Origin of the sequence: Kitasatospora sp. NPDC052868 (assembly GCF_044547105.1) — a bacterium.
Classification (GTDB): Bacteria; Actinomycetota; Actinomycetes; order Streptomycetales; family Streptomycetaceae; genus Kitasatospora.
On record NZ_JBITZW010000011.1, the window covers coordinates 1 to 115,343 of the forward strand.

Annotated in this window: 88 protein-coding genes, 1 tRNA gene and 1 pseudogene (1 of these 90 running past the window's edge); 48 read left to right on the top strand and 42 right to left on the bottom strand. The window is 73.2% G+C overall.

The window, feature by feature from the left end; genetic code table 11:
• Positions 1-149 precede the first annotated feature (149 nt).
• Positions 150-1,937, bottom strand: coding sequence for an amidohydrolase (locus tag ACIGZJ_RS19890; RefSeq protein WP_396458434.1), 1,788 nt, complete (start codon positions 1,935-1,937; stop codon positions 150-152).
• Positions 1,938-2,041: 104 nt separating this feature from the next.
• Positions 2,042-2,533, bottom strand: a complete 492-nt coding sequence (locus tag ACIGZJ_RS19895; RefSeq protein WP_396458435.1) for an ATP-binding protein — start codon at positions 2,531-2,533, stop codon at positions 2,042-2,044.
• Between the two features lie 174 nt (positions 2,534-2,707).
• Here ACIGZJ_RS19895 and ACIGZJ_RS19900 point away from each other — a divergent pair, with 174 nt between their 5' ends.
• The 4 genes from ACIGZJ_RS19900 to ACIGZJ_RS19915 all read left to right on the top strand — a co-directional run bounded on the left by ACIGZJ_RS19900 (position 2,708) and on the right by ACIGZJ_RS19915 (position 5,386).
• The gene (locus ACIGZJ_RS19900) at positions 2,708-3,655 is read left to right on the top strand and encodes a helix-turn-helix domain-containing protein (RefSeq protein ID WP_396458436.1); all 948 of its coding nucleotides are present in this window, start codon (positions 2,708-2,710) and stop codon (positions 3,653-3,655) included.
• Positions 3,618-3,749, top strand: coding sequence for a DUF397 domain-containing protein (locus tag ACIGZJ_RS19905; RefSeq protein WP_396458437.1), 132 nt, complete (start codon positions 3,618-3,620; stop codon positions 3,747-3,749). The genes ACIGZJ_RS19900 and ACIGZJ_RS19905 overlap by 38 nt, the downstream gene beginning before the upstream one ends.
• 143 nt (positions 3,750-3,892) lie before the next feature.
• Positions 3,893-5,230 carry a hypothetical protein gene (locus ACIGZJ_RS19910; protein WP_396458438.1) on the top strand — a complete coding sequence of 446 codons (1,338 nt, stop codon included), beginning with the start codon at positions 3,893-3,895 and terminating at the stop codon, positions 5,228-5,230.
• Positions 5,231-5,302: 72 nt separating this feature from the next.
• Positions 5,303-5,386: transfer RNA gene (locus tag ACIGZJ_RS19915), tRNA-Leu, on the top strand.
• Between the two features lie 134 nt (positions 5,387-5,520).
• On the opposite strand, the gene ACIGZJ_RS19920 is transcribed toward ACIGZJ_RS19915, so the two are convergent.
• Both ACIGZJ_RS19920 and ACIGZJ_RS19925 read right to left on the bottom strand, forming a co-directional pair.
• Positions 5,521-5,847, bottom strand: a complete 327-nt coding sequence (locus ACIGZJ_RS19920; RefSeq protein WP_396458439.1) for a nuclear transport factor 2 family protein — start codon at positions 5,845-5,847, stop codon at positions 5,521-5,523.
• 32 nt (positions 5,848-5,879) lie between these two features.
• Positions 5,880-7,064, bottom strand: a complete 1,185-nt coding sequence (locus tag ACIGZJ_RS19925; protein ID WP_396458440.1) for a M20 family metallopeptidase — start codon at positions 7,062-7,064, stop codon at positions 5,880-5,882.
• 149 nt (positions 7,065-7,213) lie between these two features.
• On the opposite strand from ACIGZJ_RS19925, the gene ACIGZJ_RS19930 reads away from it, so the two are divergent.
• The 3 genes from ACIGZJ_RS19930 to ACIGZJ_RS19940 all read left to right on the top strand — a co-directional run bounded on the left by ACIGZJ_RS19930 (position 7,214) and on the right by ACIGZJ_RS19940 (position 10,201).
• Entirely contained in the window at positions 7,214-8,260 is a 1,047-nt protein-coding gene (locus ACIGZJ_RS19930; RefSeq protein WP_396458441.1) for an Lrp/AsnC family transcriptional regulator, read from the top strand.
• A 128-nt stretch (positions 8,261-8,388) separates the two neighbouring features.
• A complete protein-coding gene (locus tag ACIGZJ_RS19935) occupies positions 8,389-9,033 on the top strand; it encodes a glyoxalase (RefSeq protein WP_396458442.1) in 645 nt (214 codons plus the stop codon).
• A gap of 196 nt (positions 9,034-9,229) precedes the next feature.
• On the top strand, positions 9,230-10,201 hold the full coding sequence (locus ACIGZJ_RS19940) for a GNAT family N-acetyltransferase (protein ID WP_396458443.1): 972 nt from the start codon (positions 9,230-9,232) through the stop codon (positions 10,199-10,201).
• An 84-nt stretch (positions 10,202-10,285) separates the two neighbouring features.
• On the opposite strand, the gene ACIGZJ_RS19945 is transcribed toward ACIGZJ_RS19940, so the two are convergent.
• Positions 10,286-10,948 (bottom strand): response regulator, encoded by a 663-nt coding sequence (locus tag ACIGZJ_RS19945; RefSeq protein WP_396458444.1) that lies wholly within the window; start codon positions 10,946-10,948, stop codon positions 10,286-10,288.
• Positions 10,945-12,213: a sensor histidine kinase gene (locus tag ACIGZJ_RS19950; RefSeq protein ID WP_396458445.1), complete on the bottom strand. Its 1,269-nt coding sequence runs from the start codon at positions 12,211-12,213 to the stop codon at positions 10,945-10,947. Before ACIGZJ_RS19950 ends, ACIGZJ_RS19945 begins: the two co-directional genes overlap by 4 nt.
• A 312-nt stretch (positions 12,214-12,525) precedes the next feature.
• On the opposite strand from ACIGZJ_RS19950, the gene ACIGZJ_RS19955 reads away from it, so the two are divergent.
• The 3 genes from ACIGZJ_RS19955 to ACIGZJ_RS19965 all read left to right on the top strand — a co-directional run bounded on the left by ACIGZJ_RS19955 (position 12,526) and on the right by ACIGZJ_RS19965 (position 19,073).
• The gene (locus ACIGZJ_RS19955; RefSeq protein ID WP_396458446.1) at positions 12,526-14,016 is read left to right on the top strand and encodes an alpha/beta hydrolase family protein; all 1,491 of its coding nucleotides are present in this window, start codon (positions 12,526-12,528) and stop codon (positions 14,014-14,016) included.
• 328 nt (positions 14,017-14,344) lie between these two features.
• On the top strand, positions 14,345-17,692 hold the full coding sequence (locus tag ACIGZJ_RS19960) for an SdrD B-like domain-containing protein (protein WP_396458447.1): 3,348 nt from the start codon (positions 14,345-14,347) through the stop codon (positions 17,690-17,692).
• Between the two features lie 277 nt (positions 17,693-17,969).
• Positions 17,970-19,073 (top strand): substrate-binding domain-containing protein, encoded by a 1,104-nt coding sequence (locus ACIGZJ_RS19965; RefSeq protein ID WP_396458448.1) that lies wholly within the window; start codon positions 17,970-17,972, stop codon positions 19,071-19,073.
• Positions 19,074-19,159: 86 nt separating this feature from the next.
• Here the strand turns inward: ACIGZJ_RS19965 and ACIGZJ_RS19970 are convergent, their stop codons facing one another.
• Both ACIGZJ_RS19970 and ACIGZJ_RS19975 read right to left on the bottom strand, forming a co-directional pair.
• The gene (locus ACIGZJ_RS19970; protein ID WP_396458449.1) at positions 19,160-20,173 is read right to left on the bottom strand and encodes a hypothetical protein; all 1,014 of its coding nucleotides are present in this window, start codon (positions 20,171-20,173) and stop codon (positions 19,160-19,162) included.
• The gene (locus ACIGZJ_RS19975) at positions 20,170-20,535 is read right to left on the bottom strand and encodes a PadR family transcriptional regulator (RefSeq protein WP_396458450.1); all 366 of its coding nucleotides are present in this window, start codon (positions 20,533-20,535) and stop codon (positions 20,170-20,172) included. Before ACIGZJ_RS19975 ends, ACIGZJ_RS19970 begins: the two co-directional genes overlap by 4 nt.
• A 195-nt stretch (positions 20,536-20,730) precedes the next feature.
• Here ACIGZJ_RS19975 and ACIGZJ_RS19980 point away from each other — a divergent pair, with 195 nt between their 5' ends.
• Positions 20,731-22,524 carry an aldehyde dehydrogenase family protein gene (locus tag ACIGZJ_RS19980; protein WP_396458451.1) on the top strand — a complete coding sequence of 598 codons (1,794 nt, stop codon included), beginning with the start codon at positions 20,731-20,733 and terminating at the stop codon, positions 22,522-22,524.
• Positions 22,525-22,554: 30 nt separating this feature from the next.
• Here the strand turns inward: ACIGZJ_RS19980 and ACIGZJ_RS19985 are convergent, their stop codons facing one another.
• Entirely contained in the window at positions 22,555-24,918 is a 2,364-nt protein-coding gene (locus ACIGZJ_RS19985) for a SpoIIE family protein phosphatase (protein ID WP_396458452.1), read from the bottom strand.
• Positions 24,919-25,228: 310 nt separating this feature from the next.
• Here ACIGZJ_RS19985 and ACIGZJ_RS19990 point away from each other — a divergent pair, with 310 nt between their 5' ends.
• From ACIGZJ_RS19990 to ACIGZJ_RS20005, 4 genes are all read left to right on the top strand, one after another.
• Positions 25,229-26,155 carry a diiron oxygenase gene (locus ACIGZJ_RS19990; protein ID WP_396458453.1) on the top strand — a complete coding sequence of 309 codons (927 nt, stop codon included), beginning with the start codon at positions 25,229-25,231 and terminating at the stop codon, positions 26,153-26,155.
• Positions 26,156-26,284: 129 nt separating this feature from the next.
• A complete protein-coding gene (locus tag ACIGZJ_RS19995) occupies positions 26,285-27,901 on the top strand; it encodes an FAD-dependent oxidoreductase (RefSeq protein WP_396458454.1) in 1,617 nt (538 codons plus the stop codon).
• Between the two features lie 101 nt (positions 27,902-28,002).
• Entirely contained in the window at positions 28,003-30,363 is a 2,361-nt protein-coding gene (locus ACIGZJ_RS20000; protein ID WP_396458455.1) for a protein kinase, read from the top strand.
• Positions 30,364-30,365: 2 nt separating this feature from the next.
• Complete coding sequence (locus ACIGZJ_RS20005; RefSeq protein ID WP_396458456.1) at positions 30,366-32,894, top strand: protein kinase; 2,529 nt, start codon at positions 30,366-30,368, stop codon at positions 32,892-32,894.
• A 28-nt stretch (positions 32,895-32,922) separates the two neighbouring features.
• Here ACIGZJ_RS20005 and ACIGZJ_RS20010 read toward each other — a convergent pair whose 3' ends face one another.
• The 4 genes from ACIGZJ_RS20010 to ACIGZJ_RS20025 form a co-directional block, all read right to left on the bottom strand.
• On the bottom strand, positions 32,923-33,789 hold the full coding sequence (locus ACIGZJ_RS20010) for a methyltransferase domain-containing protein (protein ID WP_396458457.1): 867 nt from the start codon (positions 33,787-33,789) through the stop codon (positions 32,923-32,925).
• Between the two features lie 107 nt (positions 33,790-33,896).
• Positions 33,897-34,595, bottom strand: coding sequence for a hypothetical protein (locus ACIGZJ_RS20015; RefSeq protein WP_396458458.1), 699 nt, complete (start codon positions 34,593-34,595; stop codon positions 33,897-33,899).
• 119 nt (positions 34,596-34,714) lie between these two features.
• Positions 34,715-35,644 carry a GNAT family N-acetyltransferase gene (locus tag ACIGZJ_RS20020; RefSeq protein ID WP_396458459.1) on the bottom strand — a complete coding sequence of 310 codons (930 nt, stop codon included), beginning with the start codon at positions 35,642-35,644 and terminating at the stop codon, positions 34,715-34,717.
• Between the two features lie 62 nt (positions 35,645-35,706).
• The gene (locus ACIGZJ_RS20025) at positions 35,707-36,141 is read right to left on the bottom strand and encodes an SgcJ/EcaC family oxidoreductase (protein ID WP_396458460.1); all 435 of its coding nucleotides are present in this window, start codon (positions 36,139-36,141) and stop codon (positions 35,707-35,709) included.
• A 276-nt stretch (positions 36,142-36,417) separates the two neighbouring features.
• Here ACIGZJ_RS20025 and ACIGZJ_RS20030 point away from each other — a divergent pair, with 276 nt between their 5' ends.
• Positions 36,418-37,008 (top strand): hypothetical protein, encoded by a 591-nt coding sequence (locus tag ACIGZJ_RS20030; RefSeq protein WP_396458461.1) that lies wholly within the window; start codon positions 36,418-36,420, stop codon positions 37,006-37,008.
• A gap of 119 nt (positions 37,009-37,127) precedes the next feature.
• Here the strand turns inward: ACIGZJ_RS20030 and ACIGZJ_RS20035 are convergent, their stop codons facing one another.
• From ACIGZJ_RS20035 to ACIGZJ_RS20065, 7 genes are all read right to left on the bottom strand, one after another.
• Positions 37,128-38,147, bottom strand: a complete 1,020-nt coding sequence (locus ACIGZJ_RS20035) for an N-acetylglucosamine kinase (RefSeq protein ID WP_396458462.1) — start codon at positions 38,145-38,147, stop codon at positions 37,128-37,130.
• 119 nt (positions 38,148-38,266) lie between these two features.
• Complete coding sequence (locus ACIGZJ_RS20040) at positions 38,267-39,547, bottom strand: 6-phospho-beta-glucosidase (RefSeq protein WP_396458642.1); 1,281 nt, start codon at positions 39,545-39,547, stop codon at positions 38,267-38,269.
• Positions 39,548-39,555: 8 nt separating this feature from the next.
• A complete protein-coding gene (locus ACIGZJ_RS20045) occupies positions 39,556-40,476 on the bottom strand; it encodes a carbohydrate ABC transporter permease (protein ID WP_396458463.1) in 921 nt (306 codons plus the stop codon).
• A 21-nt stretch (positions 40,477-40,497) separates the two neighbouring features.
• Positions 40,498-41,496: a carbohydrate ABC transporter permease gene (locus ACIGZJ_RS20050; RefSeq protein WP_396458464.1), complete on the bottom strand. Its 999-nt coding sequence runs from the start codon at positions 41,494-41,496 to the stop codon at positions 40,498-40,500.
• Positions 41,497-41,513: 17 nt separating this feature from the next.
• Positions 41,514-42,878, bottom strand: a complete 1,365-nt coding sequence (locus ACIGZJ_RS20055; protein WP_396458465.1) for an ABC transporter substrate-binding protein — start codon at positions 42,876-42,878, stop codon at positions 41,514-41,516.
• Between the two features lie 148 nt (positions 42,879-43,026).
• Complete coding sequence (locus tag ACIGZJ_RS20060; RefSeq protein WP_396458466.1) at positions 43,027-44,217, bottom strand: ROK family protein; 1,191 nt, start codon at positions 44,215-44,217, stop codon at positions 43,027-43,029.
• Positions 44,218-44,515: 298 nt separating this feature from the next.
• On the bottom strand, positions 44,516-45,721 hold the full coding sequence (locus ACIGZJ_RS20065; protein ID WP_396458467.1) for a mechanosensitive ion channel family protein: 1,206 nt from the start codon (positions 45,719-45,721) through the stop codon (positions 44,516-44,518).
• Positions 45,722-46,198: 477 nt separating this feature from the next.
• On the opposite strand from ACIGZJ_RS20065, the gene ACIGZJ_RS20070 reads away from it, so the two are divergent.
• Positions 46,199-46,843 carry an HNH endonuclease gene (locus ACIGZJ_RS20070; RefSeq protein ID WP_392935765.1) on the top strand — a complete coding sequence of 215 codons (645 nt, stop codon included), beginning with the start codon at positions 46,199-46,201 and terminating at the stop codon, positions 46,841-46,843.
• Positions 46,844-46,970: 127 nt separating this feature from the next.
• On the opposite strand, the gene ACIGZJ_RS20075 is transcribed toward ACIGZJ_RS20070, so the two are convergent.
• The gene (locus ACIGZJ_RS20075) at positions 46,971-50,930 is read right to left on the bottom strand and encodes a beta-N-acetylglucosaminidase domain-containing protein (RefSeq protein WP_396458468.1); all 3,960 of its coding nucleotides are present in this window, start codon (positions 50,928-50,930) and stop codon (positions 46,971-46,973) included.
• 368 nt (positions 50,931-51,298) lie between these two features.
• Between ACIGZJ_RS20075 and malQ the strand changes: the two genes are divergently transcribed.
• Positions 51,299-53,452 carry a 4-alpha-glucanotransferase gene (gene malQ, locus ACIGZJ_RS20080; protein WP_396458643.1) on the top strand — a complete coding sequence of 718 codons (2,154 nt, stop codon included), beginning with the start codon at positions 51,299-51,301 and terminating at the stop codon, positions 53,450-53,452.
• A gap of 21 nt (positions 53,453-53,473) precedes the next feature.
• On the top strand, positions 53,474-53,707 hold the full coding sequence (locus tag ACIGZJ_RS20085) for a hypothetical protein (RefSeq protein ID WP_396458469.1): 234 nt from the start codon (positions 53,474-53,476) through the stop codon (positions 53,705-53,707).
• A 142-nt stretch (positions 53,708-53,849) separates the two neighbouring features.
• Here the strand turns inward: ACIGZJ_RS20085 and pepN are convergent, their stop codons facing one another.
• Together pepN and ACIGZJ_RS20095 are read right to left on the bottom strand one after the other, a co-directional pair.
• Positions 53,850-56,441: an aminopeptidase N gene (gene pepN / locus ACIGZJ_RS20090; RefSeq protein WP_396458470.1), complete on the bottom strand. Its 2,592-nt coding sequence runs from the start codon at positions 56,439-56,441 to the stop codon at positions 53,850-53,852.
• Between the two features lie 174 nt (positions 56,442-56,615).
• A complete protein-coding gene (locus ACIGZJ_RS20095; protein ID WP_396458471.1) occupies positions 56,616-58,328 on the bottom strand; it encodes a PQQ-binding-like beta-propeller repeat protein in 1,713 nt (570 codons plus the stop codon).
• A gap of 452 nt (positions 58,329-58,780) precedes the next feature.
• Here ACIGZJ_RS20095 and ACIGZJ_RS20100 point away from each other — a divergent pair, with 452 nt between their 5' ends.
• The 3 genes from ACIGZJ_RS20100 (at position 58,781) to ACIGZJ_RS20110 (ending at position 63,727) form a co-directional block, all read left to right on the top strand.
• Positions 58,781-59,983 (top strand): ROK family protein, encoded by a 1,203-nt coding sequence (locus ACIGZJ_RS20100; protein WP_396458472.1) that lies wholly within the window; start codon positions 58,781-58,783, stop codon positions 59,981-59,983.
• A 177-nt stretch (positions 59,984-60,160) separates the two neighbouring features.
• Complete coding sequence (gene dxs, locus ACIGZJ_RS20105; RefSeq protein WP_396458473.1) at positions 60,161-62,083, top strand: 1-deoxy-D-xylulose-5-phosphate synthase; 1,923 nt, start codon at positions 60,161-60,163, stop codon at positions 62,081-62,083.
• Between the two features lie 129 nt (positions 62,084-62,212).
• Entirely contained in the window at positions 62,213-63,727 is a 1,515-nt protein-coding gene (locus tag ACIGZJ_RS20110; protein WP_392935782.1) for an ArnT family glycosyltransferase, read from the top strand.
• A gap of 121 nt (positions 63,728-63,848) precedes the next feature.
• On the opposite strand, the gene ACIGZJ_RS20115 is transcribed toward ACIGZJ_RS20110, so the two are convergent.
• The 5 genes from ACIGZJ_RS20115 to ACIGZJ_RS20135 all read right to left on the bottom strand — a co-directional run bounded on the left by ACIGZJ_RS20115 (position 63,849) and on the right by ACIGZJ_RS20135 (position 70,779).
• Positions 63,849-65,975 carry a 3-hydroxyacyl-CoA dehydrogenase NAD-binding domain-containing protein gene (locus tag ACIGZJ_RS20115; protein ID WP_396458474.1) on the bottom strand — a complete coding sequence of 709 codons (2,127 nt, stop codon included), beginning with the start codon at positions 65,973-65,975 and terminating at the stop codon, positions 63,849-63,851.
• 2 nt (positions 65,976-65,977) lie between these two features.
• The gene (locus tag ACIGZJ_RS20120; protein ID WP_396458475.1) at positions 65,978-67,195 is read right to left on the bottom strand and encodes a thiolase family protein; all 1,218 of its coding nucleotides are present in this window, start codon (positions 67,193-67,195) and stop codon (positions 65,978-65,980) included.
• Positions 67,196-67,482: 287 nt separating this feature from the next.
• Positions 67,483-68,727 carry a ribonuclease D gene (locus ACIGZJ_RS20125; RefSeq protein WP_396458476.1) on the bottom strand — a complete coding sequence of 415 codons (1,245 nt, stop codon included), beginning with the start codon at positions 68,725-68,727 and terminating at the stop codon, positions 67,483-67,485.
• Positions 68,728-69,071: 344 nt separating this feature from the next.
• Positions 69,072-69,788 (bottom strand): LuxR C-terminal-related transcriptional regulator, encoded by a 717-nt coding sequence (locus ACIGZJ_RS20130; protein ID WP_392935791.1) that lies wholly within the window; start codon positions 69,786-69,788, stop codon positions 69,072-69,074.
• Between the two features lie 328 nt (positions 69,789-70,116).
• Complete coding sequence (locus tag ACIGZJ_RS20135) at positions 70,117-70,779, bottom strand: DUF3000 domain-containing protein (protein WP_392935794.1); 663 nt, start codon at positions 70,777-70,779, stop codon at positions 70,117-70,119.
• 244 nt (positions 70,780-71,023) lie between these two features.
• On the opposite strand from ACIGZJ_RS20135, the gene hemE reads away from it, so the two are divergent.
• Positions 71,024-72,037, top strand: a complete 1,014-nt coding sequence (hemE, locus tag ACIGZJ_RS20140; RefSeq protein WP_396458644.1) for a uroporphyrinogen decarboxylase — start codon at positions 71,024-71,026, stop codon at positions 72,035-72,037.
• 72 nt (positions 72,038-72,109) lie between these two features.
• On the opposite strand, the gene ACIGZJ_RS20145 is transcribed toward hemE, so the two are convergent.
• A complete protein-coding gene (locus ACIGZJ_RS20145) occupies positions 72,110-73,168 on the bottom strand; it encodes a DUF4349 domain-containing protein (RefSeq protein ID WP_396458477.1) in 1,059 nt (352 codons plus the stop codon).
• 241 nt (positions 73,169-73,409) lie between these two features.
• On the opposite strand from ACIGZJ_RS20145, the gene hemG reads away from it, so the two are divergent.
• Together hemG and hemQ are read left to right on the top strand one after the other, a co-directional pair.
• Complete coding sequence (gene hemG, locus ACIGZJ_RS20150; protein ID WP_396458478.1) at positions 73,410-74,846, top strand: protoporphyrinogen oxidase; 1,437 nt, start codon at positions 73,410-73,412, stop codon at positions 74,844-74,846.
• The gene (hemQ, locus tag ACIGZJ_RS20155; protein WP_392935802.1) at positions 74,843-75,556 is read left to right on the top strand and encodes a hydrogen peroxide-dependent heme synthase; all 714 of its coding nucleotides are present in this window, start codon (positions 74,843-74,845) and stop codon (positions 75,554-75,556) included. Before hemG ends, hemQ begins: the two co-directional genes overlap by 4 nt.
• A 91-nt stretch (positions 75,557-75,647) precedes the next feature.
• On the opposite strand, the gene ACIGZJ_RS20160 is transcribed toward hemQ, so the two are convergent.
• The 3 genes and pseudogenes from ACIGZJ_RS20160 to ACIGZJ_RS20170 form a co-directional block, all read right to left on the bottom strand.
• Positions 75,648-76,430 (bottom strand): TIGR04222 domain-containing membrane protein, encoded by a 783-nt coding sequence (locus ACIGZJ_RS20160; protein ID WP_396458479.1) that lies wholly within the window; start codon positions 76,428-76,430, stop codon positions 75,648-75,650.
• An 88-nt stretch (positions 76,431-76,518) separates the two neighbouring features.
• Positions 76,519-77,586: a TIGR04222 domain-containing membrane protein gene (locus ACIGZJ_RS20165; protein WP_396458480.1), complete on the bottom strand. Its 1,068-nt coding sequence runs from the start codon at positions 77,584-77,586 to the stop codon at positions 76,519-76,521.
• A 76-nt stretch (positions 77,587-77,662) separates the two neighbouring features.
• A pseudogene (locus ACIGZJ_RS20170) lies at positions 77,663-79,016 on the bottom strand (DUF692 domain-containing protein).
• Positions 79,017-79,283: 267 nt separating this feature from the next.
• Here ACIGZJ_RS20170 and ACIGZJ_RS20175 point away from each other — a divergent pair.
• The 8 genes from ACIGZJ_RS20175 (at position 79,284) to ACIGZJ_RS20210 (ending at position 87,138) form a co-directional block, all read left to right on the top strand.
• The gene (locus tag ACIGZJ_RS20175; RefSeq protein ID WP_396458481.1) at positions 79,284-80,207 is read left to right on the top strand and encodes a GNAT family N-acetyltransferase; all 924 of its coding nucleotides are present in this window, start codon (positions 79,284-79,286) and stop codon (positions 80,205-80,207) included.
• 321 nt (positions 80,208-80,528) lie between these two features.
• Positions 80,529-81,275 carry a hypothetical protein gene (locus tag ACIGZJ_RS20180; RefSeq protein ID WP_396458482.1) on the top strand — a complete coding sequence of 249 codons (747 nt, stop codon included), beginning with the start codon at positions 80,529-80,531 and terminating at the stop codon, positions 81,273-81,275.
• A 192-nt stretch (positions 81,276-81,467) separates the two neighbouring features.
• Entirely contained in the window at positions 81,468-82,496 is a 1,029-nt protein-coding gene (locus ACIGZJ_RS20185) for an MBL fold metallo-hydrolase (protein WP_396458483.1), read from the top strand.
• An 87-nt stretch (positions 82,497-82,583) separates the two neighbouring features.
• Entirely contained in the window at positions 82,584-84,539 is a 1,956-nt protein-coding gene (locus tag ACIGZJ_RS20190; protein WP_396458484.1) for an ATP-binding protein, read from the top strand.
• Complete coding sequence (locus ACIGZJ_RS20195) at positions 84,536-84,964, top strand: roadblock/LC7 domain-containing protein (RefSeq protein WP_396458485.1); 429 nt, start codon at positions 84,536-84,538, stop codon at positions 84,962-84,964. Before ACIGZJ_RS20190 ends, ACIGZJ_RS20195 begins: the two co-directional genes overlap by 4 nt.
• Positions 84,961-85,314: a DUF742 domain-containing protein gene (locus ACIGZJ_RS20200; RefSeq protein WP_396458486.1), complete on the top strand. Its 354-nt coding sequence runs from the start codon at positions 84,961-84,963 to the stop codon at positions 85,312-85,314. Before ACIGZJ_RS20195 ends, ACIGZJ_RS20200 begins: the two co-directional genes overlap by 4 nt.
• 73 nt (positions 85,315-85,387) lie before the next feature.
• On the top strand, positions 85,388-85,948 hold the full coding sequence (locus ACIGZJ_RS20205; protein WP_396458645.1) for a GTP-binding protein: 561 nt from the start codon (positions 85,388-85,390) through the stop codon (positions 85,946-85,948).
• The gene (locus ACIGZJ_RS20210) at positions 85,945-87,138 is read left to right on the top strand and encodes a cytochrome P450 (protein WP_396458487.1); all 1,194 of its coding nucleotides are present in this window, start codon (positions 85,945-85,947) and stop codon (positions 87,136-87,138) included. Before ACIGZJ_RS20205 ends, ACIGZJ_RS20210 begins: the two co-directional genes overlap by 4 nt.
• A 93-nt stretch (positions 87,139-87,231) precedes the next feature.
• Here ACIGZJ_RS20210 and msrB read toward each other — a convergent pair whose 3' ends face one another.
• The 4 genes from msrB to ACIGZJ_RS20230 form a co-directional block, all read right to left on the bottom strand.
• Positions 87,232-87,636 (bottom strand): peptide-methionine (R)-S-oxide reductase MsrB, encoded by a 405-nt coding sequence (gene msrB, locus ACIGZJ_RS20215; protein WP_396458488.1) that lies wholly within the window; start codon positions 87,634-87,636, stop codon positions 87,232-87,234.
• A 27-nt stretch (positions 87,637-87,663) separates the two neighbouring features.
• A complete protein-coding gene (murC, locus tag ACIGZJ_RS20220; RefSeq protein WP_396458646.1) occupies positions 87,664-89,046 on the bottom strand; it encodes a UDP-N-acetylmuramate--L-alanine ligase in 1,383 nt (460 codons plus the stop codon).
• A gap of 208 nt (positions 89,047-89,254) precedes the next feature.
• Positions 89,255-89,716 carry an indole-3-glycerol phosphate synthase gene (locus ACIGZJ_RS20225; protein WP_396458489.1) on the bottom strand — a complete coding sequence of 154 codons (462 nt, stop codon included), beginning with the start codon at positions 89,714-89,716 and terminating at the stop codon, positions 89,255-89,257.
• Positions 89,717-89,859: 143 nt separating this feature from the next.
• Entirely contained in the window at positions 89,860-90,627 is a 768-nt protein-coding gene (locus ACIGZJ_RS20230; protein WP_396458490.1) for a pyrimidine reductase family protein, read from the bottom strand.
• A 118-nt stretch (positions 90,628-90,745) separates the two neighbouring features.
• Here ACIGZJ_RS20230 and zapE point away from each other — a divergent pair, with 118 nt between their 5' ends.
• From zapE to ACIGZJ_RS20250, 4 genes are all read left to right on the top strand, one after another.
• Complete coding sequence (gene zapE / locus ACIGZJ_RS20235; protein WP_396458491.1) at positions 90,746-91,810, top strand: cell division protein ZapE; 1,065 nt, start codon at positions 90,746-90,748, stop codon at positions 91,808-91,810.
• 37 nt (positions 91,811-91,847) lie between these two features.
• Positions 91,848-93,953, top strand: a complete 2,106-nt coding sequence (uvrB, locus tag ACIGZJ_RS20240; RefSeq protein WP_396458492.1) for an excinuclease ABC subunit UvrB — start codon at positions 91,848-91,850, stop codon at positions 93,951-93,953.
• Positions 93,954-94,245: 292 nt separating this feature from the next.
• Complete coding sequence (locus tag ACIGZJ_RS20245; RefSeq protein WP_396458493.1) at positions 94,246-94,827, top strand: TerD family protein; 582 nt, start codon at positions 94,246-94,248, stop codon at positions 94,825-94,827.
• Between the two features lie 294 nt (positions 94,828-95,121).
• Complete coding sequence (locus ACIGZJ_RS20250; RefSeq protein ID WP_396458494.1) at positions 95,122-96,096, top strand: TerC family protein; 975 nt, start codon at positions 95,122-95,124, stop codon at positions 96,094-96,096.
• A 90-nt stretch (positions 96,097-96,186) separates the two neighbouring features.
• On the opposite strand, the gene ACIGZJ_RS20255 is transcribed toward ACIGZJ_RS20250, so the two are convergent.
• Both ACIGZJ_RS20255 and ACIGZJ_RS20260 read right to left on the bottom strand, forming a co-directional pair.
• The gene (locus tag ACIGZJ_RS20255) at positions 96,187-96,840 is read right to left on the bottom strand and encodes an MBL fold metallo-hydrolase (protein ID WP_392935850.1); all 654 of its coding nucleotides are present in this window, start codon (positions 96,838-96,840) and stop codon (positions 96,187-96,189) included.
• A gap of 112 nt (positions 96,841-96,952) precedes the next feature.
• Positions 96,953-97,768, bottom strand: a complete 816-nt coding sequence (locus tag ACIGZJ_RS20260) for a maleylpyruvate isomerase family mycothiol-dependent enzyme (RefSeq protein WP_396458495.1) — start codon at positions 97,766-97,768, stop codon at positions 96,953-96,955.
• Positions 97,769-98,039: 271 nt separating this feature from the next.
• Between ACIGZJ_RS20260 and uvrA the strand changes: the two genes are divergently transcribed.
• From uvrA to ACIGZJ_RS20315, 11 genes are all read left to right on the top strand, one after another.
• Positions 98,040-100,952, top strand: coding sequence for an excinuclease ABC subunit UvrA (gene uvrA, locus ACIGZJ_RS20265; RefSeq protein WP_396458496.1), 2,913 nt, complete (start codon positions 98,040-98,042; stop codon positions 100,950-100,952).
• A gap of 200 nt (positions 100,953-101,152) precedes the next feature.
• The gene (locus tag ACIGZJ_RS20270) at positions 101,153-101,626 is read left to right on the top strand and encodes a Rieske (2Fe-2S) protein (protein ID WP_396458497.1); all 474 of its coding nucleotides are present in this window, start codon (positions 101,153-101,155) and stop codon (positions 101,624-101,626) included.
• Positions 101,627-101,668: 42 nt separating this feature from the next.
• Positions 101,669-103,774 (top strand): excinuclease ABC subunit UvrC, encoded by a 2,106-nt coding sequence (uvrC, locus tag ACIGZJ_RS20275; RefSeq protein ID WP_396458498.1) that lies wholly within the window; start codon positions 101,669-101,671, stop codon positions 103,772-103,774.
• 124 nt (positions 103,775-103,898) lie between these two features.
• Entirely contained in the window at positions 103,899-104,804 is a 906-nt protein-coding gene (rapZ, locus tag ACIGZJ_RS20280; RefSeq protein ID WP_392935865.1) for an RNase adapter RapZ, read from the top strand.
• 64 nt (positions 104,805-104,868) lie between these two features.
• Positions 104,869-105,966 (top strand): uridine diphosphate-N-acetylglucosamine-binding protein YvcK, encoded by a 1,098-nt coding sequence (gene yvcK / locus ACIGZJ_RS20285; RefSeq protein ID WP_396458499.1) that lies wholly within the window; start codon positions 104,869-104,871, stop codon positions 105,964-105,966.
• Entirely contained in the window at positions 105,957-106,937 is a 981-nt protein-coding gene (gene whiA, locus ACIGZJ_RS20290; RefSeq protein WP_387941660.1) for a DNA-binding protein WhiA, read from the top strand. Before yvcK ends, whiA begins: the two co-directional genes overlap by 10 nt.
• Before the next feature lie 310 nt (positions 106,938-107,247).
• On the top strand, positions 107,248-108,252 hold the full coding sequence (gene gap, locus ACIGZJ_RS20295) for a type I glyceraldehyde-3-phosphate dehydrogenase (protein WP_392935869.1): 1,005 nt from the start codon (positions 107,248-107,250) through the stop codon (positions 108,250-108,252).
• A 153-nt stretch (positions 108,253-108,405) separates the two neighbouring features.
• Positions 108,406-109,611, top strand: coding sequence for a phosphoglycerate kinase (locus tag ACIGZJ_RS20300; RefSeq protein WP_396458500.1), 1,206 nt, complete (start codon positions 108,406-108,408; stop codon positions 109,609-109,611).
• Between the two features lie 4 nt (positions 109,612-109,615).
• Entirely contained in the window at positions 109,616-110,401 is a 786-nt protein-coding gene (gene tpiA, locus ACIGZJ_RS20305) for a triose-phosphate isomerase (protein ID WP_396458501.1), read from the top strand.
• A gap of 88 nt (positions 110,402-110,489) precedes the next feature.
• Positions 110,490-110,726, top strand: a complete 237-nt coding sequence (gene secG, locus ACIGZJ_RS20310) for a preprotein translocase subunit SecG (protein ID WP_387941652.1) — start codon at positions 110,490-110,492, stop codon at positions 110,724-110,726.
• 204 nt (positions 110,727-110,930) lie between these two features.
• The gene (locus ACIGZJ_RS20315; RefSeq protein WP_063349510.1) at positions 110,931-111,218 is read left to right on the top strand and encodes an RNA polymerase-binding protein RbpA; all 288 of its coding nucleotides are present in this window, start codon (positions 110,931-110,933) and stop codon (positions 111,216-111,218) included.
• Between the two features lie 157 nt (positions 111,219-111,375).
• On the opposite strand, the gene pgl is transcribed toward ACIGZJ_RS20315, so the two are convergent.
• From pgl to tal, 4 genes are all read right to left on the bottom strand, one after another.
• Complete coding sequence (gene pgl, locus ACIGZJ_RS20320) at positions 111,376-112,164, bottom strand: 6-phosphogluconolactonase (RefSeq protein WP_392935877.1); 789 nt, start codon at positions 112,162-112,164, stop codon at positions 111,376-111,378.
• A 58-nt stretch (positions 112,165-112,222) separates the two neighbouring features.
• Positions 112,223-113,470, bottom strand: coding sequence for a glucose-6-phosphate dehydrogenase assembly protein OpcA (gene opcA, locus ACIGZJ_RS20325; RefSeq protein ID WP_396458502.1), 1,248 nt, complete (start codon positions 113,468-113,470; stop codon positions 112,223-112,225).
• Positions 113,467-115,023: a glucose-6-phosphate dehydrogenase gene (gene zwf / locus ACIGZJ_RS20330; RefSeq protein WP_396458647.1), complete on the bottom strand. Its 1,557-nt coding sequence runs from the start codon at positions 115,021-115,023 to the stop codon at positions 113,467-113,469. The genes opcA and zwf overlap by 4 nt, the downstream gene beginning before the upstream one ends.
• 61 nt (positions 115,024-115,084) lie before the next feature.
• A protein-coding gene (gene tal, locus ACIGZJ_RS20335; RefSeq protein ID WP_396458503.1) for a transaldolase crosses the window boundary here: on the bottom strand, positions 115,085-115,343 show its end. Its footprint extends 881 nt past the window's final position; only the last 259 of its 1,140 coding nucleotides appear in the window; the start codon falls outside the window, past its right edge; it ends in the stop codon at positions 115,085-115,087.

The window sequence follows — 115,343 nt, forward strand, 5'->3', positions numbered from 1 at the left end:
TTTGTGTTATTTGGGGGGGTGTTTTGTTGGTTACGTTGGCTCCGCCATTGTGTGTTGGTTTGGGGGGGGGGGGGGGTTTTTTTTTTGGGGGGGGGGGGGGGGGGGGGGGGGGGCCGGGCCCCCGCGGCCCTGCCGCCCCGGGGCGGGGATCAGCAGCTGCAGTGCCACTGGTAGTCGGCCGGGGGAGTCGGACCGGTCCGGCCGACGGTGCTGCGAGCGGCGGTCGGCGGGTGGATCGTCCGGCCGGCCTTGATGGTCTCGGCGACCGTGATGTGCCGGATCTCCTCCGGGTCGGCGAGCGTCACCGGGTTGGCGCTGAGGACCACCAGGTCGGCCAGCTTGCCGACCTCGATGCTGCCCTTGCGGTCCTGCTCGGAGTACTGGTGGGCGGCGTTGATGGTGATCGAGCGGACGGCGTCGAGCGCGGACACGCACTGCTCCGGTCCGAGGACGACCTTGTCCGTGCGGGTGCGGCGGGTGACCTGGCTGGACAGGATGGCGATCGAGTTGGGCAGCGCCACCGGGGCGTCGTGGTGCGAGGTGTAGGCCATCCGCCGGTCGAGCGCCCAGCGTGCGGGGGAGATGTTCGCCGCCCGCTCCTCGCCGAGGACGGTCTTCCGGTACCAGTCGCCCCAGTAGAAGGTGTGCATGGAGAAGAACGACGGGATGATCCGGAGCAGCGCGAACTCGTTGATCTGGTCCTCGCGGGCGGTCTGCGCGTGGATCGCGACCGTCCGCCGGTCGCCGGGCCCGGCCGCCGCGGCGGCGGCCCTGACCGCGCCGATGAACTGGTCGATCGAGGCGTCCCCGTTGACGTGCGCGAGCACCTGCCAGCCCTGCTCGTAGGCCGTGCGCACCTGCTGCAGGACGACCCCGTCGTCCGGGATGGTCGGGTAGCCGCAGTAGTCGTCCGGCTGGTCCGCCGGCGGCGTCTCGTAGGGCTTGGTCAGCCAGGCCGTCCGGCCCTGCGGGGAGCCGTCGAGGTACATCTTCACGCCCGCCGCCCGCACGCCGTTCACGTACTCCGGGCTCGCCCCGACCGGGTCCCCGTCCGCGTCGCGGTCCAGCACCGCCGCGGTGGCCTGGTCGGCGCGCGCGTAGGCGACGACGTCGATCTCGAAGGGGAGCGCGGCGGCGATCTCCCGCAGGGCGGCGAGGTTGGCCAGGGTGGCGCCGCCCTCCTGGACGGTGGTGAAGCCGAACGAGGCGGCCGACTGCGCGCCCTTGGCGAACAGCCCGAACTGCACCGCCTGCGGCAGGCCGCCCATGGCCGCCGCCGAGGCGGGGTTGAAGGCCGTCTCCTCCAGGACCCCGTTCGGCTCGCCGTGCGGCGGGGCCTCGACGCCCTCGCGGCGGCGGATGACGCCGCCCTCCGGGTCGGCGGTGTCCGAGCTGTAGCCCAGGGCCGCGAGCCCCAGCGTGTTCACCGCCCCCAGGTGGAAGGACTGGTGGATGGCCAGCACCGGCCGGGTGGTGGACACCTCGTCCAGGTCGTCCCGGGTGGGGTGCCGCTCGTCGGTGAGGACCGCGTCGTCGTAGCCGAAGCCGATGATCCACTCCGACTCCCGGCCGACCTCCGTCTCCGCCCACTCCCGTAGCTTCCGCTTGACCGAGGCGATGTCGGTGACGTCGCCGTCCGGATCCGCCAGCAGATTGGCGATGGTGGCCTGGAGGCCGATCCCGCCGAGGTGGCCGTGCGCGTCGATGAACCCCGGGAGCAGCGCCCGGCCTTCGAGGTCGCGCACCTGCGTCCGGGGGCCGTGCCAGCGGGCGACCGCCTCGGCGTGGCCGCCGACGAAGACGATGACGCCGTCCTTGACCGCGACGGCCTCCGGCCGCTCGGTGGAGCCGGCCGCGACCGTCTCGATCTCGCCGCCGTGGAGGAGGAGGTCGGCCTCCTCGTACGGCGCTGCTGCGGCCTGCTGCTGATCGTCCATGGAGGTCCTCACATCAGGGGCGGATACGTTCGGTGCGCCGTGTGCTACCCAAGGTGACCGCGCTCCGAACCTCGGTGGGGGGTGAACGCGGTTCGGGTCGCCCCTCAGACCGCGAGGAGGCCCTCGGCGCGGCCGAAGGCGAGCTCGGTGTACCCGGCGGCGGGGGCGATCAGCACCCAGACGAACTTGCCGACCCCGCCCGCCCGGGGGCAGCAACCCCAGCGCTCAGAAAGCTCGTTGACGAGGAAGAGGCCGCGGCCGCCCTCGTCCTCGGGGGAGGAGGCGCGGACGGAGGGTCGCCCGCTGCCCGCGTCGTGGACCTCGATCCGGAGACGGTCGCCGACGAGCATGAAGCGGACCTCCACCAGCCGGTCCGGCGGGGTGTCGGCGTGCTGGACGGCGTTCGCGAACAGCTCGCCCAGCAGCAACTCGCCGATGTCCGAGTAGCGTTCGCCGCGCGGGAGGCCGGTCAGGTAGGCCCGCAGCATCAGCCGGGCGAGCGGCGTGGACTCGCGCCGCCGGTCGAGCCGGGCGGCGAACTGGCGGGGGCGCCGGGAAAGGCGGGTGGGAAGCGGGGTGGCGCAGTTCTGGGACATGGCGAGGCAACCTCCGGTGCTGGTGGGGGGAGTGGAAGCGGCTCACGGCAGGGGCGCGCGGCCTCACGCTGCGCAAGCAAACGATCGCGTTCCGGTCTCAATCATCGGGCCTGCGGGTTACGGTGACGGCCGATCAGAGGTACCTGGCACACCTGGCACGTGAGGAGCGGTGGCATGTCACACCGGCGGGCGAAGCAGGGGCCGACAGCCAGTTCGGCCGTCATGTTCGGCGAGGAGCTGCGGTTCTACCGGGAGATGCTCGGCTACACCCAGGAGGAGTTGGGCAGGCTCCTGCACTGCAACCGGACCAACATCACCCGCTACGAGAGCGGCAAGCGGCGCATGCCGATGGACTCGGTGGAGGACGCCGACCGGGTGCTGGAGACCGGCGGTCTGCTCAAGCGGCTGTGGGACCGGGTGGACTGGGAGGCCGAGGTCGAGCACCCGGACTGGTTCCGGGACCACGTCGACATGGAAGCGGAGGCGGTTGCAGTCAGGGTGATCCAGCACGCCGTCATTCACGGACTGTTGCAGTGCCCGGAGTATGCTCGCGCGGTTTTCGAGGTCAGTGACGCTGCGGGAAGACCTGACGTGATCGCCGAGCGGACTGCGGCGCGACTCGGCAGGCAGAAGCGCTTCCTCGAACCGGAGGGGCCTCTGCTGCTCGTCATCCTCGACGAGGGTGCCATCCGTACGGTGTTCGGCGGCCCGCGCGTGATGCGGCGCCAGATGGAACACCTGCTAGCCGTGTCAGAACTCCCCAACGTCATCATCCAGGTTGCACCGTTCGCCTATCGCTCGGCCATCATCGACAAGTCCATGGTGCTGCTGGAGATGCCTGACGGACAGAACTGGGTCTACTCGGAGAGCCTGGACCGAGGGCACCCCAGTGATGTAGCGGCAATCGTGTCCGGACATCGGCGAAGCTATGATCGCCTGCACGGGGACGTTCTCTCGGTGGACGCCTCGCGCGCGCTGATTGCTGATGCGCTGGAGGGGTTCAGAGATGATGAGGAACGAGCTCGACGCGGCCGTCTGGCTGAAGAGCAGTCACAGCGGCGGCAACGGCGGCGACTGCGTCGAGGTGGCCCCCGGATTCCCCGGCGTCGTTCCGGTGCGTGACTCCAAGGATCCCAGCGGTCCCGCCCTCGTCTTTGCCTCTGCCGCCTGGTCCGCCTTCCTCGCCTCCCTCCGGGCCGGCGAGTTCCCCGCCTGACCGATCGTCTTTGATCGCCCCGCCACCCGGTTCGGACAATTCCGATCACTCTGCGTGTTTCGCTGGTGCGGTACGTAACCGCACGGTTACGGTCACTCACTGTGCACGGATGATCCCTGTTCGACTCGACCGAGGCGGTAGGCATGGCACAGGAACCCCGTATCGACGTTGCGCTCACCCTCCGGGAGGGCGGCGCGGAGCCCACCCGGGACGAACTCGCGGAGCTCGCAGGCTCCCTCAAGCCCGAGGTCTGGTTCTCCACCCCGCTGTCCAGCGCCGAGCCGGCCGCGGCCGGGCGCGAGCCCGACTTCACCTGGGACCTCGTCGGCGCGCCCTACAAGGGCCAGACCGCCACCGGCAAAGCGGCGGTCTACCTCGCCAACTCGAAGTTCGGCATCAAGCGGCCCTTCATCTTCGCCGACGGCTTCAACTACGGGGAGAGCGACCTCCCCGGTCTGTTCGCCTACTTCAACCAGCCCTACATCCTGGGCAAGGCCGGATTCTTCGACCAGCTGCTCAGCCAGGGCATCGACGTGATCGTGCTCGGCTTCACCGAGCGCCACACCCACATCCAGGCCAACGCCGAGGTCGCGATCTCCGCGATCCAGCGGACGATCGCGGAGCGCGTGAGCCGCGACCCGCTGACCGTCGGCGGGGTGAGCATGGGCGGCATCATCACCCGCTACGCGCTCGCCAAGATGGAGAGCGACAACGCCGACCACGAGACGGCCACCTACCTCTCCTACGACTCCCCGCACAACGGCGCCTGGATCCCGCTGATCCTCCAGCAGATGGCCTACTTCTTCGAGGACTTCACCCCGGCCGGGCCCGACGGCGTCAAGCAGGCCGACCTGATCCGCAGCCCCGCCGCGCAGCAGCTGCTCTGGGCGTGGGTGGAGAACTCCAAGTACTCCGGCCCGGTGGCCACCGCCAGCGAGCTGCGCAAGGAGTTCCTGGCGGACCTGGCGCGCCTCGGCAACTTCCCGCAGCGCCCGCGCCTGCTCGGCGTCTCCAACGGCCGGCGCGACGGCGTCGGACGTCCGCTGCCGGCCGGTGAGGTGGCCTTCGACTGGCAGGCCCTGGTGGCCAGCGCCACCGCCCGGTTCCAGGCGGACAAGGGCGAGAAGAAGGCGATCGGCGGCATGCACCTCGGCCTGGCGATGCGCCGCAGCACCACGACGGAGGTCCCGGCGCTGGACGGTGCGCCCGGCGGCACCCTGGACTCCTTCGGCAAGGTCGCGGACGCGCTGAAGGCCAAGATCGCCGAGGAGTACCGCAGCGGCGCCTTCGTGCCGTCCGTCAGCGCGGCGGCTCTGGCCTTCGACCCGGTGAAGTGGGACGTCAACCTGAACCTCTCCATCACCGACGCCGATCTTGAGCTCGGCCACCTGGACGAGGTCGCGTTCGACGACGACAACACCGAGCACAGCCACATCTCCGTCGGGCTGATCGACTGGATCGTGGAGCGCATCACGGGCTGACCTGGCCTGTCCCCGCTCCGTTGGTCCGGAGCACCCCCGCGCATGGGCTACGATTTACCTCATCACCCAGATGCGCGGGTGGCGGAATAGGCAGACGCGCTGGATTCAGGTTCCAGTGCCCGAAAGGGCGTGGGGGTTCAACTCCCCCCTCGCGCACATTGGTCAACCGACCCATTGAGGCCGGTCGACCCGACACCACGTCGGGTCGACCGGCCTCTTTGCTGTCCGGATGCGTGCCCGGCCCCTCACGTATTCGCGAGGGGCCGGGCACGCATTCGGACAGCGGTCGTTCAGCCGAGGAAGTCGACCCGGTCGATGAGGCCGTCCCGCACGCGGTAGGCCACCAGGACGCGGACCGGCTCGGCGGCCAGGCCGTGGGCGATCTCCTGGTCGACCACCCAGTCGCCCTCGGTGAGCCGTCCCACGATCTCCGCCCGGCACCGGCCTTCGGCGAACTGCCCGGCGTACCTGTCCCGCAGGGCCTGCCTGCCATGCAGGAGGCTGCCGTCGGCCCGGCGGACCGTGACGTCCTCGGCGTAGGTGGCGGTGAAGGCGTCGATGTCGTGGCTGTTGTAGGCGGCGAGCTGCCGCTCGACCACGTCGCGCGGTTCGGTCATGTGCTTGATCGTTCCTTCTTCGGTGGGCGGGTTCAGGCCGCGAGGCGGCGGGCGGCGAGCTCGGCGTAGAGCGCGGCTCCGTCGGGGAGCACCGCGTCGTCGAACTCGGCGTGGGGCGAGTGGTTGGACGGCAGACCGTCGGGGTCGCTCCCCTTCGGGGCGGCGCCGAGCCAGGCGAACGAGCCCGGAACGGCGGCGAGTATCCGGGAGAAGTCCTCCGACCCGGGGATCGGGTTCGGCAGCGTGCGGAAGCGCTCCTCGCCGAAGGCGTCCCGGACGGTGTCCGCGAGGAAGTCGGTCTCGGGCCCGTCGGTCACGGTCACCGGGTACTCGGGGAGGTACTCGATCTCCGCCCGCAGGCCGTGGGCGGCCGCGATGGCCCTGACCAGCTCCACCGAGGCGTCGGCGACCCTGGACTGCGCCTCGGCGGAGAAGGTGCGCACGGTCGCCTCGAAACGGGCGGTGTCGGGGATGATGTTGCGCCGGGTGCCGGCCTGGAGGATCCCGACGGTGATCACCACCGGATCGAACACGTCGAAGCGGCGGGTCACCATGGTCTGCAGGGCGGTGACCATCTCGCAGGCCGCCGGTACGGGGTCCTTGGCCCGGTGCGGCACCGCGCCGTGGCCGCCGGCACCGTGGAGGGTGACGTTCAGCGCGGCGGACGCGGCGAGGATCGGCCCGCGCCGGGAGCTGAACTCCCCGTGCGGCATGGTCGACGACACGTGCAGGGCGTACGCGGCGACCGGGCGCCGGCCCGCCGCGTCGAGCACGCCCTCGGCCAGCATGGCGCCGGCGCCGTCGAAGCCTTCCTCGCCGGGCTGGAACATGAAGACCACGTCGCCGTGGAGCTCCTCCCGCCGTGCGGCCAGCAGGTGCGCGGCGCCCGCGAGCATGGTGGTGTGCAGGTCGTGGCCACAGGCGTGCATCGCGCCGTTCTCGGCCGCGAACGGTACCGGGGTCTTCTCCACGACCGGCAGGCCGTCCATGTCGCCGCGCAGCAGCACGGCCGGTCCCGGCCGGCCTCCGCGCAGCACCGCGGTGACCGAACTCAGGCCGGCGCCCAGGCTCACCTCCAGCGGCAGCCCGTCCAGGGCCTGCAGCACCCGCTCCTGGGTGCGCGGGAGATCGAGGCCCAACTCGGGGAAGCGGTGCAGGTCCTGGCGGAGCCGGACCAGATCCGGGGCCAGTGCGAGAGCATCGTCGTGCAGGGACACAGGTACCTCCATCGGACCCGCGTGCGGCGGGATTTGTGCGGAGCGGTCTCGTTCCGAGATTCTGGGTCTCGCGGCAGGAGTCTCCCGCGATTTCGCAGGATCACGCCACGAAGAGGCCCTCCAATGAACGAATCGACCGGGATCCGCCGGTGACCGGCACGGATGTGACGGTCGACGAGCTGGACCTCGCCCTGGTGAACGCGATGCAGCTGCGTCCCCGGGCGCCCTGGTCGCTGCTCGGCCAGACCCTCGGGATCAGCCCGGTCACCGCCGCCCGCCGCTGGCGCCGGCTCTCGGAGGCCGGGATCGCCTGGGTGACCGCCTACGGCCTGCCCCACCCCGAGGACCGCGGGTGCGTCGCCCACCTCGACCTCGACTGCGCTCCCGACCGGCTCCGGCAGATCGCCGACGAACTGGCCGAGGACCCGCACGTGATGAGCATCGAACACCTCTCCCAAGGCTGTTCCCTCGCCGTCACCGCGGCCTTCACCGACCTGGCGAGGGTCTCCCGGTACACCACCGAACGGCTCGGCCGCCTCCCCGGGGTCGACGCCGTCCGCGTCCACCTGACGGTCGCCTACTACGCCGAGGGGATCCGCTGGCGACTGGACTCGCTGGACCCCGCCCAGCGCGAGGAACTGCACGACGATCACCCGGCGGGCAACGGTCAACCGTCCGGAGTGCGAGCCGAAGTCCGTGCAGAGGACCGGGAGCTGCTCATCCGGCTGGGCGTCGACGGCCGCCTCGACCAGACCGAGCTGGCCGCCGCCACCGGCCTCAGCCCGTCCACGCTGCGCCGCCGCCTCGACCGGCTGGCCGCCTCCGACGCGATCCGCTTCCGCTGCGAGATCGCCGCCCGCGACGCCGGCCGACCGGTCCTGACGACCTTCCACGCCGACCTCCCCCCGGACCGGCTCGACGAGGTCGGCCCCCAACTCGCCAGACTCCCCGAGGTCCGGCTGTGCGTGTCCGCCACCGGCGCGCACAACCTCATCCTCTCCGTCTGGCAGCGCTCCCTCGCCGACGTCCCGCGGCTGGAGGCCGCTCTCGCCCGCAGGTTCCCCGACCTGCGGGTGGCCGAGCGCCGGGTGTCGCTGCGCAGCGTGAAACGGATGGGCCGGATCCTCGACGCGGACGGACGCGCGGTCCGCGCCGTTCCGATGGACATCTGGCGAGACCCGGTCCCGGATTCCTGACGGCCGCTCGGGCGGCACGGGCGCCGACGGTGCGTGCGGGGCCGGATGCGTGCGGGAGGGCGAACCGTCCTCGGGGCGCGACCGGTCAGGAATCGAGAAGCCCCGGCCGGGGCGCGGCCCCTAGCGTGATGGTCATGGCAACCACCGCTTCCACCGCAGCCCGCACCTCCCTCGACTCCGTCACCCTCGAGGTGGCCGACCCCGAGGCCGCCCGCCGCTTCTACACCGCCTTCGGTGTGGACGCCCACGTCCACCTGCGGGCGTCCGAGGGGCACTCCGTCGGATTCCGCGGCTTCACCCTGGCTCTGACGGTCTCCGGCCCGGCCACCGTCGACGGCTTCGTCACCGCAGCGGTGGATGCCGGCGCCACGGTGCTGAAGCCCGCCGCGAAGTCGCTGTGGGGCTACGGCGGCGTCGTCCAGGCCCCGGACGGGACGATCTGGAAGATCGCGACCTCGGCGAAGAAGGACACCGGCCCCGCCACCCGCGAGATCGACGAGCTGGTCCTGCTGATCGGCGTCGAGGACGTCAAGGCCACCAGGCAGTTCTACGTCGACCGCGGCCTGACCGTGGCCAAGAGCTTCGGCGGCAAGTACGCCGAGTTCGCCCCCGGCGAGGCCGGCCCGGTCAAGCTGGCCCTGTACAAGCGCCGCGCCCTGGCCAAGGACCTCGGCGTCCCCGTCGACGGCACCGGCTCGCACCGCATCGTCCTCGGCGGCACCGCCGACGCCTTCACCGACCCGGACGGCTTCGTCTGGGAGACCGCCGCGTAGCCCGCGCCCACCCACGAAAACCCGTGGACGGGCCCGCGGAAGATCACGTACCGTGTGGCCCACGCCCTGAGACGGATGGAAGGAGGCGAGTGCCGTGCAGTTCACAGCAACCCAGCGCTCCCACCTCTGCCGTCCCGGCGTGGTTCGCCAGTTCTGACCGGGAGCGCTCCAAGCAGCCCTTTTCCCGGAGGAATCCATGACCGGTCCGGTCATCCGCGCGCTCTCCGCGAGCGACGCCCAGCTCTTCGACGCACTCCCCGACCCCCTCGGCGCCCGTGAGGGCCACCGGCGCACCCGGTTCCGCCCCGACTGGAAGCGCGTCGCCCTGCGCGACGGCCAGGTCGTCGCCCGCGGCGCGTGGTGGGGCGGTCCCGACGACGCGGAGCCCGTCAACATCAACTGGTTCGACGTGGCCGAGGGGGAGGAGGAGGCCGGGGCCGAACTCCTGCGCTCCGCCCCCTGGAACGTCGAACTGGAGATCAACCTGCCCGGCGGCTGGCGGGAGGAGGGCCACCTGCGCGCCGCCGCCGAGGCCCGCTTCGCCGCCGCACGAGCCGCGGGGTACGAACCCCTGGTGGAACGCCTCCTGTACCACTGGACGGCGGAGCAGGGCCTGCCCGAGCGTCCCGGACGCCTGCGCTTCAGCGCCGAACCCGACGACGCGGTCTTCTTCGACGCGCTGCGCCGCATCCACTCCGCCACCCTGGACGCCCACGCGCTCAAGGCCATCGGGGAGGGCGGCCTCGACCAGGCCGCCCAGGAGGAACTCGACTTCTTCCACTGGTGCCCCTCCCCGCGGGAGTGGTGGCAGCTCGCGCACACGCCGGAGGGCGACCTGGCCGGTATCCACATCCCGGCGCACAACCCCTCCGGCCCGGTGATCGGCTTCATCGGCGTCCTCCCGGAACACCGCGGCCGCGGCTACGCCTACGACCTCCTCGCGGAGTGCACCCACTTCCTCGTCGAGCAGGGCGCGGAGTCCGTGAACGCGGCGACCGACCGCTCCAACACCCCGATGGCCGCCAACTTCGCCAAGGCGGGCTTCCCCGTCACCCGTGAACGCATCAACTTCCTCCCGCCGAGCGCGCCGAGCGCGCCGAGCGCGCCGAGCCCGTCGAGCCCGTCGAGCCCGTCGAGCCCGTCGAGCCCGTCGAGCCCGCCGGCCTGACGGTCCCGCGGGGAACAGCACGCGGTGGGCGGTCCGGTCCGGTCCGAGGTCGGGCCCGGACCGCCCACCGCGTGCCCGGCGGCGTCACGCCGGGAGGATGAGGCGGCTCTCGTAGGCGAAGACCACGGCCTGGATCCGGTCGCGGAGTTCGAGCTTCTGCAGGATCCGCCCCAGGTGGGACTTCACCGTCGCCTCCGCGAGGTACAGGGCGGCGGCGATCTCGGTGTTGGACAGGCCGTGGCCCACCTGGACGAGCACCTCGCGCTCGCGGGGGGTGAGCCGGCGCAGCCGCTCGTCGTGGCCGGCGTCGCGGCCGCCGGGGATGTGCGGCCGGAACCTCTCCAGCAGGAGTCGGGTGATCCGCGGGGAGACCACCGCGTTGCCCGCGGCCACGCTGCGGATCGCCGTGAGCAGCTCCTCGGGCCTGGTGTTCTTCAGCAGGAAGCCCGAGGCCCCGGCGGTGAGTCCGGCGAAGGCGTACTCGTCGAGGTCGAAGGTGGTGAGGATCAGCACCCTGCTCTGCGGGGAGGTCCGGATGACCCGCCTGGTCGCCTCGATCCCGTCCGTCCCGGGCATCCGGACGTCCATCAGGACGACGTCGGGGCGCAGCTCCCCGGCGAGGCGGACGGCCTCGGCGCCGTCCGCGGCCTCGCCGACCGGTGCCATGTCGGGCTGGGCCTCCAGGACGGTGCTGAAGGCCATCCGGAGCAGGGCCTCGTCGTCGGCGATCAGGACGCGGATCGTCATGCGGAGGCCTCCGCGACGCTGTCGAGGTCGAGTCGGGTGCGGACTCCCCAGCCGCCGCCCGGGAGCGGCCCGGCGTGCAGCCTCCCCCCGTAGGCGGCCGCGCGTTCGCGCATGCCGGGGATGCCGTGGCCGGGCGGCGCGGCGGCCGGAGTGGCGCCGGGTGGTGCCGGGTGCGGGCCGCTGTCGGTGACGTCCAGCGTGACCGCCCCGGCCGAGCACTCCACCCGGACCAGGGCGTCGGTACCGGGGGGCGTGTGCTTGAGGGCGTTGGTCAGGGCCTCCTGGACCAGGCGGTAGACGGTCAGTTGGGCGGTGGCGGGGATGCGGTCGTGGCCGCCCCGGACGTCGAGGCGGGTCGGCAGTCCGGCGGCGCACATCTGGTCGGCGAGGGCCTGCAGTTGGGCGATGCCGGGCAGCGGGTGGCGCGCCGCGTCCGGTTCGTCGGTGCGCAGGACGCCCAGGGAGCGCCGCATGTCGGTCAGGGCCTGCCGGCCGGTCTCGGAGATCTGGAGCATCGCGGCGGTCGCCCTGTCGGGCGAGCGTTGCTGCGCGTAGACGGCGGCGTCGGTGAGCGCGACCATCACGGACAGGTTGTGGGTGACGATGTCGTGCATCTCGCGGGTGATCCGCGCCCGCTCCTCGGCGACGGCCAGCCGCGCCTGCTGCTCCTGCTGCTGCTCCAGACGGGCGGCCCGTTCCTCCACGGCCGCGAGGTAGGCGCGGGTGGTCCGCACGTTCACACCGAGGACGGCGGCGGCCACGGCCATCGCGGTGGCCGCGACGAAGAGGGTCAGGAACGCGCCCTCGGACGCCCAGCGCAGACAGGCCAGCAGGGCTCCCGCCTCCACGACGGCGCCGGCGGCGAGCGTGCCGCGCCGCCCCGAGTTCGCGGCCACCGTGTAGAGCGCCACCAGCAGGGCGATGTCCGCCGGGAGTTGGACGTCCATCAGCCACTGGACGAAGGCCGCGGCCACCACGATGGCGAACACGGTCAGCGGCGCCCGGCGCCGCCACATCAGGGGCAGCGTGAGGGCTGCTGTCAGGGCGACGGCCACCGGCAGGCCCTGCGGCGCGCTCGTGGTGACGATGTTGACCAGGAGCAGCGCCGGAAGCAGCGCGTCCCACACCGCGGGCGGCAGCCGGGAGCCCCAGCGCCGGGCCGCCCCCAGCGGTCGCCTCGGCCGTGCGGCCGTCCACGCCCGCCGCACCCCGCCACGGTGGTGCACCGGGCGGGCACCGCCGGCCTCCGCGGCCGCCTCGGTCATCGCATGTCCTGTCGGTCGGGCGTCATGGCGGCCCCGGTCGGGGCCGCCACCGCGGACGGCTGGAGCCGGGTCGAGTGCGGGGAGCGCAGGACCAGGGCAAACCGCGGCCCTGTCACGATAGGCCGCACCCCGGCGGAGCACATGAGCCCACCGTCGGACGGCACCGCGTCGGGGTACGACCGCAGGAGGAGGCCCGCTACCGCCCGTGGTCGCAGAGCGGCCGCCCGCCCGGCGCCTTCGACTGCGACCGCGGTGGCACGTCGCGCCCGCCCGGCTGCGACTGCGGCCGCACACGGCGGCGACCCGGGATCGATGTGGCGGCGCACACCCCGCGCCGACGATGGCCGGGTGACCGAGATCATCACGGGACCGCAGATGTCCCCCCTGGAAATCCTCGCCCTGCTGGGCGCCGTCGCGCTGGTGGTGGCGCGCTGGCTTCCCCCCGCCGCCCGCCCGCCCGTCACGATCGCGGCGGGATCGGGTTTCGTGCTGTCCGCGCTCGTGCTGGGCGGGCTGGGGATCCGCTGGCAGCTGCTGCCGGTCCTGGCCGGCGCCGCCCTCGCGCTGCCGTTCGCCGTCTCCCCGCTGGTGCGACGCCGTACCGGCCGGCCGCCGAGGCGGGCCCGCTGGTGGGTGGCGCTGCCGGGATCGGTGGTCTGCACCGTCCTGGTCGCCACCGGCCCGGCGGCGGCCTGGGTCTTTCCGATACCCGTGTTCCCCGAGCCGACCGGCCCGTTCGCGGTCGGCACCCGGGTGATGCAGTGGACCGACCCGGACCGTCCCGAGACCGCCACTCCCGCACCCGAGGACCGGCGCACGGTCGTGGTCCAGCTCTGGTACCCCGCGCAGCAGAGCCCCGAAGGCACCCGGCGGGCCCGGTACCTCGGCCGCACGGAGCAGGAGGCGCGGACCGTCTCCGACGCCCTGGCGCGCTATGCCGGCCTCCCCGGCTTCCTGGTCGACGGCGCTCCGCAGGCCCGCACCCACGCGGTGCCCGACGCCCCGGCGGCCTCCGACGGCGGGCGCTTCCCGGTCGTGCTGTTCTCCCCCGGGCTCGGGGGCGTGCGCACCCAGAACACCGCCTGGGCGGAGGAGCTGGCCAGCAACGGCTACGTGGTCGCCGCCCTGGACCACCCGTACGACTCCGCCGCCGTCGTCCTCGCCGACGGCCGGACGATCGGCACCGAGATCGCCTCCACCGGCGACGACGCCGAGGACGACCGGCGGGCCGCCGAGACGGCGGGAATCCGGGCCGCGGACCTCTCCTTCGTCCTCACCCAGCTGGGCCGGCTGGACCGGGGCGAGATCGACGGCCCGCTGACCGGACGGCTGGACACCGGCCGGGCCGCGGTGACCGGCCACTCGCTGGGCGGCGCCGCCGCGCTGCAGGCGGCCCGTCAGGACGCCCGGTTCGCCGCCGTCGTCGACCTGGACGGCTACCCCCGCGACCCCGAGCCGCTCCCCGTCCACCAGCCGGTGCTCGCGCTCACCCAGGCCATCACCCCGGCGACCGACCCGCGCTACCTGCCCCGCCTCACCGAGGTCCTCACGCGCGGCACCGCGACGAACTACCGGCTCACCATCCCCGGCGCCGCCCACCTCACCTTCATGGACGCCCCCCTGTACCTGCCGCCGGTGCCCTCGATGGTCGGCTCGCTGGGCCGGGCCGGGAGCCCGCGTGCCGTCGCCGCGACGACGCTCGCCTTCCTGGACAGCACGCTGCGGCAGCAGCCCGGTGACCTGCCCGGAGCGCTGTCGGCCTACGGCGAGCTCACCGCCTACCGCCCGGGCTCCGGACCCTGACCTCCTGTCATGACTGGTCGGTCCGGTCCGGTCCGATCCGGTCGGCCTGCGCGGCGCTCGGCCGATCTGGTGAAGCTCCGGCGCGACCCGTCGTGCCGGACGGGCCCGGACCATCCGGCGTCGTGTGATGAACGGGTCCGCAGTACCTGTCGGCCGGTGCCCCCCGCACCGGCCGACAGTGTTGACGCCGCGGCAGGCACCCCTCACGTGGGAGCGCCCTACCTGGCAGCCGCCCCCCCCGCGCGCAATTCGGCCGAATGGGTGAAATGCCATCACCTTGACTTGTGCCGCAGAGGCTCCGGTCAAACGGTCGGATGAACTTCTGATCATGCGTATTCACTTCCGGACCGGGCGGATCGCCTCGGTTCTGGCCCTGGTGGCCGGCTCGCTGCTCAGCAGCAGCGTGCTGGCACCACCAGCCCAGGCCGCGATCTCCTTTACCAAATCCGTCGACAAAGCGACCGTCTCCCCGGGGGAGAACGTCACCTACACCCTCCGCTACACCTGCTCCATCACCGAGTGCACCAACGGGCAGATCCTCGACACCCTGCCGGCCAACATGCAGTTCGTCGGCTGGACGCCCGACCCCTCCTCGGTGGACCAGGCCGCCTCCACCGTGCCCGCCTCGGGGGCGATGGGCGGCACCATGGACATCAGGCTCAAGAGCCTCAGCCCGGGCACCACCGCCACCATCACGGTGACGATGAAGTACCCGAACTTCACCACCCCCAACGGTGCGGTCTCCACCAACTCGGCGACCATGAGCGCCACCGGGGAGACGTCACAGACGGCGACCGCCGACACCAAGGCCCAGGTGGAGCCGCAGTACACGGTGACCAAGGGCATCCAGACGTCCAGCAGCGACGGACGCACCGTCACCTACCAGTTCAGCGCCTGCGCGACCGACAACGTGCCCAACGTCGACCTGGACACCAGCCGCCTGCTGGACACCCTGCCGCCGGGCGCGGTGGTGGACACCGGCCGCTCGCCCGGCTGGTCCCAAGTCCCGCCCGGCCCCAACACCTGGGGCTTCGACATCGGGGAGTTCCGCTCCGGCAACGGCCGCGGCGGCTGCCGCCAGCCCGGCGCGCTGGTCGTCTACTACCCGGAGGCGGACTTCCCGAACGGGACGACCTCCGACAACACCGTGGACCTGCACGGCGACCCGATCGGCCCGGACGCCGAGCGGCAGCTCGACACGGCGAGCACCACCACCGGCCAGTTCCAGCCGCCGGCCACCGGCGTGGTGGTGACCGCCAGCAAGGTCTGGCGCGACAGCGTCACCTCGGGCGACCTCAACTCCTTCAGCCTGTCGGCCACCAACACCTCCGGGCCGGCCACCAGCCTGAGCATCACCGACCCCGGCGGCGGCAGCACCGACGGCGTGTACAACTGGATCTTCCCGCAGTCGATCCAGCTGGAGCCGTGGAACCCGACCAGCATCGTGCTGACCCTGCAGTACCGGCTCAACGGCGACCCCACCTGGCTGACCTTCACCCCGGGCAGCCCGTTCAACGGCTCCGGCAACCGCCGGATCACCTTCGCCCAGGGCGCCGGCGACCCGGCCAACGACGTGCTGGGCATCCCCGCCGGGCGCTGGCTGGACGGGCTGAAGTTCACCTGGAACGGCCCCATCCCCACCGGCTGGAGCCCCGGCAACGCCGTCCAGCTGGTCACCCAGGTCGCCACCCCCGGCCACGACGGCCGCCCGGCCCCGGACCCGCTGACCAACTGCGTGGACACCACCGCGAGCGACGGCACCAACAACGCCTCCGCCAACGCCTGCGCCAGCACCACCGTCAAGGCGGCGACCAACCTGGGCGCGGCCAAGACCACCGTCGCCGGCGAGCTGTCCGCCCCCGGCGGCAAGGCCACCTTCCAGGTCATCCCGTACAACCGCAGCGCGCACGACCTGGACCGCCCGCTCGTCCTGTTCGACATGCTGCCCGCCGGCGTGGTCTACATCGAGGGCTCCGCCCGCCCGGACCCGAACTACCCGGACGCCAAGGCCCCCACCTCCGTCACCGTCACCCCCGGCCCGGACGGCCGCCAGGTGCTCAGGATGGAATGGCCGGCCGGCGCGCCCGACATGACGTACCTGCACGACCAGCTGGCCTACCGGATGCTCTTCGACGTCCAGGTCGCCAGCAGCATCCGCTCCGGTGAGCTGACCAACGACGTGTACGTCACCGTCGACAAGCCCACCAACCCGGTCGCCTGCATGTTCTCCGGCTCCGACAGCGGCAGCACCCCGGACGTGCTCGACCTCAACGGCAACGGCGACACCACCGAGCTGCTGTGCCACGCCTCCTCCAAGATCCAGGTCGACGTGCCGTCGGTGCTGCGCTCGTACAAGGAGGTCAAGGGGGACCTGGACGCCGACTACGTCAGCATCGGCACCGCCACCCCCGGCGGCCGGATCTCCTACCGGATGACGGTCCGCAACGACTCGCCCGACCCGGTCACCGACTTCCTCGCGTACGACCGGCTCCCCACCCCGGGCGACAACTACGTCCTCACCCAGGACGCGCCGCGCGGCAGCACCTGGACCCCGTCGCTGAGCCAGCCGATCACCAGCAGCGACCCGACCGTGGTGATCGAGTACACCACCGACCCCAACCCGTGCGTCGACGCCGTCCTGGTCAGCCGGACGGGCTGCAACACCGGCGCCGTCTGGAGCAGCACCTTCCCCGGTCCGGGCACGGCCACCTGGTTCCGGGTCCGCCGCCCCGGCAGCCTGGGCGCCGGCGAGTCCTTCATGCTGACCTGGCCGATGGTCGCCTCGGTGGACGCCCCCGACGGGGAGTACGCCTGGAACAGCTTCGCCTTCACGGCCACCGACGACAGCGGCCGCCAGCTGCTGCCCGCCGAGCCGGCCAAGGTCGGCGTCGCGGTCAAGCAGGTCGCGCCGTCCAACAACGCGCTCGGCGACTACGTCTGGCTGGACAAGGACAGCTCGGGCGTCCAGAAGCCCGGTGACACCGGCATCCCCGGCGTCACGGTGAACCTGCTCGACGGCGACGGCCAGCCCGTCCGCGACAAGAACGGCACCCCGGTCACCACGGTGACCGACCAGAACGGCTACTACCTGTTCGACAACCTGCCCGACGGCACCTACGCCGTCCGGTTCGACCTGGCGACGCTGCCCAAGGACGCCACCGTCACCAAGCAGAGCGCCGGCACCGACCAGACCAAGGACTCGGACGCCGACCAGGCCACCGGCCTCACCCGGACCGTCACCCTGAGCGGGGGGCAGCGCTACCTGGACCTCGACATGGGCGTGATCGTGCAGAACACCTCGCCGTCCCCGACCGCCTCGCCGTCGCCGACGACCTCGCCGTCCCCGACCTCGTCCCCGTCGCCGACGACCTCGCCGTCGCCGACCGCCTCGCCCTCACCCACCGCGTCGCCCTCGCCGAGCGTCTCGCCGACCGTCACGCCGTCGCCGACCCACTCCGAGAGCACGACGCCGACCCACAGCCCGTCACACAGCGCGACGCACAGCCCGACCCACCGGCCGACCCACGGCGGGAGTGCGTCGGCGAGTGGCGGGGCACTGCCCAACACCGGCAGCTCCTCCCCGGACGCGCTGATCGCGGCCCTCGGAGCGCTCGCCGTCCTGGGCGGTGTGGGGCTGTGCGCGGTGGCCTACCGCCGACCCGGACGCCACAGCTGACCCGGAGCTGAACAACCGAACACCGTCCTGACCCCAGTGGCGCCGCCGACCAGCGGCGCCACTGGCATGTCGGCGCCGGGGCCGGGCCCGGGTTCGGTGGAGGGGGCGTGGACGAGGGGCCACCGGTGGAAGAACATCCGGCGGGGCGGGCCGCCCGCACCGCCGCTGACCTGCGAGCACGCGGGCCTCCCAGAAGTCTGGGAGCTACCGGTCGGCGGGCCGGGCCGGTCATGATCCCGGTGGCCTGCCCGCCCACACCGAACGGGAGTTCCGCCTGATGCTCCGCCTCGCCGCCAGGGCCGCCTCGGCCCTCGTCCTGAGCTCCGCGCTGGCCCTCGCCGCCGCCGTGCCCGCCCTCGCCGACCCGCCCGTGCCGATCCCCGTGCCGCCGCCCGCCGCGACCGACCTCGTCGGTGTGGGGGCGCAGGCGACGGAGTCGCTGTTCAACCAGTTCTCCACCGACTACAACGCCGCGCTGACCTCCGCCGGGGACACCACCTCACCGCGGCTGTACAGCTGGGACACCAGCGGGGCGACCAGCATCACCCCCAAGACCGGGGCCGGTACGATCTTCCGCCCGTACAACTCCAACACGGGCATCACGGCCCTGAACGCCTACGGCACCGGCACGACCGACTTCGCCCGCAGCGCCCGGGGTCCGAAGACCGGCGACCCGGCGACCACGCTGTTCCTCGCCATGGCCAGGGACGCGGTGGGCTGGGCCGCCCCGGCCGGCGGCAACGCCCCGGCCAACCTCACCACCGCCCAGCTGCGCGGGATCTACACCTGCACGATCACCAACTGGCGGCAGATCAGCTCCGCGCTGCCCGACGCGACCATCCGGCCGGTGATCGCCGGCCGCGTCATCGTGGACCGCTTCGGCGTGGACGGGGCGCCGGCGGACTCGTCGGGCTTCCTCCTCCAGGCCATCGACTACTACCCCACGGTCTGGGGCGACGGCTGGACCGACCACTCGTGCGTCAGCACCGTCGAGCGCGAGAACCAGGGCACCGACGCCGTCCTGCACGACCCCAACGCGATCGTCCCCTACTCGGTGGGCCGCTACGTCGGCCAGGTCTACGGCGGCCACACCCGGCCGGGTGACGAGCCGGGCGCCCTGACCGTGCGCAACCTCAACGGGCTGGCGCCGGTGACCGCCGGCCTGCAGATCAACCCCGCGTACGCGGCCTCGCCGTACGGGCGGATCCTCTACAACACCGTCCGTGAGGCGGAGTGGACCGGCACGGACGCCCATGCCGTCGCCCTGCGCGCGGTGTTCGGCCGGGACGGGTGGATCTGCCGCAGCGGTGTACCGCAGATCCGCAGCCACGGGTTCCTGCAGCTCCCCGGGGCGGCCTGCGGGTCCTCGGTGCACGTCTGACCCGCCGCCCGGGACCGCCGGACGCACCGGCGCCGGTCTCCGAGGACGGGCCTCGGAGACCGGCGCCGGTACCTCCGGCCCTGCGGTCAGTACCGCTCGACCGGTTCGGCCGGCTCCGCGGAGGAGGCCAGGGCGCGGCGGAGCGCGGCGAGACCGGCGGCGATCACCAGCAGGCCGGCCACGGCGGCGGCGTTGCGGCCGAGTTCGGCGAGGTCGCGCGGCGGCCGCCAGTAGTACGGCGGGGCGAGCATGACCGTCCACGGGATGACGGCCAGGGCCACCCCGGCGGAGCGCAGCCGGTCCGGGTGGCGGGCGGCGAGGTGGACCAGGAAGGCGGTGGCCATGACCAGCGCGGGCCAGGCCGAGGAGATGTCGAGGAGCCGCTGGACGTCGGCCGGGAAGACCGGCTCGGAGTAGTCGTCCGCGCCGGGCCACGGCCAGAGCAGGACGAGGGCGCTCATCGGCAGGGCGATGGCGATCGCGGCGATCGCCGTCTCGGCGCGGCTGCGGGCGGAGCGGTCGACGCCGTCCGGCGGGGCGATCAGCATCGGCACCGCGAGCAGCAGCCAGAACGGGAAGAGGAAGAAGTACTGGGCGAACGCCGCCGCCGGGTGGACGAGGAAGCCGACGACGGCGCCGATCCGGGCGAGGGTGCCGGCCAGCACCAGGAGGCGGGCGAGGCCCCAGCGCCCGAGGGCGGCGCAGAGCAGCGCGAGAATCCAGGGGACGGTCTGCACCGCGCCCACCGCGGTCACGGCGGTGGGGTTCGAGCCGCCCGGGTCGAAGCGGGCCGCCGTGACGAAGAAGCCCATCAGCAGCTGGACGGCGGCCAGGCCCGCCCCGCCGGCCAGCAGGAACGGCGCGGCGCCGGCGAGGATCCGGCCGGCGGGGTCGCGGGAGCTGAGCCGGGTGCGCAGCCGGACGGCGTGCGCGGCGAGGGCCGCCCACTCGCGCATCACGGTGGTGCGGTCGGTGCCCTCGACGGACTCGGCGAAGACGGCGGCGATCTCCTCGCCGTGCGAGGCCCGGTAGGCGGCGGGGTAGAGGCCGATCAGCGGGAGCCGGCCGGACAGGCCCGCGCCCTGCGAGGAGGCGCTCATGCCGCGCCCCCGATCAGCCGGGGCGTGCCGAGGCCCGGGCCGCGTCCGAGGGCGAGCCTGCGCTCGGCCTCGGCCACCCCGGCGCGCAGGCGCTCCGTCTCCTCGCCCAGCACCTCCCGGCCGTCCTCGGTGAGGGCGAAGGTGCGGCGCATCCGGCCGCCGACCACCTCCTCGTGGTCGATCCGGATCAGCCCCTGCTGGAGGAGGCGGTCCAGGGCGGTGTAGAGGGTGCCGGTGAGGAGCTTGGTCCGGCCGCCGGAGATGGCCAGCACCTCCTGGACGATCGCGTAGCCGTGCCGGGGGGCGTCGGCCAGCGCGGTGAGCACGAGCCGGGTCGGCTCCTGTAGTTGACGGTTAGCCATGGGCGTGAGCATAGGTCAATGATGAGAGTATGTCGATGGTTGATCTATTGGGACCTCGATCGGACGGCACCCCGGACAGGACCTAGCCGCGGGCCCGGATCTGCGGCATGGTGGCGTGGTTCGGGGAGCCTTGTGCAGGCACCCAAATCCTGTAGGACGACGCCCGCCTGTGCGGTCGTGATCGAGGGGGTCGCCATGACCGTTGCAGTTCCCGCAGGCAGTTCCGCGGACGGGGGTTCCCTCGGCGGGGGCCAGGCCGCCGGAGGCCGCGCGGCCGACAGCCCCGAAGGCGTCGACCGGGCCGGGCTCGACGCGCTCCTCGCCGAGCTCGCCGAGGGCGAACGCCGCTGGGCGGCGACCTCGTTGGCCGAGCGGGCCGCCCTGCTCGACCGCGTCCACGCCGCCGTCGCCGCCGAGGCCGAGGACTGGGTGCGGACGGCGAGCCGGATCAAGCAGCTGCCGGCCGACTCCCCGTACACCGGTGAGGAGTGGATGTCCGGGCCCTACGCGCTGCTGACCTCGCTGGACGCGCTGGCCCGGACGCTGCGGGCGGTCGACGCCGGACGCAGCCCGCTCGACGGCGCGCGCCTCGGGCAGGCGCCCGGCGGCCGGGTGAGCATCCCCGTCCTGCCGCTCACCGCCCACGACCGGCTGCTGCTCAACGGGTTCAGCGCCGAGGTGTGGATGCCGCCGCAGCTGGACGCGGCCACCGTGCGGCGCCAGGCCGGACTCGGCGCGCTGCACCCCGAGCGGACCGCCGGCGTCGGACTGGTGCTGGGCGCCGGCAACATCACCGCCATCGCACCGCTCGACGTCCTGTACGAGCTGATCGCCCACAACCGGGTCGTCGTGCTGAAGCTCAACCCCACCCTGGGAGGGCTGGAGCCGGTCTACCGGCGGGCGCTCGCACCGCTGATCGAGCACGGCGTGCTGCGGATCGTCGCGGGCGGCGGCGAGGTCGGCGGCTACCTCGCCCACCACCCGGGCGTCGCACACGTGCACATCACCGGCAGCCTCGCCACCCACGACGTGGTGGCCTTCGGCCCGGGGGAGGAGGGCCGGGCCCGCAAGGCGGCCGGCACCCCGCTCCTCGACAAGCCGATGACCAGCGAACTCGGCGGCGTCTCCCCGGTCATCGTCGTCCCCGGCGTCTGGAGCGAGGCCGACCTCCGCTACCAGGCCGAGCACATCGTCACCCAGCGGCTGCACAACAGCGGCCACAACTGCATCGCCTCGCAGCTGGTCGTGGTCAGCGGCGACTGGCCGCAGCGCGAGGCCTTCCTCGACCGGTTGCGGACGGCGCTGCGCCGCGCTCCGGCGCGCCCGGCCTGGTACCCGGGCAGTGCCCAGCGGCTGGCGGACGCGGCGGCGGCCCACCCGGGCGCCGAGTGGCAGGGCGCCGAGGGCTCGCGGCTGCTGGTCGACCTGGGCGACGGCGCCGACGCGGCGACGCTGGAGACGACGGAGTACTTCGCGCCGGTGCTCGGCGTGCTCAGCCTGCCCGGTACGGGCGCCGACTTCCTCGACCGGGCCGTCGAGACCGCCAACCGGGACCTCGTCGGCACGCTCGGGGCGAACATCCTCGTCGACCCCGCGACCCTCAAGGGCCTCGGCCGGGCCTTCGACGACGCGCTGGCCGCCCTGCGCTACGGCACGATCGCCGTCAACGCCTGGACGGCGCTCGGGTTCCTGACCGCGACGGCCCCGTGGGGCGCCTTCCCCGGCCACACCGTGGACGACGCGCAGAGCGGGATCGGCGTGGTGCACAACGCCCTGCTGATCGACGGACCGGAGCGGACCATCGTGCGGGGGCCGTTCCGGCCCTGCCCGAGGTCGCTGGCGGGCGGCGAGTTCGCGCTGTTCCCGAAGCCGCCGTGGTTCGTCACGGCGCGCAGCGCGGCGCTGACGGGGCGGCGGATCACCCGGTTCGCGATGAAGCCGTCCTGGGCGCGGATGCCCGCGGTGTTCACCGCGGCCTACCGGGCCTGAGCACCGCGGCCTACCGGGGCCGGGCGGCCGCTACGGCAGCTCCTGCTCGGCCCAGATGGTCTTGCCGTGCCGGGTGTAGCGGCTGCCCCAGCGGCTGCTCAGCTGCGCGACCAGGTACAGGCCGCGGCCGCCCTCGTCGGTGAGCCGGGCCCGGCGCATCCGCGGCTGGGTGGCACTGGGGTCGGAGACCTCGCAGGTCAGCCGCTCGGCGAGGATCAGCCGCACCTCGACCGGGCCGCCGGCGTACCGGATGGCGTTGGTGACGAGTTCGCTCAGCACCAGTTCGGTGGTGAAGACCAGCTCCTCCAGCCCCCAGGCGCGCAGCCGCGCGGTCGCCGTCTCCCGGACCTGGGCGACGGCGGCCGGGTCGGCCTCCAGCGACCAGGTGGCGGTGGACTCGGCCGGCACCGCGCGGGTGCGGGCGAGCAGCAGCGTGACGTCGTCGGCGAGCCGGTGCGCGGGGAGTCCGGCGACGAGCTCGCGGCCGAGCTCCGGCAGCGGTGCGGCGGTGGCGCCGGGGCGGGACATCCGGCGGCGCAGCTCGGCCATGCCCTCGTCGAGGTCGCCGCCGCTGCCCTGGATCAGCCCGTCGGTGTAGAGCGCCAGGACGCTGCCGGGGGCGAGCTCGATCTCGGTGGCCTCGAACGGCAGGCCGTTGACGCCCAGCGGCGGGCCCGGGCGGACGGGGACGTACTCGACGCTGCCGTCGGGGGCCGCGACGGCGGGCGGCGGATGCCCCGCGGAGGCCATCGTGCAGCGCCCGGAGACCGGGTCGTAGACGGCGTACACGCAGGTGGCGCCGAACGGGTCGGAGCGGTGGCGGGCGGGCCACCCGTCCTCCTCCGGGCCGTCGGTGTTCCCGTCCTCGGCGAGCAGCTGGGAGACCAGGTCGTCCAGGTGCACCAGCAGCTCGTCCGGCTCCAGGTCGAGGTCGGCGAGGGTGCGGACGGCGGTGCGCAGCCGGCCCATGGTGGCGCTGGCCTCCAGGCCGTGGCCGACCACGTCCCCGGCGACCAGGGCGACGCGGGCCGAGGACAGCGGGATCACGTCGAACCAGTCGCCGCCGATGCCGCTGGCGCTGCCGGTGGGCAGGTAGACGCTGGCGGTGGCCACGGCGGCGGTCTCGGTCTGCGCGGGCGGCAGCAGGCTGCGCTGCAGGCTGACGGCGGCGCGGTGCTCACGGGTGTAGCGGCGGGCGTTGTCCACGGCCAGGGCCGCGCGGGCGGCGATCTCGTGCAGCAGGTCCAGGTCGGCGGGTTCGTAGTCGGGTCGGCCGGGGGCGCGCCGGACGGTCACCCGGCCGAGGAGGCCGCCGCGGGCCCGTAGCGGGGCGGTCATCGCGGCGGGGGAGTCGGTGGCGGGCGGGTCGTCGGCGTCCACCAGGACGGCCCGCGGTGGCGGCCCGGGCTGGGCCGCCGTCCCGGGCTGGGCCGCGTCCGGTCCGTCCGGCGCCGACCCCGCGACGGCGGTGCGGCGCAGCAGCAGCCGGCCGTCCTGCCCGGGGGCGGGCTCCTCGCCGGTGAACACCGGCTCGGCGATCTCCACCACCGCCTGGTCCGCCAGTCCGGGCGCCAGGACGGCGGCGAGCTCCTCGGCCGCGCCGGTGACGGAGAGCGACCCGCCGAAGGCCGCGGTGGCGCGGTGCAGCACGGCCAGCCGCTCGGCGGAGCGGTGCAGCTCGGTGACGTCGTTGAACAGCGCGGTGACGCCGATGACCTGCCCGTCGGGGGCCTGCAGCCGGAACGCGGAGATCGCCATCACCACCCCGCCGCCCGGGTCCTGGACCGTGCGGACCAGGTCGCCCGCCCGGACGAGCGGCCGGCCCGTCCGCAGCACCTCCTTCAGCCGGCGCTCGACCGCCGCGGCGTCCTCGGCCGCGAGGAAGTCCCCCAGCCGGCGGCCGCGCAGGTCCGGCGGGAGGCCGGTGTACGGGAGCAGATGGGTGTTCGTCCGGATCAGCCGCAGCCGGTCGTCGAAGACGGCGAGGCCCACCCGGTCCTGGAGGAACAGCTCCCGGGTGAACGCCTGGTCCTGGCGCCACTGGGCGACCAGCTCGTCGGGGGCCGCGAGGACGAAGTACCGGGCCTCGCCGGTCGGCTTCCCGGCGCCGCCGGCGTCCGCGAGCGGGAGGACCTGGAAGACGATCCCCAGCTGCTCGCCCCGGCCGGACCGCAGCACCGCCCGGCCGGACCAGCCGCCCGCCGTCCGGTCCGCCAGCAGGCCCGTCCAGGCGTCCGGGTCGGCGAGCAGCTCGCTCGCCGGGTGGCCGCAGACCTGGTCGGCGCGCAGCGACAGCAGCCTCCCGGCCTCCGGCGTCCAGCGGATGATCCGGCCGTCCGCATCGAGCAGGGCCCCGGCCGCGCTGTCGGCGAACGGGAAGCGTCGGCTGTCCATGTGCGCACCTCGGATGAGTCGTGCTCCTCTCCGCCGGCCCGCCGCGAGCGCCCTCACGCACGCCCCCTGCGGCGCGGCCCGGGACCTCTCCATCATCTCTCCGGTGGCCGCGGCCGCCAGTCACGGGCAGCGACGGGCCGCCCCGCCCGGTCCCTGCCGGGCGCTCGTCGACCGCCGACCGGCGCGCGCCCTGCGCCGTTCACGCCCCCGTCGCCGCGCGAGGTCTTCTCGCGGACGGACCCTTATTGTACTGTCCGTCTAATAAGCGGGTGAGCGGGAACCCGCAGTGGGCATGCACCTGGAGGCAGCCATGGCACGTACCGGCACGGCGGCGGGAACCCCACGCCACACGCGCCACACCCCGGCCGACGACGACGTCTCGAAGCGACTGCTCGACTCGGCCGCGACGCTCTCCTACGACCCGGCGGCCGAGATCGACTGGGACGCCCCGCTCCCCGAGGACGCCTACGGGCTCAACCCCGAGTGGAGCACGCTCTACGGCACCGCCCTGTGGGACGAGATGACGGTCGAGCAGCGGGTCACCCTCACCCGGCACGAGGTCTGCTCGATCATGAGCACCGGCATCTGGTTCGAGATGATCCTGCAGCAGATGGTGCTGCGCGATCAGTACCTGAAGGACACCGGGACGGCCGAGTTCAGGTTCGCGCTCACCGAGGTCGCCGACGAGTGCCGGCACTCGATCATGTTCGCGCGCGCCTGCGAGAAGATGGGCGCCCCGGCGTACCGCCCGGCCCGTTCGGTCGCGCACGCCGGCCGGGCCTTCAAGGCGCTCGCCACCGGTGAACTCGCCTACGGCGGAATCCTGGTGGCCGAGGAGGTGCTCGACGTCATGCAGCGCGACTGGATGCGCGGCGAGAACGTCCTGGAGATCGTCCGCGGGACGTCCCGGATCCATGTGGTCGAGGAGTCGCGCCACATGAAGTTCGCCCGCCAGGAGATCCGCGAACGGCTGCGCGGAGCCGGCCGGGCACGTCGGCGGGCCGCCGCCACCGGCATAGCCGCGGCCGCGTTCGTCATCGTCAGCAGCATGGTCAACCACGGCGTGTACGCGGCGGCGGGCCTGGACACCCGGCGGGCGCTGGCCGAGGTCCGGGGCAACGAGCACCGCAAGGCGATGATGCGCACCAGCTCCCGGCACCTGATGGCCTTCCTCGCCGAGTCCGGCCTGCTGACCGGTCCCTCCGCGGCGATCTACCGCCGCATCCACATGCTCTGACCGGCAACCGGGCCGCCACACCACCGGCGGCCCGCGCGCCCGCACCGCACCGCACCGATCCGCACCGCACCGCCGCGACCGCACCGCCGCGCCCCGACCGCCCCCACGCAGCGAGGACCCACCCCGGCCATGGCCTACGCGATCACCCAGACCTGCTGCAACGACGCCTCCTGCGTGTCCGTCTGCCCGGTCAACTGCATCCACCCCACCCCGGACGAACCGGACTTCGGCCGCACCGAGATGCTGTTCATCGACCCGGTCGCCTGCATCGACTGCGGCGCCTGCGCCGACGCCTGCCCGGTGGACGCCGTCCGGCCCGTCGACCGGCTCACCGGGCCGGACACCGTCTTCGTCGAGCTCAACCGCGGCTACTACCGGGACCACCCCAGCGACCACGCCTGGAGCGCGCCCACCTTCCCCCGCAGCCTGCCGAACGGCCTGGGGACGCTGCGGATCGCCGTCGTCGGCACCGGCCCCTCCGCGGGCTACACCGCGCAGTCGCTGCTGCGCGGCACCGGCGCCGAGATCACGATGATCGACCGGCTGCCGGTCGCCGGCGGCCTGCTGCGCCACGGCGTCGCCCCCGACCACCAGGCGACCAAGCGGATCGCCGAGGGCTTCGCGAGCGTCTTCCACGACCCCCGCCTGCGGGTCCACCTCAACGTCGAGGTCGGCCGGGACCTCAGCCACGCCGAACTGGCCGCCCACCACCACGCGGTCGTCTACGCCGTCGGCGCCGCCGCCGACCGACGGCTCGACCTCCCCGGCGAGGACCTCGCCGGCAGCCTGCCCGCCACCACCTTCGTCGGCTGGTACAACGCCGAGCCCACCGTGCCGGCCGACGCCGTCGACCTCTCCGCCGAACGGGTCGTGGTGATCGGCAACGGCAACGTCGCGGTGGACATCGCCCGGATCCTGCTCTCCGACCCGGACCGGCTCGCCACCACCGACATCGCCGACCACGCCCTGGCGGCGCTGCGCACCAGCCGGGTGCGCGAGGTGGTGCTGCTCGCCCGGCGCGGGCCCGAACAGGCGGCCTGGACCAGGCCGGAGTTCCTGGCGCTGCGCCACCTGCCGGGCGTCGAGCTGGTCGTCGACGACCACCCCGAGGTCCGGGCCGCCGTCGCGGCCGCCGCGCCGGACGCCAAGGCCGCGCTGCTCGCCGGGCTCCCGCTGGAGGACACCGACTGGTCCGCGCCGCCGCGCCCCGGGCGCCGGATCGTGCTGCGCTTCCTCGCCACGCCCACCGCCCTGCTCGGCGCCGACCGGGTCGAGGCGGTCCGGGTCGAGTCGGTCCGTGGCCCGGTCATCCGGGCCGGCGCCGTGGTGCGCTCCATAGGCCACCGGGGCGTGCCGGTGCCGGGCCTGCCCTTCGACGAGGCCGCCGGGACGGTCGCGCACCGGGGCGGCCGGATCGTCGACCCGGCCACCGGTCGGCCGCTGCCCGGCGCGTACGTGGTGGGCTGGGCCAAGCGCGGCCCCTCGGGCGGCATCGGTGCCAACCGGGCCTGCGCGCAGGAGACCGTGGACGCCCTGCTGGACGACGCCGCCGCGGGAGCCCTGCCCGCCCCGACCGGCACCCGCCGGGAGCTGGACCGGCTGGTCCGCCGCCGCCGGCCGGACGCCGTCGGACTGAAGGAGCTGCGGGCCGTCGACCGCACCGAACGCGCCCTCGGCGAGGCGGCCGGCCGCCCCCGCGTCAAGCTCGCCACCGTCCCCGACCTCCTCGCCGCCGGCCGCCGCTAGGCCCTGTAGCGCACCCTCGGTCGGTGTGGAAGCTGTGTGATCGCCTGTCATGAGCGCAGCGTTCCCCATAGCCTGTGAGGGCTCACGGGAGGGGGACCGCGATGGAGCAGCTCGGTGCCGACGATCCACGGCAGATCGGGCCCTACAGCCTCAGCGGCCGGCTGGGCGCCGGCGGGATGGGGGCGGTGTACCTCGGACGGTCGGCCGGCGGGCGGACCGTCGCCGTGAAGGTCGTCCGGCCCGCGCTGGCGCAGGACGCCGACTTCCGCCACCGGTTCCGGCTGGAGGTGGCGGCGGCGCGGCGGGTGTCGGGGGCGTTCACCGCCTCGGTGGTGGACGCCGACACCGAGGCCGGGACGCCGTGGATGGCGACGGCCTTCGTGGTCGGCGTCTCGCTCCAGGAGGCGGTGGCCCGGCACGGCCCGCTGCCCGAGGACACCGTGCGGACGCTGGCCGCCGGGCTGGCGGAGGCGCTGGTCGAGGTGCACCGCGCCGACCTGATCCACCGGGACCTCAAGCCGCCGAACGTGCTGCTGGCCCTGGACGGGCCGCACGTCATCGACTTCGGGATCTCCCGGGCGGCCGACGGCATCGGACTGACCACCACCGGGGCGGTCGTCGGCTCGGCGCCGTACATGTCGCCGGAGCAGGCGCTGGGGGAGCGGGTCACCCCGGCCGGGGACGTCTTCTCGCTGGGGTCGACGCTCGCCTACGCCGCGCTCGGATCGCACCTGTTCGGCGAGGGCGCCGGAGCGGCCGTCCTGTTCCGGGTGGTGAACACCGAGCCCGACCTCGGCGCGATCCCGCCCGCGCTGCGCCCGCTGGTCGCGGCCTGTCTGGCCAAGGACCCGGCGAACCGGCCGACGCCGCGTCAGGTGGTCGAGTTCGTCGAGCGGGAGGGCCGTGCCGTCTCCCCGGCGGGGTGGCTTCCGCCGGCGGTCGCGGCGGACGTGCTCGCGGTGCGGGCCGTCCTGACCGGGCTGCCCCAGGCCCCACCGGGGCTGCCGCCGGGCCCGGCGCCGGCGAACGGCCACGACCCGGCGCACCAGGACCAAGGCCGCTACGAGCAGGGCGCCTCCTACGAGCAGGGCGCCTTCCAGGACCCGAGCCCCTCCTACGACCAGAGCGGCTCCTACGGCTCCTATGGCCGGACCGGTCACGGCCCGGCCCGGCAGGACCGGCAGGCCGTCCGCCGGGGCCCGGGCCGCCGGGCGCTGCTCCTCGGCCTGGGCGGCGCGGCGCTCGCCGCGGGCGCCGCCGGCGGCGTGTTCGCCCTCACCCGGCGCGGCCCCGGAAAGGCCGCCGCCCCCCGCCCGTCGGCGGAGGCCGTCCGCGAGGGGACGCGGTCCTGGCAGGTGAGCCTGGACCAGGCCGGCCAGCAGGTGCTCTCGACCGAGGGTGTGGTGGCCGTCGTCTCCAACGGCTGGATCCGCGGCCTGGACGACCAGGGCCGCACCGCGTGGACGCTGGACGGCGCCGCCCTCGGCGCCCCCCAGACGGCCTTCGCCCTGGGCGGGGCCGTCCCGGCGACCGTCGCCGGGGTGGACGGCAACCGCCTGTACGCCGCGGCGGTGACCTGGCCCACGAGCGGACCGCCGACCGACATCCAGACGAGGAGCGTGCTGCTGAGCATCGACCCGGCCGGCGGGAAGCTCGACTGGCAGGCCACGCTGGACCAGCCGCACGCCGGCGGGGTGCTCCGCTTCTGCGGCTTCCTCGGCGGCCGGGCGTATGTGATCGGCCTGGGCGACGGCCGCGACTACGGCCTGGTCTCCGGGGGCTACCACGTCTGGGCGGTGGGCCTGGCCACCCACCGGACCGCCTGGTTCCAGGGCGAAGGCACGCTGATCCTCCAGTCGGCCCTGCCGCAGGGCGACGACCGCGCGCTGTTCGCCGGCCCCGACGAGGTGAAGGCGCTGGACGGGAAGGGCGACATCAGCTGGTCGAAGAAGATCGCGACGGTCGGCGTCGCCGCCGCCGGGCGGCACTTCCTCGTCACCGACAAGGACGGCAACCTCTCCGCCCTCGACCCGGCGACCGGGGACAAGGTGTGGACGGTCGCCGGCACCGTCGTGACATCCCTGCGGGGCGGCGGCACCGAGTCCGGCCCGGACGGCGGCGTCCTGTACTGCCTCTGGAGGGACGCGGACGGCGGGTGCTCGCTGGGCGCCCTGGACAGTGCGACCGGGCACTCGCTCTGGAAGGCCCCGCTGCCCCTCGACGCCGCCGACCCGAGGAGCTTCGGCGCCCGCCTGCTGCTCGCCGACGGAAACCTGTACCGGATGGGACCGGACGCCGTGCTGTGGGCCTTCGACGCGTCGAACGGCACGGCCCGCTGGAAGTACAGCGGACTGAAGGGGGCGGACCCGGCGAACCTCGCCTGGTCGGCCGGCGCCGGCCGACTCTGCGTCGCCAATCCGAAGACCTCGACGGTCACCGCATTACCCGCGAACGGAGCATGAGCATGCGGCAGTTGGACCCCACGGACCCGCCCCGGATCGGCGGGTACACCCTGCTGGGCAAGCTGGGCGCCGGCGGCATGGGGACGGTCTACCTCGGGCGGTCGGCCGGCGGGCGCACGGTCGCCGTCAAGCTGGTCCGGGCCGAGCTGGCCGACGACCCGAGGTTCCGCGCCCGGTTCCGGGCCGAGGTGGCGGCGGCCCGGGCGGCCTCCTCGGCCTTCACCGCGCCGGTGATCGACGCCGATCCGGACGCCCCGGTCCCGTGGATGGCGACCGCCTTCGTGCCGGGCGTCCCGCTGGACGAGGCGGTGAAGCTCGCCGGGCCGGTACCCGATGCGCCGTTGCGCGCCCTGGCGGTCGGCATCGGCGAGGAGTTGAAGAACATCCACGCGGCGCGTCTGACGCACCGCGACCTGAAGCCCAGCAACGTGCTGCTGGCCCTGGACGGGCCGCACGTCATCGACTTCGGGATCGCGCGGGCCGCCGACGGCACCGTGCTGACCGCCCCGGGCTCGCTCTTCGGGACGCCCGCCTACATGTCGCCGGAGCAGGCGCTGGGGCAGGAGGTCACGCCGGCGAGCGACGTGTTCTCGCTGGGCTCCACCCTGGCGTTCGCCGCCTCCGGGGAGGGGCCGTTCGGCTCGGGCCTGCCGCTGGAGATCCTGCAACGGGTGGTCGCCGGGGAGCCGGACCTCGCGGCGGTGCCGGACGGGCTGCGGGTCCTGGTGGCGGCGTGCCTGGCGAAGGCGCCGGGCGACCGGCCGACCCCGCAGCAGGTCGTCGACTTCGTCGTGCAGCAGGCGGCGCCCGTGTGGCACGGCCCCTGGCTGCCGCCGGTGCTGGTGGCGGTGATCGAGGGGGTGTCCGCCGTCATGGCACCCGTGCCGGTGTCGCCGACGGCGGTCACCGAGGAGCTGTACCCCCAGCGCCCGCGGATCCCGCTGGTCGCGCAGACCCTGGAGTTCCCGAACCCCCTGCGGGACCCGCAGGCGCCGCAGACTCCGCAGACCGCGCGCACGGTCGAGCTTCCGAAGCCCCAACAACCCCCGCAGACCCCGCAGACCGCGCGCACGGTGGAGCTCCCGAAGCCCCCGCAGACCCCGCCCATGACCCCGCAGACGGCCCAGCAGACCATCCCGCTCGGCCGGGTGCAGCCGCAGCCCCCGCCCGAGCGGCCCAGCCGCCGCAGACTGCTGATCGGCCTGGCCGGCGGGGCGGTCGCCCTGGCCGGAGGCGGCACCGCCGTCGTCCTCGGCCTGCCGGACGGCACCCCGAAGAACCCCAACCAGGCGGCCGGTGGCACGCCCGCGCCGGCCCCCACCGACACCTCCCGCCCGCTGGACACCACGGTCGAGGCGACCCCGCTCTGGACGGGGCCCGTCCCCGACCCGCTCGTCCAGGTGGTGGCGGAGGGCGAGACGGTGGTCGCCGTCGGCATGAAGAGCCTCTGGGCCTTCGACCGGACCGGCCGACCGCGCTGGGGCCCGCTCAGCAACGCCCTGGCCCCGTCGACGGTGGGTGGCGGAGGCACCGGCGTGACCGTCGGCGGCGGCGTGCTGTACGCCGTCGACCACGGCACCCCGATCGCCCTGTCCGCCGTGGTCAGGGCCATCGACCTGACCAGCGGCTCGGTGGCCTGGAGCGTCGGTGCGTCGGGCCCGGCGAAGCTGGTCGTGAGCGCCTCGCTGCCCGGCATGCTGGACGGCGTCCTCTACGTCAGCGGCAACCTGTCGGGCGGCTGGCGGTCCTCGGCCGACCCGGCGGCGCCGGTCGACTACTCCCAGGCCAACTTCGTCTGGGCCGTGGACCCGGCGACCCGCAAGATCCGCTGGGAGACGATGACCAAGCACTCGGGGGCGTCCTCCGCCCGGCTCATGGTGCCGTCCTCCGGCAAGCACCTGCTGTGGGTGACCTCCAGCGCACTGGGCGGCGGCGGTGCGGCGAAGATCGAGGCCCTGGACGTCACCGCGGACGGGAAGAGCATCTGGCAGCAGCCCGGTCCCGGCGCCGGTGCCACGGTCGGGAGCCTCACCTACCTCGTCCGCTGGAACGACGGCCCGCACAGCTCGGCGGGCGGCCGGTTCCTCTACGTCTCCGACCGCCTGCACACGCTGGAGCCGGCGAGCGGCAAGGAGTCCTGGGCCTCGCCCGGCGACGTGGCCCTCCAGACCGCGACGGCGAGCCCGGACGAGTCCACCGTCTACGCCGCGGGGCCGGACTCCCAGAGCCGCGTCGTCGTGATGGCCCTGGACGCCGCGACCGGGGCCGTGCGCTGGGCCGGTTCGCTGCCCGTGACGACGGTCGGGGACATCGTGGTGCTCTGCGCGGACGGCAACGTCTACGTCTGGGTCCGGGCCAAGGTGTGGGCCCTGGACCAGGCCACCGGGGCGCCCCGGTGGACGTACCAGTTCGCCGTCAGCGGCGACCTGATGGGACCGGCGCCGTTCTGGGCCGGCGGCGGACACGTCTACGGCCCGGGGGACAAGGGGGTGGTGGCCCTCAGTGCCACCGGCAAACCGGCCGGTGCCTAGGCCGTGCCCAGAACAGGCGCGACGACTGTCAGACGGTCGGCTCGGCGGCCGGCTTGACGGCGGTGTGGACGTACCAGGCGATGTACTGGCGGACCCCGTACATCTCCACCACCGAGCGCATGTTGAGCCACTTCTCGGCGGGCCCCCAGGAGCGCAGCAGGGCGTAGGGGACACGGAAGTACGCGTACAGCGCCTCCGCGGTGGGGGCGTAGTTCGCGCTGGCGTCGAGGGCCTCCTCGACCTGGAACCCGGCCTCGGTGAGGAGCCGTGCCAGGTTGCCGGCGTGGTAGCGCTTGGCGCCGGGGAACACCATGTCGTCCAGGTAGCGTTCGAGCACGGCCCGGTCGCCGGGCCGCATCTCCTCCAGCGGGACGGTGCTCATCGGGCCGAGCAGCACCAGCCGCCCGCCCGGGCGCAGCACCCGGTGGAACTCGGCCAGGGCCCGCTCCGGGGCGTAGGAGTGGACCAGGGTCTCCATCGAGTACGCGCCGTCGAAGGACGCGTCGGGGAACTCCAGCCGGTGGTAGTCGCCCCAGGAGAAGGCCGTCCGCCCCTCCAGCGCCGCCCGCGCGCTGAGCTTGCGGGCCTCGCGCACATGGAAGTCCAGGACGTCGACCCCGGTGACCGCCAGCCCGAACCGGGAGGCCATCGCCCGCGCCACCACCCCCGCCCCGGAGCCGGCGTCCAGGACCCGCGAGCCCGCCGGCAGGGCGAGTTTGCGCCCCAGCACGTCCTCCAGCCGCCGTTGGGCCCGCCAGCAGCGCCACTTGGACTGCCCGGGCTCCGTCCACCCCCAGTGCCGGGCGTTCCTGGCCACCATCGTGTAGAACAGTCGGCTTCCCGGCCGGCCGTAGACCCGCCGCAGCCCGGTGAGATCGAGCTCCTCAGTGACCATGCGCACAAGCTAGCGCCACCGCCGGTACGGCTCGGCGCGCCACGCGACGCGGGTCATCTGATGGGACGCCACCAGGCGCCGGGGCCCGCCCGGCCCCGGGGGCGGGCTCAGAAGCGGATCTCGGGGGCCTGGAGGACGATGCGCAGGTTCTCGTCCGCGCGGTCCGCGTCGACCTCGTGGCGCAGCCAGACGTTCTGCACGGCGTCCTCCTGCGAGCCGTCGGACACCGTCACCCAGAGCAGCAGGCCCCAGAGCACCGTCGGGGCGTGCCCGGCCAGCTGGACGCCGAGGCCGACCGGCACCGCGACGCCGATCCGGGAGGGCGGGGCCTGCTCGAAGTCGGGCGGGGCGAAGTCCCCGGCGTCCTCGCCCGCGAGGCAGACCGGGGTGTCGGTGACCTTCAGCCAGTGCACCTCCACGCCGTCGGCGATCCGCCCGAGCGCGACCGAGAGCCAGCCGCGCACCGTCGCCTCCGGGTCCGGCAGCCAGCTCATCGGCCCGTTCGGGTCGGTCGCGCGGGCGAGGTCGTCCTTCGGCGGGCCGAACAGCTCGTTCTCGACGGCCTCGCCGATCACGTTGCCGTCCCGGTCCACCTGCCACCAGCGCCGGATCGACTCGGGCGGCGCCCAGGTCTCGGAGGAGTACTCCCCGGCGACCTCGTAGATCCAGGAGCCGCCGCCCCCCGGCAGCGGCGGGTCCTGCGGCCCGACGGGCCGCATGGTGCCACGCGGCGGCGCGTCCTGCGGTGTGGCCGGTACCGCGTCCTGCGGCACGGCCGACCGGCGCCTGCGGTTGAAGATCCCCATCCCCGCCCCTTCCCCCTCTTCCCCTCGACTTCGAGGGATTCTGCCCCGTCGGGAGCGCCGGCAGACCAGAGGTTCGGGGAATTCGCCGACCAGAAAGCAGATCTGACGTGGCGTCACATTCAACCCTCGGAGGTGAGGGGCTTCCCGTACACCGAGGAACTGCGCCGGACGGTCATCCCGACCCGCTCGTAGAGCGACAGCGCGCCGGTCTCCGAGTGCGTCCACAGGGTGCACGTCCGCCGCCCCCGCAGGTGGAAGGCGCGGAACGACTCCCGCAGCAGCACCCGGGCGATCCCCCGGTTGCGGTGGTCGCGCCGCACGGCGACCCGCTCGACGTACCCCTCGCCGCTGCCCGGAACGTCCAGCGCCAGTACCGCGCCGACCATCTCGCCGCCGGCGAACGCCACCGGCGACAGCGCCGGGACGAAGGTGTCGCGCCCGACGGTGTGCAGCGCCCACTCCGGGTAGGCCTTCCGCCGCGGCTGCCACTCGTCGAACGCGTCCTCGGTGAGCAGGTACGCGGCCTGCTCGTCGCCGGCCCGGAACGGCCGCACCGTGATGCCGGCCGGCGGGTCCGGCACCGCCGGTTCGACGGGCATGGCGAACTCCAGCTGCCACTCGGTGACGAACGGCGCGTAGCCGCGGGAGCGCAGCAGCCGGGCGGCGGCCTGGTCGGCGTCCGGCACCGCCTGGGAGAGCCGCCCGCCGCCGGCCTCGCGGGCCCGCGCCTCGACCCAGTCGAGCAGCCGCCCGCCCAACCCCCGCCCCCGGTGGTCGGGGTGGACGTCGACCTTGCTGCGCCGCCCGTTGTGCACCCAGGCGCGGCCGGCCAGCAGGCCCGACCCGTCCTGCACGAGCAGCGTGTCGAGGGCGGGGTCGAGGCCGGGCAGGGCGAGGTCGGCGGCGACGCCGTCGGCCCCGCTCTCGGCGTGCCCGAGCAGCTCGCGCTCGCAGGCGGCGACCAGGTGGTGGATCCCGGCGGCGTCGGCGGCGGTCGCCGCCCGGCTCCGGTACCGGTCCGGCAGGGGCGGGAGCAAGAGGTGGGCCATGGAGCGACTCTGCGCCATCCCCACCGGTCTGTCGACCCTCCCCGTCCCCCCGCAGGGGAAGGTCACCCGGCGGCCGGGGCCTCCACGGCGTTGTTCTGGCCGGCCACGATCCGCCAGCCCTCCTCCTGCCGGGCGATCACGTACAGTGCGGCGCCGCGCGGGCCCTCGACGGGGTTGCCGTCGGCGTCGGTGGGCGTCTGCGCGACGTTGGCGGCGATCACCTCGGGCGCGACCTCCAGCAGCTTGACCACCTCGTACCGCGCGTAGGAGTCGTGCAGGAAGCCCTTCATCGCCGGGGCGCTGAACTCGGCGATCGCCGCCCGGCTGTCCAGCCGGGTGCCCCTGGCGTTGGTCCAGGACGTCCGCTCGGCGAACCAACCGGCCAGCGCCACCGGGTCCTTGTCGTTGAACGCCTGCTCCAGTCCCTTGACGACACCGGTCACCTCGGCCTGCGTCCGGGTCGAGACCGCCCCCGCCGGCTGTGCGTGCTTCACCATGGCCGTTCCCCTCTCGGTACCGGATCCCCTCCGGAGTCGGCGGTGCTCGCCGATGACCCCATCCCACAACCTGAAGTCCGGTTGAGGTCAACCCCGGGCGGCGGCACGGGATCCGGGCCCGTCCTCCGTGCGGCGCAGGGCCTCCTCCCGACCTCCCCCGCGCGGGTGAGCCGGTCCGGTCCGCCGGAGGACGCGGGGGTGGTGGCGGCGCTGCGACCTTGGGAGCGGAAGCAGTCGCACCGGCCCGAAGACCGGGCCCGCTGTCGGGGAGGACGCATGAACGCCCGTACGAAGTCGAGGAGTCCGCACGGTCGGATCGCGGCGGGGGTGCCGCGCTGGGCGGTGCTCGCCGCCTACGCCGCCACGCTGACGACGCTGCCGTCCTGTGTCTGGCGGATCGCCGCCATGATCTTCAACGTGCCGCTGCTGGAGCACCCTTCGGAGGCCCATCCCTCCTCGGCCTTCTCGGCGGGGTGGTGGTACATCATCGCGCTGAGCGTGGTCAGCGAGGCGCTGGCGTTCCTCGCGGTCGGGCTGGTCGCCGAGTGGGGCGAGGTCTGGCCGCGCTGGATCCCGGGCCTGGCGGGCCGCCGGGTGCCGACGCTCGCGGCCGTCGTCCCGGCCGGGCTCGGGGCGGCGGCGCTGATGGTCTTCCCGTACGCGATGGTGATGTCCGCCTTCGGGCGCACGCTGACCGGGGAGGTGGACGGCGCGGTCACGCACGGCTGGCAGACGGCGGTGTTCTGGGCCGCCTACCTGCCGCTGGCGGCCTGGGGGCCGCTGCTGGGCGTGCTGACCGTGCACTACCACCGCCGTCGCCGCGGTGCCGCCGGGGCTCTGCCGACCGGGCTCGCGAGGGCCGCCTGACGGCCGGCGGGGCCCGGGCGGACCGGCGGACGGCCGCCCCCGACGGGCGTGCGGGCCGGTCGGGGGCGGAGCATCAAGGGGCGGCGCAGCTCAGCGCGGGTGCGCGGACCGCGCAGCGGTCACGCCGCGAGCCGTCGCGCCGGGTCGTACGCCTCCCGCACCCGGGTCTGGGCGGCCTCGCCCGCGCCGAGGTGGTCGAGGCCGAGCAGCGCGGCGCCCAGCACCGGCGGCGCGACGACCACCCGCGGCTCGGCCAGCGGCGCGGCCTCGGCCAGCCGGGCCGTCACGTTGTCGAGCAGCAGCGGCTCCCGCGAGGCGAGCACGCCGCCGCCGAGCACGACCGGCGTCGACTCCTCCAGCAGCTCCAGCCGTCCGAGGGCGACGACGGCGAGCCGGGTGATCTCGTCGGCCTGCCGGTCGATCAGCTCCAGTGCGACCGGGTCGCCCGCCGCGGCGACCGCGAACAGCACCCGGACGATCTCGTGCAGCCGCCCGTACGGCAGGTGCCCGAGGTGGATGGCCTCGGCGACCGCGCCGGTGCTGGGGAGGCCGAAGTGCTCGGCGATGGCCCGGGCCAGCCCGGTCGGGCCGCCGCGGCCGTCCTCGGCCCGGACGGCGTGCCACATGCTGTTCATGGCCAGCCCGCTGCCGCCGCCCCAGTCGCCGGTGAGCTCGCCGAGGGCGGGGAACCGGGCGGTGCGGCCGTCGGGGAGCAGGCCGACGCAGTTGATGCCGGCGCCGCAGACGACGGCGATGCCGCGCGGGCCGTCGGTGCCGGCCCGCAGCAGGCCGAAGGTGTCGTTGGCGACGGTGTTGGTGGCGCCCCAGGGGTGCGACTCCAGCGCGCTGCGCAGGGCCTCCTCCTCCACCGGGAGGTCGGCGTTGGCGAGGCAGGCGCTGACGTGGGTGGTCAGGATGCCACTGCGGAAGGACAGTCCGGCCGCGGCGGCGGCCTCCTCGACGAGGGGGGTGAGGCCGGCTACCGCTGCCGCACCGCCGACCTTCTGCGGGGCGAAGCCGCCGCCGCGGGCGGAGCCGAGGACGGTGCCGTCGGCGCCGATCAGGGCGACGTCGGTCTTGGAGTTTCCGGCGTCGATGGCGAGAACGCCGGGCAGGAGTGGTTCGGGCTGGTGGGTCATCTGGTCCCCGCGGCTCGTACGTGGCCCGGCCGTTGTCCCCGGCCGGGGGTGGTCGGTCTCCTCGCGGCCCGGCCCGCGGCTCCCCGGGACGAGGGCGCGGGCCGGACGCGGCGGGCGGGTCACGCCCAGGCGAGGTGCTCGCGGTTGTGGGCGAGCAGCCGGTCCGTCAGCTGGTCGGCGCGTTCGATCTGGCCGACCAGCGGGTGGGAGAGCAGGGCGTCGAAGACGCGGTCGCGCCCGCCGTGCAGCGCGGCGTCGAGGGCGAGGTGCTCGTACGCGGTGACGGCGGCGATCAGGCCGGCGTACAGCGGTTCGACCGGCCGCTGTGGCAGCGGGCGCACCCCGGCGGCGTCCACCTCGGCCGGGACCTCGATGACGGCGTCGTCCGGCAGGAACGGCAGCACCCCGTCGTTGCGGGTGTTCACGACCTGCACGGACGTCCCGCCGTCGGTGCCCAGCAGCGAGGCGATCAGCTGGACGGCGGCCTCGGAGTAGAACGCGCCGCCGCGCTTGGCGAGCAGCTCCGGCTTGGTGTCCAGGGTCGGGTCGGCGTACATCTCCAGCAGCTGCCGCTCGATCGCGGCGACCTCGGCCGCCCGGGAGCCCTTGGTCTTGAGCTCCTCCACCACCTGGTCGTGCTGGTAGAAGTAGCGCAGGTAGTAGGAGGGCACGACGCCGAGGCGCTCGATCACCGGCTGCGGCAGCAGCAGGTCCTGGGCGATCTCCTTGCCGAAGCCGGCCAGCAGCTCCGGCAGCACCTCGCGCCCGGTGGCCGAGCCCGGCGCGTCGAGCAGGGTGACGCCGCGCTCCCAGGTCAGGTGGTTGAGCCCGACGTGGTCCAGGCGGACCAGCTCCGGGGCCACGCCGAGGTGCTTGGCGAAGCGCCGCTGGAAGCCGATGGCGACGTTGCACAGGCCGACGGCCTTGTGGCCGGCGCTCTGCAGGGCGCGGGTCACGATGCCGACGGGGTTGGTGAAGTCGACGATCCAGGCGTCGGGGTTGGCGCGGCGGACCTTCTCGGCGATGTCCAGCACCACCGGGACGGTCCGCAGCGCCTTGGCCAGACCGCCCGCGCCGGTGGTCTCCTGGCCGACGCAGCCGCACTCCAGAGGCCAGGTCTCGTCCTGGTTGCGGGCCGCCTGCCCGCCGACCCGCAGCTGGAGCAGGACGGCGTCGGCGCCCTGGACGCCCGCCTCGACGTCGGTGGTGGTGGTGACGACGGCCCCGTGGCCCTGCCGGGCGAAGATCCGCCGGGCCAGCCCGCCGATCAGCTCCAGCCGGTCGGCGGCCGGGTCGACGAGCACCAGTTCGCCGATCGGCAGGGTGTCGCGCAGCCGGGCGAAGCCGTCGATCAGCTCGGGGGTGTACGTCGACCCGCCGCCGACGATTGCCAACTTCAGTGCGGACATCAGCCCTTGACCCCTGTCAGTGTCACGCCTTCGATGAAGGCCTTCTGTGCGAAGAAGAAGAGGACGATCACCGGCGCCATCACCAGCAGGGTGGCGGCCATGGTGAGGTTCCAGTTGGTGTGGTGGGCGCCCTTGAAGGACTCCAGGCCGTAGGAGAGGGTCCAGGCCCCGGGGTTCTCGCTGGCGTAGATCTGCGGGCCGAAGAAGTCGTTCCAGGCGTAGAAGAACTGGAACAGGGCGACGGCGGCGATGGCCGGCTTGGCCATCGGCAGGACGATCCTGAGCAGGGTGCGCAGCTCGCCGCAGCCGTCGATCCGGGCCGCCTCGATGTAGTCCTTGGGGATGGTCATCAGGAACTGGCGCAGCAGGAAGATCGAGAAGGCGTCGCCGAAGGCCATCGGGATGATCAGCGGCCAGAGCGAGCCGGTGAGGTGCATCTGCTTCGACCAGAACAGGTACATCGGGATGATGGTGACCTGCGGCGGCAGCATCATCATCGAGATGACGGCCATCAGGGCCAGGTTGCGGCCCCTGAAGCGGAACTTGGCGAGCGCGTACGCCACCGGGAGGCTGGAGACGACGGTCAGGACGGTGCCGGCGCCGGCGTACAGCAGGGTGTTGCGCCACCAGGTGAGGAAGCCGGGGGTGTTCCAGACCTTGGAGTAGTTGCCCCACTCCCAGGAGGCCGGCCAGTAGTCGGTGGTGAGCGCCTGGTTGTCCGTCATCACCGAGGTGAGGAAGGCGAAGACGAACGGCAGTAGGAAGAACAGGGTGGCGGCGATGGCCAGCGAGTGGACGGCCACCCAGTTGAGCGCGGCGCGCCGCCGGGCGGTCCGGTGGGCGGCACTGCGGGTGCCGCCGGACCGGGAGGCGCCGGGGGTGCCCGAGGGGGCCTTGGCGAGTGTGGTGCCGAGAGTCATGATCGTGTCCTCACTGGTCCGCTAGTCGTCGTTCGCCATGAAGCCGGACTTTCGGCGCAGCAGGATCGAGGTGACGGCCATCGAGATGGCGAACAGCACCAGGGCGACGACGCAGGCGGCGCCGTAGTTGAAGTGCTGGAAGCCGAGGTTGTAGACCATCTGCGGCAGGGTCCAGGTGGACCCCTGCGGGTAGCCGGGCTCGAACTGCTGCCCGGAGTTGCCCGCGTTGCCGCCGGCGACCTTCCCGGCGACGATCGCCTGGGTGTAGTACTGCATGGTCTGGATGACGCCGGTGACCACCGCGAACATGATGATCGGCGAGATGTTCGGCAGGGTGACGTACCGGAAGCGCTGGAACGGGCCGGCGCCGTCGAGCTCGGCGGCCTCGTACTGCTCCCTGGGCACGTCCAGCAGGGAGGCCATGAAGATGACCATCAGGTCGCCGATGCCCCACATGGCGAGCATGGTGAGCGCGGGCTTGGACCAGGACGGGTCGGCGAACCAGCCGGGGGTCGGCAGGCCGAGCTCGCCGAGGTAGTGGTTCACCGGGCCGGTGCCGGGGTTGAGCAGGAAGGCGAAGGAGACGGTGGCGGCCACCGGCGGGGCCAGGTAGGGCAGGTAGAACGCGGTGCGGAAGAAGCCGGCACCGGTCTTGACCTTGGTGATCAGCATGCCGATGCCGAGGCCGAAGACGACCCGCAGCGACACCATGATGACGACCAGCCAGAGGGTGTTGCGCAGCCCCTGCCAGAAGGACGGGTAGTCGTTGAAGACGTAGTCCCAGTTCTGCAGGCCCTTGAAGGTGGGGGCCGACAGCCCGTTGTACTTCATGAACGAGAAGTAGATCGTGGAGATCAGCGGGTACAGGAAGAAGACGCTGAACCCGATCAGCCAGGGGGAGAGGAAGGCGAGGGTGCGGGCCGCCTCCCGGCGGCGCTTCCGGCGCAGCAGGTGCTGCGTGGAGGGCGCCGCCGGGTCGGTCGGTCCGGTGCCCTTGCGGGTGCCGAACGCGAGTGCCATGGGAGCTCCGTCTGCGCTTACTTCGCCTGGGCGATCGCGGCGTCGATCTCCTTGGCGGTGGCCGCGAGGCCGGCCTGGAGATCCTTCTGCTGACCGGACTCGTACGCGTAGCCGAGGTTCTGCAGCGAGACGAGGTACGCGCCGCCGTTGACGCTCGCCGGGGTGGTGCCGGAGTTCGTGTTCTTGGCGATGTCCAGGAAGGTCTTGAAGTTCGTGTCGCTGATCAGCTTCGGCGAGTTGAGTGCGTCGAAGGTGCTCGGCACGTTGTGGATCGCGTTGGCGAAGCTGACCACCGCGTCGGTGTCGGTGGTCAGGTACTTGACCAGCTCCCAGGCGGCGCTCTGCTTCTTGCTGCTGCTGGCGATGCCGACGATGGTGCCGGTCTGGTAGCCGCGGCCGTAGGTGCCGGCCTGGTCGTCCGGCACCGGGAACGGCGCGGTGGCCCACTCGAAGTCGGGCTTGTTCTCGGCGAGCGAGGCGGTGCGCCACTCACCGTCGATGGCCATCGCGACCTGGCCGGTGTGGAACGGGTTCTTGGCGCTGAACTCCTCGCCGAAGGTGGCGCGGTACTTGTCCAGCTTGTCGTAGCCGCCGAGCTTGTCGACCAGGCCCTTCTGCCAGTTCAGCATCGAGGCGATCTTGGGGTCGGAGGTGAGGTTCGACTTGCCGGAGCCGTCGAAGTAGCTCGGGCCGTACTGGCCGAGGAAGTGCTCGGTGGTGGACTCGTAGCCGTGGTACAGCGGCATGAAGCCCAGCTGCTTGTAGCCGTCGCCCTCGGCGATGGTCAGCTTGGCGGCGGCGTCGGCGAACTCGCTGAAGGTCTTCGGCGGCTCGGCGATGCCGGCGAGGGCGAAGGCCTTCTTGTTGTAGTAGAGGCCGAAGGCGTCGCCGAGCAGCGGCAGGGAGCACTGGTTGCCCTGGTACTGCGCGTAGTTGAGCATCGCGGCGGGGAAGGTCTTGGCGGCGTCGATCTTGTCCTTCTCCAGGAAGGGCTTGAGGTCCGCGAAGGCCTTGGTCGAGCAGAACATGCCGACGTTGTTGGTGGTGAAGGAGGAGACCACGTCCGGGGCGCTGTCGCCGCCGGCCCGCAGCGCCTGGTTGACCTTGTCGTCGGCGATGTTGCCGACGGCCTTGACGTGGATGTTCGGGTGGGCCTTCTCGAAGGCGGCGATGTTGGCGTCGATCGCCTTCACCTCGGAGTCCTGGCTCCAGCCGTGCCAGAAGGTGATGGTGACGTCCTTGCCGGAGGCCGAGTCGTCGTTGCCGCCGGCGTCGTTGCTGCCGGTGCAGGCGGTGGCGAGCAGGGCGAGGACGGCGCTGCCGGTGACGGCGGCGATGGTACGGCGGCCTCTGCGGGAGGTGCGGGAGGTGGTGGAGTGCACTTCGAGGTCCTCCTGGGGGTGCGCGGGCAGGCGTCATTGCCTCGGGTCCCGCGTTCGGGGGGCTGTGGGAGAGGTGTCAGGTGCAGGAGATGGTGCGGCGGTGCGGGTGATGTCCGGTGCAGGTGGGAGCGTCTGTGGGTGGCGGACGTCAGTGGGTGGAGAAGACCGCCTCGCGGGCGGCCGCCAGCGCGCGTTGCAGTGCGCCGGTGAGGACGGGCGAACCGGGCAGGGCACTGCTGCGGACTTCCGGCCGGGCGATCGAGATCTTGGCCAGCTCCTCCTCGACGAGCGCGCGCAGCCGTTCGCCGCCCGCACTCGGCACACCGCCGGAGACCACCACCAGCTGGGGGTCGACGACGGCGACGATCACGGCCAGTCCGACGGCGAGCCGGCCGGCCAGGTCGGCGAGGAACTCGTCGCCGGCACCCGGGGTCTCCAGGGCCAGGGCGAGCGACTCCTCGGCGGTGGCGGCGGCGAGCCCGTGCCGGCGGGCCAGCGCCTTGACGGCGGGTGCGCCGACCAGTTCCTGGAAGCCGCCGGAGTTGCGGCGCCGTACGTCCCGCACGACCGGTGAGCCGGGCACCGGCATGTAGCCGACCTCCCCGGCGCCGCCGGTGAAGCCGCGGTGCAGCCGGCCGGCGATCACGATCGCGGCGCCGGTGCCCTCGCCGGCCCAGAGCAGGACGAAGTCCTCGAACCCGAGGGCCGCGCCGGAGGCCTGCTCGGCGACGGCGGCGAGGTTCACGTCGTTCTCGATCGACACCGGGGCGCCGACCGCCTCGGAGAGCTCCTGCACCAGCCGCGGCCCGTGCCAGCCCGGCAGGTGGGAGGCGTAGCGCAGCTTGCCGGTGACGGGGTCGGGCGCGCCGCCGACCCCGATCACCACGTTGTGCAGGGCGTCCTCGGCGAGTCCGGCGGCGCGGACGGTCTCGGCCACCGCCGCGGCCACCCCGGGGACGGTGCCGGCGGCCGGCCAGCCCCTGGTCGGCACGACGTGCTCGGCGAGGGTGACGCCGGTGATGTCGGCCACCGCGACCCGCACCTGGCTGGTGGTGACGTCCAGTCCGGCGACGTGGCCGGCCGCGGGATTCACCTGGTACAGCTGCGCGTTCGGGCCCGGGCCGCCCGCGGTGGTGCCGACCGGCAGAACCAGTCCGGCGGCCTCCAGGCGGGCCAGCAACTGGGAGGCGGTGGGCTTGGACAGGCCGGTCAGGGTGCCGATCTGGGTGCGGGAGAGCGGGCCGTTCTCCAGCAGCAGTTCGAGGGCGGCTCGGTCGTTGATGGCGCGCAGCAGGCTGGGGGTGCCGGCGAGGGGGGCCTTGGCGGTGGTCTTGGTCACGCGCGGAATCCTCCTCTTCCAGCTGGTCCCGGTAGCCCCCGGGTGGGGTTCGGGCGAACTGTTAGGAAACTTTCCAGTCGCTTGAGACAGGACCGTACGGTCCCCGTCAGGAGGGTGTCAATGGCCCCTCCCGCGGTGGATGCCGAAGCGTTACCGGGCAGCACGAAGCCCCGCCCCCCGATGGGGAGGAGCGAGGCTTTCGTCCGTTTCGGGCGGGAATTCGGACGGCAATTCCGGCGGGTGTTCCCGCGGGGTCCGCCGGGTCCCGGGAAGGCCCGGCAGGGTGCCGGGCCCGCCGTCAGGGCGTCTTGCCGCCGTCGTCGCCCGCCTTCACCGGTCCCGGTATCGGCGCCGTGGCCAGGTAGCGCGGCGAGGCCGGGTCGGCCAGCGCGGACGGCGGCGCCGCATCGGTCGGCGCCGGCACCGAGGCGGTGGCCAGCACCATCGCGGAGGTCGCCCCACCCGCTGCCGCGGCCGCCGCGGCCGCCGTCGGGACCTCCTCCTTGACCTTGATCCCGGCCAGGTCGAAGGCCGTCTTCAGCCGCTGCCGCAGCGCCCGGGCCACCGACAGCGACTTGCCCGGGGCGGTCCGGGCCTCGACCCGCAGCACCACCGAGTCGACCGCCACCGACTCCACGCCCAGGACCGTCACCGGCGCCCAGACCAGCTCGTCGAACGGCGCCTCCTTGGCCAGCGTCTCCGCCGTCTCCCGGATCAGCGCCTCGACCTGGAGCAGGTCCTCCTTGTACCCGACCTGGACGTCCACCGAGGCCGTCGACCAGCCCTGGCTCATGTTGGCGATCCGCTTCACCTCGCCGTTGCGGATGTACCAGATCTCACCGCCCGCGCCGCGCAGCTTGGTCACCCGCAGGCCGACCTCCAGCACCGTGCCGGTGGCCACCCCGGTGTCGATCTCGTCGCCGACGCCGTACTGGTCCTCCATGATCATGAAGACCCCGGACAGGAAGTCCGTGACCAGGTTGCGCGCGCCGAAACCGATCGCCACACCGGCCACACCGGCGCTCGCCAGCAGCGGCGCCAGGTTCACCCCGAGCGCGGCCAGCACCATCAGCGCGGCCGTCCCCAGGATGCTGAAGGAGGCCACGCTGCGCAGCACCGAGCCGATCGCCTCCGAGCGCTGCTGCCGGCGCTCCGGGTTGACCACGCCGGTGTTGGCCAGCAGACCACCCAGCCGGCCGGGCTCGTCGTCGCCCTCGGCGGGCTTGGTCATCCGCCCTATCAGCTGGGTGATCAGCTTGCGGACCACGGCCCGCAGCACCAGCGCCAGCACGATGATGAAGACGATCCGGACACCGCCGGCCAGCCAGTCCTGCCAGTGCGAGTCGAACCAGCCCGCCGCCTGCCGGGTGGTCTCGCCCACCTCCTGCGCGCTGGTGGGGATTCTGAGGTCGAGCTGCGGCAGCGCCGGGGCCGTGGGGCTCGGGGACGGGCTCGGCGTCGTGGACGCGTCGGCGAGGAGACCGGCGGCACCGGACCAGGACACGTGCGGGACCTTCCTGCAGGGAGCGTGGCGGGCCCGCCGCCGCGGAGGCATGCCGTGGCCTGCGGACCGTCCGCACTACCCTAACCGGCGCCGGACCACCCGCCGGACACGCCGAAGGGCGCGCGGGCCTCTCCCGGACGCCCCGTCAACGCCCCGGCCCGCCCCTGCTCCGCTCCCCTGAGCGCCCCCCGGAACACCGCCCGGACCACCTTCCCGCGTGCTGCTCCGACCGGCCGAGCCGTCCCCCGGGCGGGCGGCGGCCCCCCGGCAGGGCACCCGGGTGCAACCCCTCCTTCGCCTGGGCATATCGGGTATGACAGCAACCGCATCCGGCGGTTCATGTCGGGTCCGTTACACGGGAGTGGTGGCGCCGTACAAAGGCGTAAGGCGACACTGGGGGAGATCACACACCCGTTGCGTGATCCAACCGCTCGTCCCGGCGCGAGCCACGCGCCGCAGGCGTCCAAGGAGGCATCCGTGCCGCATGTCCTGGTCCTCAACGCGTCCTACGAGCCACTCGGCGTCGTATCGATGCGCCGCGCACTCATCCTGGTCCTCAACCACAAGGCGGTCAGCCTGGAGGATTCGGGAGTCACTCTGCACAGCGCCACCAGCGCCCTTCCGGCGCCGTCCGTCGTCCGTCTGACCCGCTTCGTCCGGGTCCCGTTCTGCGGGCCCGTCCCGCTCACCCGCCGGGCGCTGTTCGCCCGCGACCACGGCCGCTGCGTCTACTGCGGGGCCGCCGCCACCAGCGTCGACCACGTCATCCCGCGCAGCCGGGGAGGCCAGCACCGGTGGGACAACGTGGTGGCAGCCTGCCGCCGCTGCAACCACACCAAGGCCGACCGCCACCTCACCGAACTCGGCTGGCGGATGAAGCGGCAGCCGGCCCCGCCCAGCGGCCTGGCCTGGCGCATCATCGGCACCGGGATCAAGGACCCGCGCTGGCGCCCCTACCTGGAGCCGTACGGCGGCGGTGACCAGCTGCACGCCTCGCAGTGGGGCGGGTACGAACACCACGACCATACCGAGGCCGCGCACACCGTGCCGCTCGGCCGGGCGCACTCCGCCCACTCCGCCCCGATCCGCCGCGGTGAGCAGCCCGAACCGCTCTCCGCCTGACCCCGCTCGACAAGGGCCTGCCCGTCACAGCTTCCGGTACGCCTCATGGGCCGCCGCGCACCCCGCAACCGGGGAGCGCGGCGGCCCGCCGTCTGACCGCCCTACGGCCTGACCGCCTACGGCTCGGCTACGGCTTGGCCGGCGGTGCGCCGGGCGCCGTCGTGGGCGCGACCGGCGGCGCGGTGGCGGCCGGCGGCGGGGTCGGCTGGCCGGTCGGTGCCGTGACCGGCGGTACCACCGGCGGAGTGGTCACGGGCGGGGTGGTGACCGGCGGCGCGGTGGCCGCCGGGGTGACGGCGAACAGCTCGACGCCCCACAGCGAGTAGCCGTACTTGGTGGCCCGGGCCACGCCCTGGACCCGCAGGAACTTCGCGTCCGGCGCGTCGAAGCGGACCGTCTCGTTGCCGCCCTTGCCGTCGTCCACGGTGGCCACCGTCGTCCAGCTGACGCCGTCCGCCGAGGACTGGATCCTGTACGCGGAGGCGTACGCGGCCTGCCAGTGCAGTACCGCCGAGCCCAGGTGGGTGGCCTTCGGCAGCTCCAGCTGCACCCAGGCGTCGTCCTTGGCCGGCGAGGACCAGCGGGTCTTCGGATCGCCGTCGGCCACCGCGGAGGCGGGGAAGGACGACGTCTCGTCGCCCGAGGAGGTGGCCTGCGCGGTGGGCGCCAGGTCCGCTCCGCCGGTCGGCGGCACCACGTGCACCTGGAGCACCTGGCGCACGGTGGTGAGGCCGGCCACGAACAGCACCGGCACCTGGTACGTCCCGGAGGGCGTCTCCGGGGTGGCCGTGACCAGCAGCGGGACGCCCACCCGGCCGCCGCGCGGCACGCTCACCCCGGCCGCCGGGGCGACGGTCAGGCCCTTGGCCACGACCGGCACCTCGGTGCGCAGCTCGCCTGCGGCGCCCTCCGGGCGGCCCGCCTCGACGATCGCGCGGGTCTGCGCGGGGGCGGCCGCGCCGGTCACCACGTCCAGTGCGGCGTCGGAGAGGCTGAGCCGGGCCGCGGGGACGTCGGCGTACCAGGGGATCACCTGGTTGACCACCGGCGGGTCGCCGCCCGGCTTCCAGGCCAGCCGGAACGCGTCGGCGACCTGACCGCCGGCCGCCAGCTCGTTGTAGCCCGGCTGGATGGTGCCGATCTCGCTCCAGCTGCCGTCCGGGTGGCGCACCGAGACGGTGGCGCTGGCCCGCACGCCCGGGTCGGTGAGCACGGTGAGGCGGTCCAGCGGACGGGCCGCGCCCAGTTCGACGGTGAGCGGCTCGTCCGTGGCGGTCGGCGCGGTGGCCGCCCGGTAGGCGGTGTCCGGGTTGCCGTCCAGCACGGCGTCGGCGGCAGAGCCGGGCAGGGCGGCCGGTCCGCCGGTGACGCTGGCCGGGGCCTCGTCCGGCGCGGTGATGCTGAACTCGCGCACCGCGACCGCGGTCTTCTGGGCGGCGGTGGCGCGCAGCCGCACCGCCCGCACGACCACTCCGGCGGGCAGCTGCGCGGTGACGCTCTTCTGGTTCTTCACCTGGGCGAGCTGCTTCCAGCCGCCCTCGCCGGTCGAGTACTCCAGCACCCCGTCGCGGATGTAGTCGTCCACCGCGCTCGGGCCGTCCGGGCCGCCGCCCCACGAGCCCATCAGCACGGTGACGCTGCCGACCGGGCGGCCGCCGCCGAGGTCCAGGCCGATCGAGTCGCCGGGCTGCGCGGGCCCCGCGCTCCAGTAGAAGGTGTCGGCGACGCCGTCGGTCATCAGTGCGGGCAGGTGGTCGTGGGCGGTGCCCAGGGTGGTGGTCGGGGTGATGCCGCCGCCGACCACGCCGGCCCAGTTGTCGGCCGCGCGTATGGCGCGCTCCAGGAACGGGCCGAGCACTCCGGCGCCGATCGTCGCCGGGCTCCCGCCGAGCTGCTCGCGCAGCCGGTTCAGCTCGACCCGGGCCTTCCAGGCGGTCGCGCCGTCGCCGCCGCGCTGGGCGAGCAGCATGTCCAGCGCGGCCTGGCCGGCCAGGCCGTAGTCGTGCAACGGGGCCAGCCAGGGCCCGGACTCGGCGGCCAGCTGGGCGGTGGCCTGGGAGGCGGACAGGGTCCGCTGGGCGCCGGCCATCGCGGTGAAGGCGTCCCGCAGCGGGGCGGCCGCCTCTATCAGCCTGGTGACGTCCGGGGCGGTGCCGGCGTTCGGCTCGGCGGTGGCCCAGAACCGCTCCAGCAGCGGGGCGAGGTAGCCGGACTCCTGCTTGGACAGCGGCGAGGAGGAGCTGTTGCCGGCCAGCGCGGTGACGGCGCCGAGCACCTCGCCGACGGGCGTGGCGGTGGCGCCGGTCGGCCCGGCCAGCGAGCGCAGCGCGGCCTGCCAGGACTCCTCCGGCTTGTAGCCGCCCGGGTTCCAGGCGAAGTCGCCGGCGGTGGCGAGCGCGATCCGGGAGGCCACCGGCTGCTGCATCGCGCCGGTGAGCATGACGGCGGACTTGGTGGCCACCTCGGTTTCGCGCCCGGTGTAGGCGCCGAGGAAGAGCCGGTCCGGGCTGGAGTCGTTGACCGGGTAGTTGTCCATGGTGACCAGCGGGTGCCCGTAGAGGGCGCCGGTGTCCGCGGTCTGAGCGCCGGTGATCTTCTCCGGGATCACCCCGACCCCGCTCCAGGCGACCTGCACCCCGCTCGGCAGCGCCGCGGCCAGCGCCTTGCGGTACGGCGTGGCGCCCTGCTGGTGGTACTCGGTCGGCACGACGGACAGCGGCGCCAGCCAGCTGTTGCGCGCGATCAGCCGGTCCTGCACCTTGGCGATCAGCTCGGCCTGCGCCTTGGCGGCGGCGGCCGGACCGGTGCCGTACCGGGACCGGTCGTCGCCGCAGTGCCACTCGTCGTAGGAGACGTCCAGGAACTGCAGCTGGAACGCGGTGAAGCCGAGCTTGCGCAGCCCGTCCAGCTTGGCCACCAGCGCGTCGGCGTCCTTGCCGGAGCTGTAGCAGAACGACTGCCCGGGGTCGATCGCGTACCCGAGGGTGACGTGGTTCTGCGCGGCCCGGGCGGCCAGCGCGCGCAGGTCCTCGGCGCGCTCCTGCGGGTAGGCGTCGCGCCAGCGGGAGAGCCGGTACGCGTCGTCACCCGGGGCGTAGAGGTAGAAGTTCTGCTTGGAGCGGCCGAGGAAGTCGATCTGGTCGAGGCGCTGCTGCTGGCTCCACGGCGTGCCGTAGAACGCCTCGGCGGTGCCGCGCACCGGCGCGCCGGAGGGCCAGTCCCGCAGGGTGATCCCCGGCAGGCCGAGGCCCGCCGCGCCCGGCGCCTGCCCCTGCCCGGCCGGCACGGCGGCGAGCAGCTGACGCAGGCTCTGCGCCGCGTAGAACGTCCCGGCCGCGTCGGTTCCGGCCAGCACCACCGCGCCGTAGGTGCCGCCGCCCTGGGCGGGCAGCTGACCAGCCGACAGCACGTACCCGCCGGCCGCCAGCCCGCCGGGCGAGGGCGCCGAGCCCTCCTTGCCCCCGGCCGCCGCGGTCAGCTCCCGCAGCACCCGGTCCACCTCGCCGCCGGCGTCCTCGGCGGGCCCGCCGACGTACACCACCAGCGACCCGGCGGCCGGTACCCCGGCGTCCTCCTGCGGCGTCACCGAGGTCGCCCCGGCGATGCCCAGCACCTCGCGGACGGCGTCCACCGCACCGTGGTCGGCCTTCGGCGCGGCCACCAGCGTCACCGCGGCCGGCACGGCCACCGGCTTGCCCGCCACGCTCTGCTCCTGCGGCCGCGGGAACACCTGGGGGTTGCTCACACTGCCCAGCGGCGTCTGCGGCGCACTGCTCACCACGTCCGGCCCCGGGCTGTACGCGTACGCGCCCGACGCCGGCGCGACCGCCAGCAGCCCGCCGACCACGGCCGCCGCCGACAGCGTCGCCGCGATCTGCAGCGTCCGCCGGCTCGGTGCCACGGCCCGCCCGCCACCGGCCCGCTCGGCCCGCACCGAGGCGAGCAGCGGCTCCGTCCCCTTCAGGTCCGCGATCAGCCGGTCCGCCGCCCTGGGAGCCAACTGACGGCACGTCCGCGCCGTGGCCCGCCGCGCGGCCAGCGCCGCCGGGTGCTGCAGCACGTCCCGCAGCGCCGGACTCTGTTCCAACTGCTGCCTCAGCCGCCGTCCGGCTGCGATGGACACTCGGGCTTGCACAGGAGCCTCCTCGCCAGGCTGGGACCACATCGCGCCAAAGCCCACCAGTTGGCCCAGCCGGTGTCAACGCCGCCGACTGGTATGGATGGTTTGTCCGAATTGATCACTGCTTGGGCCGCCCACGAAGCTCTTTCGGCACCCCTGACCCGCCGCCTCGGGCCGCCGCCCCGGCCCCGCACCGGGTGTCGCACCGTGTGTCGCGCCGGGTCACCGGGGCGTTACGCGGGTAGGACTGTGGCTGTCCCGTTGGGCGTTGCCGAGAGCCGCAGGAGCCGCGAGTGGCCGCTTACCTCGATCGTGACGGAGCCGACAGCCGACAGGTGCCGGCGCAGGACGCGCCGCCGCCCCCGGCGGAGCTGGTGGCGCTGGCACAGGCGTACGGGGTGGAGAGCAGTTACGACCCGGGCAGTGGTCCGGTGCCGGTGGGGGCCCGGACGCTGGTGGCGGTGCTGGCCGCGCTCGGGGTCGAGGCGGGGACACCGGAGGCGGTGCGGGAGGCGCTGGAGCGTCACCGGGCCGGGCAGCGGGCCCGGTTGCTGCCGCCGACCGTGGTCGTGCGGGCGGGCCGGCGCACCGCCCTGGACGTCCCGGCGGACGCCCGGCTCAGCGTCGAGCTGGAGGACGGCGGGGTCTGGGAGCTGCCGCGCGGGCACTCGCACTGGCTGCCGGCGGACCTCCCGCTCGGGCGGCACACCCTGAAGGCGGTGGCCGGCGGGCAGGAGCAGCACGCCCACCTGGTCGTCGCCCCCGACCGGCTGCCGCAGCCGACCGGCCGCAGCTGGGGCTTCCTGGCACAGCTGTACTCCGTCCTGTCCGAGCGCTCCTGGGGGATGGGCGACCTGGGCGACCTCGCGGAGCTCGCCCAGTGGGCCGGGGCCGGCCTCGGCGCGGGCTTCGTCCAGATCAACCCGCTGCACGCCGGCCTGCCCGGGGCGCCCTCCGACCCGTCCCCGTACCGGCCGTCCTCCCGCCGCTTCGCCGACCCGGTGCACCTGCGGATCGAGGCGGTGCCCGAGTACGGCTATCTGACGGGCGAGCAGCGCGCCGAGGCCGAGGAGCTGGGCCGGCGCGCTGCCCGGCTGCGCGACGAGGTGCTGAGCCACGACGGCCTGATCGACCGCGACGCCGTCTGGGCGCTCAAGCGCAAGGCGCTGGAGCTGCTGTACGAGGTGCCGCGCGGGGCCGGCCGGGAGGCGGCCTACCGGGCGTTCCTGCAGCGCGAGGGCGGGTGGCTGGAGCGCCACGCGCTCTGGAACGCGCTCGCCGAGGTGCACGGCGCCGACTGGCACGCCTGGCCCAAGGGCCTGCGCCACCCCGACAGCCCGCACGTCACGCTCGCCGCCGAGGAGCTGGCGGAGCGGGTCGGCCTGCACCGCTGGCTGGCCTGGCAGCTCGACGACCAGCTCGCCCACGCCCGGCAGGCGGCGGACGGCGCCGGCATGGCCGTCGGCCTGATCCACGACCTCGCCGTCGGCGCCCACCCGGACGGCGCCGACGCCTGGGCGCTGCAGGACGTGCTGGCCACCGGCATCTCGGTGGGCGCCCCGCCGGACGCCTTCAACGCGCACGGCCAGGACTGGGGCCTGCCGCCCTGGCGCCCGGACGCGCTGGCCGCCGCCGGCTACGCCCCGTACGCGGAGCTGCTGCGCTCCGCCGCCCGGCACGCCGGGGCGGTCCGGATCGACCATGTGATGGGCCTGTTCCGGCTCTGGTGGGTGCCGGCCGGACACCCGCCGACCGAGGGCGCGTACGTCCGCTACGACGCCGAGGCGATGCTCGGGGTGCTCGCCCTGGAGGCGCACCGGGCGGGCACCACCGTGATCGGCGAGGACCTCGGCACGGTCGAGCCGGGCGTACGGGAGGAGCTGGCCGCGCGCGGCATCCTCGGCACCTCGGTGCTCTGGTTCGAGCGGGACTGGCAGGCCAAGGGCGAGATCCTGGCTCCGGAGCGCTGGCGGCCGGGCAGCCTGGCCACCCTGACCACCCATGACCTGCCGAGCACCGCGGCCCGGCTGTCCGGCGAGCACGTCGAGCTGCGCCACCGGCTGGGCCTGCTGGCCCGCGCGCTGGGCGAGGAGCAGGCGCAGGCGGCGGCCGAGCTTGCCGACTGGCGGGCGGAGCTGGCCCGGCTGGGCCTGCTGGCGCCGGACGAGCCGCTGTCGGCGCGGGCGCTCTACCGGTTCCTGGCGGCCACCCCGGCCCGGCTGGTCGGCGTCTGGCTGCCGGATCTGGTGGGGGACCCGCGCCCGCAGAACCTGCCGGGGACGTGGGACCAGTACCCGAACTGGCGCCTGCCGGTGGCCGACGCCGAGGGCCATCCGGTGACGCTGGACGCATTGGCCGCGGTACCGGCGGCCCGGTCGCTGGCCGAGGTGCTGCGCGAACGGCCCACCGGCGCCGAACAGCCCGAGGGCGCCGGGCAGCCCGAAGGAGGCAGGCCCGAAAGGCCGACCCCGCCGCGCGGAGCCGCGTAAGAGGCGGGTAAGTTGAACGACGTGGACAAGAGGAACGCTTTGCGAGCCGGCGCGGTCAGCGCAACGGTCACGCTGATGATGCTGCTGTCGTCGCCCGCCATGGCCCTCACCCGGGACGACGGCGACGACCCGGGTACCGGCCTGACCGTCGCCCAGACCCTCGGCCTGTACGTGCTGCTCCCGATCGCGGCCTTCGTGATCATCGGTGCTCTCGCCGCGCTGCCGTACGGCGACGGCAAGGGCAAGAAGAAGTAGCCGAGGGCCTTCCACCAGGACCCGTACGACCCCGAGGGGGCACCGGAGCGCATCCGGTGCCCCCTCGGGCGTTCTCCGGGGCGGCACGGCCCCGGCCCCGCTCCGGGCGGAGGTCCGAGGACCTCCGCCCGGAGCGGTCGGGTCAGTGGCCCAGCGCCCGCGCGCCGGCCGCCCGGTCGGCCGCCTGGGCCTTCAGGGCGCGCTCGACGCCGGCCCGCGCCTCCACGACCTGCCGGCGCAGTGCCGGAGCCGGCTCGGCCGAGGCCAGCCAGGCGTCGGTGGCGTCCAGGGTGGCCTGCTCGACCTGGAGCGCCGGGTACAGGCCGACGATGATCTGCTGCGAGATCTCGTGGCTGCGGGTCTCCCAGACGTCCTTGACGGCCGCGAAGTACTTCGCGGTGTACGGCGCCAGCAGCTCGCGCTGGTCGGACTGCTGGAAGCCGGCGATCACCGCGTCCTGGACGTAGTTGGTGAGCGTGTCCGACTCCACCACGGAGGCCCAGGCGCTCGCCTTGGCCTCGGCGCTCGGCCGGGCGGCGCGGCAGGTGGCCGCGTGCTCCTGGCCGGCCGCCGTGTTGTCCCGGGCCAGTTCGGCCTCGATCTCCCGGTCGTCCGCGCGGCCGGTGGCGGCGAGGCGGGCGAGCAGCGTCCAGCGCAGCTCGGTGTCCACGGCCAGGCCCTCCAGCTTGGCCGTGCCGTCCAGCAGTCCGGCGAGCAGGCCGAGCTGCCCGTCGGTGCGGGCGACGGACGCCAGCGCACGGGCCCAGGCCAGCTGGTGGTCGCTGCCGGGCTGCGCGGCGCGCAGCTCCTGCTCGGCGGCCTCGGCCCAGCGGGCGAGGCCCTGCTCGCGCCAGGCCGGGTCGGCGTAGGCGTCCAGCGCCAGCTTGACCTGGCGCTGCACGGACTGCACCACGCCGATGTCGGACTCCCGGCCGAGGCCGGAGAGGGCCAGCGCCAGGTAGTCGCGGGCGGCCAGCTCGCCGTCGCGGGTCATGTCCCAGGCGGAGGCCCAGCACAGGGCGCGCGGCAGCGAGTCGGTGAAGCCGCCGAGGTGCTCGGTGACGACGGCCAGCGAGTCCTCGTCCAGGCGGACCTTGGCGTAGGACAGGTCGTCGTCGTTGAGCAGGATGACGGCCGGGCGGTGCCGGCCGACCAGCTGCGGGACCTCGGTGCGCGGGCCGTCGACGTCCAGCTCGATCCGGTCGGTGCGCACCAGTGCGCCGTCGGCCAGCTCGTACACGCCGATGGCGATCCGGTGCGGGCGCAGGACGGCCTCGCCCTTGGCGCCGGCGGGCAGCGCGGGGGCCTCCTGGAGGACGGCGAAGGACTCGATGTCGCCGTCGCCGTTCAGGGTGAGCGCCGGGCGCAGGATGTTGATCCCGGCCGTCTCCAGCCACGCCTTGGACCAGGACTTGAGGTCGCGTCCGCTGGTCTCCTCCAGCGCGCCGAGCAGGTCGGCGAGCCGGGTGTTGCCCCAGGCGTGGCGCTTGAAGTAGGCCTGCACGCCCTTGAAGAAGGCGTCCTGGCCGACGTACGCCACCAGCTGCTTGAGCACCGAGGCGCCCTTGGCGTAGGTGATGCCGTCGAAGTTGACCATGACGTCTTCGAGGTCGTTGATCTCGGCCATGATCGGGTGGGTGGACGGCAGCTGGTCCTGCCGGTACGCCCAGGTCTTCATCTGGTTGGCGAAGGTGGTCCAGGAGTGCGGCCACTTCGAACCCGGGGCCTCGGCCTGGCAGACGGCCTCGGCGAAGGTCGCGAAGGACTCGTTCAGCCAGAGGTCGTTCCACCACTCCATGGTGACCAGGTCGCCGAACCACATGTGGGCCAGCTCGTGCAGGATCGTCGCGGCCCGCGACTCGTACGCGGCGTCGGTCACCTTTGACCGGAACACGTACTGGTCGCGCAGGGTGACGGCGCCCGCGTTCTCCATCGCGCCGGCGTTGAACTCCGGGACGAAGAGCTGGTCGTACTTGGCGAACGGGTACGGGTAGTCGAACTTCTCCTGGAAGTAGTCGAAACCCTGCTTGGTGACGGCGAAGATCGCGTCGGCGTCCAGGAACTCGCGCAGCGAGGGGCGGCAGTAGACGCCCAGCGGCACCTTCTGCGAGCCGTTCTCGTAGGCGTCGAAGACGCCCACGTACGGGCCGGCGACCAGTGCGGTGATGTAGGTGGAGATCCGGCCGGTCGGCTCGAACGTCCAGACCTGGGTGTCCCCTTCGCCGACCGGGGTCGGGGTGGGGGAGTTGGAGACCACGACCCAGCCGGTGGGGGCCGTCACCGTGAAGGCGAACGCGGCCTTGAGGTCGGGCTGTTCGAAGGAGGCGAAGACCCGGCGGGCGTCCGGCACCTCGAACTGGCTGTACAGGTAGGTCTCGCCGTCGACCGGGTCGACGAACCGGTGCAGGCCCTCGCCGGTGTTGGTGTACGCGCAGTTGGCGACGACCCGCAGCTCGTTCTCGGCCCGCAGGCCCGGCAGCGCGATCCGGCTGTCGGCGAAGTTCGCGTTGTCGAGCCGCTCGCCGTTGAGCGTGATCTCCTCGACGCTCGGCGCGACGAGGTCGATGAAGCTGGCCGCACCGGGGGTGCGCGCGGTGAACCGGACCACGGTGGTGGACCGGAAGGTGCCGCCCTCACGGGCGGTGCTCAGGTCGAGCTCGATGTCGTACGCGTCCACGTGCAGGAGCTCGGCCCGGGTCCGGGCCTCCTCACGGGTCAGGTTGGTGCCGGGCACTCGCAGGACTCCTTCGTCGGGCTGATGTTCCGCATCCTCCCATGCCCAACGAACGGGCCCGGCGAATAATCGCGGCGGGGGGGGGGGGGCGGGGGGGGGGGGGGCCGCCCCCCCCCCCCCCCCCCCCCCCCCCCCCCCCCGCGACAGGGGTCGGCGCCTACCGCGCCGGGTACGTCACTTCTTCGCGTACTTGACCACCGGGGCGTCGGAGCCGGCGCCGCGGGAGAAGCCGTACAGCGAGCCGTCCGACTGCAGCACGTACTCGCTGGTGCTGTAGCTGGTGTAGGTGCCCTTGGGCACGCTGATGACCCCGAGGTCGCTCGGTGCGCCGTCGGTGGGCGAGAGCGTCACCAGCTTGGCGTCCTTGCCGTAGCCCATGTCCAGCAGCGCGCGGACCTTGCCGTCCTTGTCGGTGCCGGAGACCAGCCGGATGCCCTCGCTGGTGCCGCCGGTGGACGACCAGAGCCGCTTGCCGGTGGTCAGGTCGTAGGCGTTGACGGCCGGCTTGCTCGGGTTGACCTGGACGTACAGCGTGGTGCCGCTGACCACGTTCTGGGTGAACGCGTCCGCCTGGCCGGAGAGCCGCAGGCTGTCCGCACCGGGCTCCTTGACCGACATCTTGGCCATCGGCTTGTTGGACTTGTCGAACGGCAGCAGGTAGTCGCCGCTGGAGTTGCCGGTCATCAGCAGCACCAGCGGCTGGTCCGACACGACCTTGTCGACGCGCTCGATGCTGCCGTCCAGCGGGGTCGCCGCGCCGGAGGCCTTGCCGGTCTCGGCGTCCACGATCTGCAGCTGCGACTTCGGGTTGGCGTTGCTCCCGTAGCAGCGGTCGGAGACCGCGATCAGGTTGCCGGCCACCTTGCCGTAGATGCTGCAGTCCTTGTCGCGCGGCTGGTACTGCCAGACCGGCGAGCCGTCGGCGACGCTCACCGCGCCGACGGCGTTGCTGCCGCCGACCGCGATGACCTTGTCGGTGATGCTCAGGGTCGGCGAGGAGATCCGCTCGGTGGACACCTTGGTCGACCAGAGCAGCTTGCCGGTGCTGACGTCGACCGCGCCGACCGTGGAGCAGTCGCTGTCGCCGGTGTTGAAGGAGACCGCGGCGATGTGCTTGGAGTTGACCCCGTACGAGACGGTGCAGAACTCCTTGGCGCCGGCCGGCGGTGCGACCGACCACAGCTCCTTGCCGTCGGCGGAGCCGAGGCCGCGGATGCCGGTGGTGTCGGCCCGGACGACGGTCTTCTCGGCGCCCCAGATGCCGAGGATCTGCGCGCCGCTGCTGGCGTTGGCGGGCTTGGCGGCGCTCCACGCGAGGTTGTAGGCGCCGGCCTTGCCGCCGCCCCCGCCGGTGCTCCCCGAGGCGGTCGGGTCGTCGGTGCCGCCGGTGGTGCCACCGGTCGTGGTGCCGCCGGTGCTCGCGACCGGATCGTCGTTCTTCTTGGGGTCGTTGCCGGTGAACAGCACGACCAGGCCGGCGATGATGGCGATCGCCAGCACGCCGCCGATGATGCCGCCCCAGACCATGACGGGGTTGCGCTGCTTGGGCGCCGGCGGCACCGGCGCGCCGGGGTAGTACCCGGCCTGCTGCGGCTGCGGGGCCTGCTGCGGGTACCCGTAGCCGGCGCCGTTGGTGGGCTGCGGGGCGGTGTAGCCGTACTGCTGCCCGGCGTTGGGAGCGGCGAACGGGGGCGTGGTCGGGTCGAACGGGCCGACCGGAGCACCGGGCGGGGGCGGCGCGCTCTGCGCGGGGAAGGCGGCGGCGGTGGGCGCGTAGGCGTACTCGCTGCCGGGTGCGGGCGGCTGCGCGGGCGGCTGGGCCGGAGGCGTGCCCGGCGCGGCCGGTACACCCTGGCCCGGCACCGGGGCGCCGTCGAGCTGTGTCATCTGGTCCGCCACCGCGGCCGGGTCCACGCCGCCCGGCGTGCGTCCCAGCGAGACGCCCCGGTTGTCCTGTGGACCGGTGCCGGGCGTTTCGCCTGTCCCCGGAGTAGGGTGATCCCCTGCCATGTGATGCCCCGTCATGTCTGGAAGCGTCCCCCTGCCGGTTCACGTCCGCGGCCGGTGGGACGGTTGAGAATGGGCACCATCGTACGGGTGGGCCGATTTCGGGCGGCCGCAGGAGCCCCGGACCGCGCGCGCCGTACCGCTGAGCTGGGCACTCCCGCCCGCCGCGGAGCCGCCCGCGCCGCCCCTTGCGCGGTGGCCCGCGGTGCCGTTCGCGGTGCGGTCCGTGATCATTCGCAGGGAGCGCGCCACCGGGCCGCGCAGGGCCTAGGCTTCAGGAGTTGAAGGGAGCACCCGGCGGAGGGGCCCCCTCGCCCTTGGAAGGGTGGATCATGTCGACGGACACACCGGGCTCGCAGTCCTCACTGCACCGGGCCAATCTCGAACGGGTCCTGCGGGCGGTGCGGATGGCCGGCTCGCTGACCCAGGCCGAGATCGCCCGCGGCACCGGGCTCTCGGCGGCCACCGTGTCCAACATCGTGCGGGAGCTCAAGGAGAGCGGCACCGTCGTGGTCGCCGACACCTCCTCCGGCGGCCGCCGCGCCCGCAGCGTCTCGCTCAGCGGTGACGCCGGGATCGTGGTCGGCATCGACTTCGGCCACACCCACCTCAGGGTCGCCGTCGGCAACCTGGCGCACCGGGTGCTCGCCGAGGAGAGCGAGCCGATCGACGTCGACGTCTCGGCCCAGCAGGGCTTCGACCGCGCCGAGGCGCTGGTCGACCGGCTGCTCCGGCAGGCCGGCTTCCGCCCCGACAAGGTGATCGGCGTCGGCCTCGGCGTCCCCGGCCCGATCGACGTGGAGACCGGCGCGCTCGGCTCCACCGCGATCCTGCCCGGCTGGACGGGCATCGCCCCCGGCCGGGAGCTGGCCGCCCGGCTCGGCATGCCGGTGCACGTGGACAACGACGCCAACCTCGGCGCGCTCGGCGAACTGGTCTGGGGCGCCGGGCGCGGCCTGAGCGACCTCGCCTACATCAAGGTGGCCAGCGGCGTCGGCGCCGGCCTGGTGGTCAACGGGCAGATCTACCGCGGCCCGGGCGGCACCGCCGGTGAGATCGGGCACATCACGCTGGACGAGGCCGGTCCGGTCTGCCGCTGCGGCAACCGCGGCTGCCTGGAGACCTTCGTCGGCTCCCGCTACCTGCTCAACCTGCTGAGCACCACGCTCGGCCCGGACCTCACGCTGCCCCGGGTGGTCGAGCTGGCCCACCAGGGCGACCTCGGCTGCCGCCGGGTCATCGCCGACGCCGGTCGGCAGATCGGCACCGGTGTCGCCACCCTGTGCAACCTGCTCAACCCCCGCCGCGTCATCCTCGGCGGCGACCTCGCCGAGGCCGGCGAGCTGGTGCTCGCGCCGATCCGCGACTCGGTCGCCCGCTACGCCATCCCCAGCGCCGCCCGCCAGCTGTCCGTCGTCCCCGGCACCCTGGGCGGCCGCGCCGAGGTGCTCGGCGCGCTCGCCCTGGTGATGAGCGAGATGGGCGAGTCGGGGGCCATCGGCCGATCCGTACAGGCGTCCGTCGCCCGACCGTGAGTCGCAGCCCGGACGGGGTAACAGGCCGGTGGCACCGGGCGCCCCGCCCGGTGTCCGCCAAGCGGACATTAGACTCGACCGGTCGGCACCGACCGAGACCGTCGGAGCGCGCCGGCGACAGGGCAGCGACGCCCGTCGGACCGCGTGCGGTCCGCAACTTTGAACGAGGAGGAACGGGTGGCCCTGCTGACCCGCATTCGGGGACCGCGCGATCTCGACCGGCTCACGCCCGGACAGCTGGCCGCGCTGGCCCAGGAGATCCGGACCTTCCTGGTGACCGAGGTCTCCAAGACGGGCGGCCACCTCGGCCCCAACCTCGGCGTGGTGGAGCTGACCATCGCGCTGCACCGCGTCTTCGACTCCCCGCGTGACCGCATCCTCTTCGACACCGGCCACCAGAGCTACGTCCACAAGCTGCTCACCGGCCGCCAGGACTTCTCGCAGCTGCGCACCAGGGGCGGCCTGTCCGGCTACCCGTCGCGCGCCGAGTCCGAGCACGACGTGATCGAGAACTCGCACGCCTCCACCGTGCTCTCCTACGCTGACGGCCTGGCCAAGGCCAACCAGCTCCAGGGCCACCACGACCGCCCGGTCGTCGCCGTGATCGGCGACGGCGCGCTCACCGGCGGCATGGCCTGGGAGGCGCTCAACAACATCGCCGACGCCCAGGCCAAGGACCGCCCGCTCGTCATCGTCGTCAACGACAACGAGCGCTCCTACTCGCCGACCATCGGCGGGATGGCCAACCACCTCGCCACGCTGCGCACGACCCAGGGCTACGAGCGCTTCCTCTCCTGGGGCAAGGACGCCCTGCAGCGCACCCCGGTGGTCGGCCAGCAGCTCTTCGAGACGCTGCACGGCGCCAAGAAGGGCCTGAAGGACTTCATCGCCCCGCAGGGCATGTTCGAGGACCTCGGCCTCAAGTACATCGGCCCCATCGACGGCCACGACCTCACCGCCCTGGAGTCCGCGCTGACCAAGGCGCGCGGCTTCGGCGGCCCGGTGATCGTGCACTGCCTCACCGAGAAGGGCCGCGGCTACCACGCCGCCGAGAACAACGACGAGGACCGCTTCCACGCGGTCGGCGTGATCCACCCGGAGACCGGCCTGCCGATCAAGAGCGCCGGCAAGGACTGGACCTCCGTCTTCGGCGAGGAGATGGTCGCGCTCGGCCACGAGCGCGAGGACATCGTCGCGATCACCGCCGCGATGCTCCACCCGGTCGGCCTGGCCCCGTTCGCCAAGGCCTTCCCGGAGCGGACCTTCGACGTCGGCATCGCCGAGCAGCACGCCGTGACCAGCGCCGCCGGCCTGGCCACCAACGGGCTGCACCCGGTCTTCGCGGTCTACGCGACCTTCCTCAACCGGGCCTTCGACCAGGTCCTGATGGACGTCGCCCTGCACAAGCTGGGCGTCACCTTCGTGCTGGACCGGGCCGGTGTCACCGGCACCGACGGCGCCTCGCACAACGGCATGTGGGACATGTCGATCCTGCAGGTCGTGCCGACCCTGCGGCTGGCCGCCCCGCGCGACGCCGACCAGCTCCGCGCCCAGCTGCGCGAGGCCGTCGAGGTCACCGACGCCCCGACCGTGGTCCGCTACTCCAAGGGCACGGTCGGCCCGGCCGTCCCCGCGGTCGGCCGGATCGGCGGCATGGACGTCCTGCGCGAGGCCGGGGAGCCCGCCGAGGGCCGCCGCGCCGACGTGCTGGTCGTCGCGGTCGGCGCGCTGGCCACCACCGGCCTGGAGGTCGCCGACCTGCTGGCCGCCCAGGGCATCACCGCCACCGTGGTGGACCCGCGCTGGGTCAAGCCGGTGGACGCGGCCCTGCCCGGCCTGGCGGCCGAGCACCGGGCGGTCGTCACCATCGAGGACAACGGCCGGGTCGGCGGTGTCGGCGCCGCGATCGCGCAGGCGCTGCGCGACGCCGAGGTGGACGTCCCGCTGCGCGACTTCGGCATCCCGCAGGAGTTCCTGGACCACGCCTCGCGGGCCGAGATCCTCGCCGAGATCGGCCTCAACGCCCCGGACATCGCCCGGCAGGTCACCGCGCTGGTCTCCCGCCTCGCCCGGCTGGACGTCGCGGCCGTCGACGCCTGAGCCGTACGCCGGCCGGCGGTGGCCGTCTGCGACAGGTTCGCAACAGTTCGCAGTAGAACAGGCTGACAATCGCACCGAAAGGCGGGACCGGCGCTGCCCGCGCCGATCCCGCCCGGTAGGTTGTCACTCGTGCCGACCCCCATCCGCCCCCGCCTCGCCGGGCTAGCCGAGCGCCTGCCCGCCAGTGTCCGCCAGGGTTACTGGACGAGGCTGGTGCCGGTGCTGGCCCTGGTCGCGCTCGTCACCCACATCCCCTCCTTCGTCCGGCCGGTCTGGAGCCCCGACGAGGGGTTCCTGGCCACCCAGGCCCGGATGCTGGCCAACGGCGGCGTGCTCTACGACACCGTCGTGGACCGCAAGCCGCCGCTGCTGCCCTGGCTCTACCAGGCCTGCTTCGCACTCTTCGGCTCCACCTCGCTGTGGCCGCTGCGCACCCTGGCGGTGGTCGCCCACCTGGTTACCGCGATCCTGCTGGCCTCGATCGCCCGCGGCCGCTGGGGCAACCGGGCCGGCGCCGGCGCCGGGCTGCTGTACCTGCTGGTCTCCATCGGGCTCTCCCCGGAGGACACCCAGGCGGCCACCTTCGAGGTCTTCATGCTGCCCGCCATGGTGGCCGCCTTCCGGTACGCCGAGCGGCGCCGCTGGCTGGCCGCGGGCATCGCGGTGGCGCTCTGCTCGCTGACCAAGCAGACCGGCGGCGCGGTCCTGCTGCCGGTGCTCTGGATGCTCTACCAGGACGCCCGCCGGCGCGGGGTGCGCTGGCCGCCCGCGCTGTTCAAGATCGGCTTCGGGTTCACGCTGCCGATAGCGCTGGTCGCGGTGATCCTCACCAAGCCCAAGGGCTTCCTGTTCTGGGTGGTCACCGGCAGCGGCGACTACGCCACCTTCGGCGGGGCCTGGCTGCAGATGACGGGCCGGGCGCTCGGCAACACGGCCATCCTGATCGGGGCCGGGCTGGGCTTCCTGCTGCCGGTCGGCCGCCGGCTCTGGCTGAAGTACCGCCACCGCCCGCTGCCGGTCGCGGGGGAGGAGCACGGCTCCACCGCCGACCTCTGGGTCTGGCTGCTGTCCTCGGTCGTCGCGGTCAGCGTGGGCTTCCACTTCTTCGGCCACTACTACCTGCAGCTGATGCCCCCGCTGGTACTGCTGGGCACCGGCGCGGTCGCCACCTCGGCGATCCGCTGGAAGCCCGTGCTGGTGTACACCGCGGTGGCCGCCACGACCTTCTGGGGCCTGGCGCTGGCCTGGCCGGGGGAGCGGCTCAACCGGACCACCGAGGTGGCCACCGCGGTGGCCGCGCAGACCACGCCCAAGGACACCGTGCTGGTCTGGGGCATGCACCCCGAGCTGTACTGGCTGGCCGACCGCAAGCCGGCCAGCCGCTATCTGACGGCCGGCTTCCTGACCAACTACAGCGGCGGCAAGGACGGCAGCCAGAACGTCGGCGAGCAGTTCAGCGTCAGCAACGCCTGGCAGACCTTCGACCAGGAGCTCGCCAAGAGCCTGCCCGAGGTCGTGGTGGACGACTCAGGCCTCGCGCCCTACCAGCCCAATCTGGTGCCGAGGATCGAGAACCTGCTGGAGACCCACTACGAGATGGTCGGCGTCTTCGCCGACACCGTGGTGTACCGCCTCAAGCGCTGAGGCCGCTCCCCGCCCCGTGCCGCGCCCTGCGCGGGGCCGGGCGGGGCGTCCGAGCACAGCGAAGAGCCCCGGTGACCGAGTTCGGTCACCGGGGCTCTTCGCGTCGCTTCTAGGACAGGGCCTAGGCGGGCACCGAGGCCACACCCGGGGCGAGGAACCGCTTGCCGTTCACCCGCTCCGAGACACCCTCACGGTCCAGGTACGGGGTGATCCCGCCCAGGTGGAAGGGCCAGCCGGCACCGGTGATCATGCAGAGGTCGATGTCCTGGGCCTCGCCGACGACACCCTCCTCCAGCATCAGGCCGATCTCCTGCGCCACGGCGTCCAGGGCGCGGGCCAGGACCTGCTCCTCGGTCAGCACGGTGTCGCCGAAGGAGAGCAGCTCCAGCACCTCGGGGTCGAGCACCTGCTTGCCGTCGACCCAGGTGTAGAAGCCGCGCTTGCCGGCCTTGACCACCTTGCCGAGGTTCTCGGAGACGGTGAACCGCTCCGGGAACGCGCCGTGCAGGGTCTCCGAGACGTGCAGGGCGATGGCCGGGCCGACCAGCTCCAGCAGCACGATCGGGGACATCGGCAGGCCGAGCGGCTCGACGCCCTTCTCGACGGTGGCGATCGGGGTGCCCTCGTCGATGATGCCCTGGATCTCGCCCATGAAGCGGGTCAGGATCCGGTTCACCACGAACGCCGGGGCGTCCTTGCAGAGCACCGCGGTCTTCTTCAGCTTCTTCGAGACGCCGAAGGCGGTGGCCAGCGAGGCGTCGTCGGTCTTCTCGCCGCGGACGATCTCCAGCAGCGGGAGGATCGCGACGGGGTTGAAGAAGTGGAAGCCGACGACCCGCTCGGGGTGCTTCAGCTTCGACGCCATCTCGCTGACCGAGAGGGAGGAGGTGTTGGTCGCCAGCACGCAGGTCGGCGAGACCACGTTCTCCAGGTCCGCGAAGACGTTCTGCTTGACGCCCATCTCCTCGAACACGGCCTCGATCACGAAGTCCGCGTCGGCGAAGCCGGCGGCCTTGTCGAGCGAGCCGGTGACCAGGCCCTTGAGGCGGTTGGCCTTGTCGTTGCCGATCCGGCCCTTGCCGAGCAGCTTGTCGATCTCGGCGTGGACGTAGCCGACGCCCTTGTCGATGCGCTCCTGGTCGATGTCGGTGAGGACCACCGGCACCTCAAGGCGGCGGGCGAACAGCAGCGCCAGCTGCGAGGCCATCAGACCGGCGCCGACGACGCCGACCTTGGTGACCGGGCGGGCCAGCGACTTGTCCGGCGCGCCGAAGGGGCGCTTGGCCCGCCGCTGCACCAGGTTGAAGGCGTAGATGCCGCTGCGCAGCTCGCCGCTCATGATGAGGTCGGCCAGGGCCGCGTCCTCGGCGTCGAAGCCGGCCTGCAGGTCCTGGTCCTTGACCTGCTGGATGATGTCCAGCGCCTTGTAGGCGGCCGGGGCGGCGCCGTGCACCTTGGCGTCGGCGACCAGGCGGCCCCAGGCGACGGCGTCGTCCCAGGCCTTGCCGCGGTCGATCGCCTCGCGCTCGACCACGACGGCGCCGGTGAGGACCTTGGCCGCCCAGAGCAGCGACTGCTCCAGGAAGTCGGCCGGCTCGAAGATCGCGTCCGCGATGCCGAGCTCGAAGACGTCCTTGCCCTTGAGCTGCTTGTTCTGGCTCATCGAGTTCTCGATGATGACCTTGACGGCCTTCGCCGGACCGATCAGGTTCGGCAGGATGGTGCAGCCGCCCCAGCCGGGGACGAGGCCCAGGAAGACCTCGGGCAGCGAGAACGCCGGGACGCCCGTGCTGACGGTGCGGTAGGTGGCGTGCAGGCCGACCTCGACGCCGCCGCCCATCGCCGCGCCGTTGTAGAACGCGAAGGAGGGGACGGACAGCGCGGCGATCCGCTTGAAGACCTCGTGGCCGCCCTTGCCGATGGCCAGTGCGTCGGCGTGCGCCTTGAGGATCTCGACGCCCTTGAGGTCGGCGCCGACCGCGAAGATGAACGGCTTGCCGGTGATCGCGACACCGACGATCGAACCCTCGGCGGCCTCGGCCTCGACCTGGTCCAGCGCGGCGGACAGCTTCAGCAGCGAGCCCGGGCCGAAGGTGGTCGGCTTGGTGTGGTCGAAGCCGTTGTCCAGGGTGATCAGCGCCAGCCGACCGGCCTGCAGCGGCAGGTCCAGGTGGCGGACGTGCGCGGTGGTCACGACCTCGCCGGGGAACAGCTCGGCGCCGTGCTTCAGCAGCTCAGTGGTGCTCATGGTCACTTACCACCCTCGAAGTGCGGGTTCTCCCAGATGATGGTGCCGCCCATGCCGAAGCCGATGCACATCGTGGTGAGGCCGTAGCGGACGTCCGGGCGCTGCTCGAAGCGGCGGGCCAGCTGGTTCATCAGTCGCACGCCGGAGGAGGCCAGCGGGTGGCCGAAGGCGATCGCGCCGCCGAACGGGTTGACCCGCTCGTCGTCGTCCGCGATGCCGTAGTGGTCAAGGAAGGCCAGGACCTGGACGGCGAAGGCCTCGTTGACCTCGAAGGCCTGGATGTCGTCGATGGTCAGACCGGCCTTGGCCAGCGCCTTCTCGGTGGCCGGCACCGGGCCGATGCCCATCACCTCGGGCTCGACGCCCGCGAAGGCGTACGAGACCATGCGCATCTTGACCGGCAGGCCGAGCTCCTCGGCGACGTCCTCGGCGGCCAGCAGCGAGGCCGTGGCGCCGTCGTTCAGACCGGCCGAGTTGCCCGCGGTGATGTTGCCGTGCGGGCGGAACGGGGTCTTGAGGCCCGCCAGGCTCTCCATCGTGGTGCCCGGGCGCAGCGGCTCGTCCACGGTGGCCAGGCCCCAGCCGGTCTCGCCGACGTCGGGGTTGGTGTTGCGGATCGAGACCGGTACCAGGTCCGGCTGGATGTCGCCGTTGGCGTACGCCTTGGCGGCCTTCTCCTGGGAGCGCACGGCGTAGGCGTCGCACCGCTCCTTGGTGATGTGCGGGAACCGGTCGTGCAGGTTCTCCGCGGTCATCCCCATGAACAGGGCGGACTCGTCGACGAGCTTCTCGGAGACGAAGCGCGGGTTCGGGTCGACGCCCTCGCCCATCGGGTGGCGGCCCATGTGCTCGACGCCGCCGGCCACGACGATGTCGTAGGCGCCGAAGGCGATGCCGCCGGCGGTCGCGGTGACGGCGGTCAGCGCGCCGGCGCACATGCGGTCGATCGAGTAGCCCGGGACGGACTTCGGCAGGCCGGCCAGCAGTGCGGCGGTGCGGCCGATGGTCAGGCCCTGGTCGCCGATCTGCGTGGTGGCCGCGACGGCGACCTCGTCGATCCGCTCGACGGGCAGGTTCGGGTTACGGCGCACGAGCTCCCGGATGCACTTGACGACCAGGTCGTCGGCGCGCGTCTCGTGGTAGATGCCCTTCGGGCCGGCCTTGCCGAACGGGGTGCGGACGCCATCGACGAAGACGACGTCCCTCGCGGTACGAGGCACGGGGGCTCTCCTCCCAGGGACCAACAGGTTGAGGTGGGCAGGCTGCCGCCGTCCGTCCGTGGTGGAGGACGTCGGCGGCGCCGCTTCACCGCCATGCTACCGGTCGGTAACCAGCCTGCCCAGGCCCGAAGGGCTCATCTCCCCGTGTGTCCCGCGACACGTCCGCCCGGTTGCGACCCGCCCGCCCCGTCCGTACCCGGCCACACCCGGGGTGCGGCCCGGGGTGCGCCCGGGTACGACGAAGGGGATGCCGTCCTTGGACGGCATCCCCTTCGTGGTGTCGGAACTCAGTCGGTCTGCTCGGCCGCCTTGGTGAAGGCGCCGGCCAGCACCGGCGCCACCAGGTCGACCTGCCACTGTCTGGCGCCGAGCCGGCGCAGCGCGGCCGCCACGTTGGCGGCGCTCGCGTCGGTCGGCGGCTCCCAGGAGACGCGGCGGACCAGGTCCGGCGTGATCAGGTTCTCGGCCGGCAGGTTGTGCGCCTCGGCCAGCTCGCTGACCGCGGCCCGCGCCCCGGACAGCCGGGCGGCGGCCACCGGGTCCTTCTCGGCCCAGGCGCGCGGCGGCGGCGGGCCGTCGTGCGGCGCGGAGGCGGGCGGCAGCTGGTTCTCCGGGATCTCCCGGGCCTGCTGCACGGCGGCCAGCCACTGGTCGAGCTGGCGGCGGTGGACGCGCGGCCCGAAGCCCTGGACGGCCTGCAGCCCGGCGATGTTCAGCGGCATGGCCAGCGCGGCGTTGACGATCGCGGCGTCGGAGAGCACCCGGCCCGGCGAGACGTCGCGCTCCTGCGCCATCCGGTCCCGGGCCAGCCACAGCTCGCGGACCACGGCCAGCTGGCGGCGCCGGCGGACCTTGTGCAGCTGGGAGGTGCGGCGCCACGGGTCGGTCCTGGGGGCCGGCCGGGGAGCGCTCGCGATCGCGGCGAACTCCTCCAGCGCCCAGTCGAGCTTGCCCTGGGCGTCCAGCTCCTGTTCGAGTGCGTCCCGCAGCTCGACCAGCACCTCGACGTCCAGAGCGGCGTAGCGCAGCCACGGCTCGGGCAGCGGGCGGGTGGACCAGTCGACCGCCGAGTGCTCCTTGGCCAGGCTCAGCCCGAGCACGTTCTCGGTCATCGGCCCGAGTCCGACGCGGGCGAAGCCGGCGATCCGGCCGGCCAGCTCGGTGTCGAACAGCCGCTGCGGCCGCATCCCCACCTCGGCGAGGCAGGGGAGGTCCTGGGTGGCGGCGTGCACGACCCACTCGGTGTCCGCCAGGGCGTCACCCAGACGGCTGAGGTCGGGGCAGGCGATCGGGTCGATCAGCGCGGTACCCGCGCCCGCGCGGCGCAGCTGGATGAGGTACGCGCGCTGCCCGTAGCGGTAGCCGGAGGCCCGCTCGGCATCGACGGCGACCGGTCCGGTACCCGCGGCGAAGGCGGCGACGGTGGCGGCCAGCGCCCGCTCGTCCGCCACGACTGGCGGGATCCCCTCCTTCGGTTCGAGGAGCGGGACCGGGGCTGCTTCTTCTGGGATGGCTGCTACGGCGTCGGTCACCCCCCAAGGGTACGACGGACCTCGCAACCGGGAGTGTTGTCGGACTGGTCAGACCGGGTCCGCGACTATGCCACCGGCCCGCCGCAGGCAGGTGGCGCGGCGCCAGGGCCCGGACACCGGCCCGGAGCCCGGCCCTCCAACGCCCGCCCCGGGCAGAGCCCGCCCCGAGCCGAAGGGGCGCGCCGGTGCCGAAAGGAAGGAGCGAGGACGCCGCGAGGTACGAGCGGCATCGGAGCGACGCCCGTCGGCGCCGGACCAAGCGCCCCGGAGGCGAGCGGCGCGAAAACACAGCGGCTCTGGAGGAAACGTTCCTCCAGAGCCGCCGCAGCGGTCCCACCGAGGGATTAGTGGATGATGCCGGTCCGCAGCGCCACCGCGACCATCCCGGCCCGGTCGCCGGTGCCCAGCTTGCGGGCGATCCGGGCGAGGTGGCTCTTCACGGTGAGCGCGGACAGGCCCATCGCGACGCCGATCGCCTTGTTGGACTGGCCCTCGGCCACCAGTCGCAGCACCTCCACCTCGCGGCCGGAGAGCTCGCGGTACGCGGACTGCTGCGCGCCCGGCGCACCGGGGGCCCCGGGGGCGCCCGGGGCACCGGCCGCACCCGGCACGCCCGGCATTCCGGGGCGCCGCATCCGGCCGGCCAGGCCGGCCGCACCGAGCGGGAGGCCGGGCCGGCCCGGCATGGCCACATTGGTCCGGGTCCCGGTGACCACGTAGCCCTTCACGCCGCCGGCCAGCGCGCTGCGGACCGCGCCGATGTCGTCGGCGGCCGAGAGGGCCAGGCCGTTTGGCCAGCCCGCGGCGCGGGTCTCGGCCAGGATGGTCAGCCCGGAGCCGTCCGGGAGGTGAACGTCGGCGACGCAGATGTCGCGCGGGGTGGAGACCCGGGGGCGGGCCTCGGCGATCGAGGACACCTCGATGACGTCCCGGACGCCGAGCGCCCAGAGGTGCCGGGTGACGGTGTTTCGGACGCGGGGATCTGCGATGACCACCATGGCGGTGGGCTTGGTCGGCCGGTAGGCGACCACGTTTGCGGGGTGCTCAAGAAGGACCGACACCAGGCCTCCTGCGGGGAGTGGCGGACGGAACCCCGATGGGGCGGTCGGAGTGTTCCGCGTTTGGAAAGGGTCACAGTCTGCTTCGGCAGGTACCGTGCCCGGCTTTAGCAAAAGATCACGATCTAGTGAGTAACAATACGGACAAATCGCGCATGTGACTGATGCGACATGCCTGGTATTCGCACAAAATCGATCAGATCGCGGGCAGTTCGATCGGTTTCGGCCGGTTAATTGACACAGGGGAGGGCCGAAGTCACACTCCGTCAGCCCCCGGGCGACCGTCAGCCCTGGGGGTGGCTCCGGACCGGTCCGGAGCGGCGACCACTCGTCAGTGCGAGCGCGGGCGCCGGCGGGCGGGCATCGGGACCACCCCGCCGAGTGACGGCACGTCGGCCGGCGGCTGCGGCGCCGGGGCCGCCGGCGGCAGGCCGGCGCTGAGGCAGAGCAGATCGCCCCAGGCGGCCAGATGCCGCTCGAACCGGCCGTCGGCGGGCGTCCAGGATGCCCGGATCTCGATCTCGGTGGACGACGCGCGGTCCGCCAGGCCGCCGAAGTACTGCGAGGCGCACCTGGTCACGGTGCCGCTCGGCTCGCCGTAGCCGGCGCCGTGCGCCTGCAGGGCGTCCAGCAGCCAGGCCCAGCCGACCTCGGACAGCATCGGGTCGCCGGCCATCTCCGGCTCCAGCTCGGCGCGGGTCATCGTCACCACGCGGAAGTCCCCATTCCAGGACTCCTGCCCGGCGGGGTCGTGCAGCAGTACCAGCCGGCCGTCGGCCAGCTCCTCGCCGTCCACCTCCACCGCGGCGGTCAGGGCGAACGAGTACGGGGCGAGCCGGCGCGGGGCCGGGGCGGGGGAGAGCTCGATCTCGGGGCGCAGCCGCGCCCCGGTCAGCGCCTCGACGGCGGCCCGGAACTCGCTCGGCGCCGCCTCGCGACCCGTTCCGCCACCTGTTCCGCCACCCTGTGCGGGGTGCCCGCCGACCGCTGCCATGACCCGAAGACTAGGTCGAAAACCCGGGTATTCGCCGCAACTTCTCGTTGCGCGGCGTGCCGGGAGGGCAATCCGGCCAGATCTTGGAGGAACCGACGAGCCCGGGCGGGAAGTGCGGTGCGGGGCGCGTGCGAAGATTTGAACCGTGAGCGAGACAACGGCAGACACCACGGCGGACACCCAGGCCGCCCACACCGGCCAGCAGCCCTCCGCGCGCCGCGGCGCCGCATACGACTCCGCGTTCCTGCGCGCCTGCCGGAACGAGCCGGTGCCGCACACCCCGGTGTGGTTCATGCGCCAGGCGGGCCGCTCGCTGCCCGAGTACCTGAAGGTCCGCGAGGGCATCCCCATGCTGGAGTCCTGCATGCGGCCCGAGCTGGTCAAGGAGATCACCCTCCAGCCGGTGCGCCGGCACAAGGTGGATGCGGCGATCTTCTTCAGCGACATCGTGGTGCCGCTCAAGGCGATCGGCATCGACGTCGACATCAAGCCCGGCATCGGCCCGGTGATCGCCGACCCGATCCGCACCGTCGAGGACCTCCGGCGGCTGCGTCCGCTCGAGCCCGACGACGTCCCGTACATCACCGAGGCGGTCGGCCTGCTCGTCGACGAGCTCGGCTCGACCCCGCTGATCGGGTTCGCCGGCGCCCCGTACACGCTCGCCAGCTACCTGGTCGAGGGCGGCCCGTCGAAGAACCACGAGAACACCAAGGCCATGATGTACGGCCGGCCCGAGCTGTGGGCGGCCCTGGTGGACCGGCTCGCGGACATCACCTCGGCCTTCCTCAAGGTGCAGATCGAGGCGGGCGCCTCCGCCGTCCAGCTCTTCGACTCCTGGGTCGGCTCGCTCGCCCCCGACGACTACCGCCGCTCGGTGATGCCCGCGAGCACCAAGGTCTTCGACGCCGTGGCCGGCTACGGCGTACCGCGGATCCACTTCGGCGTCGGTACCGGCGAGCTGCTCGGCCTGATGGGTCAGGCCGGTGCGGACATCGTCGGCGTGGACTGGCGGGTGCCGCTGAACGTCGCCGCCGAGCGGGTCGGCCCCGGCAAGGGCCTCCAGGGCAACCTCGACCCGGCCGTCCTCTACGCGCCCACCAAGGCCGTCGAGACCAAGGCCCGCGAGGTGCTGCACGCCGCGCAGGCGCTCGGCAGCAGCGGCCACATCTTCAACCTCGGCCACGGCGTGATGCCCAGCATGGACCCGGACGCGCTCAGCCGGCTGGTCGCGTTCGTGCACGAGGCCAGCGCGCGCTGAGCGGACGCGGTACCGGAACGACCGTCGGACACGGTGGCGGGCCCCCTCGGGCGGGGGCCCGCCACCTGCGCGTCAGGCGTCCTGTTCGTCCCCGGGCTGGTAGGCCGGCTGCGGCGGAACGGTCGGCTCGGCAGCCGTACCGGTACCGGCAGCCGTTTCGGCACCGGCCCGGCGCCGGCGCAGCAGCCAGAGGACGACGGCCAACGGGCTGAGCACCAGCAGGAACGGCGTCACCGCCGCCACCGCCATCGCGAGTCCGCGCACGATCGTGACCAGGACGTCCCAGCCGCCGCCGAGCGCCGAGCCGACCGAGGCCCAGAAGCCCTTCTCCTTCTTCTTCGGATCCGGCTCGTCGTGCTGGACGGGCTTCGCCTCGCGCCGCACGTCCAGCGTGATGGTGGAGAGGGACGTCCGGGCGGACAGCTCCTTCACCTGCTTCTGCAGGGACTCCAGGTCCGCCTCGCGGCGGCTCAGCTCGCTCTCCAGACTGGTGATCTCGCTCAGCGTCTTGGCCTGTGCCATCAGCGCCCGGACCCGCTCCACACTCGCCTGCTGCGTCTGCACCCGGCTCGCCACGTCCGCGACCTGTTGGGTCACGTCGTCCGCCTGGCTCTTGCGGGTCAGCACCTCGCCGAGGGCGGCGAGCTGGTCCAGGGTCTGCTGGAACGACGCCGACGGGACCTTCACGGTGATCTGGCCGGTGGCCCCGGCGGAGTCGTTCGCGCCGCCGTTCACCGTCTCGCCGCCGACGTAGCCGCCGGACGCCGCCGTCAGCACCCGGGCCTGCTCCAGCACCTTGGCGACGTCCTTCGTGCGCAGCGTCAGCTGCGCGGTGTACGCGATCAGCCGGGTGTCGGTCACCGGCGCGGCCGCGGACGGGGGCGCGCCGGTGGCGGCCCTCCCGTCGCCGGCCGCCGGCGGCGCGACCGACGGCTTCGCGAGGCCCGCCCCGCCCGCCGCGGGCGCACCCTCTCCCAGCGCCGGGGCGCCGGCCGCCGGGGCGGCGGCCGCGTCCTGCTTGGCCGCCATGCTGTCGGACCCGCGCTCGGCGGCGCCGCACCCCCCGACCAGTACCACCGCGGCGACGACCCCGGCCGTCAGCACCCCTGGTCCGCGTCGTCCTCTCGTCACGATCGAGCCCTCCCCAAGTCCCTTGTCCGGCGCCCGGACCCGGACGCTCAGACCATGAGACGTGGGAGCCGCCCGATCGGACCCCGGTGGGAGATCGCAACTCGATCACGGGTAGGTGGCGGTCCGGAGTCGCTCCCGGACGCCGACCGGGGCCCGCCGGAGTGGGATCCCGACGCACCCGCCGCCGTCCGGAAGCGGGCGGATTGAGGCATTGGTGTAAGGACCTGCGAGACTGCGGGGCATGTCGCAAGCACATGTCGTGGTGATCGGCGGCGGTATCGCGGGCCTGGCCGCGGCCGCCTACCTCAGCGGTGCGGCGGGGGAGACCGCGCGGGCGCGGGTGACGCTGCTGGAGGCCTCGGAGCGGGTCGGCGGGAAGCTGTACGGCGGGGAGGTCGGCGGGGTCCGGGTCGACCTGGGGGCCGAGTCGATGCTGGCCAGACGGCCGGAGGGGGTCGAACTGGCGCAGGCCGTCGGGCTCGCCGAGGCGCTGGAGCCGCCGACGACCGCCAAGGCCGCGATCTGGACCAGGGGCGCGCTGCGGCCGCTGCCCGGCGGGCAGGTCATGGGCGTGCCGGGGGACCTCGACGCGCTCGCCGCCTCCGGGGTGCTCACCGCCGAGGGGCTGGAGCGGGCCCGGCACGAGGGCGGGGGCGCGGCGGTCGCCGACGACGTCCCGATCGGGCGCTACGTCGCGGACCGGCTCGGCCGCGAGGTGGTGGACCGGCTGGTCGAGCCGCTGCTCGGCGGGGTCTACGCCGGGCACGCCGACGAGATCTCGCTGCGCGCCGCCGTGCCGCAGCTGCTGTCGATCGCCAGGGGCGGCGGCTCGCTGGTGGAGGGGGTGCACGAGCTGGCCACCCGGCCGCGAACCGTCGGCACACCCGTCTTCCAGGGGCTGCGCGGCGGCCTCGGCACGCTGCCCGAGGCGGTCGCCGCGGCCTGTGCCGAGGCGGGCGTCGAGCTGCGCACCGACACCCCGGTGGACGAGCTGCGCCGCACCCCCGAGGGCTGGCGGGTGGTGACCGGCGACGGTGCGGTGCTGCACGCGGACGCCGTCGTGCTGGCCGTGCCCGCGCCCGCCGCGGCCCGGCTGCTGCGCGCGGACGCACCGGCGGCCGCCGCCGGACTGGACGAGGTCGAGTACGCGGGGATGGCACTGGTCACCCTCGCCTTCCGCCGGGCCGACCTGCCTACGCCGCCGGGCGGCAGCGGGTTCCTGGTGCCGCCGGTGGACGGCCGGCGGATCAAGGCCTCCACCTTCTCCTCCAACAAGTGGGGCTGGCTGGAGCGTGCCGCCCCGGACGCGTTCGTGCTGCGCACCTCGCTGGGCCGGCACCGTGAGGAGGCGGCGCTGGACCTGTCGGACGAGGAGCTGGTGGCCCGTTCGCTGGCCGACCTGGGCGAGGCGATCGGCCTGACCGCCCGCCCGTACGACACCGCCGTCACCCGCTGGCGGGCCGGCCTGCCGCAGTACCCGGTCGGCCACCTCGACCGGGTGGCCCGGATCCGGGCGGCCGCCGGGCAGGTGGGCGGGCTGGCGCTGTGCGGCGCCGCGTACGACGGGGTGGGGATCCCCGCATGCATCGCGAGCGCCCGGACGGCGGTCGCGGCACTCGACAAACTGTTGACCCCGCCGACCGGGGGGAACGTCACGGAGAGGACAATGGGCGCATGACTGAGACCGTTGAGCAGCAGCCGGAGAAGAAGAAGGCGCGCGACCTGAACCAGGTCATCCGCTACACCATGTGGTCGGTGTTCAAGCTCAAGGGCGCGCTGCCCGAGGACCGCACCGCTCTCGCCGCCGAGGTGGACGAGCTGTTCGCCCAGCTCGACGCGAAGGACATCACGGTGCGCGGCACCTACGACGTGTCCGGTCTGCGCGCGGACGCCGACATCCTGGTCTGGTGGCACGCCGAGAACTCGGACGACCTCCAGGACGCGTACAACCGCTTCCGCCGCACCGGCCTCGGCCGGGTGCTGGAGCCGGTCTGGTCCAACATGGCGCTGCACCGCCCGGCGGAGTTCAACAAGTCGCACATCCCGGCGTTCCTCGCCGACGAGCGGGCGCGCGACTACGTCTGCGTCTACCCGTTCGTCCGCTCCTACGAGTGGTACCTGCTGCCGGACGCCGAGCGGCGCGCGATGCTCGCCGAGCACGGCCAGATGGCGCGCGGCTACCCGGACGTCCGGGCCAACACGGTGGCCTCGTTCGCGCTCGGCGACTACGAGTGGCTGCTCGCCTTCGAGGCGGACGAGCTGCACCGGATCGTCGACCTGATGCGCGACCTGCGCCCGTCCCGCGCCCGGCTGCACGTGCGCGAGGAGGTCCCGTTCTTCACGGGCCGCCGCAAGCCGGTGAGCGAGCTGCTCAACGGCCTGGTCTGAGACCCGCCGCACGACGAGGGCCGGCTCCCCGGAGGGGGCGCCGGCCCTCGTCGTTGTACCGGCCCAGGCCGGGTGCCGCCTCCGCTGCCGGTCAGGTCCGGTGCGGGCGCAGGGCGGCGCGCAGCCGGGCGTCGGGGAGGGCGGCCGGGCCGATCATCGCGACGGCGGTGAGCAGTTCGCGCTCGTCGTCGTCGGTGAGGCCGTGCTGGCGTGGCGGGCGGACCTCGCGCAGCACCTCCTGGCCGACCGGGGAGGCCCAGTGGGTGTAGGGGTAGACGTCGACCCGGGCCATCAGCAGGGTGCCCGAGGTGAGCACCAGCGGCAGCGAGAACCAGGCCAGCGGCGCCAGCGCGTCACCGTTCGAGAACCCGCCGACGGCCAGCGCGGCGGCCAGCAGCACCAGCGTCAGCAGCAGGGCGTGCCGGACCTGCCGGACCACCAGGACGGTGCTCTGCTGCACCAGTGCCGGGGTGGCCAGGCCGGCCAGCGCGAGCCGGCTGCCGATCTCCAGCACGGTGGGGTGGCAGGCCATCACCCGGCGCAGGTCGGACGTGCGGCACTGGCCCTCCGGTCCGACGGTGGCGACCACCGCGCGTTCCAGGCGGCTTCGGCCTCTCGGGTCGACCACGGTGGTCCAGCCGGTGTGGGCGAGGTGCAGCCGGCCCCGGGAGGCCATCAGGACCAGGGCCAGTTCGACCACCCGGTCCGGCCCGCCGGCCAGATACGCCGTCTCGTACAGCCCGATCCCGACGGCCTCGGGCGGCCTCGGCCCCTCCTGCCCGGCGAGCGCGTCGGCGGTGGCGGTCATCCGTACCAGCCGGATGCAGGAGAGCACCGCGGCGATGCAGGCCGGGATCAGGAAGAGCAACCACATGGCCTTGTTGTAGACCCGCTTCCGCTGTGAGCGGTACGAATTTCCGGACCGCGATACCGAACTGTGACTCGCCGGGGCCGGCCGGCCGTCAGGATCCGCAGCTGCTGCCGCCGCCGCAGCTGGACGAGGAGCCGCAGCTGGAGGAGGAGCCGCAGCTGCTGGAGCTGGACCCGCAGCTGCTGGAGCTGGACCCGCAGCCGGACGAGGAGGACCCGCAGCTGCTGGAGCTGGAGCCGCAGCCCGAACCCGAGGAGTCGGAGCCGGAGGAGCCGCACCAGGTGCCCGCGCTGCAGGTGTAGGCGGAGGAGCAGGAGGAGCCCGAGCCGGAGGTGGCGGCCGACGAGCCGTACTTGGCGGTCACCAGCTCGGCCGAGGCCGCGGCGAGCATCGCCTGCTGGAGCTCCGCGTCGTCCAGCCCGGAGGAGGACACCCCGCTGAGCGCGACCGCGCCGAGCAGGACGGCGGAGCCGGCCGCCCCGGGGATCAGGCCCGAGTTGGGCTTCCACGGCTTGCCGATCGCCATCAGGCCGAGCTGGCGGCGCCCGGCCGGGGTGATCCGGCCCTTCAGCGGCCAGCTCGCGATCAGCGAGACCAGGCCGACGGCCAGCAGGATCGGCGGGATCCACGGGGCCGGGCGCTCGGAGCCGGCGCTGCCGTCGTCGAGCAGGAAGGCGAGTCCGGTGGTCACCGCCGCGGCGAGGACGGCCAGCCAGAGCAGCCGCCGCGCGGTCTTCGCCCGGCGCATCCGGGCGGGGTTGCGCAGCAGACCGCGCTCGGCGAGCCCGTCGCCGATCTTCTGGACGGCGGGCGAGCGCATCACCTCGTGCCGCAGTGCGGCGAGCGGCCGCTGCCGGTCCGGGCCGGCGGCCTCGATGATCGCCTGGTCGACGGAGTCGTAGGGCCGTTCGGCGGTGATGGTGACCAGGCCGGAGCGGTTGACGACGACCTGGCCGGCCTGGTGCATCCGGACGAGGGCGGTGTCGAAGACCCGGCCGGGCCCGCCGGAGAGGAAGGCGGTGTCCAGCAGCGGCAGCCCGCGGCCGGGCAGGCCCTTGGCCTGCGTGACCCGCCGGACCAGCTGCTTGGTGCGCGAGGCGTGGAACGAGGCCGCGACCAACAGGAGGGTCGGGATGAGGAAGTACGTGTTGTGCCACATGGGCGGTTCCCCCGGGGTGGTGAGTGAGGCCCAGGGCCTGTCGGCTGGACAGGCCCCAGGGCCTGTCGGACAGGTCCTAGGAGGTGCGGCCGGGCCGCAGGGCCCGGCGCAGACGGGCGAGCGGGCCGGGCGGCTGCTGCGCCGCCGGGTCGAGCCACTGCTGTACGGCCCGGCGCTGGTCGGCGCCGAGGGACGGGGCGCCGTCCGCGGGTGTGCCGTCGGCGGAAGTGCCGTCGGCGGTGGTGCCGTTGGCGGTGGTGCCCCTGGTCAGCGCCCAGGCGGCGAAGGCCCGGGCGTCGGCGCGGTAGCCCCCGGTCTGCGGATGCTTGCGGGCGTAGGCGAGGAACAGCGGCCCGTACTGTCGGCCGAGCAGCCGGGGCAGCTCCGGCGCCACCTTGGCGGTGGTGTCGCGGCGCTTGGCGGCCAGGGCGAGCGACTGGGCCCGGACCTGGGCCGGGTCGAAACCGGGCGGCACCGGACCGCCGGCCACCAGGGCCGTCAGCAGGGCCTCCTGGCGCCGGGCGAGCGCGGCGCGGGCGGCGTCGAGGCCCCCGGGGTCGAGGCCTCCGGGGTCGTCAGCCATCGCGCCGCGCCCCGTCCAGCACCCGCCGGATGGCGTCGAGTTCGGCGGAGAGCTCGGCCGGCGGCGGGAAGGCCGCGTCCCGCTCCAGCAGCACCCCGGGCGGTGCCACCCGCGCGCACAGCTCGGCCAGCACCTCCAGTACCGGCTCGGTGACGGGGTGCGCGTGGGTGTCGTGCCAGACGCCGTCGACCATCGTGCCGCCCGCCACGTGTACGTACGCGAGCGCCTCCAGCGGCAGGCGGTCCAGCTCGGCGGCCGGGTCCACACCGAGGTTGACCCGGTTGGTGTGCAGGTTGGCGACGTCGATCAGGAGCCGCACGCCGGTGCGCTCGACCAGCTCGGCGAGGAACTGCCCCTCGGTCAGCTCGTCGTCCGGCCAGGCCAGCTGGGCGGCGATGTTCTCCAGCGCCAGTGGTACCGGCAGCTGGTCCTGGGCGATCCGGACGTTCTCGGCGATCACCCGCAGCGCGTCCCACGAGCGCGGTACGGGCAGCAGGTGACCGGCCTCCAGGCCGCCGGCCCGGACGAACGCCAGGTGCTCGGTGACCAGCGGGGAGTCGAGTGCGGCGGCGGTCCCGGCGAGTTGGGCGAGCCGGGCCGGGTCGGGCCGCTCGGCCCCGCCGAGGCCGAGCGAGACGCCGTGCGGGACGACGGTGACGCCGCGGGCCCGCAGCACCGCCAGCGACTCGGGGAGGTGGCCGGCACAGACGTTCTCCGCGACCACCTCGACCCAGTCCAGGCCCGGCTGGCGTTCGACCACGACGTCGATCTCGCTGCGCCAGCCGAGGCCGACGCCGAGTGTGCCGCCCCGGGCGGGCACGCGGGGCTTTGTGGCAGGGGAGGTCATCGGTGCGCCCCCTTCGGAGGGCTGGATGGGGAGGCCGTCGGACGGTGCGGGCGTCGTCGCCAGGGCCGCCGGGCCGTGTTGCTGAGGATGTCCCCGGTCGGGGCGGCTGCCAAGCCCCACCCGGTCTTCTCAGAGCATTATTTGAGCTTGGCGGCCCGACCGTGAGGGACTTTGGTCCTGTCCGGTGCACGGAACCGCAGGTGGGAGCCGGTCCGGGCGGGAAAACCGGAGGCGTGCCGACCACCCGGCGGCTACCGTAACCCACCTATGACGACACTGACGATTCGTGACTTCCGCCCCGCTGACGCGGTGGCCGCCGCGGCCGCCCACAGCGCCGGGCGCGAGCACCTGGTGCTCACGCCCGAGGTGTTCGGCTGGCTGGACGGCCGCCGGGTCGAGGGGGAGCACTACCGCACCCTGGTCGCCGAGATCGATGACACCGTGGTCGGCTCCGTGCGCTGCGGCCTGGTCACCGGTACCTCGACGAAGGGCGTCGGCCACGCCAACGGCAGCGTGCTGCCCGGCTACCGCGGGCGCGGGGCCTTCACCGCGCTGCTCGCCGCGGCCGAGGCACACCTCGCCGAGCACGGCGTTATTGAGGTGCACAGCTGGGTGGACGACGAGCCCGGGGCGCTGGCCTTCGCGGCCAACCGGGGCTACACCGAGGGGCGGATCGCCCACTTCGCCCGCCGTGACCTGTCGCTCCCGCTGCCGGACGCCGCCGAGCCGCCGCCGGGCGTCGAGCTGCGCCCGGCGAGCGAGTGGGAGGACGACCCGTACCCGATCTTCGTCATCGAGGCGGACGCGCTGCGCGACGAGCCGGGCGAGGTGGAGATGGACGCCGCCGACTACGAGGAGTTCGTGAACGGCGCCTGGGCCCGGCCGGACCTGGACCGCGAGCTGACCACGGTCGCGGTCCTCGACGGCGAGCCGGTCGCGTTCAGCGCGGTGCAGACGGACGGGGTGGACCGCTACTGGTCGGCGTTCACGGCCTGTCGGCGGGACTTCCGGGGGCGGGGCCTGACCAAGCTCGCCAAGGCGCACTCGCTGCGCCGGGCGCGGTCGGCGGGCTACCGGTGGGCGTACACCAGCAACGACGCGACCAATGCGCCGATGCTGGCGATCAACTCCTGGCTCGGGTACGAGCGCTGCGCGAGCGAGCGGAAGTTCGTCAAGCGGCTCGACGGCTGAGCGGCACCGCGGGCGTCGGCGCGGGTGGCACCGCGGGTGTCGGCGCGGGCGTCGGGATCTGCGTCCGCGTCGCCGATGACCGCCGCCCCGCGGGGCGACCACGGCCCCCGCGGGTTCACCCCGGCTCCATTGTCGGTACACTGTCAACGGCCGAGGTGACCCTGGAGACGGATGTGACGGGGGGTCACTCGAACGAGTGAGGCGGGCGCACTTTCCGCCTTCCGCGCCGGGTGGGCTGCTGTGGCGGGAGTTCCGGGTGTTCTACGGGGCATCACCTCACGGCAGACAGTTCGTATCCGAGTCTTCCGTGCGGGGGATGGTATGGAGATCCTGCTTCAGGTGCTGATCGGATTCTTTCCGGCCGTCATCGGCTTTCTCGCGGCCCGGTCCCTCGCCCGCACCCGGCTGTTCCTGCGCTACGGATTCCTCCGGGCCCTGCTCGCGCCGTACAGCCGGGTCCAGATCATCAGCCCCAGCATCGAGGTGGCGGAGTTCGCCTTCGCCAAGGACGGCCGCCGGCTGACCAGCCGGGGCCCGAAGAACGTGCTGTTCATGCCGATGGCCGAGGCGCGGGCGATAGCCCAGCTCATCGACCTGCTGCGGAAGGTCAACCGCAAGGCGACGATCGAGCTGGTCGCGGCGGGCTCGCAGGACCCCAGGATGCCGACCTTCTCGATCGGCGGACCGAGCGTCAACTCGTACTCGGGCGGCATCCTCGGCGCCGGGTTCCCGGACTTCCGCATCGAGTACCCGGAGGCGGCCCGGGCCCGCTGGGGCGGCATGACCTTCGAGGCGCAGTACAACGCCGCGGACGAGCTGATCCGCGACCACGGCTTCATCTTCGTGACCCGCACCTCGCGGCAGGCGCCCTGCATCGTGCTCTGCGGCGTCTTCGCCTTCGGTTCGGCGATGGCGGTGGAGACCCTGGCCGCGGCGGGGCGGAAGTCGCCGCTGGCGGCGCTGTTCCGGTCCGGGGAGAAAGGATTCGTCGCGGTGGAGGGCCGGGTGATCGGCCTCGACACGGTGGACGTCACGGTCGAGGTCTGCCGGGTGCTGCCGGCGGTGTGACGGGAGCGGTCCGGGTCGTGCCGGGGCCGCCGGGCGCGCGCTCCCGGGGCGCGTCATCCTGACCCTTGAGACGAAGTGGTCCAGACCTCACCGGTACGAAACGGGACAGGCCGGGAGCCTCCGGGACAGGAAGTGGCCTGAATCGCAGGGGTTTTGCTCCACCCCTGTCACATCATCGGCATAATCGCGCCCATGACGATCAGCCGCGCGAACGTAAGCGCGATTGCCAAGGACCTGTACGTGTGGCTCCCCCCGAAGCGGGGCTGGGGTCTGGCCAACTGCGGACTGCTGGCCTCGCCGAGGACCGCGGTGTGGATCGACACCCCCTACGACCCGTCCCTCGCGGCGGAGTTCCTGGCCGAGAGTCGTCAGCGGCTGGCCGACGGGGTGGACGTCGACCGGGTGATCGTCACGCACGCCAACGGCGACCACCTCTGGGGCGCCGGGGTGCTGCCGGACGCCGAGGTGATCTCCACCCGGGAGGCGCTGGAGCACATCCACTACGAGCCCACCCCGAAGCAGCAGCACGCGCTGGTCACCGGCAGCGACCCGGCCTCCCCGCTCGGCGGCTACCTCCGGCGCCACTTCGGGCAGTTCGACTGGTCGGACACCGAGCCGGTGCAGCCGCACACCGTCTTCCGCGGCGAACTGGAACTGCGCGTGGGGGAGTACCCGGTCCAGGTGACCGGCCTCGCCGCGGCGCACACCGGCGGCGACCTGATCGTCCACCTGCCCCACCAGCGCGCGGTGTTCACCGGCGACGTGATCTTCGGCTCGACGCCGGAGCACCCCGGCGACCACCCCGTGCACTGGGCCGGGCCCCTGGAGAACGTGATCGCCGCCTGCGAGCAGGTGCTGGCGACCGGCGCCGAGATCTTCGTCCCCGGCCACGGCCCGGTGCTCGACCGCGCGGGCGTCCGGGAGCACATCGCCTACCTGGCGTACGTCCGGGAGCGCGCGCACGCGCTGCACACCGCCGGGATCCCCGCGCTGGACGCCGCCCGCCGGGTGATCGCCGAGCAGCGCCACCCCGAACTTGGCCTGCCCGAGCGCCTGGTGCTCACCGTCGCCGCCGAGTACCGGCACCTGGACGGCTCCGCGGTGCCGAACGTCCTGGAGGCCATGGGCCAGGTCGCCCTGGTGGCCCGGGAGCTGGACGAGGACGCGGCCCGCACCGTGCTGCGGCCCCGGAGCGGGGAGGGCGCCCCCGCGTCGGCCTGACCGGGCCGGACCGGTTTCCCGACCGGCTCCGCCCGCCCCCTTCCAGTTCCCTTCGATCGATGACGTTCGAGGACTTCGAGGACTTCGATGACGCAGATCGCGTTGGTCGCCCTGGTGGCGATCACGGTGGCCGCCCTCGCGGCGGCCGCCGTCCTGGCCCGCAGCCGGTCCCGGGCCGTCGCCCGGGCCACGGCGGCCGAGGCGGCCACGGCCCACAGCGAGGAGCGGGCCCGCGCCGCCGAGGCCCGGGTGACCCGCCGCGACCAGCACCTGGGCGAGGCACAGACCGCCGCCCGGCAGGCGGCCGAGGAGACCCAGCGGGCCGAGAGCCGCGCGCTGGTCGCCGAGGGCCGCACCCGGGAGGCGGAGCTCCGCACCGCGGAGGCCGACCACCGCACGGCCGAGGCCGAACTGCATACCCGCGCCGCGGAGGAGCGGATCCGGGCGGCCGAGCGGCTGGCCGCCGAGGCCGAGGACCGGACCGCCGAGGCCGGCCGGCAGGCGGACGGCGCCGAGGAGCGGGCCCGGGTGCTGCTCGCGGAGATCGGCCACCTGGCCAAGGAGCGGGTGGCCGCCACCGCGCTGCGGCTCAGCCATCCCAACGCCCCGGTCGCCGGTCCGCTCGACGCGCAGGGCGTCGGCCCCGAGGCCGTCCAGGCGCTGCAGGCCGTGCTGGACGCGGCCGCCGCCGCCGTCACCGACGAGCGCGAGCGCGTCGACGCGGCCGCCCGGGCCGCCATGCGCGGTGCCACCTCCAAGATCCAGACGCTGCTCTACCAGATCCAGAGCCTCGTCCAGCAGCTCCAGCACGAGAACGACGACCCCCGGCTGCTGGAGGTCGACTTCCGCAACGAGGTCGCGCTGCGCCGGATCCAGACCATCGCCGTGCTCTGCGAGGCCTGGCCCGGTCTGGCCCGCACCGACTCCCCGCTCGCCGAGGTGGTGGTCGGCGCGCTCTCCCGGGTGCCCGGCTACGCCCGGATCAAGGTCGCCAACCACCTGCGCGAGAACCGGCTGGCCGTCGTCGCCCGGGCGGCCGAACCGCTCGCCATCACGGTGGCCGAACTGCTCGCCAACGCCACCGGGTACTCGCACCCGGAGACCGACGTCCCGGTCACCGTCCAGCAGGGCGGCCGCGGCGCGCTGGTGATCATCGACGACAGCGGGATCGGGATGGAGGAGGACCAGCTGCGGCGGGCGCGCCGACTGCTGGCCGGTCCGCCCGAGGTGCTGCTCACCGAGCTGGGCAACCCGCCGAAGACCGGCTTCGCGGTGGTCGGCAAGCTGGCCCGGCAGTACGGCTTCGCCTGCCACATCGAGCCCTCGCCGTACGGTGGCATGCGGACCATCGTCCGGATCCCGGCCGCGCTGCTCACGGTGGTGGACGACGAGCAGCCGCTCTCGGTGCTCACCCCGCTGCCCCTGCGGGCCGGCTCCGGCCCGGCTCCGGCGCCCACCATGGCGGCGCTGCCGTCCGGGCCGGCCGTGCGCGGCGGCGGCGGCGCGGAGGAGGGCCGGTCGGCCGAGCCCGCCGGGCACGACGTGCCGGCAGGGCACGAACTGCCACTCCGGCAGTCCGTGCCGACCATGCACGTCGTGCCACCCGTGCAGGCCGTGCCGTCCGACGACAGCGGACTGCCCAGCCGCCGCCGGCGCCAGCCGCTCCCGCACCAGGCCCATGCGCCGCAGAGCGCGGGCGGCGGCGCGGGCGGCACCGTGCGCACCGCGGAAGCGCCGTCCGCCCGGACGCCCGAGCAGGCCGCCGAGCGCTGGGGCGCCCTGCAGCAGGGCACCGGCTCCGGCCGGGCCGCCGTCGCGCAGGCCGCCGCCTCGGCGGACGGCCCGGGGGAGCACCCGGGGGAGCGTGCTGCGGAGCACCCGGCCCCGACGGACCGCACAGCCGACCACACGGACCGCGCCGACCACACGGCCGGGACCGACCACACGGACCGCGCCGACCACACGGGCGAGACCGACCAGACGGACGGGACCGACCACACCGGTCACCGCCGGGCCCAGACCTCCGAAGGAGCCGAGCAGTGAGCACGCCCAGCCCTACCGCCACCGATGAGATCTCGTGGGTGCTGACCCCGCTGCTGGAGCTTCCCGGCGTCCTGCATGCGGTCATCGCGACCGGCGACGGCCTCGTCGAGGGCGCCTCGGACGGCCTCAGCAGGGCCTCCGCCGAGCGGGTCGCCGCCATGACGGCCACCGTGCACGCCGCCGCCCGCGCGTTCACCAGCGCCTTCACCGACACCGAGCAGCCGAAGCCGGTACAGACCGTGGTGGAGTCCGAGCTGGGCTTCGCCATCGTCGTCCCGGCGGGGGAGAACACCTCGCTCGCGGTGTTCACCACCCCCGACGCACAGCTCGGCAACGTGGCCTACCAGATGCAGGTCCAGGTCGCCGCCCTGGGACGCGCCATGGCGAGCCCGGCCAGGCAGCAGGACACCACCCCCCGGTCATGACCGCCGTACCCCGCAGGCGGATGGTGCCGGCCTACCTCGCCACCGGTGGCCGGGCCCGGGCCGGCGCACCCGGCTTCGAACGGCTCACCGTCCTGTACGCAGCCGACACCGAGCCGCCGCACGAGCTGGAGCACGAGCACCGGCGGCTCTGGGAGCTGCTGCGCCCGGGCGCGCTGTCCGTGGTGGAGGCCGCCGCGCACCTGCGGCTGCCGGTCAGCGCCACCGTCTTCCTGGCCGCGGACCTGGTCGAGGCGGGCTGCTTACGCGCCCGCAGTCCGATCCCCCGCGCCCAGCAGACCGACCGCACGATCGTCGAGAGGCTCCTCGTTGGACTCCGCACTCTCCGGTAGCGCCGCCGGCGCCGGGGACCCCGCCGGCCGGACGGGCCGCGTGGGCTACCTGCCCGACCGGGACCAGACCCTGATGAAGCTGCTGATCGCCGGCCCCTTCGGGGTCGGCAAGACCACGCTCATCCGCACCCTCTCGGAGATCCAGACCCTCCACACCGAGGAGGCGATGACCGAGACCGGTGCCCCCGTCGACGACACGGCGGGCCTGCCCGAGAAGACCACCACCACCGTGGCGGTCGACTTCGGCCGCCTCACCCTGCCCGGCCAGGTGGTGCTCTACATGTTCGGCACGCCCGGACAGCGCCGCTTCTTCCCGCTCTGGCAGGACATCGCGCGCGGCGCCCTCGGGGCCCTGGTGCTGGCCGACACCCGGCGGCTCTCCGACTCCTTCGAGATCATGGACATGGTGGAGGAGCAGGGCCTGCCCTACGCGGTGGCCGTCAACTGCTTCCCCGACGCGCCCGCGCACTCGGTCGAGGTGCTCCGCGCCCACCTCGACCTGCACCCCGACACCCCGCTGGTGCTCTGCGACGCCCGCGAGCGCCGCGCCAGCCTGGACGCGCTGATCGCGCTGGCCGAACACGTCCTGGACGGCCTGCCCGCAGTGCCCACCGCCGCCCTGGAGCAGCCGTGACCGCCGACACCCGCCCGATCCCGATCCACGGCCCGGTCTTCGCCGCCGACCCGCAGCTCGTCTACGACCGGCTGCGCCGGTACGGCGCCGTCGCCCCGGTGGAGATCGCGCCCGGCGTGGAGGCCCTGCTGGTCACCGACTACCAGGCCGCGCTGGACCTCCTGCGGGACACCGACACCTTCTCCAAGGACTCCCGGGCCTGGCAGCAGACCATCCCGCCGACCTCCCCGCTGCTGCCGATGCTCGGCTACCGCCCCACCGCCCTGTTCAGCGACGGCGAGGTGCACGCCCGCTACCGCTCGGTGATCACCGACGGGCTGGCGCTGCTGGAGCCGCACCTGCTTCAGCGCCGGGTCACCGAGGTCGCGCACCAGCTGATCGACCGCTTCGAGGCGGCCGGCAGCGCCGACCTGATCGCCGAGTACGCGCGGCAGCTGCCGGTGTTCGTCTTCAACACCTGGTTCGGCGTGCCCGAGGAGCACAGCGCCCGGCTGGTCGCGGGCATCTCCGGGATGATCGAGTCCACCGAGAAGGCGGTCGCGGCGTACGGGGACCTGGTGGCGGTGGTCACCGGGATGGTCGCCGAGCGGCGCGAGACGCCCCGGCACGACCTGACCTCGTGGTTCCTCAACCACCCCGCCGGGCTGGACAACGACGAGGTGGTCCGGCAGATCACCCTCACCATGATCGCCGGACACCAGCCGACCACCAACCTGATCGCCAACGCGCTGCTGCGGGTGCTCACCGACGCCCGGTACGCCGGCTCGCTGTTCGGCGGCGCGATGACGGCCTACCAGGCGATCGACGAGGTGCTCTGGCACGAGCCGCCGATGGCGAACCTCTCGGCGCACTACCCGCGCTACGACATCACCTTCCACGGCCGGGAGATCCCCGCCGGGTCGCTGGTGCTGGTCTCCTACGCGGCCGCCAACTCGCAGGCCGCGCCGCCCACCGACGGCAACGAGCTGCGCAGCGGCGAGAGCGCCCACCTGGCCTGGGCGGCCGGCCCGCACGCCTGCCCGGCCCGGGATCCGGCGCTGCTGATCGCCATCACCGCGATCGAGCAGCTGACCAGTCGTCTGAGCGACCTGGAGCTCAGCACCCCGATCGAGGACCTGCCCTGGCGCCAGGGCCCGTTCTTCCGGGCCCTGGTCGGCCTCCCGGTCAGCTTCGCCCCGGTCGCCGGATAGGCGGACAGCCGCGGGCCGGTCGACACGGCACCGGACGGCGCAGGGCCCGGAGGTCGCGACGACCTCCGGGCCCTGCGCCGTTTCGGCCGGCGGCTACTCGGCCGGCCGCAGCGTCAGCGAGATGCTGTTGATGCAGTACCGCTGGTCGGTCGGCGTGCCGTAGCCCTCACCCTCGAAGACGTGGCCCAGGTGTCCGCCGCACCTCGCGCAGCGGACCTCGACCCGGCGCATCCCCATCGAGCCGTCCTCGATGTACTGCACCCGGTCCTCGGCGAGCGGCGCGTAGTACGACGGCCAGCCGCAGTGGCTGTCGAACTTGGTCTCCGAGCTGAAGAGCTCCGCACCGCACGCCCGGCAGCCGTACACGCCGATCGTCTTGGTGTCGGTGTACTCGCCCGTGAACGGGCGCTCGGTGCCCGCCTCGCGCAGGACGCGGTACTCCTCGGGGCTGAGCTCGGCACGCCATTCGGCGTCGGTCTTCTCGATCTCGTAGCTCATGACAGCGGACTCCCGGACGCGGTGGACTCAGACGTTGGTGGCAACGTTCGCGAGGTGCTTGAGGATTTCCGGCCCGAGGTTGGTGACGTCGCCGGCGCCCATGGTGAGCAGCAGGTCGCCCGGGCGGGCCAGGCCGGCCAGCAGCGCGGGGGCCGCGTCGAAGACGTGCTCGGCGGTGACCTCGGCGCCGGCCTGCCGGGCCGCGTCGATGATCAGCTCGCTGGTGACGCCGGGGATCGGGTCCTCCCGGGCGGGGTAGATGTCGAGCACGACGGAGGCGTCGGCGAGGGCGAGGGCCTGGCCCATCTCCTCGGCGAGCTGCTGGGTGCGGCTGAACAGGTGCGGCTGGAAGACGACCAGGACCCGGCCCTCGGTCGCCTCGCGGATGGCCTCCAGGTCGGCGGTCATCTCGGTCGGGTGGTGGGCGTAGGAGTCGATCACCTGGACGCCGCCCGCCTCGCCCTTGAGCTGGAGCCGGCGCCGCACGCCGGTGTAGGCGCCGAGCGCCTTGGCGAGGTCGGCGGCCGGGACGCCGAGCGCGACGCCGGCGGCGAGCGCGGCGACGGCGTTGTGGGCGTAGTGCCGGCCGGGCACCGAGACGGTGAAGGCCAGCTCGGCGCCGTCCAGCAGCACGACGACCTCGCTGGTCATGCCCCGGGCGGTCACCGACAGCACGCGCAGGTCGGCGTCCTCGGCGGCGCCGACGGTGACGATGTTCAGGCCGTCGCGGCCCGCCACCCGGGCGGTCAGCTCGCGTGCGCCGTCGTGGTCGGCGGAGACCACCAGGGTGCCGCCGGGGGTGATCCGGCCGACGAAGGTCTCGAACGACTCGTAGATCTCTTCGATCGAGGCGTAGTTGGCGTGGTGGTCCAGCTCCACGTTGAGCACGATCGCCACCTCGGGCGCGTACTTGTGGAAGCTGCGGTCGCTCTCGTCGGCCTCGGCGACGAAGATCTCGCCGGTGCCGTGGTGGGCGTTGGAGCCGGGCGCGTCGAGGTCGCCGCCGATCGCGTAGGACGGTTCGAGGCCCAGCTCGCCGAGGGCGACGGCGAGCATGCTGGTGGTGGTGGTCTTGCCGTGGGTACCGGCCACGGCCAGCGCCCGGCGGCCGCCCATCAGCGCGGCGAGCGCGTCGGAGCGGTGGACGACCGGGATGCCGCGCTCGCGGGCGGCGGCGAGCTCCGGGTTGTCGGCGCGGATGGCGCTGGAGACGACCACGCTGCTGGTGCCGTCCGGCACGTGCTCGGCGGCGTGGCCGATGTGCACGGTGGCACCGAGGGCGCGCAGCGCGAGGACGGTCTCGGACTCCTTGGAGTCGCTGCCGGAGACGCTGGCGCCGCGGACCGCGAGGATCTTCGCCAGGCCGGACATCCCGGCGCCGCCGATACCGATGAAGTGCGGGGCGTGCAGGTCGTGCGCGGCGTCGTTCAAGGCGGGGCTCCGTACGGGCGGGGGCAGACAAGGGGACTGCGGGCGGGGCAGTGGGCGAGCGGGGCGTGCGGGGTGCGAACCGTCCTCGCGGACGGACCGCAAGGACGATTCTGCACCACCGGCGACGGGCTCCTCGATTCCCGGCCTTCGGCCGGGAGGCACCCCCGGCCCGGGGGCGGGCAAGGGGTCAGGAGTCGCTGGCGAAGAGCCGCAGCACCGGGACGCCCACCTTGTGCCGGGCCTGGGAGGCCCAGTCGCGGTGGAAGAACTCCTCCACGAAGTGCGGCGAGGTGAGCACGACGACCTCGTCCGCGCTGTGCTCCTCGACCACCGAGCGCAGCCGGTCCAGCGGGGCGTCCTCGACCAGTTCGCCGACCGCCTCGGCGCCGGCCTCGCGCAGGTGGCGCAGGCTGTGCTCCAGCGATTCGCTGGCCACCGTCGGGCCGCTCTCGGACTCGTCGTGCTCGTGCACCACCTTGTCGAGGTGGCCGAGGGCGACGTCGTCCAGCGCCCGCAGCAGCTCGTCCTGCTTGCCGCGCGGCTGCATCAGGACGACGAAGGAGACCTTCTCCTCGCTGTGGAGCGTGGTGACCAGCTCCACGTCGGCGTCGGAGAGCGCCTTTTCGATCATCAGTACCGTCTTGAACACGTGAGTCCCTTCCAGTGGCCGGCCCCCGGGCCCCGGCGTCGGATCCCATACTGCCCGGAGGAGGCTTTCCGCACGCTGCACACCCGGCACACGGGCCACGCGGACGAAGGCCCCCAGGTGGGAGCGGGATCACGATCCGGGGGTCACGGAGTCGGCGGACGCAGGTAGCGGGTGAAGAGGAATCCTTTCTGCTCGATCAATGAGACCAGCCGCATCCGCTGCACGTCAGGCATTTCCGCATCGTGGATGATGCGCGGCGCGTCGCCGGCCGTGATCAGGGGGGCCAGCGACAGGCACAGCTCGTCCAGCAGGCCCTCGGCCGCCAGCTGTCCCAGCAGTCGTGGCCCGCCCTCGCTGAGCAGCCTGGTCCAGCCGCGTTCGGCCAGGGACGCGACGGCCGAACGCAGGTCCACCGAGCCCCGGCCGGCCAGCACCACGTCGGCCACCTCGGCGGCGGCCCGCAGCCGCTCCGGCGGGGCGTCCGAGGTGGTGACCACCACCGTGCGCACCAGCGGTTCGGTGAACAGCGGCGCGGTCAGGTCCAGCTCCAGGGAGCGGGTGACGACCGCGATCGCCGGCGCCGGTTGCTGTCCGGCCGCCCGGCGCGCCGCGGCGAAGTCGGCCCGGGCCCGCCCGGGGCGGTAGCCCTCGGCACGGACCGTCTCGGCGCCCACCAGGACGACGTCCGCCAGTGCCCGCAGCACCCCGAAGATCCGTTTGTCGGCGTCCCCGGAGAGCCCCTCGGAGAGCCCTTCCAGCTTGGCCCCGCCGTCCAGGCCGGACACCATGTTGGCCCGCAGCCACGGCTGCCCGTGATTCACCTGGTCGGGGTACGCGTACACCGCGGCGAGCGACTCCAGCGAGGCCGGATCGGCGAACGGCGCGGTCAGAGGGCTGATCAACTGCTGCATGCCCCCAGTCTTCCACCGGCGCCCCGCGGCCGGTCCGGTCCGGCCGCCGCCCGGCCCGAACCCGTCGCCGACCGGCCCCTACCTGACCGGTCCACGACGAGGCGTACCCTCTACTGATGTGCCCGCAGCCCCACACCCCGCCGCCGAGCCGATAGCGACCGCGACCCCCGTCGCGCTCACCGACCGGCGCCCCGTCGTCCCCGCCGAGCGCCTGGTCGCCGAGATGGTCCCGCCGCCGCGCTTCTCCGATGTCGGCTTCGGGACGTACCTCCCGGACCCAGGCCAGCCCAGCCAGTACGAGGCCGTGCAGGTCCTGGAGGAGTTCGCGGGCGCGCTCAACAACGGAAACGGTTCCGCGCCCAAGCGCAGCTGGTTCCGCCGCACCGCGCCCGTGCCCACCGGCCCGGCCGGCGTCTACCTGGACGGCGGCTACGGCGTCGGCAAGACCCACCTGCTCGCCTCGCTGTGGCACGCAACCCCCGGCCCGAAGGCCTTCGGCACCTTCGTCGAGCTGACCAACCTGGTCGGTGCGCTCGGCTTCCAGCAGGCCGTGACCACCCTCTCCGGGCACCGGCTGCTCTGCATCGACGAGTTCGAGCTCGACGACCCGGGCGACACCGTCCTGGTCTCCACCCTGCTCGGCCGCCTGGTCGACAACGGCGTCAGGCTCTGCGCCACCTCCAACACGCTGCCCGAGAAGCTCGGCGAGGGCCGCTTCGCCGCCGCGGACTTCCTGCGCGAGATCCAGGGCCTGTCCGCGCACTTCCGCCCGCTGCGGATCGACGGCCAGGACTACCGCCACCGCGGGCTGCCGGACGCCCCGCCGCCGTACTCCGACGAGCAGGTGGCCGCCGTCGCCGCCCGCACCCCGGGCGCCTCGCTGGACGACTTCGGCGCGCTGCTCGACCACCTCTCCGCCGTCCACCCCAGCCGCTACGGCGCGCTGCTGGACGACGTCACCGCGGTCTGCCTGCGCGGCGTGCGGCAGGTCGACGACCAGTCCACCGCGCTGCGCCTGGTCGTGCTGGCCGACCGGATGTACGACCGCGAGCTGCCGATCACCGCCTCCGGCATCGCCTTCGACCAGGTGTTCCCGGAGGAGATGCTGCGCGGCGGCTACCGCAAGAAGTACCTGCGGGCCGTCTCCCGCCTGGTCGCGCTCGCCCGGGACAGCGCGAAGTAGGCACCGGTTGTCAGTGGTGGGTCGTACGGTTGGACACGTGCGACCCATCACGAGCATTGAGCGGTCAGTGGCGCCCTTCGAGGTCGTCAGCCCCTTCCAGCCCAACGGCGACCAGCCCGCGGCCATCGCCGAGCTGGAGCGCCGCATCCGTGCGGGCGAGAAGGACGTCGTCCTGCTCGGCGCCACCGGCACCGGCAAGTCGGCCACCACGGCCTGGATGATCGAGAAGCTGCAGCGCCCCACCCTGGTGATGGCGCCGAACAAGACCCTGGCCGCCCAGCTGGCCAACGAGTTCCGCGAGCTGCTGCCGAACAACGCGGTCGAGTACTTCGTCTCGTACTACGACTACTACCAGCCCGAGGCCTACGTCCCGCAGACGGACACCTACATCGAGAAGGACTCCTCGATCAACGAGGAGGTCGAGCGGCTGCGCCACTCCGCGACCAACTCGCTGCTCACCCGCCGCGACGTGGTCGTGGTCGCCTCGGTCTCCTGCATCTACGGCCTCGGCACCCCGCAGGAGTACGTCGACCGGATGGTCCGGCTCAAGGTCGGCGAGGAGGTCGACCGCGACGTCCTGCTGCGCCGCTTCGTCGACATCCAGTACACCCGCAACGACGTCGCCTTCACCCGCGGCACCTTCCGGGTCCGCGGCGACACCATCGAGATCTTCCCGGTCTACGAGGAGCTGGCCGTCCGGATCGAGATGTTCGGCGACGAGATCGAGGCGCTCTACACCCTGCACCCGCTCACCGGCGAGATCATCAGCCAGGACGACTCCGTCCACGTCTTCCCCGCCTCGCACTACGTGGCCGGCCCCGAGCGGATGGCCCGGGCGGTCAACGACATCGAGCTGGAGCTGGAGCAGACGCTCGCCCGGATGGAGAAGCAGGGCAAGCTGCTGGAGGCCCAGCGGCTGCGCATGCGCACCACCTACGACCTGGAGATGCTGCGCCAGATCGGCACCTGCTCCGGCGTGGAGAACTACTCCATGCACTTCGACGGCCGTGAGCCCGGCTCCCCGCCGAACACCCTGCTCGACTACTTCCCGGAGGACTTCCTCCTGGTCATCGACGAGTCGCACGTCACCGTCCCGCAGATCGGTGCGATGTACGAGGGCGACGCCTCCCGCAAGCGCACCCTGGTGGAGCACGGCTTCCGGCTCCCCTCGGCGATGGACAACCGCCCGCTGAAGTGGGAGGAGTTCCTGGAGCGGATCGACCAGACGGTCTACCTCTCGGCCACCCCGGGCGCGTACGAGCTCTCCCGCGGCGACGGCCAGGTCGAGCAGATCATCCGCCCGACCGGCCTGATCGACCCCGAGGTGATCGTCAAGCCGACCGAGGGCCAGATCGACGACCTGGTGCACGAGGTCCGCAAGCGGGTCGAGCGGGACGAGCGCGTCCTGGTCACCACCCTCACCAAGAAGATGGCCGAGGACCTCACCGACTACATGCTCGGCCTGGACATCCGGGTCCGGTACCTGCACAGCGACGTCGACACGCTGCGCCGGGTCGAGCTGCTGCGCGAGCTGCGGGCCGGCCGGTACGACGTGCTGGTCGGCATCAACCTGCTCCGCGAGGGCCTGGACCTCCCCGAGGTCTCGCTGGTGGCGATCCTGGACGCGGACAAGGAGGGCTTCCTGCGCTCGGGCACCTCGCTGATCCAGACCATCGGCCGCGCCGCCCGTAACGTCTCCGGCCAGGTCCACATGTACGCGGACCGGATCACGCCGGCGATGGAGAAGGCCATCGACGAGACCAACCGCCGCCGGGAGGTCCAGCAGGCGTACAACACCAAGCACGGGATCGACCCGCAGCCGCTGCGCAAGAAGATCGGCGACATCCTGGACACCCTCGCCCGCGAGGACGTGGACACCGACGAGCTGCTCTCCTCCGGGTACCGGGGTGCGGGCGGCAAGGAGAAGGGCCGGGGCAAGGCGCCCGTCCCGGCGCTGGGCGCGGAGCGCGGCTCCGCCAAGAGCCTGCCCGCCGCCGAGCTGGCCGAGCTGATCCAGTCGATGACCGACCGGATGCACGCGGCCGCGACGGACCTCCAGTTCGAGGTCGCGGCCCGGCTGCGCGACGAGGTCAAGGAGCTGAAGCGCGAGCTGCGGCAGATGCGCGAGGCGGGGATCGCCTAGGACCTGTCCGGGTCCTAGGGGCGGCCGGTCGGTGCCGCGGGTCGGGTCGGGCCCCTCGGGCTTGGCCGGTTTCGACACCGGTCAAGTCCGGGGGTGTCTCAGCCTTGCCACAAACGGGTAGACGGCGATCGATGCGGTCGACCGCAGGGCCTAGGCTGGCCTGCGGTGCCGCCCGGGGCGGGCGGTGCGCAGAGTTCGTACCAGGGGGCCTCAGCCGGGGGACGGCAACGGGGTGTTCCACCGTGGAGCCGGCGCGGTGACCGACCGCCCGGCCGGCAGAGAGGACAACGCCGTGTCGGTGAACCTTGCCAAAGGGCAGCGGGTCAGCCTGCAGAAGGGGTCGGGTGAGTCGCTGACGGTCGTCCGGATGGGGCTGGGCTGGAGGGCGGCGCCCAAGCGCGGCCTCTTCGGCAGCCGCACCCGGCAGATCGACCTGGACGCATCGGCCCTGCTGTACGCCGAGCGGACCCCGTCGGACGTGGTGTTCTTCCAGCACCTGGAGAGCAACGACGGTTCGGTGCGGCACACCGGTGACAACCTGGTCGGCGGGGCCGGTTCGGGCGACGACGACGAGGCGATCCTGGTCGACCTGGTGCACGTGCCGGTGAACATCACCCAGGTGGTGTTCACGGTCAGCTCGTACACCGGTCAGAGCTTCGCCGAGGTGCAGAACGCGCACTGCCGGCTGGTGGACGAGGGGACGGGCCTGGAGCTGGCCCGCTACGAGCTGGCCGGCGGCGGCCCGCACACCGGCCAGATCATGGCCAAGGTGTTCCGGGAGCCGGACGGCGGCTGGGGGATGCAGGCGATCGGCGCCCCGGCCCGGGCGCGGACCTTCCAGGACCTCCTCCCGGCGATCGAGCCCTTCCTGTAACGGGGGCGGCCGGACTCGGCAGCGACTCGGCAGGGGCGGTTTCACACCGTTCGTCCGGGGCTGTCAGGGTCCGCGCGAGGTGGTTCTTTACCTTCTTTACCCTTTCTTGGGATACCTGTTATCCTCGGTGGCAGCGGAGGGGAGTATTCCCCCGCAGTGGTCCCGTCATCACGGGCGTCCCGAGCGGCGTCCCGGGGCCATTGGTCCGGGCGGGCTCGCAGTGGCGGGCCGACGGGCGGAAGAGACCTCCGGCAGTGACGATGACTGTCTCGCCTACCTGCCGGAGGAGCAGTAGTGGACGTTTCCGTAGCCATGTGGGTCTCGACGATCGGTGTGTTGATCGCACTGATCGTGGCCGACTTCTTCATCGGAGGGCGCAAGCCGCACGAGGTCTCGGTCAAGGAGGCCGGGATCTGGACCACGGTCTGGATCGTGCTGGCGCTGCTCTTCGGCGGCTTCCTCTGGTGGCACTCCGGTTCGAAGCCGGCCGGCGAGTTCTTCGCCGGGTACATCACCGAGAAGTCGCTCAGTGTCGACAACCTCTTCGTGTTCATCCTGATCATGGGCAAGTTCGCGGTGCCCAGGATCTACCAGCAGCGCGTGCTGATGTTCGGCGTGATCATCGCCCTGGTGCTGCGGGCGGTCTTCATCGCCGGTGGCGCCGCCCTGGTCGCCCAGTTCTCCTGGGTGTTCTTCATCTTCGGTGCCTTCCTGGTCTGGACGGCGTGGAAGCTGATCAAGGAGGCGCGGGCCGACGAGGAGGACGAGGAGTTCGAGGAGAACCGCCTGCTCAAGTCGATCGAGCAGCGCTTCCCGTCGACCGACAAGTACCACGGCACCAAGCTCTTCATCCGGGAGAACGGCCGGCGGCTGATGACGCCGATGCTGATCGTCATGCTGGCGATCGGCACCACCGACGTGCTGTTCGCGCTGGACTCGATCCCGGCGATCTTCGGCCTCACCCAGGACCCGTACATCGTCTTCACCGCCAACGCCTTCGCCCTGATGGGCCTGCGCCAGCTGTACTTCCTGATCGGCGGGCTGCTGAAGAAGCTGGTCCACCTCTCGTACGGCCTGTCGGTGATCCTCGGCTTCATCGGCGTGAAGCTGGTGCTGCACGCGCTGCACGAGCAGGGTGTGCACGTGCCCGAGATCGGCATCCCGTTCTCGCTCGGCTTCATCGTGGTGGTGCTCGCCATCACCACCGTGACCAGCCTGGTCGCCTCGAAGCGGCAGGCGGCCGAGGAGTCGGAGAAGATCGACGCCTGACGCCTGACGCCCGGCGCCGTATGACGCCCGAAGGCCCGGCCGCCCGACCTGAGCAAGGTCGAGTGGCCGGGCCTTCGGGCGCTCCGGTGCCTACCAGCCGCGCTCGCGCCACTCCTGGAGGTGGGGGCGCTCGGCACCGAGGGTGGTGTCGTTGCCGTGGCCGGGGTAGACCCACGCCTCGTCGGGCAGGACGTCGAAGATCTTCTCGTTGACGTCCCGGAACAGGCTCTCGAAGGCCGCCGGGTCGCCCCAGGTGTTGCCGACGCCGCCGGGGAAGAGGCAGTCCCCGGTGAAGACGTGGGGGTGGCCCTGCGGGTCGTCGTAGACCAGCACGATCGCGCCGGGGGTGTGGCCGACCAGGTGCCGGACGGTCAGCTCGACCCGGCCCACCCGCAGGGTGTCGCCGTCCGCCAGCAGCAGCCCGGTGGGGACGTCGATGGCCTCGGCGTCGACCAGGCCGGCCGCGGTGCGGGCGCCGGTGGCCGCGACGACCTCGGCGAGCGCACCCCAGTGGTCGTGGTGGCGGTGCGTGGTGACCACGGTGGCCAGGCTCTCGCCGACCGTCTCCAGCAGCACCGGGGCGTCCGCCGCGGCGTCGATCAGCAGCTGCTCGTCGGTGGCCCGGCAGCGCAGCAGGTAGACGTTGTTGTCGTACGGGCCGACGGCCACCTTGGTGATGATCAGGTGGGCCAGCTCGCGCACGTCCGGCGGTCCGCCGACCTTCACCGCTCCGTGGTACGTCATCCGTCCGCTCCTCGTCGTGTCGGGACTGCTGGTGTCGGGAGTGCTGCTGTCGTGACTGCCGCTACTGCTCTCGGGGCCGCCCTCGGCGGGTCCGGGATCAATCGTCGCGCGGTCAGCCCAGCGGGGGAAGCGCGGGCAGCGCGGCGCGGCCGTCGGGGAGCTGCTCGCCACCCCGGTGGACCTGGAGGCCGTCCCCGTCGGAGCGGCCGGAGAGCCAGGCGGTCAGCGCCCGGACGGGCCCCTCGACGGTCAGGGCGGCGGCCCCGGCGGTGCCCTGGTCGGCGCCGATCCGGGCCCGGTCCGCGGTGTCGTCGGAGACCAGCTCGACCGCGGGCAGGCCCTCGGCGCCGGCCAGTCCGGCGGACAGCCGGCGGAACTCGGCCACCGCGAAGACCTCGGGCCAGTGCGCGGGGGTGTAGCCGGCGTCCAGGTCCACGTGGTGGTACTCGACCTCCATCAGCCGCTTCCAGGGGAGGTCGTAGGCGGGGAAGAGGTAGCCGGTGCGGTGGCGCATCTCGGCCGTCCAGGCCTCGTCGGGCAGCAGCGCGGCCGCCGAGGTGAAGTTGCGGTCCGACTCCCGCAGGTCGTCCAGGTGGACGTCCAGCGGGCGCCCGGCGCCGGCCTCGATGTCCCGGTCGCGGGCCCCGCCGTCGGCGTACTGCGGGATGTCGGTGCCCGTCCGGGCCCCGTCGAGCAGGTTGACCAGCGAGTCCGCGTTGCGGGCGAGGTGGGCCAGGACGTGGCCCCTGGTCCAGCCGGGCAGGGCGGAGGGCTCGGCGAGGGCCTCGGACTTGAGCCCGGCGGCGGAGTCCAGCAGGTGTCCGGTGGAGACGGCGACCAGGCGCAGCCGCTCCCCGGCGAGCGCGGCGGCGGCCGCGGCGTCGGGAGCGGCGGAAGGGGTGGTCACGGCGTTCTGCGGGTCGGTCATCGGGTGCGGCCTCCGTCGGACTGGTTGGCAGCGTTGCCCAGGAGGGCGTTCGCTCGTTGACGAGGGTGACGCTATCTCCGATGTCACGGCTGAGCAGGGCTTTTCTCGAACAGCCCCGGTCAATACCGGTCGGGCGACTCACTCGTTCGGGTGGACTCCACTGGACAAGCTCGATAATCGAACGCGTGAGCTATAGGCTGGCTGCCGCATCCTGGAAGAAGTACACCTCTCACGCACGTCCTCCTCGCCCCGGAGAAAGGCGCCAGAAGCAGTGGCCGACCGCCTCATCGTCCGCGGTGCTCGCGAGCACAATCTCAAGAACGTCTCGCTCGACCTGCCCCGCGACTCCCTCATCGTCTTCACGGGCCTCTCCGGGTCCGGCAAGTCCTCGCTGGCCTTCGACACGATCTTCGCGGAGGGGCAGCGCCGCTACGTCGAGTCGCTGTCCTCCTACGCCCGGCAGTTCCTCGGGCAGATGGACAAGCCCGACGTCGACTTCATCGAGGGCCTCTCCCCGGCCGTCTCGATCGACCAGAAGTCCACCAACCGCAACCCGCGCTCCACCGTCGGCACCATCACCGAGGTGTACGACTACCTGCGCCTGCTGTTCGCGCGGATCGGCAAGCCGCACTGCCCGCACTGCAGCCGCCCGATCGCCAAGCAGTCCCCGCAGGCGGTCGTCGACAAGGTGCTGGAGCTCGCCGAGGGCACCCGGTTCCAGGTGCTCAGCCCGGTGGTGCGCGAGCGCAAGGGCGAGTTCGTCGACCTCTTCGCCGACCTCCAGTCCAAGGGCTACGCCCGCGCCCGGGTGGACGGCGAGACGATCCAGCTGGCCGAGCCGCCCAAGCTCAAGAAGCAGGAGAAGCACACCGTCGAGGTGGTCATCGACCGCCTCACCGTCAAGGAGGGCGCCAAGCGCCGCCTGACGGACTCGGTGGAGACGGCCCTGCGGCTCGGCGGCGGCATGGTGGTGCTCGACTTCGTCGACCTCCCGGAGGACGACCCGGAGCGCGAGCGGATGTACTCCGAGCACCTCTACTGCCCCTACGACGACGTGTCGTTCGAGGAGCTGGAGCCGCGCTCGTTCTCCTTCAACTCGCCGTTCGGCGCCTGCCCGGACTGCTCGGGCCTGGGCAACCGGATGGAGGTGGACCCGGAGCTGGTCATCCCCGACGAGGAGCGCTCGCTCGACGAGGGGGCCATCCACCCGTGGTCCGGCGGCCACACCAAGGAGTACTTCCAGCGCCTGATCGACGCGCTCGCGGGCGAGCTGGGCTTCCGCACCGACATCCCCTGGGCCGGGCTGCCGGCCCGCGCCAAGAAGGCGCTGCTGTACGGGCACAAGCACCAGGTCGAGGTGCGCTACCGCAACCGCTACGGGCGGGACCGGTCCTACACCACGGGCTTCGAGGGCGCCGTCCCGTTCATCCAGCGCCGGCACCAGGAGGCGGAGAGCGACAGCAGCCGCGAGCGCTTCGAGGGCTACATGCGCGAGGTGCCCTGCCCCACCTGCCAGGGCACCCGGCTGAAGCCGGTGGTGCTCGCGGTCACCGTCGAGGGCCGGTCCATCGCGGACGTCTCGGCGATGTCGATCAGCGACTGCTCGGACTTCCTTGGTGCGATGAAGCTCAACGCCCGGGACAAGCAGATCGCCGAGCGGGTCCTCAAGGAGGTCAACGAGCGGCTGCGCTTCCTGGTCGACGTCGGCCTGGACTACCTGTCGCTGAACCGCGCGGCGGGCACCCTGTCCGGCGGCGAGGCCCAGCGGATCCGGCTGGCCACCCAGATCGGCTCCGGCCTGGTCGGCGTGCTCTACGTGCTGGACGAGCCCTCCATCGGCCTGCACCAGCGCGACAACCACCGGCTGATCGAGACCCTGGTCCGCCTCCGGGACATCGGCAACACCCTGATCGTCGTCGAGCACGACGAGGACACCATCAAGATGGCCGACTGGGTGGTCGACATCGGCCCGGGCGCGGGTGAGCACGGCGGCAGGGTGGTGCACTCCGGCTCGATGAAGCAGCTGCTCGCGAACAAGGAGTCGCTGACCGGCCAGTACCTCTCCGGCAAGCGCTCCATCCCGATCCCGGCGACCCGCCGCGAGCGGGACAGGAAGCGCCAGCTGACGGTGCACGGCGCCCGCGAGCACAACCTCAAGGACGTCACGGTCGGCTTCCCGCTCGGCACCTTCACCGCGATCACCGGGGTCTCCGGCTCGGGCAAGTCGACGCTGGTCAACGACATCCTCTACACCCACCTCGCCCGGGAGCTGAACGGCGCCCGCAGCGTGCCCGGCCGGCACACCCGGATCACCGGCACCGACCTGGTGGACAAGGTGGTGCACGTCGACCAGTCGCCGATCGGCCGCACCCCGCGCTCCAACCCGGCCACCTACACCGGGGTGTTCGACCACGTCCGCCGGCTCTTCGCGGAGACGCAGGAGGCCAAGGTCCGCGGCTACCTGCCCGGCCGGTTCTCCTTCAACGTGAAGGGCGGCCGCTGCGAGAACTGCTCCGGCGACGGCACCATCAAGATCGAGATGAACTTCCTGCCCGACGTCTACGTGCCGTGCGAGGTCTGCCACGGCGACCGGTACAACCGGGAGACGCTGGAGGTGCACTACAAGGGCAAGTCCATCGCCGAGGTGCTCAACATGCCGATCGAGGAGGCGCTGGGCTTCTTCGAGGCCGTTCCGGCGATCGCCCGGCACCTCAGGACGCTCAACGACGTCGGCCTCGGCTACGTCCGGCTCGGCCAGTCCGCTCCGACGCTCTCCGGCGGCGAGGCGCAGCGCGTCAAGCTCGCCTCCGAGCTGCAGAAGCGCTCCACCGGGCGGACGGTCTACGTGCTCGACGAGCCCACCACCGGTCTGCACTTCGAGGACATCAGCAAGCTGATCAAGGTGCTCTCCGGGCTGGTGGAGAAGGGCAACACGGTCATCGTCATCGAGCACAACCTCGATGTGATCAAGACCGCCGACTGGATCGTCGACATGGGCCCCGAAGGCGGCTCCGGCGGCGGTTCGGTGGTCGCCGAGGGCACCCCGGAGCAGATCGCCGCGGTGTCGGAGAGCCACACCGGCAAGTTCCTGCGGGACATCCTGCCCGGGGAGTTCGCCGACGCCCCGGTCGCCCCGGTGAAGGCGAAGGCACCGCGCAAGCGGGCCGCCGCCGCGAAGAAGTAGGCGCCCACGGGGTCGGCCGTACCGGGGATCACCGGTACGGCCGGCCCTGCGGCGCATAGACTTTCCGCCGGACCGGACCGGCCACCCGGGCCGGCCGCGCAGACCGGCCGTATAGGCCCGCACCGCAGACCCGCACCGCAGACCCGCCACCCCGACCGGCCGTCGTCGGGCAGCCGTCACCGACCCAGGAGCACGCACCGATGTCCGAGGCCCTTGAGAGCCCCGCCGCCTCCCGCCGTACCGTGCTCTGCGGAGCCGCCGCCGTGCTTGCCGCCGGTGGTGCGGTCGCGGTCACCGGGTGCGCCTCCTCGGGCTCCGGCGCCTCCTCCGGCTCCGGGTCCGCCGGGTCCGCCAAGGGCGGGCTCAAGGAGCCCGTGGTGGTCGGCCCGGCCGCCGACATCCCGGTCGGCGGCGGCAAGGTCTTCCGCGAGCAGAAGGTCGTCGTCACCCAGCCCTCGCCCGGCACGTACGAGGCCTTCAGCGCGGTCTGCACCCACGCCGGATGCGTGGTGGACAAGGTCGAGAACCAGCTGATCAAGTGCCCCTGCCACGGCAGCGCCTTCAACGCCACCACCGGCGCCCGCGTCGAGGGCCCGGCCCCCACGGGGCTTCCCCAGTACCAGGCGGAGGTCCAGGGCACCGACATCAAGGTGTCCCCGCGATCCAGCAGTTGATCTCGACTCCACGCCGTCGGCGCGACTCGGTACGGTGGACCCATGGCTGACCCGTCCACCTACCGACCGTCCCCGGGAGCGATCCCGACCTCCCCGGGGGTGTACAAGTTCCGCGACGCCCACGGGCGGGTCATCTACGTGGGGAAGGCCAAGAGCCTGCGGCCCCGGCTGTCGTCCTACTTCCAGGACCTCGCCGGGCTGCACCCGCGCACCGCGACGATGGTCACCACCGCGGCCTCGGTGGAGTGGACGGTGGTCGCCACCGAGGTCGAGGCGCTCCAGCTGGAGTACTCCTGGATCAAGGAGTTCGACCCCCGCTTCAACGTCAAGTACCGCGACGACAAGAGCTATCCGGAGCTGGCGGTCACCCTCAACGAGGAGTACCCGCGGGTCCAGGTGATGCGCGGCGCGCACAAGAAGGGCGTGCGCTACTTCGGCCCCTACGGGCACGCCTGGGCGATCCGCGAGACCGTCGACCTGATGCTGCGGGTCTTCCCCGTCCGCACCTGCTCCAACGGCGTGTTCAAGCGCGCGGCGCAGGTCGGCCGCCCGTGTCTGCTCGGCTACATCGGCAAGTGCGCCGCGCCCTGCGTCGGCAAGGTCGGCGCGGACGAACACCGGGCGCTCGCCGAGGAGTTCTGCGACTTCATGGCCGGGCGCACCGGCAACTACCTGCGCCGGCTGGAAGAGCAGATGCAGGAGGCCGCCGCCGAGCTGGAGTACGAGAAGGCGGGCCGGCTGCGCGACGACATCGGGGCGCTCAGGCGCGCGATGGAGAAGAACGCGATCGTCCTCGCCGACGCCACCGACGCCGACCTGCTCGCCCTCGCGGAGGACGAACTGGAGGCCGCCGTCCAGATCTTCCACGTGCGCGGCGGCCGGGTGCGCGGACAGCGCGGCTGGGTCACCGACAAGGTCGAGGACGTCGACACCGCCGGCCTGGTCGAGCACGCGCTCCAGCAGCTCTACGGGGGCGGCACCGAGTCCGTCCCGCGCGAGGTGCTGGTGCCGGCGCTGCCCGAGCCGGTCGGACCGGTCAAGGAGTGGCTGGCCGGGCTGCGCGGCAGCCAGGTCGACCTGCGTATCCCGCAGCGCGGCGACAAGAAGGACCTGATGGCCACCGTGCAGCGCAACGCCCTCCAGGCGCTGGCCCTGCACAAGACCAAGCGCGCCTCCGACCTCACCACCCGCAGCCGCGCGCTCCAGGAGATCGCCGACGCGCTGGAGCTGGACTCCGTCCCGCTGCGCATCGAGTGCTTCGACATCTCCCACCTCCAGGGCGAGGACGTGGTCGCCTCGATGGTGGTCTTCGAGGACGGTCTGGCCCGCAAGAGCGAGTACCGGCGCTTCCAGATCAAGGGCTTCGAGGGCCAGGACGACGTCCGCTCGATGCACGAGGTGATCAGCCGCCGCTTCCGCCGCTACCTCCAGGAGCGCGAGCAGACCGGCGAGTGGGCCGTCCCCGAGGCCGACGACCCGGGCGGCCAGGACGCCGCCGGCTCGGACGCCGGCCAGGACGCCGCCGGCTCGGACGCCGGCCCCGACGCCGCGGGCACCCGGGACGAGACCGGGCGCCCGCGCCGCTTCGCCTACCCGCCGCAGCTGCTGGTGGTCGACGGCGGCCAGCCGCAGGTCGCGGCCGCCCAGCGGGCCCTGGACGAACTCGGCATCGACGACATCGCCCTGTGCGGCCTGGCCAAGCGCCTGGAGGAGGTCTGGCTGCCGGGCGAGGACGACCCGGTGGTGCTGCCGCGCAGCAGCGAGGGCCTCTACCTGCTCCAGCGGGTCCGCGACGAGGCGCACCGCTTCGCGATCGGCTACCAGCGCAACAAGCGTTCCAAGCGACTCACCGCCGGGGAGCTGGACTCCGTCCCCGGCCTCGGCGAGACTCGCCGCCAGGCGCTGCTCAAGCACTTCGGCTCGTTGAAGAGGCTCCGGGCGGCCACCGTCGACGAACTCTGCGCCGTACCCGGTATCGGACGGCGGACGGCGGAAACTGTTGCGGCAGCGTTGTCGTCCCGTCCACCCGCGGCACTCGCCGTGAACACCGCCACGGGCGAGATCATCGATGACAGCGCCGACGTGGCCGTCGGGCCGGCGCGCGCAGTGCCCGAGACCCAGACCGCACCATCCCAGGAGACGCCATGACGGCCGACGCCGCCCGTCAGCCGGTGCGCCCTGCATTCGCCCGTCCGAGTGAGACGGGGAAGCCTGGCCGCACCGCGCGCGTTCTCCTCAGCAGAACCATCGAGAGCGGGGAACCGAAGTGACCGTGTCCGATCATGGGGGTACCACCCGGCCGGAGGCCGGGGGAGAGAACACCCCGGAGCTGGTGATCATCTCCGGCATGTCCGGAGCCGGCCGATCAACCGCCGCGAAGTGCCTGGAGGACCTGGGCTGGTTCGTGGTGGACAACCTGCCGCCGGCCCTCATCCCGACCATGGTCGACCTCGGCGCCCGCTCCCAGGGCAACGTGGCCAGGATCGGCGCCGTGGTGGACGTCCGGGGCCGGCAGTTCTTCGACGACCTGCTCACCTCGCTGGACGAGCTGGAGAAGCGCGGCGTCCGGCTCAGCGTGGTGTTCCTGGACAGCTCGGACGACGCCCTGGTGCGTCGCTTCGAGAGCGTCCGGCGCCCGCACCCGCTGCAGGCCGACGGCCGGATCGTCGACGGCATCGCCCAGGAGCGGGACCTGCTGCGCGAGCTGCGCGGCGAGGCGGACCTGGTGATCGACACCTCCAACCTCAACGTCCACCAGCTGCGCGCCAAGCTCGACGCCCAGTTCGCCGACCACGACGAGCCCGAGCTGCGGGCCACCGTGATGTCCTTCGGCTTCAAGTACGGTCTTCCGGTCGACGCCGACCTTGTGGTGGACTGTCGCTTCCTGCCGAACCCGCACTGGGTCCCCGAGCTGCGTGCCCGTACCGGCACCGACAGTGATGTCGCCGACTACGTGTTCCAGCAGCCCGGAGCCAACGAGTTCCTCAACGGGTACGCCGAGCTGCTGCGGATCGTCACCGAGGGGTACCGGCGCGAGGGGAAGCGCTACATGACGCTTGCCGTAGGCTGCACCGGTGGCAAGCACCGCAGCGTCGCGATGTCCGAGCGCCTGACGAAGCGTCTCATCGCGGACGGCGTCGAAACGGTGCTCGTCCACCGTGACATGGGACGGGAGTAGCCGCCGTAACCCTGCCGGGCCGCCGGCGGAGACCGGCGGCCGGCAAAGGGAACGCGAGGTAGGTGTGACGGGATACGTGCCCGGGCGGCAGCTTCAGCACAGGGCCGCCGATCGGACAGGAGTCCCGGCGCGCACCGCCACGCCCGGTCGGGCGCGCACCAGCCCGGCCCGCACCAACCCGGCACCCAGGATCACCGCCCTCGGCGGCGGCCAGGGCCTGTCCGCCTCGCTGTCCGCGCTGCGCCGGCTCACCAGCGACCTCACCGCCGTGGTCACCGTCGCCGACGACGGCGGCTCCAGCGGACGGCTGCGCGAGGAGCTGGGCGTGCTGCCCCCGGGGGACCTGCGCAAGGCGCTGGCCGCCCTCTGCGGGGACGACGACTGGGGCCGCACCTGGTCCGAGGTGATCCAGCAGCGCTTCACCGGCAGCGGCGAGCTGGGCGGCCACGCGGTGGGCAACCTGCTGATCGTCGCCCTCTGGGAGAAGCTCGGCGATCCGGTCGCCGCCCTGGACTGGGTGGGCCGGCTGCTGAACGTCCAGGGCCGGGTCCTGCCGATGTCGGCCGTCCCGCTGGACATCGAGGCCGTCGTCCGCGGCCACGACCCGGACCGGCCCGGCGAGCTGTCCGCCGTGCGCGGCCAGGCCAGCGTGGCGGTCACGCCCGGCACCGTGCAGTCGATCCGGCTGCTGCCGGACGAGCCGCCGGCCGTCCCGCAGGCCGTCACCGCCGTCCGGGAGGCGGACTGGGTGGTGCTCGGCCCCGGTTCCTGGTTCACCAGCGTGCTGCCGCACCTGCTGGTGCCCGAGCTGGCCAAGGCCCTCACCGAGACCCGCGCCCGCCGCCTGCTCACCCTGAACCTGGCCCCCCAGCCCGGCGAGACCGAGGGCTTCACCCCGCAGCGCCACCTGGAGGTCATCGCCGACCACGCCCCCGGCCTTGCGGTGGATGCGATCCTGGTGGACGAGCGGGCCGTCACCGGCGGCGCGTTCGGCCAGGCCGACCTGGCCGGGCTGGAGAAGGCCGCCGAGCGGATGGGCGCGGCCCTGGTGCTCGGGCAGGTCGCCCGCACCGACGGCTCGCCGCGACACGACCCGGAGCTGTTGGCAGCCGCGTACGACCGGATTTTCCGGACACATGGAAGGATCGGGCCATGGCGATGACTCCAGCGGTGAAGGACGAAATCAGCCGGCTCCCGGTCACGAGGGCCTGCTGCCGCAAGGCGGAGGTGTCGGCGATCCTGCGTTTCGCGGGCGGGCTCCACATCGTGAGCGGCCGCATCGTGATCGAGGCGGAGCTGGACACGGGCGCGGCGGCGCGGCGACTGCGCAAGGACCTGCTGGAGATCTTCGGACACTCCTCGGACCTGGTGGTGATGGCTCCCGGCGGCCTGCGCCGGGGCAGCCGTTACGTGGTGCGGGTGGTCAAGGACGGCGAGCTGCTGGCGCGGCAGACCGGACTCGTCGACGGGCGGGGCCGGCCGATCCGGGGCCTGCCCCCGGCCGTCGTCTCCGGTGCGACCTGCGACGCCGAGGCGGCCTGGCGGGGCGCCTTCCTGGCGCACGGCTCGCTCACCGAGCCCGGCCGGTCCTCCTCGCTGGAGATCACCTGCCCCGGATCCGAGGCGGCCCTCGCCCTGGTCGGCGCGGCCCGCCGGCTCGGCATCCCCGCCAAGGCCCGCGAGGTGCGCGGCGTCGACCGGGTGGTCATCCGCGACGGCGACGCCATCGGCGCGCTGCTGACCCGCCTGGGCGCCCACGAGTCCGTGCTGGCCTGGGAGGAGCGCCGGATGCGGCGCGAGGTCCGCGCCACCGCCAACCGCCTGGCCAACTTCGACGACGCCAACCTGCGCCGCTCGGCCCGCGCCGCGGTCGCGGCCGGCGCCCGGGTGCAGCGCGCGCTGGAGATCCTCGGTGAGGAGGTGCCGGAGCACCTGGCCGCCGCCGGCCAGCTGCGGATGCAGCACAAGCAGGCCTCGCTGGAGGAGCTGGGCGCGCTGGCCGATCCGCCGCTGACCAAGGACGCGGTGGCCGGTCGGATCCGCCGCCTGCTGGCGATGGCCGACAAGCGCGCCTCGGAGCTGGGGCTGCCCAGCACGGAGGCGAACCTGACCGACGAGATGGCGATGAACTAGGCCCCGTTCTAGCGCAATCCCGTCTCACAGAGTGAACGGCCGGTGTCCTGGATCATGGACGCCGGCCGTTTCGCGTCCGAACTTCCCGAAGGGCCGGTTTTGCGGCCCGCTCCGATGGCCTGGACCAACTGCCGCCGGAGCCAAGGGTGGAAGCCCTGCTCGGGCCCTCTTGACACGCCACGCCAAGGTGCCCCACCCGGGCTGATGTGCCCTCCCAGCCTTGGGAGAGGTAGGGTCATGGGTGGTCGGGGACATCCCAAATTCCACCCCGTCGGCATAGTTCCGGCGTACCTAACGAGGAGATCGGTTCGTGACGATCCGGGTAGGCATCAACGGATTCGGCCGCATCGGCCGCAACTTCTTCCGGGCGGTTCAGTCCCAGGGCGCGGACATCGAGATCGTCGGTGTCAACGACCTCACCGACACCAAGACGCTGGCGCACCTGCTCAAGTACGACTCGATCCTGGGCACCTTCCCGGGCGAGGTCTCGCACACCGAGAACAGCATCACCGTCAACGGCAAGACCTTCAAGGTCATCGCCGAGCGCGACCCGGCCAACCTCCCCTGGGGCGAGCTGGGCGTGGACATCGTGATCGAGTCCACCGGCATCTTCACCAAGGCCGAGGCGGCCAAGAAGCACGTCACCGCCGGTGCCAAGAAGGTCATCATCTCGGCGCCCGCCACCGACGAGGACGTCACCATCGTGATGGGCGTCAACGACGAGAAGTACGACGCCGCGAAGCACACCGTCATCTCCAACGCCTCCTGCACCACCAACTGCGTGGCGCCGCTGGCCAAGGTGCTGAACGAGAACTTCGGCATCGTCAAGGGTCTGATGACCACGGTGCACGCGTACACCAACGACCAGGTCACCCTGGACTTCCCGCACAAGGACCTGCGTCGCGCCCGCGCCGCCGCCCTGAACATCATCCCGACCTCCACCGGTGCCGCCAAGGCCACCGCGCTGGTGCTGCCGGAGCTGAAGGGCAAGCTGGACGGCACCTCGCTGCGCGTCCCGGTCCCGACCGGTTCGATCACCGACCTGGTTGTCACCCTCGAGCGCGACGTCACCGTCGAGGAGGTCAACGCCGCCTTCCAGAAGGCGTCCGAGGGCTCGCTCAAGGGCATCCTGCAGTACACCGAGGACCCGATCGTCTCCTCCGACATCGTGAACTCGCCGTTCTCCACGATCTTCGACTCGCTGATGACCATGGTTCAGGGCAACCAGGTCAAGGTCTTCGGCTGGTACGACAACGAGTGGGGCTACTCCAACCGCCTCGTCAACCTGACCTCCCTCGTCGGCGGCCAGCTCTGACGCAGCGGGAGCTGACGTGAAGTAAGGGGGGAGGGCCCGGACGACTGCGCACCACCGTCCGGGCCCTCCCCCTGCGCCAACCCTCAACTCCCTGGCGGCCCGCCGTCGTGCCGCCGACCGCAGCGCCCGTATCTCCCCAGGAGACCGAAGACAGTGAAGACCATCGAAGACCTCGACGTCACCGGCAAGCGCGTGTTCGTGCGCGCGGACCTGAACGTCCCGCTGTCCGACGGCACGATCACCGACGACGGCCGGATCCGCGCCGTCGCCCCGACCATCGCCAAGCTCGTTGAGCGCGGCGCGAAGGTCGTCGTCGCCTCCCACCTCGGCCGCCCCAAGGGCGAGCCGGACCCGCAGTTCTCCCTCGCGCCGGTGGCCGTCCGCCTCGGCGAGATCCTCGGCAGGTCGGTGGCGTTCGCGACCGACACCGTGGGCGAGAGCGCGAAGGCCACCGTCGCCGCCCTGGCCGACGGCGAGGTCACGCTGCTCGAGAACCTGCGCTTCAACGCCGGTGAGACCAGCAAGGACGACGCCGAGCGCGGCGCCTTCGCCGACGAGCTGGCGGCCCTGGCCGACCTGTACGTCGGCGACGGCTTCGGCGCCGTGCACCGCAAGCACGCCTCGGTGTACGACCTGCCGGCCCGCCTGCCGCACGCCGTCGGCGACCTGATCGCCACCGAGGTGGGCGTCCTCAAGCGGCTCACCGAGGAGGTCGAGCGCCCCTACGTGGTCGTGCTCGGCGGCTCCAAGGTGTCCGACAAGGTCGGCGTGATCGACAACCTGCTCGGCAAGGCCGACCGCATCCTCATCGGCGGCGGCATGGCGTACACCTTCCTGCACGCGCTGGGCCACGAGGTCGGCATCTCGCTGTTGCAGAAGGACCAGGTCCCCGTCGTCCTGGACTACCTGGAGCGCGGCAAGGCGAACGGCGTCGAGTTCGTGCTGCCGGTGGACGTCGCGATCTCCGCGAAATTCCCCGACACCAAGACGCACGCCCCGGTCGAGGACTTCGCGGTCGTCGACGCGAACGCGATCCCGGCGGACAAGGAGGGCCTGGACATCGGCCCGAAGACCCGGGCGCTCTTCGCGGAGAAGCTGGCCGACGCCAAGACGGTGTTCTGGAACGGCCCGGTGGGCGTCTTCGAGCACCCGGCGTTCGCCGAGGGCACCAAGGCCGTCGCGCAGGCCCTGCTCGACAGCGACGCGTTCACCGTGGTCGGTGGCGGCGACTCCGCCGCGGCCGTTCGCATCCTGGGCTTCGACGAGACGAAGTTCGGGCACATCTCGACCGGCGGTGGCGCGAGCCTCGAGTACCTGGAGGGCAAGACCCTCCCCGGTCTCGCCGCCCTGGAAGGCTGAGGCAATGACTGAGCGTCTCCCGCTGATGGCGGGCAACTGGAAGATGAACCTCAACCACCTTGAGGCCATCCAGCACACCCAGAAGCTGGCCTTCGCGCTGGCCGACAAGGACTACGAGGCCGTCGAGGTCGCCGTCCTGGTGCCGTTCACCGACCTGCGCTCGGTGCAGACCCTGGTCGACGGCGACAAGCTGAAGATCAAGTACGGCTCGCAGGACATCTCGCAGCACGACTCCGGTGCGTACACCGGTGAGATCTCCGGCCCGATGCTGGCCAAGCTGAAGTGCGCCTACGCGGTGATCGGCCACTCGGAGCGCCGCCAGTACCACGGCGAGAACGAGGAGATCGTCAACGCCAAGGTCAAGGCCGCCTACCGCAGCGGGATCACCCCGATCCTGTGCATCGGCGAGCCGCTGGACATCCGCAAGGCCGGCACCCACGTCGAGTACACGCTGGCCCAGCTCGACGGCGCCCTCCAGGACGTCTCGGCCGCCCAGGCCGAGTCCATCGTGGTCGCCTACGAGCCGGTCTGGGCGATCGGCACCGGCGAGGTGGCGACCCCCGAGGACGCCCAGGAGGTCTGCGCGGCGATCCGTCGGCGGATCGCCGAGCTGTACGACGCCGAGCTGGCCGACAAGGTCCGCGTGCTGTACGGCGGTTCGGTGAAGTCCTCCAGCGCGGCCGGCCTGATGGCCAAGCCCGACGTCGACGGCGGCCTGATCGGCGGTGCCTCCCTGGACGCCGACGAGTTCGTCAAGATCGTGCGTTACCGTGAGCAGGCAGTAGGCTAACGCCGCTGCAGCAACGTAGGCTTTGGGGCCGGACCGCATCTTGGCGGCCCGGCCCCTTCGCCGAAGATACGAGAGAGTTGGTCCCGTCGTGGTTCTCGGGTTCTCGATTGCCCTGATCATCTTCAGTCTGCTGATGATCCTCCTGGTGCTGCTGCACAAGGGGAAGGGCGGCGGTCTGTCGGACATGTTCGGCGGCGGCGCGATGTCCACCGGCGGCGGCTCGGCGGTGGCCGAGCGCAACCTGGACCGCATCACGATCATTGTGGGCGTTGGCTGGTTCGCATGCATCGTGGTGCTCGGCCTGGTGCTCAAGTACAAGAGCTGACGTATCTCTGACGCCCTGTCGCCCCGCGGCCTATGCTGGAACGGTCCGGGGCGGAGGCGGTGGTGGTGGAACCTTAACTGCTGCTTACACTAGGACGACTTTCGCCACCGGCGCGCACGCGGCGGGTCGGCGCACCAGCACGCAGGGAGTCAGACCGTGGCAAGTGGCAACGCCATCCGTGGCAGCAGGGTCGGAGCCGGCCCGATGGGTGAGGCGGAGCGCGGCGAGTCCGCCCCCCGCAACCGGATCACCTTCTGGTGTGCCAACAAGCACGAGACCCGTCCGAGCTTCGCCGCCGAGGCCGTCATCCCGGACACCTGGGACTGCCCGCGCTGCGGTTTCCCGGCCGGGCAGGACGAGCACAACCCGCCGGCCCCCTCGCGCAACGAGCCGTACAAGACCCACCTCGCGTACGTCCGCGAGCGGCGCACCGACGCCGACGGCGAGGCGATCCTCGCCGAGGCGCTGGCCAAGCTGCGCGGCGAGATCTGAGCGCACCCGTCGCAGTGCCCCAAGGCGGTTCAGTGCCCCGAGGCGGGCCTGCACCCCGGGGCGGGCGGCGAACCGCAGGACGAACCACGGAAGGGCGTCACCGTTCTCGAACGGTGACGCCCTTCGTGTGTCGGCGCCCGGTCGGCGCCGGGGTCGCTCAGGCCGAGGACGGCGGGTACAGCTGGGGCGGGATCTGCGCCGCCGCGGCCCGGTCCAGCAGCCACAGGGTGCGGCCGCGCCCGTACGCGCCCGAGGCGGGCGCCTGGAGCTCGCCGGGGCCGGACAGGGCCAGCGCGACCGCGCCCGCCTTGTCCTCGCCCGCCGCCAGCAGCCAGACCTCGCGGGCCGCCCGGATGGCCGGGAGGGTCAGCGAGACCCGGGTGGGCGGGGGCTTGGGCGCGCCGCGCACGCCGACCACCGTCAGCTCGGTCTCCCGGACGCCCGGGTGCTCGGGGAAGAGCGAGGCGACATGGGTGTCCGGGCCGACGCCGAGCAGCAGCACGTCGAAGGCCGGGACTCCGAGCCGGTCGCCGGGGCCGGCCGCCTTCGCCAGCTCCTCCGCGTAGCGGGCCGCGGCGGCCTCGACGTCCGAGCCGTCCACGCCGTCCGAGGCGGGCATCTCGTGCACCCGCGCCGGGTCGAGCGGGACGGCGTCGAGCAGCTCCGCCCGGGCCTGGACGGCGTTGCGGTCCGGGTCCTGGGCGGGGACGAAGCGCTCGTCGCCCCACCAGAGGTCCAGCCGGGCCCAGTCGACCGCGTCCCGGGCCGGGGAGGCGGCGATGGCGGCCAGCAGGGCGTTGCCGTTGCGGCCGCCGGTGAGCACCACCGAGGCGGAGCCGCGGGCGGCCTGGGCGTCCACGATCCGGGTGATCAGCCGGGCCGCGGCCGCCTGGGCCATCAGCTCCTTGTCCCGGTGGACCACCAGCTGCGGGGTGGCGGCGGTCATCCGCGCACCTCGCCGGAGCCGCCCGGCCGGGGGCGGGCCGGGCGCCCGGCCCGCCCGCTCACGAGCCGCTCCGCTTGGTGGTGCGCTTGGCCGCGGGCTTCGCCGCCGCCTTGCCGGAGGCCTTGGTGGAGGCCTTCGCCGGGGTCTTGGCCGGTGCCGCCTTGGCCGGAGCCTTGGCGGGGGCCTTCTTCGCCGTGCCGGCCTTCTTGTCGGCGGGCTTCCCCACCGGTGCCTCGGTGACCGGCGCCTCGGCGACCGGAACCTCGGCGGCGGCGGCCTCGGCGACCGGCACCTTGGCCGTCACCTGGACCGGCGCGGCCACGGCGGCCTCGGAGACCGCCTGGGCGACCTTGCCCGCCGCCGCCGTCTCGGCGTTGTCCGGCTCGCGCAGCCGCTCGACGGGCGTGCGCACGGCCGACGCGTAGATGTCGTCCGGGTCGAGCCGGCGCAGCTCCTCGGCGATCAGCTCCGAGGTCTCGCGGCGCTTGAGCGCCACCTGGCGGTCCGGGGAGCCGGGCATCGAGAGCGTGCCCATCAGGCCGTCCGGGCGGTCCAGGGTGATGTCCCCGTCCTTGGTGCGCAGGTGCACCGCGGTGATGCCGGGGCCGCCGGTGACGACCCGCTCGACCGGTACGTGCAGCCGGTTGTGCAGCCAGAGGCCGAGCAGCTCGACGCTGGGGTTGTACGACTCGCCCTCGACCACTGCGGAGAGGATCGTGGCGGGCCGCTGGTCCAGCGCGGCGGCCAGCATCGAGCGCCAGCCGGTGATCCTGGTCCAGGCGAGGTCGGTGTCGCCCGGGGTGTAGCTCTGGGCCCGCTGGGCGAGCTGGCCGACCGGCGACTCGGCGGTGACCGCGTCGGTGATCCGGCGCTGGGCGATCGAGCCCAGCGGGTCCTGCGCGGGGTGCGCGGGGGAGTTCTCCGGCCACCAGACCACCACCGGGGCGTCCGGCAGCAGCAGCGGCAGGACGACCGACTGGGCGTGCGAGGCGAGCTCGCCGTGCATCCGCAGCACGACCGTCTCACCGGAGCCGGCGTCGGTGCCGACCAGGATCTCGGCGTCCAGGCGGGTCTCGGCGCGGGCCCGGGGCGAGCGCCCGGCGCGCTTGATGACCGCGAGGGTGCGCGAGGGGTGCTCGCGGGAGGCGTCGTTGGCGGCCTTGAGGGCGTCGTACGCGCTGCCCTCGTCGGTCACGATCACCAGGGTGAGCACCATGCCGGCGGCGGTGGAGCCGCTGGCCCGGCGGGCCTCCATCAGGGACGCGTTGATCTTGCTGGACGTGGTGTCCGTGAGGTCGATCTTCATGGCCGCCGCCAGCTCCTGCCGTCTCGTGCGAGCATCTCGTCCCCTTCGACGGGACCCCAGGTGCCCGCCGGGTACTGGGCGGGCTTGCCGTGGGTGTCCCAGTACGTCTCGATCGGGTCGAGGATCTGCCAGGACAGCTCGACCTCCTGGTGGCGCGGGAACAGGTTGGCGTCCCCGAGCAGCACGTCGAGGATGAGCCGCTCGTAGGCCTCGGGGCTGGACTCGGTGAAGGACTCGCCGTAGGCGAAGTCCATCGTGACGTCCCGGACCTCGAAGGAGGTGCCCGGCACCTTGGAGCCGAACCGCACCGTCACGCCCTCGTCCGGCTGGACCCGGATGACCAGGGCGTTCTGCCCCAGCTCCTCGGTCGCGTAGGAGTCGAACGGCAGGTACGGCGCCCGCTGGAAGACCACCGCGATCTCGGTGACCCGGCGGCCGAGCCGCTTGCCGGTGCGCAGGTAGAACGGCACACCCGCCCAGCGGCGGTTGTTGATCTCCAGCTTGATGGCCGCGTAGGTGTCGGTCGTGGAGTCCGGGTTGATGCCGTCCTCGTCGAGGTACCCGACGACCTCCTCGCCGCCCTGCCAGCCGGACGCGTACTGGCCGCGCACGGTGTGCTTGCCGAGGTCGGCCGGGAGCTTGACGGCGCTGAGCACCTTGAGCTTCTCGGCCACCAGCGCCTTGGGGTGGAAGGACGCCGGCTCCTCGATGGCGGTGAGCGCCATCAGCTGCAGCAGGTGGTTCTGGATGACGTCGCGGGCGGAGCCGATGCCGTCGTAGTAGCCGGCCCGGCCGCCGATGCCGATGTCCTCGGCCATGGTGATCTGCACGTGGTCGACGTACGACCGGTTCCAGATCGGCTCGAACATCTGGTTGGCGAAGCGGAGCGCCAGGATGTTCTGGACGGTCTCCTTGCCCAGGTAGTGGTCGATCCGGAAGACCTCGTCCCGGGGGAAGACCTCGTGGACGATCCGGTTCAGCTCCTGGGCGCTCTCCAGGTTGTGGCCGAAGGGCTTCTCGATGACGGCGCGGCGCCACGAGCCCTGCGGCGGGTCGGCCAGGCCGTGCTTCTTCAGCTGCTGGACGACGGTGGGGAAGAACTTCGGCGGGACGGACAGGTAGAAGGCGAAGTTGCCGCCCGTGCCCTGGGCCTTGTCGAGCTCCTGGATGGTCTCGCGGAGCTTGTCGAAGGCGTCGTCGTCGTCGAAGTTGCCCTGGACGAAGCGCATGCCCTTGGCGAGCTGCTGCCAGACCTCCTCGCGGAAGGGGGTCCGCGCGTGGTCCTTGACCGCGTCGTGGACCTCCTTGGCGAAGTCCTCGTCCTCCCACTCGCGGCGGGCGAAGCCGACGAGCGAGAAGCCCGGCGGCAGCAGGCCGCGGTTGGCCAGGTCGTAGATGGCCGGCATCAGCTTCTTGCGGGACAGGTCGCCGGTGACCCCGAAGATGACCAGGCCGGACGGCCCCGCGATGCGCGGGAGCCGCCGGTCTGCCGGGTCACGAAGCGGGTTGACGTGGGTCGGCGAGGCATCGCCCGCGTCCGAGTCCGACGTCAACTCAGGGAAATCAGTGCTCACTTGATGGGCTCCGCTTTCGTGCGCTGGCTGTGAGCAGGGGTCACTTCTCGTCGGCGAAGGAGGCGAGCGAGGCGGTGACGGTGTCGAGCAGCTCGTTCCAGGACTGCTCGAACTTCTCGACGCCCTCGTCCTCCAGGACCTGCACCACGTCGTCGTAGTCCACGCCGGCCGCGGCGATGGCGTCCATGACGGCCTTGGCGTCGGCGTAGTTGGGGACGATGGTGCCGCCGGTGACCACTCCGTGGTCGCCGGTGGCGTTCAGGGTGGCCTCGGGCATGGTGTTGACGGTGCCCGGGGCG

What these genes read in the sequence shown, in the direction of transcription:
- pgl (WP_392935877.1), bottom strand. Translation starts at nt 112,164, where the DNA reads ATGACCGCCGCCACCCCGCAGCTGGTGGTCCACCGGGACAAGGAGCTG.
- ACIGZJ_RS20190 (WP_396458484.1), top strand. Translation starts at nt 82,584, where the DNA reads ATGACGCAGATCGCGTTGGTCGCCCTGGTGGCGATCACGGTGGCCGCC.
- ACIGZJ_RS20315 (WP_063349510.1), top strand. Translation starts at nt 110,931, where the DNA reads ATGGGTGAGGCGGAGCGCGGCGAGTCCGCCCCCCGCAACCGGATCACC.
- ACIGZJ_RS20095 (WP_396458471.1), bottom strand. Translation starts at nt 58,328, where the DNA reads ATGACACAGCTCGACGGCGCCCCGGTGCCGGGCCAGGGTGTACCGGCC.
- ACIGZJ_RS19990 (WP_396458453.1), top strand. Translation starts at nt 25,229, where the DNA reads ATGGCACGTACCGGCACGGCGGCGGGAACCCCACGCCACACGCGCCAC.
- ACIGZJ_RS20050 (WP_396458464.1), bottom strand. Translation starts at nt 41,496, where the DNA reads ATGGCACTCGCGTTCGGCACCCGCAAGGGCACCGGACCGACCGACCCG.
- ACIGZJ_RS20020 (WP_396458459.1), bottom strand. Translation starts at nt 35,644, where the DNA reads ATGGCCCACCTCTTGCTCCCGCCCCTGCCGGACCGGTACCGGAGCCGG.
- hemG (WP_396458478.1), top strand. Translation starts at nt 73,410, where the DNA reads ATGTCGCAAGCACATGTCGTGGTGATCGGCGGCGGTATCGCGGGCCTG.
- ACIGZJ_RS20175 (WP_396458481.1), top strand. Translation starts at nt 79,284, where the DNA reads ATGACGACACTGACGATTCGTGACTTCCGCCCCGCTGACGCGGTGGCC.
- ACIGZJ_RS20045 (WP_396458463.1), bottom strand. Translation starts at nt 40,476, where the DNA reads ATGACTCTCGGCACCACACTCGCCAAGGCCCCCTCGGGCACCCCCGGC.
- ACIGZJ_RS20115 (WP_396458474.1), bottom strand. Translation starts at nt 65,975, where the DNA reads ATGAGCACCACTGAGCTGCTGAAGCACGGCGCCGAGCTGTTCCCCGGC.
- ACIGZJ_RS20015 (WP_396458458.1), bottom strand. Translation starts at nt 34,595, where the DNA reads ATGGGGATCTTCAACCGCAGGCGCCGGTCGGCCGTGCCGCAGGACGCG.
- ACIGZJ_RS19995 (WP_396458454.1), top strand. Translation starts at nt 26,285, where the DNA reads ATGGCCTACGCGATCACCCAGACCTGCTGCAACGACGCCTCCTGCGTG.
- uvrC (WP_396458498.1), top strand. Translation starts at nt 101,669, where the DNA reads ATGGCTGACCCGTCCACCTACCGACCGTCCCCGGGAGCGATCCCGACC.
- ACIGZJ_RS20035 (WP_396458462.1), bottom strand. Translation starts at nt 38,147, where the DNA reads ATGACCCACCAGCCCGAACCACTCCTGCCCGGCGTTCTCGCCATCGAC.
- ACIGZJ_RS19970 (WP_396458449.1), bottom strand. Translation starts at nt 20,173, where the DNA reads ATGAGCGCCTCCTCGCAGGGCGCGGGCCTGTCCGGCCGGCTCCCGCTG.
- ACIGZJ_RS20255 (WP_392935850.1), bottom strand. Translation starts at nt 96,840, where the DNA reads ATGACGTACCACGGAGCGGTGAAGGTCGGCGGACCGCCGGACGTGCGC.
- ACIGZJ_RS20200 (WP_396458486.1), top strand. Translation starts at nt 84,961, where the DNA reads ATGACCGCCGTACCCCGCAGGCGGATGGTGCCGGCCTACCTCGCCACC.
- ACIGZJ_RS19920 (WP_396458439.1), bottom strand. Translation starts at nt 5,847, where the DNA reads ATGACCGAACCGCGCGACGTGGTCGAGCGGCAGCTCGCCGCCTACAAC.
- ACIGZJ_RS20100 (WP_396458472.1), top strand. Translation starts at nt 58,781, where the DNA reads ATGTCGACGGACACACCGGGCTCGCAGTCCTCACTGCACCGGGCCAAT.
- ACIGZJ_RS20010 (WP_396458457.1), bottom strand. Translation starts at nt 33,789, where the DNA reads ATGGTCACTGAGGAGCTCGATCTCACCGGGCTGCGGCGGGTCTACGGC.
- ACIGZJ_RS19945 (WP_396458444.1), bottom strand. Translation starts at nt 10,948, where the DNA reads ATGACGATCCGCGTCCTGATCGCCGACGACGAGGCCCTGCTCCGGATG.
- ACIGZJ_RS19895 (WP_396458435.1), bottom strand. Translation starts at nt 2,533, where the DNA reads ATGTCCCAGAACTGCGCCACCCCGCTTCCCACCCGCCTTTCCCGGCGC.
- ACIGZJ_RS20135 (WP_392935794.1), bottom strand. Translation starts at nt 70,779, where the DNA reads ATGGCAGCGGTCGGCGGGCACCCCGCACAGGGTGGCGGAACAGGTGGC.
- ACIGZJ_RS20025 (WP_396458460.1), bottom strand. Translation starts at nt 36,141, where the DNA reads ATGGTGAAGCACGCACAGCCGGCGGGGGCGGTCTCGACCCGGACGCAG.
- ACIGZJ_RS20160 (WP_396458479.1), bottom strand. Translation starts at nt 76,430, where the DNA reads ATGTGGTTGCTCTTCCTGATCCCGGCCTGCATCGCCGCGGTGCTCTCC.
- ACIGZJ_RS19940 (WP_396458443.1), top strand. Translation starts at nt 9,230, where the DNA reads ATGACCGGTCCGGTCATCCGCGCGCTCTCCGCGAGCGACGCCCAGCTC.
- hemQ (WP_392935802.1), top strand. Translation starts at nt 74,843, where the DNA reads ATGACTGAGACCGTTGAGCAGCAGCCGGAGAAGAAGAAGGCGCGCGAC.
- ACIGZJ_RS20230 (WP_396458490.1), bottom strand. Translation starts at nt 90,627, where the DNA reads ATGCAGCAGTTGATCAGCCCTCTGACCGCGCCGTTCGCCGATCCGGCC.
- ACIGZJ_RS20185 (WP_396458483.1), top strand. Translation starts at nt 81,468, where the DNA reads ATGACGATCAGCCGCGCGAACGTAAGCGCGATTGCCAAGGACCTGTAC.
- msrB (WP_396458488.1), bottom strand. Translation starts at nt 87,636, where the DNA reads ATGAGCTACGAGATCGAGAAGACCGACGCCGAATGGCGTGCCGAGCTC.
- ACIGZJ_RS19975 (WP_396458450.1), bottom strand. Translation starts at nt 20,535, where the DNA reads ATGGCTAACCGTCAACTACAGGAGCCGACCCGGCTCGTGCTCACCGCG.
- ACIGZJ_RS19890 (WP_396458434.1), bottom strand. Translation starts at nt 1,937, where the DNA reads ATGGACGATCAGCAGCAGGCCGCAGCAGCGCCGTACGAGGAGGCCGAC.
- ACIGZJ_RS19910 (WP_396458438.1), top strand. Translation starts at nt 3,893, where the DNA reads ATGGCACAGGAACCCCGTATCGACGTTGCGCTCACCCTCCGGGAGGGC.
- ACIGZJ_RS20165 (WP_396458480.1), bottom strand. Translation starts at nt 77,586, where the DNA reads ATGTGGCACAACACGTACTTCCTCATCCCGACCCTCCTGTTGGTCGCG.
- ACIGZJ_RS19965 (WP_396458448.1), top strand. Translation starts at nt 17,970, where the DNA reads ATGCTCCGCCTCGCCGCCAGGGCCGCCTCGGCCCTCGTCCTGAGCTCC.
- ACIGZJ_RS20180 (WP_396458482.1), top strand. Translation starts at nt 80,529, where the DNA reads ATGGAGATCCTGCTTCAGGTGCTGATCGGATTCTTTCCGGCCGTCATC.
- ACIGZJ_RS20270 (WP_396458497.1), top strand. Translation starts at nt 101,153, where the DNA reads ATGTCCGAGGCCCTTGAGAGCCCCGCCGCCTCCCGCCGTACCGTGCTC.
- ACIGZJ_RS19950 (WP_396458445.1), bottom strand. Translation starts at nt 12,213, where the DNA reads ATGACCGAGGCGGCCGCGGAGGCCGGCGGTGCCCGCCCGGTGCACCAC.
- ACIGZJ_RS19900 (WP_396458436.1), top strand. Translation starts at nt 2,708, where the DNA reads ATGTCACACCGGCGGGCGAAGCAGGGGCCGACAGCCAGTTCGGCCGTC.
- whiA (WP_387941660.1), top strand. Translation starts at nt 105,957, where the DNA reads ATGGCGATGACTCCAGCGGTGAAGGACGAAATCAGCCGGCTCCCGGTC.
- ACIGZJ_RS19960 (WP_396458447.1), top strand. Translation starts at nt 14,345, where the DNA reads ATGCGTATTCACTTCCGGACCGGGCGGATCGCCTCGGTTCTGGCCCTG.
- tpiA (WP_396458501.1), top strand. Translation starts at nt 109,616, where the DNA reads ATGACTGAGCGTCTCCCGCTGATGGCGGGCAACTGGAAGATGAACCTC.
- ACIGZJ_RS20205 (WP_396458645.1), top strand. Translation starts at nt 85,388, where the DNA reads ATGAAGCTGCTGATCGCCGGCCCCTTCGGGGTCGGCAAGACCACGCTC.
- ACIGZJ_RS20005 (WP_396458456.1), top strand. Translation starts at nt 30,366, where the DNA reads ATGCGGCAGTTGGACCCCACGGACCCGCCCCGGATCGGCGGGTACACC.
- ACIGZJ_RS19985 (WP_396458452.1), bottom strand. Translation starts at nt 24,918, where the DNA reads ATGGACAGCCGACGCTTCCCGTTCGCCGACAGCGCGGCCGGGGCCCTG.
- opcA (WP_396458502.1), bottom strand. Translation starts at nt 113,470, where the DNA reads ATGAAGATCGACCTCACGGACACCACGTCCAGCAAGATCAACGCGTCC.
- ACIGZJ_RS20030 (WP_396458461.1), top strand. Translation starts at nt 36,418, where the DNA reads ATGAACGCCCGTACGAAGTCGAGGAGTCCGCACGGTCGGATCGCGGCG.
- ACIGZJ_RS19980 (WP_396458451.1), top strand. Translation starts at nt 20,731, where the DNA reads ATGACCGTTGCAGTTCCCGCAGGCAGTTCCGCGGACGGGGGTTCCCTC.
- ACIGZJ_RS19935 (WP_396458442.1), top strand. Translation starts at nt 8,389, where the DNA reads ATGGTCATGGCAACCACCGCTTCCACCGCAGCCCGCACCTCCCTCGAC.
- ACIGZJ_RS20260 (WP_396458495.1), bottom strand. Translation starts at nt 97,768, where the DNA reads ATGACCGACCCGCAGAACGCCGTGACCACCCCTTCCGCCGCTCCCGAC.
- ACIGZJ_RS20000 (WP_396458455.1), top strand. Translation starts at nt 28,003, where the DNA reads ATGGAGCAGCTCGGTGCCGACGATCCACGGCAGATCGGGCCCTACAGC.
- ACIGZJ_RS19955 (WP_396458446.1), top strand. Translation starts at nt 12,526, where the DNA reads ATGTGGCGGCGCACACCCCGCGCCGACGATGGCCGGGTGACCGAGATC.